98 protein-coding genes, 3 tRNA genes and 3 pseudogenes (1 of these 104 running past the window's edge) are annotated in these 115,343 nt (G+C 61.2%); 65 read left to right on the forward strand and 39 right to left on the reverse strand.

Features of this window, described 5'->3' with window-relative positions; all coding sequences use genetic code 11:
* From VHO05_RS15585 to ccoS, 9 genes and pseudogenes are all read left to right on the forward strand, one after another.
* Positions 1-134: pseudogene (locus tag VHO05_RS15585) on the forward strand (type I methionyl aminopeptidase); the annotation flags it as partial.
* A 445-nt stretch (positions 135-579) separates the two neighbouring features.
* Positions 580-2,244, forward strand: coding sequence for a cytochrome-c oxidase, cbb3-type subunit I (gene ccoN, locus VHO05_RS15590; protein WP_329647540.1), 1,665 nt, complete (start codon positions 580-582; stop codon positions 2,242-2,244).
* Positions 2,245-2,249: 5 nt separating this feature from the next.
* The gene (gene ccoO, locus VHO05_RS15595; protein ID WP_329647541.1) at positions 2,250-2,981 is read left to right on the forward strand and encodes a cytochrome-c oxidase, cbb3-type subunit II; all 732 of its coding nucleotides are present in this window, start codon (positions 2,250-2,252) and stop codon (positions 2,979-2,981) included.
* A 4-nt stretch (positions 2,982-2,985) separates the two neighbouring features.
* Positions 2,986-3,156 (forward strand): cbb3-type cytochrome c oxidase subunit 3, encoded by a 171-nt coding sequence (locus VHO05_RS15600; RefSeq protein WP_329647542.1) that lies wholly within the window; start codon positions 2,986-2,988, stop codon positions 3,154-3,156.
* 3 nt (positions 3,157-3,159) lie between these two features.
* Complete coding sequence (gene ccoP / locus VHO05_RS15605) at positions 3,160-4,041, forward strand: cytochrome-c oxidase, cbb3-type subunit III (protein WP_329647543.1); 882 nt, start codon at positions 3,160-3,162, stop codon at positions 4,039-4,041.
* Positions 4,038-4,259: a hypothetical protein gene (locus tag VHO05_RS15610; protein ID WP_329647544.1), complete on the forward strand. Its 222-nt coding sequence runs from the start codon at positions 4,038-4,040 to the stop codon at positions 4,257-4,259. Before ccoP ends, VHO05_RS15610 begins: the two co-directional genes overlap by 4 nt.
* Before the next feature lie 12 nt (positions 4,260-4,271).
* Complete coding sequence (locus VHO05_RS15615; protein ID WP_329647545.1) at positions 4,272-5,057, forward strand: DUF2189 domain-containing protein; 786 nt, start codon at positions 4,272-4,274, stop codon at positions 5,055-5,057.
* Positions 5,054-7,318, forward strand: a complete 2,265-nt coding sequence (locus tag VHO05_RS15620) for a cation-translocating P-type ATPase (RefSeq protein ID WP_329647546.1) — start codon at positions 5,054-5,056, stop codon at positions 7,316-7,318. Before VHO05_RS15615 ends, VHO05_RS15620 begins: the two co-directional genes overlap by 4 nt.
* Positions 7,315-7,461 (forward strand): annotated as a pseudogene (ccoS, locus tag VHO05_RS15625) (cbb3-type cytochrome oxidase assembly protein CcoS); the annotation flags it as partial. The gene VHO05_RS15620 and the pseudogene ccoS, both read left to right, overlap by 4 nt.
* A 423-nt stretch (positions 7,462-7,884) precedes the next feature.
* Here the strand turns inward: ccoS and VHO05_RS15630 are convergent.
* Positions 7,885-9,450, reverse strand: a complete 1,566-nt coding sequence (locus VHO05_RS15630; RefSeq protein ID WP_329647547.1) for a DUF3300 domain-containing protein — start codon at positions 9,448-9,450, stop codon at positions 7,885-7,887.
* A gap of 741 nt (positions 9,451-10,191) precedes the next feature.
* Here VHO05_RS15630 and VHO05_RS15635 point away from each other — a divergent pair.
* Complete coding sequence (locus VHO05_RS15635; RefSeq protein ID WP_329647548.1) at positions 10,192-11,016, forward strand: TorF family putative porin; 825 nt, start codon at positions 10,192-10,194, stop codon at positions 11,014-11,016.
* Positions 11,017-11,025: 9 nt separating this feature from the next.
* Here the strand turns inward: VHO05_RS15635 and VHO05_RS15640 are convergent, their stop codons facing one another.
* The 5 genes from VHO05_RS15640 to VHO05_RS15660 all read right to left on the reverse strand — a co-directional run bounded on the left by VHO05_RS15640 (position 11,026) and on the right by VHO05_RS15660 (position 19,479).
* A complete protein-coding gene (locus VHO05_RS15640; protein ID WP_329647549.1) occupies positions 11,026-11,970 on the reverse strand; it encodes an amino acid ABC transporter substrate-binding protein in 945 nt (314 codons plus the stop codon).
* A gap of 17 nt (positions 11,971-11,987) precedes the next feature.
* Positions 11,988-13,316, reverse strand: a complete 1,329-nt coding sequence (gene potE / locus VHO05_RS15645) for a putrescine-ornithine antiporter (protein ID WP_329647550.1) — start codon at positions 13,314-13,316, stop codon at positions 11,988-11,990.
* A 29-nt stretch (positions 13,317-13,345) separates the two neighbouring features.
* Positions 13,346-15,709, reverse strand: coding sequence for an ornithine decarboxylase (speC, locus tag VHO05_RS15650; protein ID WP_329647551.1), 2,364 nt, complete (start codon positions 15,707-15,709; stop codon positions 13,346-13,348).
* A 5-nt stretch (positions 15,710-15,714) separates the two neighbouring features.
* Complete coding sequence (locus tag VHO05_RS15655; protein WP_329647552.1) at positions 15,715-17,970, reverse strand: arginine/lysine/ornithine decarboxylase; 2,256 nt, start codon at positions 17,968-17,970, stop codon at positions 15,715-15,717.
* Between the two features lie 123 nt (positions 17,971-18,093).
* Positions 18,094-19,479, reverse strand: a complete 1,386-nt coding sequence (locus VHO05_RS15660; RefSeq protein WP_329647553.1) for an amino acid permease — start codon at positions 19,477-19,479, stop codon at positions 18,094-18,096.
* A gap of 205 nt (positions 19,480-19,684) precedes the next feature.
* Between VHO05_RS15660 and arcA the strand changes: the two genes are divergently transcribed.
* The 5 genes from arcA to VHO05_RS15685 all read left to right on the forward strand — a co-directional run bounded on the left by arcA (position 19,685) and on the right by VHO05_RS15685 (position 24,696).
* Positions 19,685-20,914, forward strand: a complete 1,230-nt coding sequence (gene arcA / locus VHO05_RS15665) for an arginine deiminase (protein ID WP_329647554.1) — start codon at positions 19,685-19,687, stop codon at positions 20,912-20,914.
* A 30-nt stretch (positions 20,915-20,944) separates the two neighbouring features.
* Positions 20,945-21,946, forward strand: coding sequence for an ornithine carbamoyltransferase (locus tag VHO05_RS15670; protein WP_329647555.1), 1,002 nt, complete (start codon positions 20,945-20,947; stop codon positions 21,944-21,946).
* 4 nt (positions 21,947-21,950) lie between these two features.
* A complete protein-coding gene (gene arcC, locus VHO05_RS15675) occupies positions 21,951-22,883 on the forward strand; it encodes a carbamate kinase (protein WP_329647556.1) in 933 nt (310 codons plus the stop codon).
* A gap of 113 nt (positions 22,884-22,996) precedes the next feature.
* A complete protein-coding gene (locus tag VHO05_RS15680; RefSeq protein WP_329648180.1) occupies positions 22,997-23,677 on the forward strand; it encodes a hypothetical protein in 681 nt (226 codons plus the stop codon).
* Between the two features lie 350 nt (positions 23,678-24,027).
* Positions 24,028-24,696, forward strand: a complete 669-nt coding sequence (locus VHO05_RS15685) for a potassium channel family protein (RefSeq protein ID WP_329647557.1) — start codon at positions 24,028-24,030, stop codon at positions 24,694-24,696.
* A gap of 374 nt (positions 24,697-25,070) precedes the next feature.
* Here the strand turns inward: VHO05_RS15685 and VHO05_RS15690 are convergent, their stop codons facing one another.
* From VHO05_RS15690 to VHO05_RS15705, 4 genes are all read right to left on the reverse strand, one after another.
* Positions 25,071-26,333: a GGDEF domain-containing protein gene (locus VHO05_RS15690; protein WP_329647558.1), complete on the reverse strand. Its 1,263-nt coding sequence runs from the start codon at positions 26,331-26,333 to the stop codon at positions 25,071-25,073.
* Between the two features lie 304 nt (positions 26,334-26,637).
* A complete protein-coding gene (locus tag VHO05_RS15695) occupies positions 26,638-26,895 on the reverse strand; it encodes a hypothetical protein (protein ID WP_329647559.1) in 258 nt (85 codons plus the stop codon).
* Positions 26,896-27,214: 319 nt separating this feature from the next.
* Positions 27,215-29,527, reverse strand: a complete 2,313-nt coding sequence (locus VHO05_RS15700; protein ID WP_329647560.1) for a TonB-dependent siderophore receptor — start codon at positions 29,525-29,527, stop codon at positions 27,215-27,217.
* Positions 29,528-29,662: 135 nt separating this feature from the next.
* Positions 29,663-30,652: an AraC family transcriptional regulator gene (locus tag VHO05_RS15705; protein ID WP_329647561.1), complete on the reverse strand. Its 990-nt coding sequence runs from the start codon at positions 30,650-30,652 to the stop codon at positions 29,663-29,665.
* 270 nt (positions 30,653-30,922) lie between these two features.
* Here VHO05_RS15705 and VHO05_RS15710 point away from each other — a divergent pair, with 270 nt between their 5' ends.
* Together VHO05_RS15710 and VHO05_RS15715 are read left to right on the forward strand one after the other, a co-directional pair.
* A complete protein-coding gene (locus VHO05_RS15710; protein WP_329647562.1) occupies positions 30,923-32,080 on the forward strand; it encodes a PepSY domain-containing protein in 1,158 nt (385 codons plus the stop codon).
* Positions 32,077-32,286 carry a hypothetical protein gene (locus VHO05_RS15715; protein WP_329647563.1) on the forward strand — a complete coding sequence of 70 codons (210 nt, stop codon included), beginning with the start codon at positions 32,077-32,079 and terminating at the stop codon, positions 32,284-32,286. Before VHO05_RS15710 ends, VHO05_RS15715 begins: the two co-directional genes overlap by 4 nt.
* Positions 32,287-32,450: 164 nt before the next feature.
* Here VHO05_RS15715 and VHO05_RS15720 read toward each other — a convergent pair whose 3' ends face one another.
* Positions 32,451-33,194, reverse strand: coding sequence for an SDR family oxidoreductase (locus tag VHO05_RS15720; protein ID WP_329647564.1), 744 nt, complete (start codon positions 33,192-33,194; stop codon positions 32,451-32,453).
* 96 nt (positions 33,195-33,290) lie between these two features.
* On the opposite strand from VHO05_RS15720, the gene VHO05_RS15725 reads away from it, so the two are divergent.
* Positions 33,291-34,202: an AraC family transcriptional regulator gene (locus VHO05_RS15725; RefSeq protein WP_329647565.1), complete on the forward strand. Its 912-nt coding sequence runs from the start codon at positions 33,291-33,293 to the stop codon at positions 34,200-34,202.
* Between the two features lie 44 nt (positions 34,203-34,246).
* Here VHO05_RS15725 and VHO05_RS15730 read toward each other — a convergent pair whose 3' ends face one another.
* Positions 34,247-34,657 carry a DUF2188 domain-containing protein gene (locus tag VHO05_RS15730; RefSeq protein ID WP_329647566.1) on the reverse strand — a complete coding sequence of 137 codons (411 nt, stop codon included), beginning with the start codon at positions 34,655-34,657 and terminating at the stop codon, positions 34,247-34,249.
* Positions 34,658-35,007: 350 nt separating this feature from the next.
* Here VHO05_RS15730 and kdpF point away from each other — a divergent pair, with 350 nt between their 5' ends.
* Genes kdpF through VHO05_RS15765 form a run of 7 tightly spaced genes read left to right on the forward strand, consistent with a single transcriptional unit; the run spans position 35,008 to position 43,498 of the window.
* Positions 35,008-35,097: a K(+)-transporting ATPase subunit F gene (gene kdpF / locus VHO05_RS15735; RefSeq protein ID WP_329647567.1), complete on the forward strand. Its 90-nt coding sequence runs from the start codon at positions 35,008-35,010 to the stop codon at positions 35,095-35,097.
* Positions 35,098-35,110: 13 nt separating this feature from the next.
* Positions 35,111-36,814, forward strand: coding sequence for a potassium-transporting ATPase subunit KdpA (kdpA, locus tag VHO05_RS15740; RefSeq protein WP_329647568.1), 1,704 nt, complete (start codon positions 35,111-35,113; stop codon positions 36,812-36,814).
* A gap of 24 nt (positions 36,815-36,838) precedes the next feature.
* Complete coding sequence (kdpB, locus tag VHO05_RS15745; RefSeq protein ID WP_329647569.1) at positions 36,839-38,956, forward strand: potassium-transporting ATPase subunit KdpB; 2,118 nt, start codon at positions 36,839-36,841, stop codon at positions 38,954-38,956.
* 13 nt (positions 38,957-38,969) lie between these two features.
* Positions 38,970-39,575, forward strand: coding sequence for a K(+)-transporting ATPase subunit C (locus VHO05_RS15750; protein ID WP_329647570.1), 606 nt, complete (start codon positions 38,970-38,972; stop codon positions 39,573-39,575).
* 36 nt (positions 39,576-39,611) lie between these two features.
* Complete coding sequence (locus VHO05_RS15755; protein WP_329647571.1) at positions 39,612-42,329, forward strand: sensor histidine kinase KdpD; 2,718 nt, start codon at positions 39,612-39,614, stop codon at positions 42,327-42,329.
* Complete coding sequence (locus tag VHO05_RS15760) at positions 42,329-43,018, forward strand: response regulator transcription factor (protein WP_329647572.1); 690 nt, start codon at positions 42,329-42,331, stop codon at positions 43,016-43,018. The genes VHO05_RS15755 and VHO05_RS15760 overlap by 1 nt, the downstream gene beginning before the upstream one ends.
* A gap of 36 nt (positions 43,019-43,054) precedes the next feature.
* Positions 43,055-43,498: a PTS sugar transporter subunit IIA gene (locus tag VHO05_RS15765; protein ID WP_329647573.1), complete on the forward strand. Its 444-nt coding sequence runs from the start codon at positions 43,055-43,057 to the stop codon at positions 43,496-43,498.
* Between the two features lie 444 nt (positions 43,499-43,942).
* Here VHO05_RS15765 and VHO05_RS15770 read toward each other — a convergent pair whose 3' ends face one another.
* The 4 genes from VHO05_RS15770 to VHO05_RS15785 all read right to left on the reverse strand — a co-directional run bounded on the left by VHO05_RS15770 (position 43,943) and on the right by VHO05_RS15785 (position 47,072).
* Positions 43,943-44,524 carry a DUF1236 domain-containing protein gene (locus VHO05_RS15770; protein ID WP_329647574.1) on the reverse strand — a complete coding sequence of 194 codons (582 nt, stop codon included), beginning with the start codon at positions 44,522-44,524 and terminating at the stop codon, positions 43,943-43,945.
* 331 nt (positions 44,525-44,855) lie between these two features.
* Complete coding sequence (locus VHO05_RS15775; RefSeq protein ID WP_329647575.1) at positions 44,856-44,993, reverse strand: aa3-type cytochrome c oxidase subunit IV; 138 nt, start codon at positions 44,991-44,993, stop codon at positions 44,856-44,858.
* A 235-nt stretch (positions 44,994-45,228) separates the two neighbouring features.
* Positions 45,229-46,206 (reverse strand): hypothetical protein, encoded by a 978-nt coding sequence (locus VHO05_RS15780; RefSeq protein ID WP_329647576.1) that lies wholly within the window; start codon positions 46,204-46,206, stop codon positions 45,229-45,231.
* Positions 46,203-47,072, reverse strand: a complete 870-nt coding sequence (locus tag VHO05_RS15785; RefSeq protein WP_329647577.1) for a hypothetical protein — start codon at positions 47,070-47,072, stop codon at positions 46,203-46,205. The genes VHO05_RS15780 and VHO05_RS15785 overlap by 4 nt, the downstream gene beginning before the upstream one ends.
* 324 nt (positions 47,073-47,396) lie before the next feature.
* On the opposite strand from VHO05_RS15785, the gene VHO05_RS15790 reads away from it, so the two are divergent.
* Both VHO05_RS15790 and VHO05_RS15795 read left to right on the forward strand, forming a co-directional pair.
* A complete protein-coding gene (locus VHO05_RS15790) occupies positions 47,397-47,630 on the forward strand; it encodes a hypothetical protein (RefSeq protein WP_329647578.1) in 234 nt (77 codons plus the stop codon).
* Between the two features lie 12 nt (positions 47,631-47,642).
* Positions 47,643-47,834, forward strand: coding sequence for a hypothetical protein (locus VHO05_RS15795; RefSeq protein WP_329647579.1), 192 nt, complete (start codon positions 47,643-47,645; stop codon positions 47,832-47,834).
* Between the two features lie 34 nt (positions 47,835-47,868).
* Here the strand turns inward: VHO05_RS15795 and VHO05_RS15800 are convergent, their stop codons facing one another.
* On the reverse strand, positions 47,869-48,531 hold the full coding sequence (locus VHO05_RS15800; RefSeq protein WP_329647580.1) for a hypothetical protein: 663 nt from the start codon (positions 48,529-48,531) through the stop codon (positions 47,869-47,871).
* A 356-nt stretch (positions 48,532-48,887) separates the two neighbouring features.
* On the opposite strand from VHO05_RS15800, the gene sseA reads away from it, so the two are divergent.
* Positions 48,888-49,757 carry a 3-mercaptopyruvate sulfurtransferase gene (gene sseA / locus VHO05_RS15805; protein ID WP_329647581.1) on the forward strand — a complete coding sequence of 290 codons (870 nt, stop codon included), beginning with the start codon at positions 48,888-48,890 and terminating at the stop codon, positions 49,755-49,757.
* 43 nt (positions 49,758-49,800) lie between these two features.
* Here sseA and VHO05_RS15810 read toward each other — a convergent pair whose 3' ends face one another.
* Positions 49,801-51,426, reverse strand: a complete 1,626-nt coding sequence (locus tag VHO05_RS15810) for a glucan biosynthesis protein (RefSeq protein WP_329647582.1) — start codon at positions 51,424-51,426, stop codon at positions 49,801-49,803.
* 216 nt (positions 51,427-51,642) lie between these two features.
* Here VHO05_RS15810 and VHO05_RS15815 point away from each other — a divergent pair, with 216 nt between their 5' ends.
* From VHO05_RS15815 to VHO05_RS15915, 21 genes and pseudogenes are all read left to right on the forward strand, one after another.
* Positions 51,643-52,803, forward strand: a complete 1,161-nt coding sequence (locus tag VHO05_RS15815) for an efflux RND transporter periplasmic adaptor subunit (RefSeq protein WP_329647583.1) — start codon at positions 51,643-51,645, stop codon at positions 52,801-52,803.
* A 35-nt stretch (positions 52,804-52,838) separates the two neighbouring features.
* Positions 52,839-56,021 (forward strand): multidrug efflux RND transporter permease subunit, encoded by a 3,183-nt coding sequence (locus VHO05_RS15820; protein ID WP_329647584.1) that lies wholly within the window; start codon positions 52,839-52,841, stop codon positions 56,019-56,021.
* Positions 56,022-56,254: 233 nt separating this feature from the next.
* Positions 56,255-56,339, forward strand: a tRNA-Leu gene (locus VHO05_RS15825).
* A 74-nt stretch (positions 56,340-56,413) separates the two neighbouring features.
* Positions 56,414-57,769, forward strand: coding sequence for a trigger factor (gene tig, locus VHO05_RS15830; RefSeq protein WP_329647585.1), 1,356 nt, complete (start codon positions 56,414-56,416; stop codon positions 57,767-57,769).
* Between the two features lie 260 nt (positions 57,770-58,029).
* Positions 58,030-58,677, forward strand: a complete 648-nt coding sequence (locus tag VHO05_RS15835) for an ATP-dependent Clp protease proteolytic subunit (RefSeq protein ID WP_329647586.1) — start codon at positions 58,030-58,032, stop codon at positions 58,675-58,677.
* A gap of 419 nt (positions 58,678-59,096) precedes the next feature.
* Entirely contained in the window at positions 59,097-60,350 is a 1,254-nt protein-coding gene (clpX, locus tag VHO05_RS15840) for an ATP-dependent Clp protease ATP-binding subunit ClpX (RefSeq protein ID WP_329647587.1), read from the forward strand.
* A gap of 286 nt (positions 60,351-60,636) precedes the next feature.
* Entirely contained in the window at positions 60,637-63,057 is a 2,421-nt protein-coding gene (gene lon / locus VHO05_RS15845; RefSeq protein WP_329647588.1) for an endopeptidase La, read from the forward strand.
* Between the two features lie 390 nt (positions 63,058-63,447).
* Positions 63,448-63,726 (forward strand): annotated as a pseudogene (locus tag VHO05_RS15850) (HU family DNA-binding protein); the annotation flags it as partial.
* A 117-nt stretch (positions 63,727-63,843) separates the two neighbouring features.
* A tRNA-Val gene (locus tag VHO05_RS15855) sits at positions 63,844-63,918 on the forward strand.
* A 260-nt stretch (positions 63,919-64,178) separates the two neighbouring features.
* Entirely contained in the window at positions 64,179-64,694 is a 516-nt protein-coding gene (locus VHO05_RS15860) for a DUF1993 domain-containing protein (RefSeq protein ID WP_329647589.1), read from the forward strand.
* A 39-nt stretch (positions 64,695-64,733) separates the two neighbouring features.
* Positions 64,734-65,297, forward strand: a complete 564-nt coding sequence (locus VHO05_RS15865; protein WP_329647590.1) for an AAA family ATPase — start codon at positions 64,734-64,736, stop codon at positions 65,295-65,297.
* Positions 65,298-65,421: 124 nt separating this feature from the next.
* Positions 65,422-65,498, forward strand: a tRNA-Asp gene (locus VHO05_RS15870).
* Between the two features lie 331 nt (positions 65,499-65,829).
* Positions 65,830-66,042, forward strand: a complete 213-nt coding sequence (locus VHO05_RS15875; protein ID WP_329647591.1) for a hypothetical protein — start codon at positions 65,830-65,832, stop codon at positions 66,040-66,042.
* A gap of 226 nt (positions 66,043-66,268) precedes the next feature.
* A complete protein-coding gene (locus tag VHO05_RS15880; RefSeq protein ID WP_329647592.1) occupies positions 66,269-66,634 on the forward strand; it encodes an NADH-quinone oxidoreductase subunit A in 366 nt (121 codons plus the stop codon).
* Complete coding sequence (locus tag VHO05_RS15885) at positions 66,625-67,203, forward strand: NADH-quinone oxidoreductase subunit B family protein (protein WP_329647593.1); 579 nt, start codon at positions 66,625-66,627, stop codon at positions 67,201-67,203. The genes VHO05_RS15880 and VHO05_RS15885 overlap by 10 nt, the downstream gene beginning before the upstream one ends.
* Before the next feature lie 66 nt (positions 67,204-67,269).
* Entirely contained in the window at positions 67,270-67,866 is a 597-nt protein-coding gene (locus VHO05_RS15890) for an NADH-quinone oxidoreductase subunit C (protein ID WP_329647594.1), read from the forward strand.
* Positions 67,863-68,282: a hypothetical protein gene (locus tag VHO05_RS15895; RefSeq protein WP_329647595.1), complete on the forward strand. Its 420-nt coding sequence runs from the start codon at positions 67,863-67,865 to the stop codon at positions 68,280-68,282. The genes VHO05_RS15890 and VHO05_RS15895 overlap by 4 nt, the downstream gene beginning before the upstream one ends.
* Positions 68,279-68,734, forward strand: a complete 456-nt coding sequence (locus tag VHO05_RS15900; RefSeq protein ID WP_329647596.1) for a thioesterase family protein — start codon at positions 68,279-68,281, stop codon at positions 68,732-68,734. The genes VHO05_RS15895 and VHO05_RS15900 overlap by 4 nt, the downstream gene beginning before the upstream one ends.
* A 4-nt stretch (positions 68,735-68,738) precedes the next feature.
* Positions 68,739-69,185: a GFA family protein gene (locus VHO05_RS15905; RefSeq protein ID WP_329647597.1), complete on the forward strand. Its 447-nt coding sequence runs from the start codon at positions 68,739-68,741 to the stop codon at positions 69,183-69,185.
* Entirely contained in the window at positions 69,178-69,615 is a 438-nt protein-coding gene (locus VHO05_RS15910) for a GFA family protein (protein WP_329647598.1), read from the forward strand. The genes VHO05_RS15905 and VHO05_RS15910 overlap by 8 nt, the downstream gene beginning before the upstream one ends.
* Before the next feature lie 5 nt (positions 69,616-69,620).
* Positions 69,621-70,811: an NADH-quinone oxidoreductase subunit D gene (locus VHO05_RS15915; RefSeq protein ID WP_329647599.1), complete on the forward strand. Its 1,191-nt coding sequence runs from the start codon at positions 69,621-69,623 to the stop codon at positions 70,809-70,811.
* A 128-nt stretch (positions 70,812-70,939) separates the two neighbouring features.
* On the opposite strand, the gene VHO05_RS15920 is transcribed toward VHO05_RS15915, so the two are convergent.
* Together VHO05_RS15920 and VHO05_RS15925 are read right to left on the reverse strand one after the other, a co-directional pair.
* Positions 70,940-71,701, reverse strand: coding sequence for a glycerophosphodiester phosphodiesterase family protein (locus VHO05_RS15920; RefSeq protein ID WP_329647600.1), 762 nt, complete (start codon positions 71,699-71,701; stop codon positions 70,940-70,942).
* A gap of 89 nt (positions 71,702-71,790) precedes the next feature.
* Positions 71,791-72,258, reverse strand: coding sequence for a RidA family protein (locus tag VHO05_RS15925; protein ID WP_329647601.1), 468 nt, complete (start codon positions 72,256-72,258; stop codon positions 71,791-71,793).
* A gap of 174 nt (positions 72,259-72,432) precedes the next feature.
* Here VHO05_RS15925 and VHO05_RS15930 point away from each other — a divergent pair, with 174 nt between their 5' ends.
* A complete protein-coding gene (locus tag VHO05_RS15930) occupies positions 72,433-73,347 on the forward strand; it encodes a cell envelope integrity EipB family protein (protein ID WP_329647602.1) in 915 nt (304 codons plus the stop codon).
* Positions 73,348-73,361: 14 nt separating this feature from the next.
* On the opposite strand, the gene VHO05_RS15935 is transcribed toward VHO05_RS15930, so the two are convergent.
* Positions 73,362-74,252, reverse strand: coding sequence for an ROK family protein (locus tag VHO05_RS15935; RefSeq protein WP_329647603.1), 891 nt, complete (start codon positions 74,250-74,252; stop codon positions 73,362-73,364).
* Positions 74,253-74,280: 28 nt separating this feature from the next.
* Positions 74,281-74,586, reverse strand: coding sequence for a DUF3572 domain-containing protein (locus VHO05_RS15940; protein ID WP_329647604.1), 306 nt, complete (start codon positions 74,584-74,586; stop codon positions 74,281-74,283).
* A 185-nt stretch (positions 74,587-74,771) separates the two neighbouring features.
* Here VHO05_RS15940 and VHO05_RS15945 point away from each other — a divergent pair, with 185 nt between their 5' ends.
* A complete protein-coding gene (locus VHO05_RS15945) occupies positions 74,772-75,179 on the forward strand; it encodes a response regulator (RefSeq protein WP_329647605.1) in 408 nt (135 codons plus the stop codon).
* A 51-nt stretch (positions 75,180-75,230) separates the two neighbouring features.
* Positions 75,231-76,601: a PleD family two-component system response regulator gene (locus tag VHO05_RS15950; protein WP_329647606.1), complete on the forward strand. Its 1,371-nt coding sequence runs from the start codon at positions 75,231-75,233 to the stop codon at positions 76,599-76,601.
* Between the two features lie 649 nt (positions 76,602-77,250).
* On the opposite strand, the gene rpmG is transcribed toward VHO05_RS15950, so the two are convergent.
* From rpmG to VHO05_RS15980, 6 genes are all read right to left on the reverse strand, one after another.
* The gene (gene rpmG / locus VHO05_RS15955) at positions 77,251-77,418 is read right to left on the reverse strand and encodes a 50S ribosomal protein L33 (RefSeq protein ID WP_329647607.1); all 168 of its coding nucleotides are present in this window, start codon (positions 77,416-77,418) and stop codon (positions 77,251-77,253) included.
* A gap of 81 nt (positions 77,419-77,499) precedes the next feature.
* On the reverse strand, positions 77,500-78,252 hold the full coding sequence (locus tag VHO05_RS15960) for an NUDIX hydrolase (RefSeq protein WP_329647608.1): 753 nt from the start codon (positions 78,250-78,252) through the stop codon (positions 77,500-77,502).
* A 16-nt stretch (positions 78,253-78,268) separates the two neighbouring features.
* Positions 78,269-78,703, reverse strand: a complete 435-nt coding sequence (locus tag VHO05_RS15965; RefSeq protein ID WP_329647609.1) for a DUF983 domain-containing protein — start codon at positions 78,701-78,703, stop codon at positions 78,269-78,271.
* Between the two features lie 59 nt (positions 78,704-78,762).
* Positions 78,763-81,087 carry a ribonuclease R gene (gene rnr / locus VHO05_RS15970; RefSeq protein WP_329647610.1) on the reverse strand — a complete coding sequence of 775 codons (2,325 nt, stop codon included), beginning with the start codon at positions 81,085-81,087 and terminating at the stop codon, positions 78,763-78,765.
* A gap of 5 nt (positions 81,088-81,092) precedes the next feature.
* Complete coding sequence (gene topA, locus VHO05_RS15975; protein WP_329647611.1) at positions 81,093-83,825, reverse strand: type I DNA topoisomerase; 2,733 nt, start codon at positions 83,823-83,825, stop codon at positions 81,093-81,095.
* A gap of 259 nt (positions 83,826-84,084) precedes the next feature.
* A complete protein-coding gene (locus VHO05_RS15980) occupies positions 84,085-84,348 on the reverse strand; it encodes a hypothetical protein (protein WP_329647612.1) in 264 nt (87 codons plus the stop codon).
* Between the two features lie 381 nt (positions 84,349-84,729).
* On the opposite strand from VHO05_RS15980, the gene VHO05_RS15985 reads away from it, so the two are divergent.
* Complete coding sequence (locus VHO05_RS15985) at positions 84,730-86,805, forward strand: methyl-accepting chemotaxis protein (protein WP_329648181.1); 2,076 nt, start codon at positions 84,730-84,732, stop codon at positions 86,803-86,805.
* Positions 86,806-86,881: 76 nt separating this feature from the next.
* Here VHO05_RS15985 and VHO05_RS15990 read toward each other — a convergent pair whose 3' ends face one another.
* Positions 86,882-87,574 carry an HAD family hydrolase gene (locus VHO05_RS15990; RefSeq protein ID WP_329647613.1) on the reverse strand — a complete coding sequence of 231 codons (693 nt, stop codon included), beginning with the start codon at positions 87,572-87,574 and terminating at the stop codon, positions 86,882-86,884.
* A gap of 150 nt (positions 87,575-87,724) precedes the next feature.
* Between VHO05_RS15990 and rpiA the strand changes: the two genes are divergently transcribed.
* The 3 genes from rpiA (at position 87,725) to VHO05_RS16005 (ending at position 90,735) form a co-directional block, all read left to right on the forward strand.
* The gene (gene rpiA, locus VHO05_RS15995; RefSeq protein ID WP_329647614.1) at positions 87,725-88,447 is read left to right on the forward strand and encodes a ribose-5-phosphate isomerase RpiA; all 723 of its coding nucleotides are present in this window, start codon (positions 87,725-87,727) and stop codon (positions 88,445-88,447) included.
* Between the two features lie 149 nt (positions 88,448-88,596).
* Positions 88,597-89,964, forward strand: a complete 1,368-nt coding sequence (gene gorA, locus VHO05_RS16000) for a glutathione-disulfide reductase (protein ID WP_329647615.1) — start codon at positions 88,597-88,599, stop codon at positions 89,962-89,964.
* A gap of 15 nt (positions 89,965-89,979) precedes the next feature.
* Positions 89,980-90,735 carry a glucose 1-dehydrogenase gene (locus VHO05_RS16005; protein ID WP_329647616.1) on the forward strand — a complete coding sequence of 252 codons (756 nt, stop codon included), beginning with the start codon at positions 89,980-89,982 and terminating at the stop codon, positions 90,733-90,735.
* A gap of 7 nt (positions 90,736-90,742) precedes the next feature.
* Here VHO05_RS16005 and VHO05_RS16010 read toward each other — a convergent pair whose 3' ends face one another.
* Positions 90,743-90,961, reverse strand: a complete 219-nt coding sequence (locus VHO05_RS16010) for a hypothetical protein (protein ID WP_329647617.1) — start codon at positions 90,959-90,961, stop codon at positions 90,743-90,745.
* A 335-nt stretch (positions 90,962-91,296) separates the two neighbouring features.
* Between VHO05_RS16010 and ypfJ the strand changes: the two genes are divergently transcribed.
* On the forward strand, positions 91,297-92,325 hold the full coding sequence (gene ypfJ / locus VHO05_RS16015) for a KPN_02809 family neutral zinc metallopeptidase (RefSeq protein ID WP_329647618.1): 1,029 nt from the start codon (positions 91,297-91,299) through the stop codon (positions 92,323-92,325).
* Between the two features lie 76 nt (positions 92,326-92,401).
* Here the strand turns inward: ypfJ and VHO05_RS16020 are convergent, their stop codons facing one another.
* Positions 92,402-93,295 (reverse strand): hypothetical protein, encoded by an 894-nt coding sequence (locus VHO05_RS16020; protein WP_329647619.1) that lies wholly within the window; start codon positions 93,293-93,295, stop codon positions 92,402-92,404.
* A gap of 299 nt (positions 93,296-93,594) precedes the next feature.
* On the opposite strand from VHO05_RS16020, the gene glmU reads away from it, so the two are divergent.
* The 4 genes from glmU to VHO05_RS16040 all read left to right on the forward strand — a co-directional run bounded on the left by glmU (position 93,595) and on the right by VHO05_RS16040 (position 99,439).
* Positions 93,595-94,953, forward strand: a complete 1,359-nt coding sequence (glmU, locus tag VHO05_RS16025) for a bifunctional UDP-N-acetylglucosamine diphosphorylase/glucosamine-1-phosphate N-acetyltransferase GlmU (protein ID WP_329647620.1) — start codon at positions 93,595-93,597, stop codon at positions 94,951-94,953.
* Positions 94,954-95,069: 116 nt separating this feature from the next.
* Positions 95,070-96,890, forward strand: coding sequence for a glutamine--fructose-6-phosphate transaminase (isomerizing) (gene glmS / locus VHO05_RS16030; protein ID WP_329648182.1), 1,821 nt, complete (start codon positions 95,070-95,072; stop codon positions 96,888-96,890).
* 108 nt (positions 96,891-96,998) lie between these two features.
* Entirely contained in the window at positions 96,999-98,576 is a 1,578-nt protein-coding gene (locus VHO05_RS16035; protein WP_329647621.1) for an SPOR domain-containing protein, read from the forward strand.
* Between the two features lie 56 nt (positions 98,577-98,632).
* The gene (locus VHO05_RS16040; RefSeq protein WP_329647622.1) at positions 98,633-99,439 is read left to right on the forward strand and encodes a DUF502 domain-containing protein; all 807 of its coding nucleotides are present in this window, start codon (positions 98,633-98,635) and stop codon (positions 99,437-99,439) included.
* 6 nt (positions 99,440-99,445) lie between these two features.
* Here the strand turns inward: VHO05_RS16040 and recG are convergent, their stop codons facing one another.
* Positions 99,446-101,560 carry an ATP-dependent DNA helicase RecG gene (recG, locus tag VHO05_RS16045; protein ID WP_329647623.1) on the reverse strand — a complete coding sequence of 705 codons (2,115 nt, stop codon included), beginning with the start codon at positions 101,558-101,560 and terminating at the stop codon, positions 99,446-99,448.
* A gap of 165 nt (positions 101,561-101,725) precedes the next feature.
* On the opposite strand from recG, the gene VHO05_RS16050 reads away from it, so the two are divergent.
* Both VHO05_RS16050 and mfd read left to right on the forward strand, forming a co-directional pair.
* Positions 101,726-101,992 (forward strand): succinate dehydrogenase assembly factor 2, encoded by a 267-nt coding sequence (locus VHO05_RS16050; protein WP_329647624.1) that lies wholly within the window; start codon positions 101,726-101,728, stop codon positions 101,990-101,992.
* 60 nt (positions 101,993-102,052) lie between these two features.
* Positions 102,053-105,532 carry a transcription-repair coupling factor gene (gene mfd / locus VHO05_RS16055; protein WP_329647625.1) on the forward strand — a complete coding sequence of 1,160 codons (3,480 nt, stop codon included), beginning with the start codon at positions 102,053-102,055 and terminating at the stop codon, positions 105,530-105,532.
* On the opposite strand, the gene VHO05_RS16060 is transcribed toward mfd, so the two are convergent.
* The 3 genes from VHO05_RS16060 to VHO05_RS16070 form a co-directional block, all read right to left on the reverse strand.
* On the reverse strand, positions 105,529-105,867 hold the full coding sequence (locus tag VHO05_RS16060) for a hypothetical protein (RefSeq protein WP_329647626.1): 339 nt from the start codon (positions 105,865-105,867) through the stop codon (positions 105,529-105,531). The two genes, mfd and VHO05_RS16060, sit on opposite strands and share 4 nt — an antisense overlap.
* A 163-nt stretch (positions 105,868-106,030) precedes the next feature.
* Entirely contained in the window at positions 106,031-107,590 is a 1,560-nt protein-coding gene (locus tag VHO05_RS16065) for a class I adenylate-forming enzyme family protein (protein WP_329647627.1), read from the reverse strand.
* Positions 107,591-107,614: 24 nt separating this feature from the next.
* Positions 107,615-109,318: an extracellular solute-binding protein gene (locus tag VHO05_RS16070; protein ID WP_414653812.1), complete on the reverse strand. Its 1,704-nt coding sequence runs from the start codon at positions 109,316-109,318 to the stop codon at positions 107,615-107,617.
* 516 nt (positions 109,319-109,834) lie between these two features.
* Between VHO05_RS16070 and VHO05_RS16075 the strand changes: the two genes are divergently transcribed.
* Positions 109,835-110,713, forward strand: a complete 879-nt coding sequence (locus VHO05_RS16075; RefSeq protein ID WP_329647629.1) for an invasion associated locus B family protein — start codon at positions 109,835-109,837, stop codon at positions 110,711-110,713.
* Positions 110,714-110,807: 94 nt separating this feature from the next.
* On the opposite strand, the gene hspQ is transcribed toward VHO05_RS16075, so the two are convergent.
* The 4 genes from hspQ to VHO05_RS16095 all read right to left on the reverse strand — a co-directional run bounded on the left by hspQ (position 110,808) and on the right by VHO05_RS16095 (position 114,837).
* Positions 110,808-111,194 carry a heat shock protein HspQ gene (gene hspQ, locus VHO05_RS16080; protein ID WP_329647630.1) on the reverse strand — a complete coding sequence of 129 codons (387 nt, stop codon included), beginning with the start codon at positions 111,192-111,194 and terminating at the stop codon, positions 110,808-110,810.
* Positions 111,195-111,284: 90 nt separating this feature from the next.
* Complete coding sequence (locus VHO05_RS16085; protein ID WP_329647631.1) at positions 111,285-112,340, reverse strand: CoA ester lyase; 1,056 nt, start codon at positions 112,338-112,340, stop codon at positions 111,285-111,287.
* 128 nt (positions 112,341-112,468) lie between these two features.
* Positions 112,469-113,836 (reverse strand): polyhydroxyalkanoate depolymerase, encoded by a 1,368-nt coding sequence (locus VHO05_RS16090; RefSeq protein WP_329647632.1) that lies wholly within the window; start codon positions 113,834-113,836, stop codon positions 112,469-112,471.
* A 488-nt stretch (positions 113,837-114,324) separates the two neighbouring features.
* On the reverse strand, positions 114,325-114,837 hold the full coding sequence (locus tag VHO05_RS16095; RefSeq protein WP_329647633.1) for an Lrp/AsnC family transcriptional regulator: 513 nt from the start codon (positions 114,835-114,837) through the stop codon (positions 114,325-114,327).
* A 147-nt stretch (positions 114,838-114,984) separates the two neighbouring features.
* Here VHO05_RS16095 and ald point away from each other — a divergent pair, with 147 nt between their 5' ends.
* A protein-coding gene (ald, locus tag VHO05_RS16100; RefSeq protein WP_329647634.1) for an alanine dehydrogenase crosses the window boundary here: on the forward strand, positions 114,985-115,343 show its beginning. It continues 766 nt past the right edge of the window; only the first 359 of its 1,125 coding nucleotides appear in the window; its start codon is at positions 114,985-114,987; its stop codon lies off the right edge, out of view.

The following is a 115,343-nucleotide window of genomic DNA, read 5'->3' on the forward strand; positions in this document are numbered from 1 at the left end:
AGTGGGCGGAAGATGGGGGCGAAAGTGGAGATTCGTGGACGCTCTTCAGTAGCCCCAGAGCGCCGACCGTGCAATACGAGCACACCGTCGTCGCGACGCGTAAAGGACCTCTCGTCGTGACCTTACCCGGGTAGCTCTCGCGCCACGGCTGCTTCTGGCCCGTCGCAGACTTGGCCGCCGAGGCAGGATCGTCCCACTAACGGACATGCTTGGCGGTCGTGGTTGCGTCCCGACGCAATTTGGCAAGTATGTCTGCTCAGTGCTGAAGAGCAGGCTTCCACACGCGCTCTCTGGCGGTCGTTATTGCCCCAAGGCGCGGGGGGAAAAGGCTCGCTCGCATATATCGCATTACGATATGGCGTGCACGGGGCTCTTAATGCGAGGCATGTCGGTCGCGCGCCAACTTGAAGCGGCCGAAAAACGGCGAAACCAGTTTGGCCGTTCGCAGCCGACACGCTGCGAACATGTTGCTGCTGAATCGACTAAGATGTATAAAAAATAAATGTTACAGGTTCGCATGCCGGCGTGCTTGCAGGTCCGTCGTATCCGTCTCTTGCGAAATTACGAGACATAAGCGCGATGATTGGAACACTGACCACCAACGAGCGCCGACTCGCCATGCTTGTCTCGATTCTGGTTGCAATGGCCGGCCTTGCGCTCGCCATAGCCGGCCGCAACGATCTGATCAGCGTACATGGGCTCATCATTCTTCTGTTTGGCCTCTCTTGCACTCTTGCCGTTGTGCGGGATTACAACCAACCGGCGCCGGACGACACACGCTTGTCGCACTACTATGACGAGCCAACGAAGGCCGGCATCGTTCTGTCGATCGCATGGGCGATCGTAGGCATGTTTTTCGGCGTCTGGGTAGCGGCGCTCCTCGCCTGGCCGGAGCTGACCTTCGTAGATTCCGCGTGGGCGAGCTTCGGACGCTTGCGGCCCGTTCACACATCCGGCGTTATCTTCGGCTTCGGTGGCAACGCGCTGATCGCCACCTCATTCCACGTGCTGCAACGCACATCGCGCGCACGTCTGCCGGATCAGTTCAGCCCCTGGTTCGTGCTGATCGGCTACAACCTCTTTTGCGTTCTGGCGGCCAGCGGCTACCTAATCGGCATTACCCAATCGAAGGAATACGCCGAACCGGAATGGTATGCCGACATCTGGCTTGTAATCGTGTGGGTCGTCTACTTCCTGATCTACATTCGCACGCTGCAGCGGCGGAAGGAGCCGCATATCTACGTCGCCAACTGGTATTACATGGCCTTCATCCTGGTCGTGGCGGTTCTGCATATCGTCAACAACTTAGCCGTACCGATCTCTTGGAGTGAAGCAAAGAGCTACTCGCTGTTCTCGGGCGTGCAAGATGCGATGGTGCAGTGGTGGTATGGCCATAACGCAGTCGCCTTCTTCCTGACGGCCGGCTTCCTCGGCATGATGTACTACTACCTGCCGAAGCGCGCCGACCGACCAATCTTCTCCTATCGGCTCTCGATCATAAGCTTCTGGGGGATCACCTTCATGTACATGTGGGCGGGCTCGCACCACCTGCATTACACGGCGTTGCCGCAATGGGTGCAGACGCTGGGCATGACTTTCTCGGTTGTACTGCTTGTGCCCTCCTGGGCATCCGCAGGCAATGCGCTTGCGACGCTCAACGGCGCCTGGCACAAGGTGCGCGACGACGCGACCCTGCGCTTCATGATGGTCGCTGCCGTCTTCTACGGGCTCTCGACCTTTGAGGGTTCGTTCATGGCTATCCGCACCGTCAACTCGCTCTCGCACTATACAGACTGGACCGTGGGGCACGTTCATGCTGGCGCACTGGGCTGGGTGGCGATGATCACTTTCGGCTCGCTCTATGCGCTCGTACCGTGGATGTGGAAGCAGGAGCGCATGTATTCCTCGCGGCTGGTCGAGGTGCACTTCTGGCTCGCACTCTCGGGTACCATCATCTACGTCTTCGCGATGTGGAACTCAGGCATCATCCAAGGCCTGATGTGGCGCACTTACAACGACAGCGGAACGCTCGCCTACTCCTTCATCGAAAGCATGGTGGCGATGCACCCGTACTACGTCGCCCGAACAGTCGGTGGCTTTCTCTTCCTGATCGGCGCAATCGTGGCGGCCTACAACGTAGCCATGACGATTCGCATGGCGCGCTCGCGCACCGTACAAGATGCGGCCGGAGCGGACGTTCCCGTTCGCCATTCTTCCAACACTGCCGTCCAGCCGGGAGAGTGATGGATATGGCACGATTTCATCGCAAACTGGAACGCAGCGCCATAGGTTTCGTGCTTGCCATCATCGGCGTATCGGCCATTGGCGGCTTCGTCGAAATCGCGCCGCTCTTCACCATTGACGAAACGGTGGAGAAGGCGCCTGACATGCGCCTCTACACACCTTTGGAACTTGCCGGGCGCAACATCTACACCCGCGAAGGCTGCTATGCCTGCCATTCGCAGATGATCCGCACGCTCCGCGATGAGGTGGAACGTTACGGCCCTTACTCGCTCGCTGTGGAATCCCAATACGATCACCCGATGCTGTGGGGATCGAAGCGTACCGGTCCCGATCTCGCTCGTGTCGGCGGAAAATACTCCGATGCCTGGCACGTCGCGCATCTGGTCAATCCGCGCGACGTGGTGCCGGAGTCGGTGATGCCGCGCTACGGATGGCTGCAGCGCAACACGCTCAGCACCGACGATCTCGGCCGGCATCTCGCTGCGCAACGGGCGCTCGGCGTGCCGTACACCCAGGACATGGTCACCAATGCGGCCTCCGATGCCGCCGGACAATCCAATCCCGATGGTACCGGAGCGTCTGGAGTCAAGCAGCGATACGGTGAAGCCACGAACATTCGCGCCTTTGACGGCAACCCAGACAGGCTCACAGAAATGGACGCGCTCGTGGCCTATCTTCAGATCCTGGGCAAGCTCACCGACGCCGCTCACCGGCAGACGGCTTCGTCGAAGGAATGAGGCCATGGGAATCGATCACGATAGTTTCGTCGCCTTCGCAAAGAGTTGGGGCCTTTTCTATCTGATCGCTCTTTCCGTTGTCGTGCTGATCTATGTGTTTTGGCCCTCGAACAGACAGCGCTTCGATCGCGCCAAGAAGAGCATTCTGGATAAAGACGACCGGCCGGGAGACTGAGAGATGGGAACCGAGAAGCGCGATCCCGTCACGGGCCAGATGACCACCGGCCACGAGTGGAACGGCATCGAGGAGCTTGATACCCCGATCCCGCGCGTAGTGCTGTTTTTCCTGGCGTTGGGCATCCTGTTTTCGATCGGCTATTGGCTGCTGATGCCGGCTTGGCCGCTCGGCACGACCTATACCAAGGGCCTGCTCGGAAACGATCAGCGACAGATCGTGACGAGGCAGGTTGACGATGCAGCGCAAGCGCGCGCCGTGTGGACAGAACGCATCGCCACAGCAAGCTTCGCGGAGATCGCGGCCAACGAAACGCTCATGCACCATGTTCGCGAGACTGGGCGCACCCTTTTTATCGATAATTGCGCAGTCTGCCACGGCACCAACGGAGCCGGCGGCCCGGGCTTTCCGAACCTTGCTGCCAGTGCGTGGCTTTGGGGCGGAGACCCGGAAGCCCTCGCCGAGACGATCCGCGTCGGTATCAACTCGTCGCATCCCGATACGCGTAGCTCGCAGATGATGGCGTTCGGTCAGACCGGCATGTTGGATCGGGACGCGATGCTCAGTGTCGCTGCCTACGTGCGGTCACTTTCGGGCCAGCACCTCGCGGAGGAAGACCAGCCGCGCATTGAGAAGGGCAAGGAGATTTTTGCAGCAAATTGCGTGGCATGCCACGGCCCGGACGGTAAAGGACTGCAGCAACTCGGCGCACCGAACCTGACCGACGCGCACTGGATCTACGGCGGCGATGTGCAGTCCGTATACACCTCCATCTACAATGGACGGCAAGGGCATATGCCGCACTGGGAGGGGCGCTTGTCGCCCGTCGATATCAAGCTGATCGCGCTCTACGTGAGTACGCTAGCGAAAGGAGGCGGGAAATGACCGCCCCAGTTGGTACGTCGCGCCCCAACGCGCCGCTCTCCAGGCAGCTCAATTGGCGGCTGATCTCGCTGCTGATAGCAGGCGGAGTGGTGGCGCTGCTAATCGCGGCCAACACGCATCTCGTCTATGTCGCGCTCGTATCGCAGCCGGATTGCGTGCCTCACGTGAAGTCTTCAGGAGAAGACGGCACGTTCCGCGCTGCCCGATCTGCGTGCTGAGGGAGAGGCCGAATGGGAACGCTCGAGAACACTGAAAGTGCGCCGCTTTCCCTCGCCCTGCAAAGGCGACGCAATCTCCCCATGACGGCGGCGCTCGGCTGGCTAGCCGCAGGTTGGCGCGACCTCTGGCACACGCCGCTGCCGAGCCTCGCCTACGGACTCCTGGTGCTTCTCATATCGATCGGCATCATCTGGGGGCTGTTCGCGTTGCAGCTCGACTACATCCTGTTTCCGGCGATAGCGGGGTTCCTGGTGGTCGGCCCGCTGGTAGCGATCGGTCTCTACCAGAAGAGCCGCGATATCGAGGAAGGACGTCCCGTCAGTCTTAAACGCATGATTTTCGTGCGCGCCGCATCGGGCGCACAGGTCTGGTACACTGGCGCGATCCTGTGCCTTCTCATGCTGGTCTGGATGCGCGCAGCTGTCATCATCTACGCCCTGTTCTTCGGGCTGCGGCCGTTCCCGGGCCTGGACCATATCGTCCAGATGCTCGTCAGCACACCCGAAGGCTGGGGCATGCTGCTCGTCGGCACGGCGGTCGGCGGCCTGTTCGCAGCTTTCTCATTCGCCATTAGCACCTTCGCTATCCCCATGTTGCTAGCCGAGGAGACCGACGCCTTCACCGCGATGGGAACCAGCATCTCGCTCGTCTGGAACAACCTGTCGGTAATGCTAGCTTGGGGCGCGATCGTTCTTGCGCTTTTTCTGATCTGCTTCGCCACGGCGCTGCTCGGCCTTGTCGTCATCTTTCCGCTCCTCGGGCACGCGACCTGGCACAGCTACCGGGCGATCCGATGAACGACTGCTCATCGCCTCTGGCCCCGCTCGATACGAATGCCGTGCGCTCAGGCGCTCGCGAGGAAATCCGGATCGCAAGCCGGGATCTCGGCGAGGGGCGTCATCAGACCGAGCTGTCCGTGCCGGGCGTGCATTGCGCGGGTTGCATCCGGACCGTCGAAAACGGGCTCGCGAAGCTTCCGGGCGTCGAGCATGTACGCGTCAATCTGTCGACAAAGCGCGCCAGCGTGACGTGGCGCGGGGACATTCCCCCAGACCTCCTGGCAGCCCTCCATAATCTCGGATTTCCCGGCCACCTGACTGAGCCGGACGAGAATCACAAAGATCCGGAATTCGACCGGCTTATCCGGGCGCTCGCAGTTGCTGGCTTCTCGGCCATGAACATCATGCTGCTCTCGGTCTCTGTCTGGTCGGGGGCCGATGCGGCAACGCGGCAAGCATTTCACTGGATCTCGGCGGCGCTGGCGTTGCCCTGCCTGCTCTATTCGGGGCGCATCTTCTTCGCCTCCGCTTGGTCCGCATTGCGGCGCGGGCGCACCAATATGGACGTTCCGATCTCGATCGGTGTGTGTCTGACTTTCGCCCTTAGCCTCTACGACACCATCCAGAACGGCCCGCATGCCTATTTCGACGCCGCGACCTCCCTCATCTTCTTTCTCCTGATCGGCCGCACGCTCGATCATGTCATGCGCGAGAAGGCACGCACGGCCGTGCGCGGTCTTATGCGCCTTGCGCCGCGCGGCGCAACGGTGCTTCGCGAGGACGGGAGCCGCGAGCACCTGAGGATCGCGGACATCGCGCACGGCATGCGCATCGCGCTGGCGGTGGGTGATCGCATTCCCGTCGACGGACTCGTCGCAGAGGGAATCTCGGATCTCGACTGCGCCATCGTGACAGGCGAGAGCGCGCCAAAGCGCGTTTGCCCGGGAGATGCCGTGCAGGCGGGCACGCTCAACCTGACCGGGCCGCTAACAATCACCGCCTCGGCGCGCGCCGAAGGCTCGTTCCTTGCCGAGATGGTGCGCCTGATGGAGGCGGCCGAGGCAGGACGGGCGCGCTACCGGCGGCTCGCAGACCGGGCGGCCTCGCTTTATTCGCCGGTTGTCCACGCTACGGCTTTTCTCACCATGACCGGTTGGCTGCTGGCGACGGGCGACTGGCACCTCGCCATCTCCATCGCCATCGCCGTTCTGATCATCACCTGCCCCTGCGCCCTCGGCCTCGCCGTGCCAATAGTTCAAGTGATGGCCGCGCGCCGCCTGTTCGAAAACGGTGTGATGGTCAAAGATGGCTCGGCGATCGAGCGAATGGGCGAGATCGACACAGTGGTGTTCGACAAGACCGGCACCCTCACGCTCGGACGGCCTCGTTTGGCAAACAAGGCCGCCATCCGCTCACAGGACCTCGCCATCGCCGCCCGTATCGCCCAACACTCAAGCCATCCGTTTGCGCGTGCGATCGTCGCGGAAAGAGCTGTGCAGAATGCGACCGACCCTGTCGTTTCCGATGTGGTCGAGCAACCGGGCCTCGGCATTTCTGCGAAGAGCGGCGATAGCGACTATCGGCTCGGCCGCTCTGAATGGGCACTCGATGCAGGTGCCTCAGAAGGCGGCACCGTCCTCAGCCGTGACGGCCGACTCGTTGCCCGCTTCGCATTCGAGGACGCGCTGCGCCCGGAGGCTTGCCACGCTGTCGATACGTTGCGCGCAGCCGGTTTGCGCGTTGCAATTCTATCTGGCGATGCCCCGGACGCGGTTTCCGACGTGGCGCGGACGCTCGGCATCGATAACTCTGCGGCGCGACTTCTGCCAGCGGACAAGGTTGCGCGGCTCGAGAGCATCGCAGCAGGCGGACACCAGGCGTTAATGGTAGGCGACGGCATCAACGATACGCCGGCGCTCGCCGCAGCACACGTCTCTATGGCGCCCGCCACCGCCGCCGACATCGGACGCAACACGGCGGATTTTGTTTTCTTGCGCGAGAGCCTGTATGCGGTGCCAACGACGCTCATCGTCTCGCGCAACGCGGGCCGCCTGGTGCGGCAGAATTTTGGGCTAGCAGTCGCCTATAACGCCGTTGCACTGCCCGTCGCCATCGCCGGCTACGTCACGCCGCTCATTGCGGCGCTCGCCATGTCGCTCTCTTCCCTGCTGGTCGTCGCCAATGCCTTGCGCCTCAAATCCGGACGCGCGTCCGGTCCGGCGACAGTCCCGGCGGACCGGGAAGCCGCGCGGGAGACCGTGTTGGAGCCCATCGCATGAGCAGCCTCGTCTTCCTCGTTCCCTTGGCGCTTCTTCTCGGCGGCGCAGCGCTTGCTGCCTTTCTCTGGTCCCTCAGCAGCGGGCAATACGACGATCTCGACGGCGCGGCCGAACGCATCCTTCTCGACGAGAACAGCGATCGGGCGGGCGCCCGCCCGCAGGAAGACGTGGCATCGGAAGCTGCCGGTACCTCAGACGATATCGGTGATGCCCCTTCCCGGCGCGGCCAGTACCGCCAGATTGATCCCTTCCACGCCTCTTCTGCTCTGTGACCCAACGCCGCCGTGCACGGATCGACCGCAAGGTCCCAGAAGCCGACATGGCGCCCTGGTTCACCTCCGGACCTTATCCGGCATAGCTAACGCCCGCATTTGGGCGAGTACCGGCCCTTGATGGAGGAGGGCTGAAGTCCCCTACGATCTCGGGCAGTACAGGCGAGGTAACATGATTTTCGGGCGAGCGCTCGACCGGGTTCAAGACGGAACTGGGCGGTGCTAGTGCTCTCTCTTGCAACTCGAAACTCACGACTTCTGGATCCTCACGGGATCAGCAGGCCGCCCACAACACTACTGAGGATTGAGCTTCGGTATTCGAGCGCCCAATTCGAGCCAGTGGTCATAGGTTTGGAAAGGTAAACCGATCTTCTCGTAATCAACTCTTAGGTAGCCTTCGCCATCACGTGAGACAGCTTGCGGCATGACCTTCAACGCCTCCTGGGCCATCACGCCGACGTACAGTTTATTGCTGCCATTGTAGGCGAAGCGGTAAAGACCCATTCCGTTGGACAATCGGCCGAGCAGAATGATGTCGTGCTTGGCCGCGACATCGGACCGGCGACCACCGCCCCGACCACCACCCCTGCCGCCGCCACGGAATCCACCGCCCCTTCCACCGCTGAACTGTCGACCACCTCTATTCATCGCCACGCGGCTGGAACGTCCGCGCTGAGCTGCCCGTCGCACATCGGCGCCGCGTTTCACATTAAGCGCTGCCGGAGAGGGCCGATTGGCCTTTGCCCGGCTGGCGTTGCGGGTGACCTTCTGTCCGCCGCCTTTGCGACGGTCGCCGGCTTTGTCTTTGATCTTTCCTCCGGCCTTATCCTTGATCTTTTGCCCAGCACCGCTCTCACTGAGCTTATTCTTTATCGCGTCGCGGTTCTTGTCACCGATCTTGTCCTTAATCTGAGAGTGGTCGGTATTTTTCAATCGCGCTTCGACCTTCGAACGGTCGATGTTGCCGTCGCGACCTCGGAAATCCTTGTTGCCGAGTTGGCGGTCGGCACCCTTGAACTTCTGGCGTACATCCTTGTTCTTGTACGGCACGGCGCCGCGCCGGTCAGGACGATGCTGCCAGTTCGCGTTTGAAATCCTGTTGCGGTCGCGGTCGATCTTGTTCCATTTGTCGACATCGATATTGATGTTGCGGCGGCCCCAATCGCAGTGGTTCCAGCCCCAGATGCCTGCCGCGATCGCGACACCGCGACCCCACCACCATCCGCCGACGTAGTCGGCTCCGGCGTAGTCCCAATAGTAGGGAGGGTAGTCGTCGTACCACCAATCGCCGTAGACAACGGAGGGTTGGTAGTGCGGAACGTAGACAACGTCGGACTCCGTGGGCTCAATGACGTAAACAGAGCTCCCGCCCTCGCTGCTCGGTTCCTTTTTCACCGTCTGCTGTTTGTTGCTTTTTAGATTTCCGGCCTGGTCGGCCTTTTGGCGCAGGAATTGGATCTGATCCATCACCTCGTCCTGCTGCGCGAGGAATGCGTCGCCAAGCTTTTGAGTCCAATCGAGCTTGTCGCTCATGTTTTTCAGAACACTCGGGAACTGAACCAACGCCTTGATGCTGGGATCCCATTCCTTGCTTTCAACGGCCTTCGCTAAGGCATCGCCCTTCAGCTTGGCGTTCGCCGGCTCCTTCACCCATCGCTCGGCTTGGACGATGTCGAGCGGATAGGTCGCCGCCATCAGAATGTTGGTGAGAAGGTCGTCGGGATAGAGAGCGATGGGCGCCAGGAGCTGATCCAGCTCCTTCTTGCTCAGCTTGTCGTCCTGAGCCGCTGCCGATGTCACCAGCAGGGGTGCAATCAGAAGAAGAGTGAAAGCCAGGCTTGCGATCCGACGCAATATCATGACAGGGCTCCTCGCCAGAGCGATAGTCCCCCCGTCCCCTCTGCAGTAGTCCCCGTTGTCTTGGCGAGATCCCGCATGCGCGGGCCTTCGCCACCGAGCCGTGTCAGATCATCTCCGACCGTTGAACCGCTCTACGACCAGCCCAAACACAACCAGCGCCGCCAAGCCTATCACCGTCCAAATAACGAACAAGTGCACGTTTTTGAGCCGACAGTCGGCCGGGGCTGAAACGAGCCAACACAGGCTCGATTCAACGAATAAGGTAATCCGCCCGGCGAACACTCCCCACGACACAACGAGCAACACCAGAAGCAATGCTCCGATCGCCGCTAGGACAATTGACTTGATCGACATGACAGGACCCGCTGACCAGTTCTGATCAATGTCCCATTCGGGCGGCGGCGAGTGATCTCGCTTCCGTCATTCGCGCATCCGCCGCAATCGACGGAGTGCAATTGTACGCCCGATTTCCGCGCCCACGCAAAAAAACATGCCATTCAAGCGTCGTGAAAGAGGCTTTTGCTAATGAGCGTGATTAATCCCGGAATTCGGAAGGCTCTATAAAGAAGTGTTGTCACGGATGTTTTGAGAGGGCCTGGAAGTGTCTTTTGAACATCGCGGACTTGCAAAGCGCCATTTTCGCTTGGCAAGGCTGGAACGGAAAAATCTTCAAAGTTAGTATCTCAAAAATTGGGATCGATTCGTTTTGTCGAGCGTGCGTCACGCTAATTGGGGACGCCCATGCGAAACTTTCCAAAAACATCAAAGCGTTCGACTGCGCTTTTGCGTGTGGCCATCATGGCCGTGGCTCTTAACTGGTCCGCGGGCGCAGCGGCCAAGGACGAGACGATTGAGCCCGAACCTAGACCGGCACCGTCTGCAACGCCTTCAAAGTTCAATTTCGCCTACGGTCTGTCCTTTACGACGGACTATGTATCGCGCGGCATTACCCAGACGGGAAGCGACCCCGCTGTCCAAGGATACATTGAACCGAGCTACGGCGACTTTTATGCAAACCTTTGGTCCTCTAACGTGGACTTCGGCGGCGGCTTCGACGGCGCGGAGATCGATGTTGCGGCGGGATACCGACCTGAAATTGGGAAGCTTTCGCTCAACGTCGGGTGGGTCCACTATTTTTACGCACCCAAAGACACCAGCCCGGCTTACGGAGAAATCTTCACCAAGGCGGATTACAAACTCAACGACAAGATCACACTCGCGGGCCGCATGTTCTTTGCGCCTGATTTCAGCCAGACGGGCCACACCGCGACCTTTATCGCTGGTGGCGCCAAGGTGCAGCTCGGGCATGGCTTCGCCGCCTACGGCGGCATTGGCTACCAGTTCTTTGAGGACGATGCGGCCTTTGAAGATCTCGCCTGGACAGCTGGGCTTTCCTACAATTGGAAAGTCGTGACGCTCGATGTCCGCTACTGGGAGACCGACTTGGCCGACAACGAGTGCGTCGTCCGGAGCGGGTTTGCGGATGGTTGTGACGCGCGGGTCGTTGGAACGATTTCCTTCGATCTCACGCGCGATTCACTCAGCGAGCTGTTTGGCCGGCATTAGTGCCGCGTTCTATTGCGGCAGAGCCGTTTGGTCGACGAATCTCTCGACATTGGGGGCAAAGACGCCGAACCATTTCGAGGCTAGGTCGCGGAATTCTTTCGTCGGATAGAACTCGCTGAGGGCCCGGTCGACGGTCAGCCGAAAATCTTCGTCTCCACGTTCAAGCGATAGGGCGATCGGCTCGTTCGTGAACCGGCGATCGATGACGGTCAGGCTCCCCGACGAGCTATTTTGCAGTGCGGCTGTAAGGAGGACTGGCAGATCGGCGAAGAAGACATCAGCTTTGGCGTCGAGAACGCTCTTCACACCGACCTCATGGCTGTCGACGGGAAGCACCTTCGCGGTGAGCTGGAATGTGTTGATCCGTTCCTCTAGCCATTTCTCACTTCGAGTTCCTTTGACGACCGCGAATGTCTTCTCACCCAAAACCGTCCGCGCCGGGTAGCCACGCCAGATCGGCTGAGACGGTGGCTGGCCGTAGGTCAAGATCGTTCGCAACGAGAGCGGCGCGTCGGCTCGGAGGAGGGCTCCGATCCCACTCGAGAAGATGGGGAGCGAGAAACCCACGGCTGTTCGCCTCGCCAACGTGACGCTGTCGGCTCCGCAGAGAAGATCGACCTTCTTCTCCTGCATCGTGCGGAGGCGGTCACCGAGTTCGACTGGAACCCATTCTACCACAAGATCAGCCTTTCCAAGCTCCCGCTTTACTTGCTCAACGACCCTTTCGCAGAGTGCAACGGAATAGCCCGTAGGCTTGCCGGACTCGTCCGCGAACGAGAATGGCTGGGCGTCGGTTTCATATCCGAGTGTGATCTTTCCAGCATCACGGATTCTGTCCAATGTCGCGCCGAGGGTTGCCGTCGATGCAGCCGACGAGAGGGCGCCGAAGACTGCGACGAGGGCCGCCATCCGGATAAGATACCCGCTGATCTGGGGCGCTGCTTTCTGATGCATTGTTTGTCTCCTCTCGCTCAGGCCGTAGCGAGGCGCGGGGTGCTTGAGGTGAAGCGGGGTGCTAAGAAGCCCCAGAGCACGAAGCCGATTCCAGTGGCGATCATTCCTCCGAATACCGCGTCCTTTCCGGAAGCGTAGATCGCAAACAGGCTGTACAGCATCGCGACCAGGGCTATCGCCACATTCACCCGATATTTGTTATCCGGAACGCCGGCCGACTGCATCATGACCATTAACGCCGACAAGGCGATGATGTAGGGAATGACGTTGGTCACGACCGCAAGGTTGACCAGGGCTTGGAACTGCTCGTTCAAGGTCGGCGAGATCGTAGAGAGCGCCAGCAGCGTCTGGACGAGCCCGAGAACGATCATTCCCGTAATCGGCGCGCCCATGCTGTTTACCTTCGAGAACAGTGTGGGGAACATCCGTTCATCGGCCGCTGTCTTCGCGGTTTGTGCAATCGTGAACTGCCAGCCTAGCAGAGACCCCAAGCAGGCCATGACAGCCAGCGCCATGATGATCGAGCCGGCCCACGGGCCGAACATTTGCGCATAGGCAAGGCCGAAGGGTCCAGTCGACTTGGCGAGTTCGGCATTCGGAACGATGCCTTGGATCACAGTCGTCGACAGGATGTAGATGGCAGCGGCGCCGAGCGTCCCGAACATGCAGGCAAGCGGAACGTTTCGCTTCGGATCCTCGACGGCGGACGAATTCTGTGCAGCCGATTCCATGCCTAGGAAGGCCCAGAGGGTCAGCGCGATGCTGGAACCCATGCCTTGCAGCAGGGTCATTCCATGGGGATTCCACGCTTCGGCAAACGTCTTCGGGCTGAACCAGAACCATCCGAAGATCGAAAGCAGACCGACCGGAATAATGACACCCCAGACGGTGACCGAGCCGATGCGTCCCGTGACCTCGGCTCCGCCGAAGTTGGCTGTGGTGGTGAGCCAAAGCAACGCGATCACGCCGATGCACGTCGCAATCGGCGTGGATGACACCCAAGGGATGAAGGCTGCGAGATAACCGACGGCCGAGATCGCAATCGCAACGTTGCCGATCGCGAGGGAGAGGAAGTAGAGGAAGAATACCAGGAAGTATCCGGATTTCCCGTAGGCATCCTCGGCATAGGCAGACATGCCGCCCGGTCGATCATTGAAGAGTCCGGCCTGTGCAAATCCGTAGGCGATTGCCATGGATCCGACAGCGGTCACCAACCAGGACAGCAGCGATATCGCGCCAACCTGCGCCATGTTGGCTGGCAACATGATGATTCCAGAGCCCATCATGTTCACCGCAACAATGAAGGTGAGCTGGATCAGCGTCATCTTCTTGGGCTGGGGTTCCATGGCCTTGTCCTCAAGTTGCTCGTTACTGCCTATTCGCGAACGACGTACGTGTGGAACTTGATGTGACCGTCAACGCGCTCCTGGAACACGCCCTGCACCTCGTAGTTGAAGCCGGGGAAGCGGTTGAACGACTCTTGAAACGTGAGAAAATAATCCATCATCGGCTGGGCGCGCTCGTCCCACCGCTCGCCGGGAACGACGACCCCGATACCGGGCGGATAGATGAGCGCGAGCGTTGCTGAGATGCGGTTCTTGGCCTGCTCCAGCGGCACATAATCGACCTCGTTCGCCACCAGTGCCGCGTAGGCATCCTTGGGAGACATGGCAAGCTCGGGGAAGCTTGACGCTCTGAAGCAGAGCTTCTGCAGGTTCTTGACGTTGGCCTCCCGGTAGAAGCCATGCATCTCATTGCAGATCTGCCGCAGCGTGTAGCCGGCGTAGCGCGCGCTGTTGGCCGCGTAGACCGTAGGAAGTGCCTCTGCAACGGGCGCGTCGCGATCCCAAAGGTTCTTGAACTTGACGAGCTTGGCGATGAGCGTGTTGAGCTTGCTTTCGTCCTCGGCCGGGGTGAGCAAGAAGAGGACGCTGTTTAGGTCGCACTTCTCGGGCACAACGCGTTGTTCGCGGAGGTAGTTGGCGACGACCGTCGCCGGTACGCCGAAGGGCAGGTATTCGCCGGTCTTGCGGTCGATGCCCGGCGTTAGCAGAACGAGCTTGTTGGGATCGACCATGGCATAGCCATCCGAGTATCCCGCGTATCCATGCCAGTTGCTCTTGGGATTGAAGTTCCAGCACTGCTGTTCGTACTTGATGACGTCGGTTGGGACTTTCTCCCAAGGGACGTTCTTCGCATCCTTGGTGAATTTCGAGCCGCTGATGTCCACTACGTCCGGCACGAACGGATCGAAGAACCACTGCTCTTCCGCAGTTTTGCCGGTACGCTGGTAGTAGTGGCAAAACTCGCGAAATTTCTTGCGCGCCTCGATGCCAAGTTCGATGCAGCGATCCCACAGCATCTCGCCGGCCTTCCCCTCGTGGACCTTTGCGTTGACGTCCAGCGAGGCGAAGAGGGGATAGAAGGGAGACGTGGAAGCGTTCATGAGAAACGACTCATTGAAACGCTTGTGCTCGACGTAGCGCTTCTGTCCTCGAATATGCTCGTCGCGCTTGTGGATTTGTGACGCTTGCGAGAAGCCGGCGCCCTGCTTGTGAACGGATTGCGTGGAGAACAGGCCCGGCGCGTCAGGTTTCAAAGATGTCAGCCGCATCGGGCTGTGCCCCTCGAAGAGAGGGTGAAACGCGTTGTAACCAATCCACGCCTCGTCCCAGAGGACATAGTCACAAAGCTTGCCGATCTTCTCGAGAACCTTGCCGACGTTGTAGATTGTGCCATCGTAGGTGGCGAGCTGGATGCACGCCAACCGGAACGGCCGTTCCGCCTTGTGCCGATCTTTGTCCTTCACGAGGGGATTGGTGCGGATGCGCTCTCTCAGATAGGCTTCGTCCCACGCATCCCAGTCGACTGCGCCGATCATACCAAACGGATTGCGCGCTGTAGGGAGGAAGATCGGAATTGCGCCGGCCTGAACGAGCGCGCCCTGATGCAGCGACTTGTGATTATTCCGGTCAAAAAGCACGAGATCGCCCGCACGTAGTACGGCGTTCGTTACGATCTTGTTGGAGCTACTCGTGCCGTTCAGCACGAAATAGGTGCGATCGGCACCGAACACCTGCGCCGCGTACCGTTGCGCGTCGACTGCGGGACCCTCATGAATCAAGAGGTCGCCCAGGTCGACGTCGGCATTGCAGAGGTCGTTGCGGAAAATGTTCTCGCCGAAGTGCTTGAAGAAGAGCTGGCCGGCTGGAGACTTTCGGTAGAACTGGCCACCCTGGTGGCCGGGACAGGCGAAGTCGATGTTGGCCTCACCATCGTACGCCATGAGCCCCCCGAAGAACGGGGGGAGCAACGTCTTCCCGTATTTGACGAGGCTTGCGATCACCTGCTTGGCGTAAAAGGCCGGTGTCTGCTGGCCCAGATAGATGTAGCCATCGACCTCGCCGGTGAGATCGAGCACGGCCATGTCCGAGATGCGATGAGAATCCGCCAAGCCCCAAAGCGGGGTACGAAAGCCGATGGAGCGGACCGAACGGCCGAGGTTGCGGGCGGAATTCAGACGCTCGCCGTCGACTAACGCAATGTAGGCGCCAACCTCGGCATCCTCCGACACGTCCCGGTCGTAGTCGTTCGAGGTTTCGACCTCGAAGCCTTCCTCCGTGATGTGGGCGATGAGCTGCCTGATCTGCGGATCATCATGGTCAACGATCGCGACGACCTTTAGGAGCTTGTGGAATGGGATGGCGATCGTAGGAGATTTGACATCGCGCGGGATCATGGCGTTCACCCGTCAGTAATGCAGTCGACCAGATAGCGCTTTGTCTCCCCTTCAATCTGGAAGCGAAGCCCGTGAATATCTGTCTCGAAGCCGGGGAACCTACGATCGAACTCGCGGGCATAGAGCAGGTAGTCCTGGATGGACTTGGTCGCTTGCGTTATGCGCTCGCCCGGCATGATAAGGGGAATTCCGGGCGGGTACGGTACAAGCATCACCGCCAGCGTGCGGCCCATGAGATTGTCGATCTCGACGGTCTCGACCTGCCCATGAACCAGCCTGTCGTACGCATCGGCTGGCCGCAGGGCCATCTCGGGAAGCGTCGTGTACATCTCCCGCTGGGCTCTCGGCACGTTGTCTTGACGGTAAACTTGATGAATCTGCTCGCAGAGCTCCCTGAGACCTATCTGGCCGTAGACTTCCGGATGCGCGGCTGCCAGTGCCGGCAGCGCTCGATTGAGCGGCGCGTTGGAATCGTAAAGGTCTTTGAAATTGATGAGCTCTGTAACGAGCGTGCTCCATTTTCCCTTCGTGATGCCCAGCGAGAACAGGACGAGGATCGAGTAGAGACCCGTCTTCTCGATCTCGATGCGCCTGGACGATAGGAACTTGGTGAGCACGGCAGCAGGAATGCCAAACTCCTGCATGCTGCCGGTCGGGGAGAGGCCGGGCGTCAGGATAGTGACTTTGATCGGGTCGACCAGGACGTGGTTCTCGGCAAGGTTCTCAAATCCATGCCAGCTGTCGCCCGGGCGCAGTACCCATTTCGACCGATCCTGGGACGGCGCACTGGCCATCGACTCCGGCTGCCAGACGTCGAACCACCAAGTACCCTTATCCAGCTGCTGCTTTACGGCCGTCATAGCGCGGCGGAAGCCGATCGCCTCGTCCAGCGTTTCCTGCACCAGCGCTCTGCCGGCCGGCTGCTCCATCATCGCAGCCGCGACGTCGCAAGAGGCAATGATGCCGTACTGAGGTGACGTCGAGGTGTGCATCATGAAAGCGTCGTTGAAGCGCGTCATGTCCATGCGCTTCTCTTCGCTATTCTGGATGTGAATCATCGACGCCTGCGAAAGGGCGGCGAGAAGCTTGTGGGTCGATTGTGTGGCGAACGTTATCGAGTGTTGCGACCTCGACTGATATCTGGACGAGATTCCGTGATAGCCGTCGTAGAACTCGTGGAAGTTCGCATAGGCGTACCAGGCTTCGTCAAAATGCAGGACATCCACTGCGTCCCCAAGCTGGGCCTTGATCGCGTCGATGTTGTAGCAAAGGCCGTCATAGGTCGAATTCGTCAACACCATCAGACGGACATGACCGTCTGTCTTCTGGGCATACGGGCTGTCGGCGATCTTCCGCTTGATCGATTCCGCTGTGAACTGGTCCTTAGAAATCGGACCGATAATGCCGAGACCATTGCGTGATGGAACGAGGTAAATCGGCGTAGCGCCGGTCATGATCAGGGCGTGAAGGATCGACTTGTGACAATTGCGGTCGCACAGCACCAAGTCGCCTTTCCCGACCATGCCGTGCCAGACGATCTTGTTGGCCGTCGATGTGCCGCCGACCACGAACAGCGTCTCGTCGGCCCCGAAGATGCGGGCGGCGTTTCGCTCGCCTTCGGCGATGGGACCGGTGTGGTCCAGCAGAGAGCCGAGCTTTCCAACCGACACTGAGATGTCCGACCGCAACGTGTTCTCGCCGAAGAACTCGTAGAACATCTGCCCGACCGGGCTCTTGCGAAACGCCACGCCACCACCATGTCCAGGCGTGTGCCAGGAATAGCTGGCCTGCAGCGTGTACTCCATGAGCGACTTGAACATCGGCGGTGGAAGCCGATCGAGGTAAAGCTGTGCGGATCGTGCAATTACCCGTGCGAGAAACTCGGGAGAGTCTTCGTAGAGACGCATGAAAGCGTTTGCGTGCTTGAGCACATTCGCCGGCACCATCTCAGCGGTGCTCTTATTTCCGAACAGGAAAATAGGCAGTCGATCGTTCCGCTCTCGCTTCGCGGAAAGAATTGCCTCCAGTAGTTTCCAGCGTTCGGGATTGTCTCCGGCGCCGTCCACACTGACAATCCAGCAGGATTCGCTATTAAAAACGTTTACCAGTTGGCGTGCGTCGTCATAGCTGACGCCGCCAACTACTCGAAAACCTTCCTTTTCGATTGCGTCCGCCAATTGGTGCATACCAATGCCGGCGGCATTTTGCGACCCGAAAACGTCGTCGATAATCGCAACTGGGAAAGCTTTTGCAAAGAGCATGGGACGAACTCCCAAACAATGCAGTGGGATTGTCGCCTGCCAGTACAATCGCGCCGAATAGCTATCGCATCAAGCGTCAATCGCTACACGGACGATAAAAAAATCGAAAATGTTCCATCGTGTTTAATTCAGAACGCTTTTGTTGCTGGCTCGCGACGGTGAGATGGGGTGGACGCCTTCCGCGAGGTCAGACGTTTGAGCGAGCGATTGCTGGCGTCGCTGCCATACAAAAACGGGGATGCCAAGCACGAGGAGTACCACGCCATAAAGCACTGGTTCCGCGCCGCAGCCGTAGAGCGTGAAAAGCGCGAAGACAAAGGCGACAAGTTCCACAAGGGTCAGCCTGGGGATCGCACGAGTGCCAGTCGTCCGAGCCGCAACAAGGCCTGGTGCGAGCGAGCAGAAGGCATAAGGAACGACGGCGGCCATAGTGCTAAGGCCGACTACGAGATTGTAGAAGGATGAAAAGCCAGGCGATCCCGCAGCTTGTAGGAGGACCAGCAGTGTCGCGAGCACCGCTGATAGGATGATGCCGGTTGCTGGCACTCCTTGCTGTGAAAGCCGACTGAAGACCGGCGGAAAGAGACCGTCGCGCGACGCCGCCATAGGTACCTGTCCCATAAGCAGCGTCCAACCGTTGAGGGCGCCAATTGACGATAGGATAACTGCTATTGAAACGCCGACGGCGGCCCAGGGTCCCCACATTATCAATGCCGCATCGGAGAATGGCGCAACGGATTTTACCAGCTGGTCTCTGGGGATAACCCCCATCACAACCACTGTGCCAAGTACGTACAATATTGCTGCGATCGAGATGCCAAGGATGGTTGATAGCGGGATCACGTGCTTTGCGTTCTCAACGTCGTCTGCAGGTACCGTGGCGGACTCCAACCCTAGGAATGCGAACATCGTTAGGGGCGCGAGAGCCGCGCTGGCCGCAATTAGTGATTGGCCGCTGGGATTAAACTCGGTGAAGTGCGCAGGGTTGACGTACAGGAGGCCGACGAGCGCTATGGCAGCGAAGGGAACGAGCTTGGAATAGGTCGTAATCTCAGCAAAGAGGCCAGCACTTTTCACGCCTCGAAGATTGATAAGAACGACCGCCCATATGGCGCCTAACGTCAGAACGACTGCCATCGTTCGGTTCTGAAGGGCCGGGAGAAGCTCCATGACGGCGCCTGCAAAGGCGATCGCAATGACCGGCAGCGATGCCCAAATGGAGATCCAATAACCCCACGCGATCAGGAACCCCGTGAAATCACCGTAGGCAGTTCGAGTGTAAGCATATGGTCCGCCCGCTGCAGGGGCCAAGCGGGCAAGCTTTGCGAATGTGAGGCCAAGGCAAATCGCTCCCGCACCCATGACAATCCAGGCGAGGACTGCAAGATTGCCGTACGGCGCTACGGCAGCTGGTGAGAGATAGAAGCCGGATCCCACCATGTTGCCCACGACGATCGCGGTACACGCGGCAACTCCGAGGCTTTTTCCTTTGCCGGGACCGGTACTCATGGGGCGCATCCTTGACGCCCATTAGGGCTATCAATGTAATTTCTTGCGCAATGACGTGCTTTAACACATATCATGACATTACATTTTTGCCGCCAAAGTAATTCGCGAAACACTGTAAATTGCGCTGCACCGCGGCAGGTATTTGGACTCTTTATTGAAAGTCCGCCCAACGCGTGCCCAGGGCAGCCTGAACGGCGCGAAACACATGAAAAAGAATTTCGGTGTTCACTCTGAGGTGGGCAAGCTGAAGACCGTCATGGTCTGCAGGCCAGGACTAGCGCATCAAAGGCTCACGCCGGGCAATTGCCACGATCTGCTCTTCGACGACGTGCTTTGGGTCGACCAAGCCCAAAAGGACCACGCAGACTTTGTGCAGAATATGCGAGCCCGCGGCGTGGAGGTTCTCGAGCTGCACGAGATGTTGGCCGAGACGATGAGCATTCCAGAGGCACGAGCGTGGGTGCTTGATCGGCGCATCACCCCCAACGGCGTGGGCGAGGTTCTTTCCCGCGTAATCCGCCCTTGGCTGGACGAACTACCGCCCACAAATCTGGCCGACCATCTGGTTGGTGGCATTGCGATGGAAGATCTGCCCAAAAGCGAGAGTTCAGCATTGTTGCTCGAAGTTCTTGGCGGCACCTCATTCCTGATCCCCCCGCTCCCCAACACTCTTTTCCAGCGCGATCCCTCCTGCTGGATCTATGACGCGGTAACCTGCAATCCGATGTATTGGCCGGCGAGGGAGCCGGAGACCCTGCTGCAACGGGCGATCTACAAGTTCCACCCGCGCTTCAAGGGCGCAGGCTTCAACATCGTTTACGGAGACTCGGACGAAGATACCGCCAGCGCGAGCCTCGAAGGCGGCGACGTGATGCCCGTAGGCAAGGGCAACGTCTTTGTAGGCATGGGCGAGCGGACGACGCATCAAGCGGTCGGCCAGCTGGCGCAGGCGCTGTTCGACCACGGCCTGGCAACGCGCATCGTTGCATGCGTGATGCCTAAGAGCCGGGCCGCGATGCATCTCGACACTGTGTTCACGTTCTGTGACCGTGATATTTGCACTGTCTTCCGTGAGGTCATCGACCAAGTCCAGTGCTACAGCATTTACCCCAACGGTAAGGGTGGCTTCGAAGTTCGCCCTGATCGCAAGCCGCTTCTCGACATCGTGAAGGAGGTACTTGGCCTCAAAACGCTTCACGCTATTGAAACCGGTGGCAACGCCTGGCAGGCGGAACGCGAGCAATGGGATGACGGAAATAACGTCGTCGCGCTCGAGCCCGGGGTCGTCGTGGCATACGACCGCAACGTCTATACTAACGGACTGTTCAAAAACGCTGGCATTGAGGTGGTCACCGTGCGCGGCTCGGAGCTTGGCCGAGGTCGGGGCGGCGGCCATTGCATGACCTGTCCGATCTGGCGCGAACCCGCTTACTGAGCCTCGCTGAGTGTTTGGGAGAGTAGACCGATGGCCTTCAACCTGCGCAACCGTTCCCTATTGACCGTTCAGGATTTTACGCAACGGGAGTTCATCTACCTCCTGGATCTCGCGCGCGATCTGAAACGCGCGAAGTACGCTCGGACAGAACAGCAGCACATGAAGGGCAAGCAGATTGTCCTCATCTTCGAGAAGACTTCGACACGCACGCGATGCGCATTCGAGGTGGCGTGTCATGACCAAGGCGCCCACGTGACTTATCTCGATCCGTCCGGATCGCAGATTGGTCACAAGGAATCTGTGAAGGATACCGCCAGGGTCCTCGGTCGCATGTACGATGCAATCGAGTTTCGCGGCTACTCGCAGGATGCTGTCGAGGACTTGGCCAAATTCGCAGGCGTGCCCGTGTTCAACGGTCTGACGGACGAGTATCACCCTACGCAAATGGTCGCCGACGTCCTTACCATGCGGGAGTACACTGACAAGCCGCTACATGAGATCAGGTACGCGTTCGTTGGTGACACACGCTCGAACATGGGTCACTCGCTAATGATCGTCGGATGCCTTGTCGGCATGGACGTCCGCATTTGCGGTCCAAAATCGCTGTGGCCGACGCAGGAGTTCATCGACATTGCGCGCAGTCTCGAAGAAAAGTCCGGCGCCAAACTCACCATCACCGATGACCCCAAAAAAGCTGTCGCGGGAGTGGACTTTGTTCACACGGATGTCTGGGTATCCATGGGTGAACCTAAGGAGGTATGGGCGGAGCGGATCAAGCTGCTGGAGCCTTATCAAGTGAACGTGGACTTGATGAAGCAGACAGGGAACCCACGCGCAAAGTTCATGCATTGCCTCCCCGCGTTCCACGATCTGGAAACGAAAGTCGGCAGGGACATTCATGAGAAGTTTGGATTGAGCTCGATGGAAGTGACGGAGGAGGTCTTCGGCTCCGAACTCAACATTGCGTTCGAGCAGGCCGAAAACCGTATGCACACCATCAAGGCTATCTTGGTCGCGACGCTCGGAGATTAGCATCATGCGCATCGTGGTGGCCCTGGGCGGGAATGCCTTGTTGCGTCGAGGCGAGCCAATGACTGCCGACGCTCAGCGCGCGAACGTCGTGGTAGCCGCAAAAGCTCTCGCCGCCATACACCCGGGCAACGAACTGGTTGTCACGCACGGCAATGGTCCGCAGGTCGGGCTCTTGGCATTGCAGGGTGCAGCCTACAAGGCCGACGAAGTCTATCCGCTCGACGTCCTCGGGGCTGAGACGGAAGGTATGATCGGATACATGATCGAGCAGGAACTGGGCAATCTGCTGCCGTTTGAGGTTCCGTTTGCAACCTTGCTGACCATGGTCGAAGTCGATCCCGATGATCCGGGATTCAAAAACCCGACGAAGTTCATCGGGCCGGTGTACAGCGAGAAGGACGCACAACGGCTCAAGGCAGACAAGGGTTGGACCATGAAAAAAGACGGCGACAAGTGGCGTCGCGTTGTCGCCTCGCCTCAGCCAAAGCGCATTTTCGAAGTCCGCCCCATGCGCTGGCTGCTTGAGCGCGGAACCGTCGTGATCGCTGCGGGCGGCGGGGGCATTCCTACTGTCTACGAGCCCGGCCGCAAACTTCGTGGTATCGAGGCCGTGATCGACAAGGATTTCTGCTCGGAGCTGCTCGCGCGAGAGCTCGATGCCGACTTCTTCATCATGGCGACAGACGCGGATGCGGTTTTTCTTGACTGGGGGAAGCCCTCCGCAAAGGCGATCCGGCGCGCAGATCCCGCTGCAATGCGCTCATACGAATTTCCCGCGGGGTCCATGGGCCCAAAAGTCGAGGCGGCGTGCCGCTTCGCAGATAGCACGGGAAAGCAAGCTGCCATCGGCGCTCTAAAAGATCTCCCATTGATCTTGAAGGGTCAGGCTGGGACCACGATTACCACCACGGCGCATGGCGCCGAATACGCACCCTAATCCCAGCGGATCCCTCCGACTGAGGGTCGTTGGCCCCGTAGAACGATGATCTTGGGAAATGGTAGTTCTTGCTCGTGAGCACGCGTGAAAGACCACAGTGAGAGCGTCACGTGATGAGAGACGCGGCGAGCGAACAGAAAGTCGTCACCAGTGTCGGCCTAAGAACGCCTAAGGCCGGAGCCGTTGCCGGAATTGTGTTCTCTATTCTTCTCGTCATTATCCTCTGGCTATTGCGGAATGCTATCCCGCCGGCCCCGCTGGAATCAGCGGCATGGGTGGACGCAAAGTCCGGAGCACTCACCCTTGCGCTGAACCTAGTGCCGTTCGCAGGTATCGCGTTCTTATGGTTCCTCGGCGCGCTGCGCGACCGGCTGGGCGATTTGGAGGATAAGTTTTTTGCCACCGTCTTCTTGGGAAGCGGGCTCTTGTTTCTGGCAATGCTGTTCGCCGCAGCGGCAATATTGGGTGCGCTCATTCTTACCCTTGCCTTATACCCCGGGGAGGCAAACAGCGCGACGACATCCCATTTTGCCCGTGCCGTTGCGTATATCATCATGAATGTGTACGCGATCAAAATGGCTGCAGTGTTCATGATCTCAACATCAACTGTCGTCATCTACACTGCGATTGCGCCCCGCTGGATCGCGATGATCGGATTCCTGCTTGCGATTTTCCTTCTGTTCGGCAGCCACTTCACAAAGTGGAGCTTTATGATGTTGCCTCTCTGGGTTTGCCTGATCAGCCTCTACATTTTGCTTCACAAATTTCATCGACTGCCTCATGCCAATCCGTAGGCTTGGCCTCAGCGGCGGGAGTGGGTTGTCTCTATCGATTGGCCGCGCAGGGTCGGGATCGTTGAGAGACCCAGGTCGTGTGTTCGACACATCTACGACTAACCGCTCCAAAAATGCCGGATTCTAGCGCACCTCTGGATCTTGGCGCAGTAGGTTCGTCCAACCGAGCAGTTTGTGAGCCCGCGGGACAGTGCTACAAGGACGTTTCGACAATGACTTGTCGGTTCCAACGACAGATGTCGGCCATTTGCCAACGAAACCGCACCCTCCTACAGTCTGGCAATTGGCATTCTGAAATTCGCAACTGCAGGCGCGTCGCGGCCAAGCGCCAGTCAATCTGGATGCTGACGATGATCACGCGCCTTGTCGCTTTCCCTGTCAAACATCCATCCGCCGCGCTTCTGTTTGTCCAGATCTTGGGCATCCTAGTTTATGCGCTGATGGAAGACACGTCGACGGGGCGGGCGTTGTTTGGCGTTGTCGGCCTGTTCGTGCTCGGTGCGGCGCTCTATGTCGTGAAGCGCGGTCCTTGGCTGACGGGCTTCGCTATTGCGCTCGCCCTACCCGTTGTTGTCCTTTCCGTCTGGCAGATATTCGACCCCGATCCCCGTAGAATGGTCGTCATGGCCGCCCTCGAGGCCGTGTTCTACTTTTACGCCGCGGGCAGCTTGATTGCCTACATGCTCGAGGACGAATTCGCCTCCGTTGACGAGCTGTTCGCCGCCGGGGCGACGTTTACGCTGCTGGCGTGGGCATTCGCCTATGTTTACGTGGTGTGTCAGGCCTTGCTGCCTGGGAGTTTTGGCGCCTATGAGGGCCTAGGCAATCCGCGAACGTGGATGGAACTTCTCTTCCTGAGTTTCACGACACTGTCTGGTGTCGGGCTTGGCGACATCGTACCTGTCCAGCCGATGGCCCGTGCCCTTGTCATGATCGAGGAATTTACCGGTGTGATGTACCTCGCCTTGGTCGTGTCGCGGTTGATTGCGATGTCTGCAACGAAACGAACGAAACGGTGAGCCCGTGCCGGGGACCCGCGGGGGCGACTCGGTCCCAATAACAGACGTCACGCACTCGGACGTTAGGCCATTCCCCGTCGACGCAATTCTGGTCCGCTACTGGAGGTGCAGTCGACGTTCTGTGCGGGCTTTCGCCAATCAAATCGCGCACAGTTCCGCAAGTAGGTGGCGCTTGGTGGCTTCAAGCTTGTGGTTTCGCAGGACGCTGATGTCGTTGGCGGCGCGCGGCTCCTGGGCTGGACATTTCGTTGTGATGGACCGGTGCAGGCTGGAGAGCCGTTCTCACCAGGACACCTTCCGTTTCAGGTCAACCCTTCCTTCGGGTGAACGAAGGTTCCAAGCTCACGCGCAGGACGGTGAAGCTCTAGCACACTTTATCGAGGCAACGCGCTGAGTTCCGAAGCATCGCAGACTCTGTTCCTGCCGAGTGCCTTGGCCCGATAGAGCGCTTGATCCGCCCGTTTTAGCAACACTGCAAATTCACGCGCATCGATGGGAAAGCTCGCAATTCCGACACTGACGGTCACCGATTGTTCAAGCTCGGGGTGGGGACTGCGTTCCACGGCTGCACGCACGCGCTCCGCCAGTGTTTGCGCGTCCAGGGGGGATTCAGGACAGAGCAGCACGAACTCCTCGCCGCCAAAACGGAACAGTTCATCGTCATCCCGCTTCACCGCGGCAATCGTCTCGGCGACGCTACGCAGCACACGGTCACCAACAAGGTGACCAAAGTTGTCATTGATGCTCTTGAAATGATCGACATCGATCATCATCAGGCTCACCGCCAATCCCGAACGTGATGCAACCCGGAGCATCGCGGGTCCTTTGGCGTCAAGTTGTCCGCGATTCTGCAACCCCGTCAGAGGGTCCTTACCCACGCGCGCTACCAACTTCTCGTAGTGGTGCCGATAGGTCAGCCGGTCGAAAATATCCCCCGTTGTGTGCGTCTCACTGCGGAGTTCGCCGCGCTCAACAAACGTTAAATAGGCCGATACCATGAGGGTGAAGAAGACCGCAGCGCCAATCTTTGCAATCCACCCGCCGTAGAACGCCGAAATCGGCACGCCCGTCACGTACTGCAGGCCAGCATAGAAAAAAAACTGGTCGAAGCTCAAAACAATGGCCAAGCTTATAAACATACGACCTGGAACGGTGTTCGTCACAACCGCGCCCAAACGCTCGTAGATCAGCACCAAGGCTATGAGGTCGATGAAGAGCAGGCCCGTGCCCCAAATCATGAGCAGGCCGATTTGGTCAATGAACTGGAGGTCTGAATTATAGCCGGGCAGCCCCGCCGGGTCGCCGTGAAGGCGTAGGATCAACGCCAACACCACCATAAGGAGGTTGCCAACCAAAAGCCCGTACACGGGCTGGCGCATGCTCTCCGCGTCTTCCTTGATGTAAAGAAGCAGAAAAAAAGCGAGCTTGCCCGTGAACATCACGGTTGAGCCGGGCGAAATCAGGCCGAACGGAAGCTCTATGAAATAGACGGCAGCAAGATAAGTCTCGAGAAAATGTATAGCGCCGATGACGCAGAAGAAGACGCCAATGCCGATAGTCTTCCTCTTGTAGAAGATGTAGGCCAAGCCGACGAAGTAGACGATGGCCTGCCCAAGCAGCAGCAAAAACCCAGACATGTCGTCGCCCCCCTAGATGGCCAACCACCCTAGCCTCACGCGGTCGCCACTTCTCATAAACTCTCAAGAGAATCAACGCCGGGATAACACCTCCCTCCGTCGTCTTCAAAGCCGGCGTGGGGCACGATGCTCCTAGCCAAGATATTTCCTAAACAGCGATGAGGCCGTGCCAATGGGGCTTCCTGCAGCCGTTCCCGAAGGATTAATGGATTCGGATATCTGGTGCGTGGGTGCCCGCGGAGCTCCAGCATCTGGAAAAGCGGAGCAAGGTCACGATCTCGACCAATACGCTTGTCTCAGCAGCTCAATGCAGAGTGGGGCCCGGTATCGTGGTCAGCGACACGTCGGCGTAGGTTTCATGCATGAAGTGCATGAAGGAATCCGCGGTGGGTGAGGGGTGCTTTGCGGAGAATGCGATGTAGTGCCCCTCAAGCCAAGATTCGTAAGGCAATCCGAGATCGAGCGTGAGCAGGGAATAGGCAAAGTATCGTCTGAGGGTGGCGATGTGGTCAGGGGCGAGTGTGCCGATGTCGGCGAGGGATGGCAGTTTCGTGCTCTTCATTGCAACCATTCTGGATCAATACGCATATCCTGCAAACAATACGGTAATAGTATACAAAGCGGAAGGTGCTGATTTGACGCGCGCACTCTTCGACGGGGCGCTCGAGCTAGGTGTCTGCTTTGCGCTGGGTATGCTTGGGCCGAACGCGTCGAAGATGGCGTGCGCTGCTTGCGTTGGATCGCGCGAAAGTCAGAGGCCGGAAGGGAACAGTGCCGCTTTCCGCCTTCAGCCCCATTGCCTGAGAGCGGTTGGGGCGGTCATGCCGCCCCAACCGGAACGCCGAGATCCAAAGCCGGCATCGGAACAGTGCAGGCTGCTCCTACTTCCACGAATATTTGAGCGTGCCCAAGACTGTGCGACCGGCGCCGAGACCGCAGTACGCCAATCCCGACTGACAGGACGCCACATAGTATTCGTCTTCGAGATTGGTCGCGTTGATCTGCGCATGCCATCCGTCGAGCTTCGGATCGAGGTAAGCGAAGTCGTAGCTCGCGGTTGCATCGAGCACCGTGTAGGACGGAATATAGATGTTGTTGGCCTGGTCGCCGTAGTTTTCGCCGACGTAGCGCACGCCACCGCCGATGCCGAAACCGGCGAGCGGCCCGTCGAACCACGTGTACTTCGCCCACAAGGACGCCTGATCGAGGTTCACGTTTGGCACATAGTTGCCAGTGAAGCCGGCGCTGCTCTTGGTGATCTCGGGATCGAGCTTGCTGTAGCCGCCGACGATCTCCAGCTCGCGGGTGACGTTGCCGCGCACCTCGAACTCGAAACCGCGGACACGCGCTTCATCGGTCTGAACATAGTAAAGGCCAACAGGGGTCAGAATGTCCTGCTGAAGGATGTCGAACAATGCAGCCGTGAACATCAGGTTCGTGCCGTTCGGCATGAACTTGAGGCCGACCTCCTTGCCCTCGCCCGTCGTGGGCTCGAACGTGTTTTTGCTACTGTCGGCGCCGGAATTTGGCACAAACGACGTCGAATAGCTGATGTAGGGCGCAAGACCGAAGTCGAACAGATAGCTCAGCCCGACGCGGCCGGTTTGGGCGGAATCTTTCCGCTCATAGTCACCCTTCGGCGGAAAGAGACCGCTGCTCGTCGTCTCCACAGTCGTCCAGTCCTGACGTCCCGACAGTGACAGCGTCCAGCGATCGAGCTTGATCTGATCCTGGAGATAGAGGCCCGTCTGCTCGAGGTCGCTTTCGACGTCCAGGAAGGCTGCGAGATCGCCGCGTGATGGGATCGGCAATGCACCGTATACGGGATTGAACACGTCGATCGGCCGATAGTCTCCCATGTCGTTTGCGAGCAGGCTCGTGTTGGAACTCCGCGTCCGCTGATAGTCGAGACCGGCCAGCAGCGTGTGCTTCAGAGGGCCGGTCGTGAAATCGGCCTGCAGCTGGTTGTCGACGGCGAAGTTGCTCGCATCCGCATCGACGTAGATCGGCGTACGATAAAACAGGGTTCCTACAAGAAAATCACCGCGCATCGACTGCATGTCCTGCGTGATGTCGAAGTATCGCAGGTTTTGCCGGAACTCGAGGCCGGGCTGAAAGCGATGCTCGAACTCGTAGCCGATCGACCATTGCTCGAGGTCGTACTTGTCGAAACCGGGCTCGCCGAGGTAACGGCTTCGAGGGATGCGACCGTACGGGCTCGATAACAGCGTCACCTGCCCGGGGACGTACTGCTGATAGCCGGCGTTGTCGATCTTCTGGTACTGCGAAAGGACGGTGAGGCTGGTGGCGGTGTCCATGCGCCACGTCACACTCGGGGCGATGAACAGCTTGTTGTTCTCCTGGTAGTCGACCTCGGTGTCACTCTCGCGCGCGAGACCGACCACGCGATAAAGCAGGTTCGGATTGGTCGAGACCGGACCGCCCACGTCGAACGCGCCCTCCAGCCGATCGAACGAGCCGGTTGTGCCCACGACCTCGAAATGCGGCGTATCGAGCGGACGCTTGCTGACCATATTGATCAGGCCGCCCGGATCGGACTGGCCGTAGAGGCCGGATGAAGGCCCTTTCAGCACTTCAAGACGTTCGAGGCCGTAGGTCTCGATGCGTGGGACGGCGAAGGCGGCTGAATCGGTCGGGAGACGGAGGCCGTCGAGGTATTGCGGCGCCGTGAAGCCGCGGATCTTTATGGAGTCGAAGAACACGTTCGACCCGAAACCGTCGAGGGAGACGCCCGGTGTGTAGCGGAGCGCCTCGTTGACGGTCCTTGCCTGCTGGTCGCTGATCTGATCCTGAGTGATGACTGAGATCGACTGCGGTATTTCGAGAAGAGGTGTGTCGGTCTTAGTTCCCGTAGCGCTGACTTTCGCTGAGTAACCGTTGACGGGACCTTTGCCAGTCTCGGCCGATGCGCCGTTTGCGTCGGGAGCCGTCTCGCCGACGACGGGGGCCGCGGACGCGGCGGGCTGGACAGTGGGTGTCTTCTTTTTCGCGGCGGCTTTCTTGGGCTTCGCGGCGCTGCTCTCGACCACGACGGGAGGCAACGGCACGGCTTCGCTTCCTTCTTGCGCGGCGGATTGGGCGAGGACCGGTGAAGGGCTCACGAGCGAAGATGTTATTGCCATAAGCGCAATGGCGAGTGTCGACGCGCGCGCACGCGAAGTCCCGGACGACATGTAGTTCCCCCAGATTCTTTCAAAACTCTATCAACATTTCTCACATGGTGGATCGGGAGGGCGCCATGACTTCCGCTATTGCGAAAATCGAAAAGACTATCGCGATAAGAAATTTAGAGCGGCTCAAAACATGAGCTACGTTCCATTGCGTGGGATGTCGTGCCCCGGGGTATGGCCGAAATGCCGGCGATAAGCGGCCGTGAAGGCCGAGGGGCTGACGAAGCCGACGCGATAGCCGGCCTCGGCGACGGTGAGGTGATGTTCACGCAATAGCACGCGAGCCATCTCAAGCCGCTGCATGCGCACGTATCCGAAGATCGTGGTGCCGAAGACGATCTTGAAGTTGGCTTGCAGGGTCGTCAGATTGACGCCCACCAGCTTCGTCAGGTCGAGGATTTTCGGGGGCGCGACCAGATTGGCATCGAGAATGTCGCGCGCCTCCATGACGCGATGATAGTGCCGCTTGCCGATGGCGGTGACCATCCTGCGTTCATGTGCGAGAAGCTCGGCGATCTCGATCACAAACGACAGCGTGTTGCTCTCGAGAAAGAGTTCCCCGAGTTGATCGCCGTAAGGGTGCTCGAGGTTGCGGCGTGCGATGTCGACCACCTTGGGCGAGCGGGGCAGCGACTCGAAGCGAAAGTCCCCGTGTGCGAAATCCCGCAGGGCGGCGAGGCCGTCGGACCGGATGTTCTCGCCGAACCGCTCGAAGAACACCGGCTTGATCACGAAGCCTGACGCACGACTGCGGTGGGACATCATGCCCGTGAGTTGAAAGCGGGTCCGCTCGCGAAAGCCGAAAAGCGCGGGGCGCTCCGCGTGCCGCGTGATAGGCCCGTATCCGAAGACATCCATCGTCTCCGGGCCGCCCTCCAGCAGAACCCCGCACATGACCGCCGGCTCTGCCTCGCTTTGAATGCTTTCGCTCGTCAGGTACGTGATGTCGTCGGCGGCCGCCCGCAGTCCCGGCTGCACCTCCTGGCTCACCAACCGGCCCGAAAATAGCGGCGTCTCCACGAGACCCGACGGCGGCGTCACAAGCGTGACGCCGAGCGCCTGATCCGTCGCGATGCGGATCAGTTCGGATGGCGTGAATCCCTCCTGCGAATGAATGCGGCGCAGCATCCCCATATCCAGGCTCCCTGCCGGTCAAGAAGACACCATCTCCGAAGCTTGTCTCCGATTAGTATACTGTAATAGTAATGTATTCAACCCCGTCGTGGGGTGCCGTGGCTGGGGGGCTGCAGGGGCCACAGCCACGCCGGGATTTTCTTTCGCAACAGCAAAGTTTGATCGGGCGATAGCCCCAAGATTTGCAGCGCCGCCCCGGGTGTGGGATTTCCGGACCGGTCCGGCGTTCATGGTCGGCAAGGGGTGACGAGAGGGAGATTGCCATTGACCGCCCGCGCCGTGCGCATCTGGTACAAGGTGCATCGCTGGACGAGCATCGTATCGACCGGATTTCTTCTGATGCTGTGCATCACCGGCCTGCCGCTCGTATTCTATCACGACATCCTGCATTGGCAGCACGCCGACCTCGAACCGCCCGCCATGGCTGCAGGCACGCCTGCAGCGCCGCTGACGGCCGTGGAGGCGGCCGCGCGCACCCGGCATCCGAGCCTGGTGATCCCCTTCATATCCTGGGATGAGGACGACCCGAACCTGCTGTTCGTGGGGATGGCGGAGGCCTACGACTCGCCACCGGAAACGTTCAAGCTGCTGGCTGTCGATGCGCGGACTGCCAAAATTCTCGGCGAGCCGAACTTGACCGAAGGCGTCATGTACATTCTGCGCACGCTGCACGTCGATATGTTCGCGGGAATACCGGGAAAATTGTTTCTTGGCGTAATGGGCCTTCTCCTGATCGTCGCCATCGTGTCAGGCGTCGTTCTGTATGCCCCCTTCATGCGCCGCCTCGACTTCGGCACGGTCCGTCAAAATCGCGGCCGGCGCATCAAATGGCTCGACCTGCACAATCTGTTGGGCATCGTGACGCTTGCCTGGCTCACTGTCGTCGGCGCAACCGGCGTCATCAACACCTGGGCGGACTCGATCTTCAAGATCTGGCAGTTCGGACAGCTCGCCGACATGATCGCGCCCTACAAGGATTTGCCGGCGCCGCAAAAGCCGGTCAGCGTCGACGTAGCCTATCAAGCCGCGATGAAGGCCGCGCCTGAGGGCCGGGTTCCGTCGTTCATGACCTATCCCGGCACCCTATTTTCGGGCAGGCACCACTACGGCATCTTTCTTCGCGGAGAAGAGCACGTCACGGCCAAGCTGCTGACGCCCGTGCTGATCGACGCTCAGTCCGGCCAGCTTACCGACATGCGCCGCATGCCCTGGTACGTGGACGCGCTGTTTGTTTCGCAGCCGCTCCACTTCGGAGACTACGGCGGCTTGCCGATGAAGATCCTGTGGGTGATCCTCGATCTCATCTCGATCGCCGTGCTCGTCACGGGGCTCTATCTGTTCTTTACCCGCCGCAGGACAGCCGAAGAGCAGCTGGGTCTTGCGGTCAATGACAGAAAACTGGAGCCCGCGCCGGCCTCATGACAACCTCTCCGCCTCCTCGCGCCAGGGCCGCCGAACGCTCGCTCTGGCGCATTTTTGCCGCGCCTATCCTGATTGCGCTAGTGAGTCTGGTTGGACTGATCTCCGCCCTCGTCGCAGATGGACCGATGGATGTTCTCGCCTGGGTTGGGCTGGGTGTGCCTGTGGCGGTATGCGCGTGGTTCGTCATGTTTGGAAAAGTGACCTGACCGCTTGGCTCTCCCGGCTATAGCCCGTCCATTGTGCAGTGGCCTTCGGCCGCAAGAACCCAGTAGCGGGGTCGCGTCGCTCCAGGTCCTCGGCGCGGACGGCCATGTGGCACGTCCGCGGCCGAGATCGAGGCTGAATTGAAATCACTGACCAATCGCGCGGATTAGCTCGCTTGCGCCAGTGCCACAGGATCGGGGCCTGCAGGATACCTCAGCCGTACGGACGTATCGTGGGCGGCGAACCAGACGACCTCCGCCACATCGCGCTCCGTGGTGACTGCGGCGGGCTGGCCGAAAGCGGCGAGGATCGACTGGGCGTACGGCGCATAGGTTTCAGGGATCGTTTCCTGGATTGGTGTTTGCACGTTCTGCGTGAAACGTGTCGACGGTCCATAGCCGGGCTCGACCAGCTTGACGCGAATACCGAAGCCGGCGAGCTCATGCGCGAGCGATCCGGTAAAGCCTTCGATGGCGGTCTTGCTGGCCGTATACGCCGCGACAAGCGGCATCGGGGCCAGCGTGGCGCTCGACGTCACGTTGACGATGACGCCGGACCGGCGTGCGCGGAATTGCGGAAGCACCGCTTGCGTCATCGCCATCGCGCCGAAGGTGTTGGTCTCGAACAGATTGCGGACGACCGACATGGGTGTCGCCTCGAAGGCTCCAAACATGCCGATGCCGGCGTTGTTGACGAGCACGTCGATCGGACCGCTGGCTTCGAGAGCTGCAGCAACGCTCTGGGGTTTCGTGACGTCGAGCGCCAGGACGCGCAGGCGGTCGGCAGCCGGCAGGATGCCTGCGCGCGGCGTGCGCATCGTCGCGATCACGTTCCAGCCTTGAGCGTGGAAATGGCGCGCGGTTTCCAGGCCATATCCCGAAGAGCATCCGGTGATCAGTACGGTCTTCATCGTCGTTCCTCCTTGTTTGAACGACGCGGACGATAGACGGTGACTTCCGGACGATCTGCAATTGATGGTCCGGATTTCGTTTGCTAGCGTCCGGAAATGGTTGATCCCCTCTCGGAAGTCATCGCGCTGCTGCGGCCGCGCACCGTCTTCTCCAAAATCATCAGCGGAGCCGGCCGCTGGGCCGTGCGCTATTCCGACTTTGGCCAACCAAGCTTTTGCACGGTGCTGGACGGGAGTTGCCGTCTGACCGTCGATGGACAGGAGCCTCTGACGCTCGAAGCGGGAGATTTCTTGCTCCTACCAAGGACGCCCGGCTTTGTCCTATCGGGCTTTGAGCTGGCGCGGGCGAAGCTGATCGATCCCAAGGTGTCGCCAGCGCCTGCGCACGAAGTCCGCCATGGCACACCCGACGGCGATCCTGACGTCCGGTTGCTCGGAGGATCCTTCATCTTCGACAAGAGTGACACCGATCTCCTGGTCTCGCTGCTGCCGGAGGTGGTCCACGTACGCGGCGTGGACAGGCTCTCCACGCTCGTGCGTCTCGTTCGCGAAGAAGCAATCGCTGAGCGACCCGGTCGCGATCTGGTCCTGGGTCGTCTCGTTGAAGTGATGATGATCGAGGCGCTGCGCACGATCCGGGGTGAGACGGCACCCGTCGGGCTCTTGCGCGGTCTCGCCGACACACGCCTTGCGATCGCTATACGGGAGATGCATGCCGATCCCGCACGCGCCTGGACGGTCGAGGAGCTTGCCAAGAAGGCCGCGTTCTCGCGATCGGCCTTCTTCGATCGCTTTTCGGGTGCTGTCGGCGTTCCACCGATGGAGTATCTCCTCGGTTGGCGCATGACGCTCGCCAAGGATCTCTTGCGCCAACAAGAGATCAGCCTCGCTGAGGTTGCGGAACGGGTTGGCTATAGCTCGGCGAGCACCTTCAGCACCGCATTCAGCCGATTTGTCGGGGAACCTCCGAGCCGCTTTGCCCGCGCGGGTCTCGCAAACGGTTTATAGGGCGCGTTCCCGATGACCATATCCGGCGTCGCTGCATGCTCGCGCTAAGCCGCTCGCCTGGGTTCAGGGCCGCCCAATTCAAGACCATCCGGTTCGTGGATGATCGTGAAGTTTCCGTCCGGACTTTCATCGCGAGCGTATTTGATTGCGGCCTGCCGCGTACGAAACAATCCCGCTTTGCGCCCCGCGCTCTCGCGAATGACCCACCAGCCGGCTGCATTCAGACCGAGGCGAAAGCAGTCCGCAACGTTTCCGCGGCCCTCATTTTTGGTTGATGCACGATCCGTCAGATACGGAGACATGGCACGGCGTCCTTTCGAGACGTTTCCACGTCGCCAAGCATGGGCGTTCTGGTCATTTGGGTTCCAGAGCAGCGGAAGGGCGATTGCATATAGAGCGCATAAGCGGTGAGCGATTCTTGCGTGTCTTCGATTTGTCTGGCGCTCATGATCCATCGTCTTGTTCGATCACGATGCAGCGGCCTTCGCCGTTGCACGAACGATCGCTCCCGATAGGGCCGAATCTCGAACCGGCTGTGCGCGGGATCGCGAGCGGGCCGCGCTGGGTCCCGCCGATCTTTATGGAATTCCTATAAGGACGCCGCCGCCCGGGTCTCGATTTTATATGCGCTTCAACCCTAGTTGAGCGCATCGAGGTTTCGCCGCGTCACTCCAAGGTGATGCGCGTTTCCTCCGACTAAGGAGCATTCCATGTTGGACATCATTCTGATCGCGGCGGCCCTCGGCTTCTTTGGTGTCTCCGTCGCCTACGCCTTCGGGTGCGATCGGCTTTAAGGAGCATCCCAATGTTTGTTGACTATCTGCTTGGGGGCGCCGTTACGGCGTTTCTCCTTGCCTATCTCGTCTACGCCCTGTTGCGGCCCGAGCGGTTCTGAGAGGCCTCATCCCATGACACTCAATGGTTGGTTACAAATCGCACTGTTCTGCGCCGCCGTGCTCGTACTCGTGAAGCCGCTGGGCTGGTACATGACACGCGTGTTTGGTGGCGAACGTACATTTCTTTCGCCAGTGCTGAGGCCCGTCGAAGTTGGCCTCTATCGCGTCGGTGGTGTTGACGAAAAGCGGGAGCAGCACTGGCTGACCTACACAGTTTCCATGCTGCTGTTTCAGGTCGGCGGCTTTCTTATTCTTTACTCGCTGCTCAGGCTTCAGGGCGGGCTACCGCTAAATCCCGCCGGCATGTCAGCCGTAGCGCCTGATCTTTCGTTCAACACCGCCGTCAGCTTCCTGACCAACACCAACTGGCAGAACTACGGCGGAGAAAGCACGCTGTCCTACCTCGCCCAGATGCTGGGCCTGACGCACCAGAACTTCCTTTCCGCTGCAACCGGCATCGTGTTGGCAATGGCGTTGATCCGCGGCTTTTCGCGCGCGTCAGCCAAAACCGTCGGCAACTTCTGGGTCGATATCACGCGCGCCACGCTTTACGTCCTGCTGCCGATCTCGATCGTCTGTGCCTTGTTCTTCGTCTGGCAGGGCATCCCGCAGACTCTTGGGCCCTATGTCGAGGCGACGACGCTCGAGGGGGCCAAGCAGACCATCGCGGTCGGCCCGGTTGCGTCGCAGATCGCCATCAAGATGCTTGGCACCAACGGTGGCGGCTTCTTCAACGCCAACGCCGCGCATCCCTTTGAGAACCCGACTGCGCTCTCCAACTTCGTGCAGATGCTCTCCATCTTCGCCATCGGTGCCGCCTTGACCAACGTCTTCGGCCGCATGGTCGGCGATCAGCGTCAGGGTTGGGCCATCCTCGGCGTCATGGGCGTGCTGTTCGTCGCTGGCGTGACGGCCGCCTATTGGGCGGAAGCGCACGGCAATGACGCTTTCACGGCGCTCGGCCTCACGGGTGGCAACATGGAAGGCAAGGAGGTTCGCTTCGGCATCGTCGCTTCGGCGCTGTTCGCCGTCGTCACGACCGCGGCCTCGTGCGGTGCCGTCAATGCCATGCATGACAGCTTCACAGCGCTGGGTGGCATGATTCCGCTCATCAACATGCAGCTCGGCGAAGTCATCATCGGCGGTGTCGGCGCTGGTCTCTACGGCATGCTGCTCTTCGTCATCCTGTCGGTGTTCGTCGCTGGATTAATGGTGGGCCGCACGCCCGAGTATGTCGGCAAGAAGATTGAGGCGAAGGAGGTCAAGATGGCCATGCTCGCCATTCTTGTTCTGCCGCTGATGTATCTCGGCTGGACCGCGGTTGCGACCGTGCTCCCGACGGCGGTGGCTTCCATTGCCAACCCCGGTCCGCACGGCTTCTCCGAGATCCTCTACGCCTTCACCTCGGCGACGGCCAACAACGGCTCGGCCTTCGGCGGCCTCACGGGCAATACGTTCTTCTACAACCTTACGCTCGCGATTTCGATGCTGGTCGGACGGTTCTGGATGATCATCCCGGCCATGGCCATCGCCGGTTCGTTGGCGGCCAAGAAGACGCATCCCGCTTCCGCCGGCACGTTCCCGACGCACGGCGGGCTCTTCGTCGGCCTCGTCGTCGGCGTGATCCTGATCGTTGGCGGCCTCACGTTCTTTCCTGCTCTCGCGCTCGGACCCATCGTCGAGCACATCGCGATGACGCAGGGCACACTCTTTTAATCGGACCTCTCCGGAGCTACGGAAATGGATACCTCTACACTCAGCACGCGGCGCAATGCTTCGACGCTGATCGATCCCAAGATCCTTGTTCCCGCGATCGGATCGTCGTTCGCCAAGCTCGATCCGCGCGTGATGGTGAAGAACCCCGTCATGTTCGTGGTCGAGGTGGTGGCGGCGCTGACAACGGTGCTGTTCATCCGCGACCTGGCGACAGGCGGCGAGAACCTTGCCTTCACGTTCCAGATCATTCTGTGGCTGTGGTTTACGGTGCTGTTTGCCAACTTCGCCGAAGCTGTCGCCGAAGGACGCGGCAAGGCGCAGGCAGATTCGCTCCGCCGCTCGCGTACGGAGACGCAGGCAAAACTGCTCGCAGACCCCGATGGCAAGACCTACGAAACTGTGCCGGGTACTACCCTCAAGGTCGGTGACGTGGTGCTGGTCGAAGCCGGTGACACCATCCCATCCGACGGCGAGGTGATCGAAGGTATCGCCTCGGTCAACGAGGCGGCGATCACGGGCGAATCCGCGCCTGTGATCCGTGAATCCGGTGGCGATCGCTCGGCCGTCACGGGTGGCACTCAGGTGCTCTCGGACTGGATCCGGGTGCGTATCACGGCGGCCCCCGGTTCGACGTTCCTCGACCGAATGATCAAGCTGGTCGAAGGCGCGGAACGGCAGAAGACCCCGAACGAGATTGCGCTCAACATCCTGCTCGCGGGCATGACCATTATCTTCGTGTTTGCGACGGCGACGATCCCGAGCTTCGTCACGTATGCTGGCGGCGCCGTTTCCGTCGTCGCGCTCGTGGCTCTGTTCGTCACGCTCATCCCGACGACGATCGGTGCGCTGCTCTCCGCCATCGGCATTGCCGGCATGGACAGGCTCGTGCGCTTCAACGTGCTTGCCATGTCGGGTCGCGCCGTCGAGGCTTCGGGTGACGTCGACACGCTGCTTCTCGACAAAACCGGCACCATCACGCTTGGCAACCGCCAGGCCACCGAGTTCCGGCCTCTACGCGGCGTGTCTGAGCAAGACCTCGCCGATGCGGCTCAGCTCGCCTCGCTCGCGGACGAGACGCCGGAAGGCCGGTCGATCGTGGTGCTGGCGAAAGACAAGTACGGTATCCGCGGCCGCGATCTCGCCGAGCTCAACGCCAACTTTATTCCCTTTACCGCGCAGAGCCGCATGAGCGGCGTTGAGGTGGCCGGGTCGTGGGTGCGCAAAGGCGCGGTCGACTCGATCCTGAAGTTCTTGAACGGTCCCGTGAGCTACGGTTCGACGGCCTCGTCGGCGGCGACCGTTCTTCAAGCGGCGGTCAGCCCTGACACCGTGCGCGAGATCAACGCCATTGCCGACGACATTTCGCGCTCCGGAGGCACGCCTCTGGCCGTTGCAAAAGACGGCCGCCTGCTTGGCGTCATTTATCTCAAGGACATCGTCAAAGGCGGCATCCGGGAGCGCTTCGCGGAACTGCGCCGCATGGGCATCCGCACGGTGATGATCACGGGCGACAATCCGATGACGGCCGCTGCTATTGCCGCAGAGGCTGGCGTGGATGATTTCCTGGCCCAGGCCACGCCCGAGAACAAGCTGTCGCTCATCCGCCAGGAGCAGGCGAAAGGCAAGCTTGTGGCCATGTGCGGCGACGGCACCAACGACGCGCCGGCGCTGGCTCAGGCCGACGTGGGCGTCGCAATGAACACCGGCACGCAAGCGGCGCGCGAAGCCGGCAACATGGTCGATCTCGATTCGAACCCAACCAAACTCATCGAAATTGTGGCCATCGGCAAACAGCTCCTGATGACGCGCGGCGCGTTGACGACGTTCTCCATCGCCAACGACGTTGCCAAGTACTTCGCCATCATCCCGGCGATGTTCCTGGCCTTCTACCCGCAACTTCAGGTGCTGAACATCATGGGCCTGTCGACGCCTCAGAGCGCGATTCTGTCGGCAATCATCTTCAATGCGCTGATCATTGTCGCCTTGATCCCGCTCGCGCTGAAAGGCGTCGCCTACCGGCCCATCGGCGCCGCTGCGTTGCTGCGCCGAAACCTGCTCATCTACGGTCTCGGTGGCGTCATTGTGCCGTTTATCGGCATCAAGGCCATCGACCTCGTCGTTACCGCTTTGCACCTCGCATAAGGAGAGAGGTCCCATGTTGAAAGAACTTCGTCCCGCCATTGTGTTCGTCGTCGGCTTGGCAGCGATCACGGGCCTTGCCTATCCGTTGGCCATCACGGGCATCGCCCAAGCGGTGTTTCCGTACCAGGCGAATGGCAGCTTGATCGAGAAGAACGGCAAAGTGACAGGTTCGGTGCTGATCGGACAGCAGTTCTCCAGCGAGCGCTACTTCCACGGCCGCCCGTCGGCAACGACAGGGCCCGACCCGGCAGATCCCTCCAAATCGATCAGCGCGCCCTACAATGCCGCGAACTCGATGGGCTCGAATCTAGGCCCGACCAACAAGAACCTGATTGAACGCGTCAAGGGCGATGTCGAGAAACTCAAGCAGGAGAACCCGTCGCAGCCGGTGCCTGTCGACCTCGTGACCACGACGGGCAGCGGCCTCGACCCGGACATCTCGCCGGAAGCTGCCTTTTTCCAGGTTCCACGGGTGGCGAAAGCCCGCGAAATTTCTGAGCAGCAGGTCCGCCAGCTCGTTGAGGCAAACGTGGAAGGGCGCGTCCTTGGTCTGCTCGGAGAACCACGCGTTAACGTTCTGAGGCTGAACCTTGATCTGGACGAGCTTCAGGCGCGATGATAGGCGAAACGCTTTGTCTAGACCCGATTGACACTCATGCCGGACCAGAAAACCGCGCTTGATGTGCGTCCTTCGCCGGAGGCCTTGCTCGAGGCCGCCCGGCGAGAGGATAAGCGCGTCGGCAAGCTCAGGATCTTTGTCGGCGCCGCTCCCGGCGTCGGCAAGACTTATGAGATGTTGCAAACGGCGAGGGCGCGGCGCCGCGACGGGTACGACGTCGTGGTGGGGGTCGTCGAAACGCATGGCCGCAGGGAGACCAAGGCGCTCTTGAGGGGACTGGAAGTCACTCCCCGCCGCTCCACCGAGTACAAAGGTCGCGTGCTCGAGGAGATGGACCTAGACGCCATCCTCACGCGCAGACCGCAGATCGTCCTCGTCGATGAGTTGGCGCATTCCAATGCCCATGGCAGCCGCCATCCCAAACGCTATCTCGACGTCGAGGAAATTCTGAACAATGGCATCGACGTCTACACGACCGTCAACATTCAGCATATCGAGAGTCTGAACGACGTCGTGGCGCAGATCACGCGGGTCCGCGTGCGAGAGACTGTGCCCGATTTCGTGTTCGACCGGGCGGATGCGGTCGAACTCGTCGATCTCACACCTGACGACCTCATCCAGCGGCTCAAGGACGGAAAGGTTTACATCCCTGAGCAGGCGGAGCGGGCGCTCGAGCATTTCTTCTCGCCCGCCAATCTCACAGCCCTGCGTGAACTTGCGCTTCGCCGTACCGCAGAACGTGTCGACGACCAGTTATTGACCGAGATGCGGGCGCGCGCGATTCCTGGGCCGTGGGCGGCGGGTGAGCGCATTCTCGTGTGCGTCAGCGAGGATCCACGCTCTGCGGGGCTCGTGCGATACAGCAAACGCGTGGCCGATCGCCTCCGGGCGCAATGGACGGCGTTGTCGATCGAGACACGGCGCACGCATCGCCTGAGCGAGGAGGAACGGGACCGCATCGCCGATACGCTGCGGCTGGCCGAACACCTCGGCGGTGAGGCCATCACCGTGCCCGGCAGCGCGTGGCATGTGGCCGATGATATCGTCGCTTATGCCCAGGCTAACAACGTCACCCAAATCGTTATTGGCAAATCCGAGCGGCCGCGCTGGTTCGAAATCATCAATGGGTCGGTCGTCCACGATCTTCTGCGCCGCTCCGGCAACATCCGCGTGCAGGTGATTTGCGGCGAAGACATTCCTGGCGATCCGATTCCGAAAAAGACCGTGCGCGCCGCCGAGGCGCAGCGCTCCATCAATCCCGCCCCCTACGGCCTTGCGCTCGGTGGAGTGGCCGTGGCGCTTGGCGTGGCCTGGTTGCTCCGGCCCTGGCTCGGTGTCGAAAGCGTCGACCTCATATTCCTCGTGCCCATCATCGCCACCGCCGTCGGATACGGACTTGGACCTTCGCTCGCAGCCAGCGCCGCGGCGTCTCTCTGCTACAATTTCTTCTTCCTACCGCCGATTTTCACGTTCACGATCTCGGACGGCCCGAACGTGGTTGCTTTCCTTTCCTTTGCGATCGTGTCGTTGATCGTCTCGAATGTTGCGGGACGCATGCGGGGCCAAGCTCTTATCGCCGTCAACCGTGCCAGCACGACCGAAGCGCTCTATGCATTCACCCGGAAGCTCACGGGGACAGGCAACCTGGACGACGTGTTATGGGCCACGGCCTATCAAATCGCGTCCATGCTGAAGGTGCGGGTCGTTCTGCTTCTTCCGGCTGGCGATGCGATTGCCGTGCGGGCGGGCTATCCACCTGAAGACACCCTCGGCGCCTCGGATGTCGCGGCGGCAACCTGGACATGGAAGAACGATCGCGCGGCGGGACGTGGCGCGGATACGCTACCTGGTGCCCAACGGTTGTTCTTGCCCATGAGGACGGGACGCGGTGCGGTCGGCGTTGTGGGTATCGACAATGACAAGCCCGGCCCCTTGCTCACTCCAGATCAGCGCCGACTCTTCGATGCCTTGATCGATCAAGCTGCACTCGCGATCGAGCGGGTCCATCTCGTCGAGGATGTCGATCGTGCGGCACGCAGTATGGAGGCCGACCGGCTCCGGTCTGCGCTCCTGACGTCGATTTCTCACGACCTAAAGACACCGCTCGCTGCCGTATTGGGCGCCGCTAGCGCGCTGCGAGATCTTTCGGCTGGCCTCAACGAAGCGCAGAAGGCGGATCTACTTGCAACAGCCATCGAAGAAGCCGAACGCCTCAACCGCTTCATCGCCAACCTATTGGACATGACGAAACTCGAGTCGGGCGCGATTGTGCCGAATACCTCGCTGCACGACCTGAGCGAGATCGTTGGCAGCACGTTGCGCCGGGCTTCGCGCATTTTGATCCGGCACGAAATTCGCGTCGATTTAGCACCCGATCTCCCAATGATCCGTGTCGACGGGGTTCTGTTCGAGCAAGTTCTCTTTAACCTGCTCGACAATGCCGCCAAGTATGCCCCGGAGGGGTCCACTATTTCTCTGAGGGGCCGGTTGGACGGTGATAGTATCCGGCTTGAAGTTCTCGACGAAGGCGAGGGCATTCCCGCTACGGATCTCGAGCTGATCTTCGACAAATTCTATCGGGTCCAGAAGGGTGATCGCGTCCGTGCGGGCACCGGACTCGGACTCGCCATTTCGCGCGGATTTGTCGAGGCCATGGATGGAACGATTGTCGCTGCGAACCGCAACGACAGGAAGGGAGCCGTGTTCACAATCAGAATTCCGGTTTCGCATGGCGATCAGATGGACATAGCCTGATGACTGCCGTGGCGCTCAAGGTTCTCGTCATTGATGATGATCCGCCCATCCGCAAGCTCTTGCGGATGGGCCTCACAACGCAGGGCTACGACATCCTCGATGCCACCAACGGCAAGATGGGCCTCGAGCTGCTCGGGCAGGATCCCGATGTCATTATTCTCGATCTTGGATTGCCGGATGTGAATGGCCTGGACCTGCTATCGCAGATAAGGGAGCGCAATGATCGTGTCCCTATCGTCGTTCTTTCGAGCCGAGACGACGAGACTGCGAAGGTGCGTGCCCTCGATCACGGCGCGGATGACTATGTGACCAAGCCGTTTGGAATGGAGGAACTGTTGGCGCGCTTGCGCGCTGCTGTGCGTCATCAGCTTCAGGTCCAGGGAGAGCGACCGGTGTTCCGCGCCGGAGACCTCTCGGTCGATCTTGTTAGGCGGATCGTGAAAGTCGGCGAGAAGGAAGTAAAACTCTCTCCGAAAGAGTACGATTTGTTGCGCCTTCTCGTGCAGCACGCCGGTAAGGTGCTGACGCACAAATACCTACTGGACGCGCTTTGGGACGAGACGACAGATACGCAGTACTTGCGAGTCTATATGCGTCAGTTGAGGCGCAAGATTGAATCGGATCCCGAACGCCCCAAGTACCTTCTTACAGAAACGGGCGTCGGCTACCGGTTGCAGGCAGCTGAGTAGGTCCATGCTACCGGTTTCCCCCGACCAGGAGTAACGATGGAAGTCCGAGATTTCCTCAAAGAGGCAGATACGGAAATTGATCTTCGTGCTGCGGACAAGAGTTCGCTCATCAAAGCACTTGCCGTCAAAGCGGCTTCAGCGGTGAAATTGCCTGCCGATACGATCTTCAATGCCTTGCAGCAGCGTGATGAACTCGGGTCCACGGGTATCGGCAGCGGGGTCTGTATTCCACATGCGAGGTTTCGCGAGATTCAGAGGCCATTTGGAATTTTTGCTCGGCTGAGGCATCCAATCGACTTTGATGCGATAGATGGCGAGCCGGTCGATCTCGCCTTTCTCTTGCTGCTCCCGGCGGCTTCACAGCTCGATCAGCTCAACGCCCTGGCGGCGGTCGCGCGCAAGCTCCGCGATCCTGAAATGCTCCGGCGCCTACGAAAGGCCGATGGCGAAGCCGCGTTTTATGAAGCAATTGCCAAGTGAAGTGTTGGGTAATCTCTATATAATAGCGCTGCATTCCCCCTCGAATCTTTATGGCACGCGACCTAACTTTGCAGTGAAGAGGTCTGCTAGCCATGAGTGGTTCGATGGACGATGCCCACATGCACAGGATCTCGACAATTGACAGCTACGACGACGCGATCGCGACGTCTCGCACGTCCAGCCGTGTGGCCCTGATAACGGGGTTAGTGTTGGTGATCCTGGCGTGCGCGGCGGCTCTGCTTATTGAGGCTCCATCGTTCAGCACTGCTCCAGACTGCTCCACGATCGACAACGCCGCCCTTCGGCTCAGGTGCTACGACGACATTGCGCACCAGTCTGCTGCCTCTCCGCCAGCGCGAGGAGCCCTAGCTCCGAAAATCGACTGAAGCGCAAACCTTTTGGCCTAGAAAAGAGGCCGGCGAGTTGGATCGCCGGCCTCACCGTTTAAGCCAAAATCAGAACGTCGATGATGGCGTAGGTCACCGGATCTACGACTACAACCTTGTCCTCGTAGATGAAGTATTTGTAGCGCCGATATGCCGGCACGATGACTACTACGTCCTCGGGTACCGCATATAGCGTGACACTGCGCGGTACATTCACGCCGACATTGATGCTGATGCCGATGTCTTTCACGACCGCCTCAGACTTGTGCGACCGGAAGGCGGATTGAACCTGAGTGCGCTTTTCACCGGAAAGCTGCGTCACACTACCGGACGGCTCGCTGCCTTTGCCCTCTGTGCCCTCAGAGCGTCCTTGTGCGGCGGAGTTTTCACCACGGCTCTTACCCGCGGACTCCTTGCGGTCTTTGCCGCTGGACTCGGTTTTGGCTGTGTCGCTCGATTTCTTGGCGTTGCCAGATTGCTCACCTTTCTCAGATTTTGCGGCATCCTTCATCGGCTTCTCGGATGAAGCGCCCTTTTCGGTGCGATGTGACGGTGTTTCCATTTTTTGGCTGGGTGCATGTTCCATGCGTCCAGCGTTGCCCGTTGGCCCCGACGATTCAGGTGAGCCGTCGCGTTCCATTGCTGGACCGCCGCCTCCGCCGCCCGGGGACATGCGTTCGTTTTGGGCAAGTGCGCCGCCTGCAGCAAGAGCGAGCGCTGCGAAGCTGGTGCAAAGCAAGATCGGTCGTGTTCTCATCTTTTTCTTCTCCTTTTCACACCGACCCGTGTGATCAACACGATTTGACGGACGCGCGTTCCCTCGCCGCATGATTTCCTTTCAGCTCGGTATGATTGGTCGCGGTGAGTTCGGATGCCGCATACCGTCCAATCATCGGTAGGGACGGCACCGGCATACGCCATCGTCAGCGCTCATTTGCGCTGTGCTCGAAATCCGCTCTGGCACGGTGTGGCTACAGCAGGAAGTAGGCCATCAAGATCAGTATGACAGCAGCAAGCGCGATGAAGCTGGCCGCACCACGGAGGAAGCTATGGTATGTTTGAACGTGGCTTTCAAAATCAGGATCAGCGGACAAGTTTTGCGTAGCCATCTCGATGTTCCCCATTCAAATGGGTTCAGAGAGGAGTGAGTGCTCAATCTTTGCATAGCAACGATGGGCACCGACGAGGGGAGACAAGCCTGCTCGCCCCACGCACTTGAAGCGCATTCTACAGTGCCATCGCCTCCAACTTCAACTTCGAGCCAAGCCAGGCGGTTCCGGAGCGTCTCGGTGGCATCAATTTTCGGAGGGCATCGGCAAGCTTGTGCCGTGAGGCCATCGTAGCCTAGGGCTTGGCAGCGAGTTCGAACTCTGCGAGGGGTCGGAGGTTCTGTCTGCGGGCGTACCACAACGCAATGCTTGTGTATGGAAGCAGCAGAAGGTCCACGCACATGTTCGACCAATACCCGTAGCCGTGTGACAGGTAGATGCTGAAATGCATACTCGCAAAATACAGCACAAAGAGCGGAATGAGCCGCGGGACGAACAAGGCGAGGGGGGCCATCAACTCGATGACGAGCACCAGGAAGGCGGAGACAGTTGCGAGTTCGTAGTTTGATAGGATGCTGCTGAACCACATCGAAGTCGATATCGTCGACACGAAAAGCGATCGTTCGATCGCATGGACCGAGAAAAGGTCAAGTCGCGCTTGAAGAAACCAATCCGGCCCGATGTCCACGATTTTGTTTATGGCGGAGAGGCAATAGTACATCATCATGAAGAAGAGGATCAGAAAATACGGGCCGTGATACTTGTCGTTCAACTCGAGCGGGCGGAAGCGTCGAATGGTGTAGTACGCGTCTCTTGGAAAGATCGCGACGACCAGCAGGAGAAACTGAATTACGGTGGTTGATGCGTCGATCGTATCGCTGGCTTGGAGGAAGCCACCGATCAAATGAGCGCCTAGGATGAAGGCCACCCACGCCATGATGCGAGGGAAGATGCCGAGTAGTCCGAAAAATGCGGATCCAATAATTACAAACTGGAGATTTCTAATGGTCGTCGCGCTTGGGCGCGGGACGAAGTCATAGATGAATTGAAAGGTCGTATAGTGGAACCAGGGCGTCTTCCAATATGAGTGCAGCTTGGCTCTGCTGAGCCGGGAAAAAGCTTCATCGGGAATAAAGGCGATGCTGGAAAGGTTCCAGGAGCTGAACAGATAGATGGCGAGACCAAACGCGACGGCCTGGATAAGATAGCAATGAAGGGCGGCGGTCGGGCGAGGACGCCCCTGGAAGTCGATAAATCCGCTAAGCGCGTTCATTGGTTCACCTGTGACAAAAGTTTGGCTCCGACGACATCGACCTTGTCGGTATCGACTTTGGCGACGACCTCCCAGAGTGAGATGCCGGAAAGCGTGTCCTCAGAGGGGTAGCCGCTGTAGTCTATGCGCTGGTAGCTGAGGTGGCTCGGATAGCTGATGCTCTCCGGCAGAAGAAATTTTCGGCCTTCCCGTCGCGCAGCAAGGTTGTGTCGTACGAGTTGGATGAGCTTGTCGCCGTGACGCACATTGTCCTTTGCCAAGCCGAACGTCGATCGCGGCCAGCTGACCATTGCCAATTCGAAGTTCGCTGGGCGCATGGTGCCGTCGGAAAAATGGAGAAACATCACTTCAGCGGAGGCGTATCCGGTGCGCTTGACGTAAGGGAACGCTTCCGGTCTCAGTGCCGCGGCAAAGGCTCCGCGCTCCATGTTCTTGGGAAAATTGACATCAGCCGGGGCTTCCGCTCGGACGAAATCTTTGATGTTGGCGTAAGTCCAGCCGGGTGCGCCTCGGTGAGCAAACCCGATGTGTAACTGCCATGCGTAGCTCGTGATGATGATCAATGGGAGGATCACGAGCACCCATCTATTCCTGTCGGATGCTGGTTCTAACAGCCAGTCGCTCAGCCGCTCACACTGTTTATAGATCGCCTTGGAGCAGACGAGGAACGCAGTGGCGAGAATTCCGGCCGCAATGAGATGATGCCCGAGCGGCGAATACATCCATGAAATGCGGATGAGCTTCAGAGCCTGGAGTGTTCCAAGCGCCGGAAGCGCAACGGCGACAAAGACGACGAACGACAACCAGCCAAAAAGAAGTCGAGCCAGCCACGCTTGGCGCGTCGGTCGTTGCGTTGCATTCGACATAGCTTGGCCCCCCCCGCCTAACTTGACGTTGTCTGATTGAACTCCAAGGTGTCAATCTGCGGTGGGGCGCAGCAACGGCGCCGAACGCTGCGCGCGGAGCAATTTCATCGAAGATGCAGCCGCTTATTCGTGTGCGCATCTTCAGTGGAAAAACTGGATAAGTACGACTGTGCCGAAGTTCTGCAGGCACATAGGCGGCCGCGCGCGGAGATTTCGTGCATCGCACAAAAAGCAGAATGCGCTTCCGGACGGGCGCTCGACGGCTGCCAAGTGCGAAAGCGTCTGCTATACTTGCTGCCAAACCAAAATGGAGGCGTGTGGGCCATGAATTTCACGCTTCAACGCGGGAAGCGCTACAAGACCACCATCACTCTCGGTTTCGTTGAGCGTCTGGCGAGCAACGATGCGATCGCCGACAAATTCCGAACAGCCGGTTTCACCGATGTAAAGGTGACAGGCGAGGGCGGGAGACGCTACGCCGAGGGCATCTGGAACGCCGACGACATGAGGGCGAACTATCCGCCTCAAATCAGCGACGTTTCAGAAGTCGTGGCGTGAGAGGTCGCGATAATGAACGGACATGTGCAGTTTGCTGTCGGGCTGAAGCTGAACGGCAGGCCCCTGCATCAAATCGTGGACGCGGAGGACGCGCTCATCGCTGCTTTGCGGGTGAAGGCCGAGCATCCTGATGCGTCGATTACCTATGTCCGGCGCGCCAACCGGCGCGGGGATGCACGGCATCCACCGATGGCCGCCGGTTAGCGGTCTCAGGATGTGATGGCTTCAGGAGGCGCTGTCAGCCGCCCGCCTTCGAAGATCCTATCTTTCCGAGACCAAGGCCGTCGTCCGGCATGTCGATGCCGTTCATGGTTCGAATGCACGTCGATTTCCAAAGCGCTTTCGTCATGTGGACGGAGGGCTCCCAGAGCGACATGCAATCGGCGAGGGTGGGGCCACCCCCTTGTGTGAGCGGGGGACTGCTGCCGCCACTTTGCTCCACGATGGGACCGGTTTGCACAAGCGGTTCGGTGATCGCGGGCGCAGCCGGAGTGGGCGGGACAATCGTTGGGATTGGCGTCTGCCAGATCGGGTTGGGGTCGCCGTCACTGGCATCCAAGCGCGACTGCAGGGTGGCTTCGCAATTGGCGCTTGTTTCGCCTTGGCAAACCGCACCAAAGGACGGATTGGGAGGTGGCAGGATCGTGGATTCTGCGGCAGCCGCGTTGTCGCTTAGGGCGCCTTGCTTTTTCGCTGATGGTGTCATCGTCATCGGGTTGGCACGGGTGGCGTTGTGTCCGGCCATATGCGCCGGTGAGAAGTGCACGCCCGGGGAAGTGCCGTGGGAGGTGCTTCCGCCGCTGCTTCCGCCACTGTGAGCCCAGGCTGGCCCTGTCGCGGCGGCCATAAAAAGGCAGGCGGTTAGCGTTGCTGCATTGAGCGATCGATCGAAGACTGACATGGGACTACCTCACTATCTTGCGATGCGGGTACCCTGCATGTGGACGCGGCTGGGAGGCCGACCAATGGGAGTCGAGGGGAAAAGGTGCCCTAGGGCCAATACAATTGTGTAAGCTTACGTTGGTCAAAATATTGGTCCGGCACGAGCTTTTCGTGTTGGAGCCCCGCAGCCTGCCGCCCCTTGCGGCTGCGGCACCGCGCCATTAGGGTACGCGCCAACATGCAGCCCGCCGCCTGGACGAGCGGGCCGATTTGCGAGCTGTAACATCCCGTTATTCGGGCTCATCGCCACGGCCAAGGTTTCGCGGCTGAGCGTGATCCTGCGAGTGGGGTCGAAGGGATTTCAAGGAGGGTTTCGTGCCGAAGAGTGCCAAGAACTGGATCGTCGAGACGGAGTGGCTCGCAGAACACCTCGATGCGCCCGACTTGATCGTGTTCGACGGCTCCTGGCACCTGCCGAATTCCGGTCGCGACGCAAAGGCCGAGTACATGGCCGAGCATATTCCGGGCGCGCTCTTCTTCGATATCGAGGACCTCGTCGACGAGAAGTCGCTGCTGCCGCACATGCTTCCTCCGACGCCGAAGTTCGCTTCGCGCATGAAGAAGATGGGCGTGGGCGACGGCATGCGGATTGTCGTCTATGACACCTATGGCCTGTTCTCGGCTGCGCGCGTGTGGTGGACGTTCCGCGCGATGGGACATCAGGATGTCGCGGTGCTGAACGGCGGCCTCAAGAAGTGGAAGGCCGAGGGCCGTCCGCTCGAGGACATGCCGCCCATCCCGCGTACGGCGCGCCATTTCACACCGTTGCTCAACAACTCTCTCGTTCGCGATCTCGACGACATGAAGAGCTATGTCGCGAACGGATCCATGCAGATCGTCGATGCGCGTCCGAAGGGGCGTTTCGAAGGTACTGAGCCGGAGCCGCGGGCGGGTCTGCGCGGCGGGCATATTCCCGGTTCCAAGAACGTGCCGTCGGCCACGATCCTCAACGCGGATGGAACGCTCAAATCGCAGGCTGAGCTCGAGAAGATCTTCCGGGACGTAGGGATCGATCCACTGAAGCCGGTCGTCACGACGTGCGGCTCGGGCGTCACGGCTTCGATGCTGTCGTTGGCGCTCAGCGTCCTCGGACAGACCAGCGCGGCCGTCTACGACGGCTCGTGGGCCGAGTGGGGGCAGGAGAAGCTGGATACGCCGGTCGAGACCGGTCCGGCCAAGAGCTGAGCAGGTTTCGCGTTCCTCTGCCCGGTCCGGTGTCCAGTCTAGCTCACGGCTCAGGGAAGTACTGGAAGACCCAGGTCTCGGTGAGCGCGCGGTCGTCCTTGTGCAGGTAGGCGCGGATGTCGACGGGGTCCGGGCCGGTTGCCTCCAGGTCGAACAGGGCGCGCCAACGCTCCTTTTGATCCACGACGGGATGGGAGTAGGCATTGCTCAACACGCCGCGTGACGGCGTGACGACGAGTTCTACACCATCCTCACGTCCGAGGCCCTTGAACGCTGCCCCCTGGAAATCGATGACGAATTTCCGGACGCCTTCGGGCCGCTTGTGCCCAGGGCGTCCGCCGACGCCGGTCCAGGTCGCAGTGGCCCTGGCCAGGTTGTTCGGAAACGGGATGTCGTCGAGCCAGCGCAGCCGATAGTGATAACGCCGGTTTGCGCCTGCCTTGAACGGTTCCTTCGGACACCAGTAGGCGGCGATGTTGTCGTGGATCTCGTCGTCGGTCGGGATCTCGAGCAGATGCACCTCGCCCTCGCCGAACGGATCGAGCGGCTCGACCCAAACGGACGCGCGGCGTTCGTAGAACACGCTGTCATCCAGGTAGTGCACGAAATCTCGGTCACGCTGAAGCAGGCCGAAGCCGCGGATATTGTTGTCGACGAACGCATTGCTCATGACGCGCGGCGGGTTGTTGAGCGGGCGCCAGATGCGCTCGCCGGACCCCGTCCACATGGCGAGTCCGTCGGAGTCGTGAATCTCCGGTCGCCAATCGACGACCTGGCGCCTGCTGGTTTCTCCGTACCAGTACATGCTGGAGAAGGGCGCCACACCAAGGCGCGTGATGTCTTTGCGCGCGAAGAGGCGCGTTTCGATCTCCATGTCGATGCGCGCGATGTTGTTCTTGTCGACGGAGCGCTGGGACGTGAAGCGATATGCGCCGGTGACGCTCGGGCTATCCAACAGAGCGTAGAGGACGAGCACGTTCCCTTTGCTTGCGGTGGTATCGAGCCAGAACTCGGTGAAGCGGGGGAATTCCTCCGGTTCGGTTGCTGAACCGGTGTTGATGGCCAGACCGCGCGCGGAGAGACCATACTGGTTGAACGGCCCGGATGTCCGGAAGTAGGACGCGCCGAGGAATGCCAGCCAATCGGTCTTTAGATCCGGCGCCATGATGCGGAAACCGGCAAAGCCAACCCCTGGGGCGAGGTTGCGGGCCGGGTGTCCGGCCGGTGTGTCGAAGAGGTTTGCGTTATAGAGGACCTCGCGAGACTCCTCGTTGCGGACGAGGTGGATGTGAACCGGCTCACGCGAGAACTTGCCGAGATGGAAGAGCTGGACAGGGAACGCGCGTTTCGCGTCGACCATGATGCTCATTTCGGGGCGGAAGCGAATGGCCTGGTAGGCGTCGTAATCAATCTGGTCGAGGATGTCGGGCGAGATGACGGGCGTGGCTTCCCAAGGACTTTGGGCGTTCTTCGCGGCGCGTTCGGCGAGGATGTCGAACGAAAAAGCTTGGGCTGGTCCGAGGTCGACGCCGGGCGGGACACTCAGGCCTTCCATTCCGGTCGCGGACGTTCCGGCCTGGACCGATCCGATCCCATTCAGCGTATTCGCCAATCCGACTGCTGCAGCTCCGGCGATGATCTGCCGGCGATCAAATTTCGAGCCCGTCACGTTCGTACTTTCTTTTTTACGTCTCTGTGGTGCATTTCCCTCTTGTCCCCTAGCGCAGAACTCCCGATCTGGCCAGCACCGCTCCTGCCACGGAGCGTTTCGGTGCGGAAGCGGGGGCTTGGCCGAGACATCCATGCGCCGTGCATCGTGCGACTGAACTGTTTATAGATTAAGGCCGTAAGGGATACGGCAAGGCAGCCGGCGAAGAGGGGATTCATGAGTCGCTACATACACGTGCTTGGAGCGCTCCTGGCGCTGACAGCGGCCAATGTCATTTGTGTGTCCAAGCTCCAAGCACAAGGTCCCCCGACGCCGTCGGTCTCCGTGGCTCAGCCGATCGCCAAGCGGATCACGATTTGGGACGAATACTCGGGCCGTTTCGAGGCGGTTCAGACCGTAGAAGTGCGGCCGCGAGTCTCGGGCTTCGTCGACAAGATCCACTTCAGGGACGGCCAGATCGTAAATGTCGGCGATCCGCTCTTCACGATCGATCCCCGTCCGTTCGAAATTGCGGCGGAAAGTGCTCGGGCAGAGATTGCGCGCGCCAGAGCTCAGGTGGCGCTCGCGATGAGCGAAGTCGAGCGCGCGGCACCACTCGTTAAATCGGGTGCGGTCACGGAACGCGACTTCACGCAGAGAAGTGCAAATCTCAGCGTCACGGAAGCCCAGCTTCAGGTCACGGAAGCGAACCTCAAGAACGCCGAGCTCAATCTCGAGTGGACGGTGGTCAAGGCGCCGATCTCGGGGCGTATTTCGGACCGAAAAGTCGACATCGGCAACCTTGTGATTGGCGGAGCGCAGGGCACGACCCTGCTGACGACCATCGTTTCGCTCGATCCCATCCATTTCCTCTTCGATACGTCGGAATCCGACTACTTGCGATACATGCGTCAAGGCCTGACCGGGGAGAGGAAAGCCCGCGACGAGCCGAATCCGGTGCTCATCCGGCTCGCGGATGAAACGGACTGGACGCACAAGGGCACGATGGACTTCCTCGACAACCAGTTCAATCCACGCTCGGGCACGATGCGCGGGCGCGCCATCCTGGAAAACAAGGATCAGATTTTTGCGCCGGGCGTCTTTGCGCGCTTGAGATTGTTCGGCGGCGAAGCGGACGCGCTTCTCGTGCCCGATAGCGCGGTCGTTTCGGACCAGATGAGCAAGATCGTGTTCGTGGTCGGCGACGACGGCGTGGTCAAGGCAGCGCCGGTGAAGCTCGGACCGATTGTGGAAGGACTGCGGGTCGTGACGGGCGGGCTCAATCCCTCGGACAAGGTCGTTCTCGACGGCCTCGCCAATCCGATGGTGCGTCCAGGCGCGAAGGTCGCAACACAGCCGGGTGAGATCAAAACGGCGGCAGCCAACGCGGGCAAGTAAGCAGCTCAAACGGGCCGACGCCCCGGAAGTGACCGATGCGCTTTTCTCATTTCTTTATCGATCGTCCGATCTTTGCGACCGTCCTCTCGGTCATTCTGACCATTGTCGGCGTCATTGCGGGTGCGGCGCTTCCTATTGCCGAATACCCGGATATCGCGCCGCCGACGGTGAACATTTCCGCCACCTACCCGGGTGCGTCCGCCTCGGTTATCGCCGAGACGGTCGCGGCGCCGATCGAGCAGGAGGTGAACGGCGTCGATAACATGCTGTACATCACGTCGCAGTCGACGGGTGACGGCCGCCTGTCGATCAGCGTGGTGTTCAAGCCGGGGACGGACATCGATCAGGCCCAGGTTCTGGTGCAGAACCGTGTGTCCATCGCCGAGCCTCGCCTGCCGGAAGACGTGCGCCGGCTTGGTCTTACTGTGCTCAAGGCGTCGCCCGACCTGATGATGGTCGTGCACATGATTTCGCCGGACGGCTCGCGCGACCAGCAGTACATTTCGAACTACGCGACGCTCTACGTGCGTGACCGGCTGGCGCGCATCGACGGCATCGGCGACTCGCGCGTGTTCGGTGCGCGTGATTATTCGATGCGCATCTGGCTCGACCCGGCGAAGATTGCGTCGCGCGACATGACGGCAAGCGAGGTCGTGGCCGCGCTGCGCGGGGCGAACCTGCAGGTGGCTGCCGGCTCGATCAATCAGCCGCCCGCGTCCTCGCCCGGCGCGTTCACGCTCTCCGTTCATACGCTCGGCCGGCTTTCGACTGTCGAGGAGTTCGAGAACATCGTCGTCAAAGCGGGCGAGCACGGCGACATCGTGCGCGTCAAGGACGTCGCGCGCGTCGAGCTCGGCTCGCAGGATTACACGGTCAACGCGTATCTCTCGAACAAGGTGGCTACGGCCGTCGTGCTGTTCCAGCGCCCGGGGTCCAACGCGCTGGCGACGGCTGCTGCAGTCAAAGCCGAGATGGAGACACTGGCCAAAGACTTCCCGTCCGGCCTTGCTTACACCATCGTCTACAACCCGACGGACTTCATCCGCTACTCCATCGACGCGGTGATCGACACCTTCATCGAAGCGCTCATTCTGGTGGTGCTGGTCGTCATCCTCTTCCTGCAAACCTGGCGCGCGGCCGTCATTCCGATCATCGCCATTCCGGTGTCGCTCGTCGGCGCGTTCATCGTCATGGCTGCGCTCGGCGTCTCGTTCAATACGCTGTCGCTGTTCGGACTGGTGCTCGCGATTGGTATCGTCGTCGACGACGCGATCGTCGTGGTCGAGAACGTCGAACGGAAACTGTCCGAGGGCCTGTCGCCCAAGGAAGCGGCCCACCAAACCATGGATGAGGTGGGCGGGGCGCTCATCGCCATTACGGCGACGTTGATCGCGGTGTTCGTTCCGACGGCCTTTATCTCCGGCCTTCAAGGTACGTTCTACAAGCAGTTTGCGATCACGATTGCGGCGTCGACCGCCATCTCGTGCTTCGTGTCGCTGACGTTGTCCCCTGCGCTTGCCGCGCTGCTCTTGAAGCCGCATGTGCATCATGAGAAGCAAGGATGGGCAGGGCGGATCCTCGGTGCGCCGATCCGGGTGTTTTTCAGGGGCTTCAACGCACTGTTCGACGGCCTGTCGCACGGCTATGCGTGGCTCACGGGCCGGCTGATCCGGCTACCTTTGATCCTGCTCATCCTCTATGGCGGCTTGCTGTTCCTCACCGGCGACCGGTTGCTGCGGACGCCGACAGGCCTGATCCCTCAGCTTGATCGCACCTACTTCATCACGGCGTTCCAGCTCCCGCCGGGATCGACGCTCGATCGCACCGACGCGGTCGTACGCAAGGCCTCCGAACTCATGCTGCAGCGGACGGGCGTGTCGGATGCTGTGGCGTTCGCCGGCTTCGACGGCGCGACCTTCACCAACGCACCGAACACGGCGGTTATCTTCGTGCGTCTCGACAGCTTCGAGGATCGCATCAAGGCCGGGATTACGAAGGATCAGATCCTGGCCGATCTTCGCCAGCAGATGGCGACCCTCAAGGAGGCGTTCGCGTTCGTGATCGAACCGCCATCCGTTCCGGGCATCGGGACCGGCGGCGGTCTCAAGGGCTATGTCCAGGACCGCGGCGGGCGCGGCTATCCGGCGCTCGAGGGGGCGGCCTGGGCCGTTGCGGGGGGCGCGGGGCACGTTCCGGGCATCGTGCAGCCCTTCACGCTCTTCAACACGCGCACGCCCCAGATCTGGGCTGAAATCGACCGCACGAAGGCCGAGCAGCTCGGCGTGCCGATCGGCCGAGTGTTCGAAGCGCTGTCGATTTATATGGGCTCTGCGTTCGTCAATGACTTCAACATTCTGGGGCGCACGTACCGCGTGACGGCGCAGGCGGACAACCCGTTCCGCGAGACGTTACGCGACGTTGCGAACCTCAAGACGCGAAGTGTTTCCGGAGATATGGTACCGTTGGGCTCCGTCGCGACATTCTCCGACACCACGGGTCCGTATCGCGTTCCGCGCTACAACTTGTTCCCGGCTGCGGAAGTGCAGGTGGGGCTCGCGCGCGGCTTCTCGTCCGGGCAGGGCATCGCGTCGATCGAGCACATCGTCGAGACGGGGCTGCCCGCGGGCTTCGGCTTCGAATGGACGGAAATAGCGCTGCAGGAGAAGCTTGCGGGCAATACCGCGATCGTGGCCTTCGGCCTTGCGGTCGTGTTCGTGTTCCTGGTGCTGGCGGCGCTCTACGAAAGCTGGTTGTTGCCGCTCGCGGTCATCCTCATCGTGCCCATGTGTATCCTGGCGGCGATGATCGGCGTGAACATCATGGGCCTCGATCGCAACATCCTTGTCGAGATCGGCCTCGTTGTGCTTGTGGGTCTAGCGGCCAAGAATGCGATCCTCATCGTCGAGTTCGCGAAGCAGGCGGAAGAGTCCGGCATGACACGCTATGAAGCGGCGGTCACCGCTGCGCGGACGCGGCTCCGGCCGATCCTCATGACGTCGCTGGCGTTCATCCTGGGCGTGGTGCCGCTCGTTCTAGCGACGGGGGCGGGTGCCGAGATGCGCCAGTCGCTCGGGACGGCGGTGTTCTCGGGCATGCTTGGCGTGACGCTCTTTGGCCTGATCTTCACGCCGGTGTTCTACGTGATCACGAGTGCCCTTGCGGGACGCCGCCGCCCGGGGGCGGCCCCCGAGGGCTCGCATCCGGCTCCGGGCGAATAGGCGGCCCGGCACGGCCCGGAAACATTGTCGATTGATCTTAGGGTGGGCCCGCTTGTATATGTGCCCATCCTGGCGCGGCCTTTTGGTCCCGAACCGGGCCGGCATCCCTGTTTACGCTGGTCCATCTGGGCCGGGCCGCAAGGTTCCCGGCGCTCGGTTAACGTGGTCTACGCAATTGATCTAGCGCATGATTCACGTTCGAGGTCATACGATCTCAGGCGATCTAGCTCTAAGCGGGCGTGGCGGAATTGGTAGACGCGCTGGATTTAGGTTCCAGTGGCGAAAGTCGTGGGGGTTCGAGTCCCTCCGTCCGCACCAGGGCTACTGAGGGAAGGGACACCGCCGCTGAGGCGGCGAAGAGTTGAACGAGCGAGCGAAGGCAGCAAGACGTCATGCAGGTTACGGAAACGAGTTCGGAAGGCCTCAAGCGCAAGCTCAAGGTCGTGGTCGGAGCAGATGAGCTCGGCGAGCGCTTTTCGGCGCATCTCGACCGGATCAAGGATCAGGTGCAGCTCAAGGGCTTCCGCAAGGGTAAGGTTCCGCTTGCGCACATCAAGAAAGTTTATGGCCGCTCGGTCATGAACGATGTGCTGCAGGAGACGATCCGCGAGACGTCGAACAAGGCGATCGTCGACCGCAAAGAGCGTCCGGCCATGATGCCGGACATCTCGCTTGCCGAGAATGCAGCCGAGATCGAAAGCGTCGTCGATGGCAAGGCCGATCTCGCCTACGAGATGAGCTTCGAGGTGTTGCCGGAAGTCGCGCTGACAGATTTCAAGTCGCTCAAGCTCGAGCGGCTGGTGGTCGAAGTGGATGACGAGCAGCTCAACAAGGCTCTCTCCGATCTCGCAGAACGCAATCAGTCCTTTGCTGCCGAGGAAGGTCGCGAAGCAGGCGAAGGCGACCGTGTCACCATCGACTTCAAGGGCACCGTCGATGGCGTCGCCTTCGATCGTGGATCGGGCGAGAACCTGCAGCTCGTGATCGGCAACGCCAACTTCATTCCGGGCTTCGAAGAAGGCATCAAGGGTGCCAAGAAGGGCGACAGCCGCGACGTCAAGGCGACGTTCCCTGCCGAGTACCCGGTGGCGGAGCTGGCCGGCAAGGACGCAGTCTTCGCAATCACCGTCAAAGAAGTCGAAAAGCCCGCGAAGGCCGAGCTCAACGACGACTTCGCGAAGGGGCTGGGCACCGAAGGCCTCGACAACCTGAAGGATATCGTTTCGGCCCAGATCAAGATCGAGCTGGACCAGGCGTCGCGCATGAAGCTCAAGCGTGAGCTTCTCGATGCGCTCGAAGCCGCACACAAGTTCGAGCTGCCGCCGACGCTGGTCGAGCGCGAGTTCGAGGGCATCTGGAGGCAGGTGACCGAAGGCCTTCAGCGCGAAGGCAAGACCTTTGCCGACGAGGGCAAGACCGAAGAGGAAGCCAAGGCCGAGTATCGCGCTATCGCGGAGCGGCGGGTGCGCCTTGGCCTCGTGGTCGGCGAGATCGGCGACAAGAACAAGATCGAGGTAACGCAGGATGAGATGCGCCGCGCCCTCATCGAACATGCGCGCCGTTTCCCGGGCCAGGAGAAGATGGTCTACGAGTACTTCGAGAAGACGCCGGGTGCGCTGCAGGAGCTGCGCGCGCCGATCTTCGAGGACAAGGTGATCGACTTCGTGATCGAGCTGGCCAAGCCGACGGAGAAGAAGGTTTCGCGGCAGGAGCTGATGGACAGCCTGGAGAAGGCTACGCAGGCCTAGCTCTCCTTTGCGGCGGCGAAAAATCGCATCGCTTCGGGCGGAGAAATTCTCCGCCCGCGCGGGGCGCCGAGATGGGGGGACTTGAAGTGACGCACCGGTATGCTGATCTGATGTCTCGACTGGCAGTCGATTCGGCTGTCCGTATCTCCAGGCTCGTTGCCACGACCCCGTGTTCTTGTGAGCCAATCTTCAACAGTCCGTGCTGCTTGTCGGAAAGCGGGTTCCAGTTTTCCGAAAGCACTCTCAGGAGCTAAGACCCTATGCGCGATCCCGTCGCCACCATCACCGGTTCCTTCTGGCCCATGGTCGTCGAGCAGACGGCCCGCGGCGAGCGCGGCTACGATCTGCCGTCACGCCTTCTGAAGGAACGCATCATCTTCGTGACGGGGCCGGTCGAGGATCAGATGGCTGCGTCGATCTGCATGCAGCTTCTCTTCCTCGAGGCCGAAAACCCGAAGAAAGAGATCTCCATGTACATCAATTCGCCGGGCGGCGTTGTTACGGCCGGCATGGCGATCTATGACACCATGCAGTTCGTGAAGCCGCCTATTGCCACGCTTTGCATCGGCCAGGCTGCATCTATGGGCTCGCTGCTGCTCTGCGCCGGCCACAAGGACATGCGCTATGCGCTGCCGAATGCCCGCATCATGGTTCACCAGCCGTCGGGCGGCTTCTCTGGCCAAGCCTCGGATATCGAGCGTCACGCCGAAGATATCATCAAGATGAAGCGGCGCCTGAACGAAGTCTACGTCAAGCATACCGGTCAGCCCTACGAGACCATCGAGAAGACGTTGGATCGCGATTACTTCATGACTGCCGATCAGGCGCGGGATTTCGGCCTCATCGACCGCGTTCTGAACCAGCGCGAAGATGTCGAAGCCAAGGCTAGCGAAAGCAAGCCGGCCTAACCCCTTGCTGCGCCCGGGAATTTGAGCGGCGGTGTGCCCCACCGTCGCACGGGCCCCTGTTTCGGCCCCCTTTGCCCCATCCTTGCTATGTTGGATGGGCAACGACCTATGCGGTTTGGGAATATGAGCCTGGCCGCATTGGGGCCACGTAAGGTTGGCAGGCTAGAATTGCCCCCTTTACGGCTTAACTAGTGTCTCTGGCCCTTGCGCACCCGGCGTCAACGTTGTGGTAATCAGGCCGAACGGTTGGGTGTGGAGGCGGGAGAGACGTTAATCGAATCTTGATCTCAGGAACGCTAGCGTGCTGAGATCGGGTGAAACGGTTTTGTACCTCGCGGCGGGTTTGCCGTTGCGGAGGCCTTCGGGCCTCCAAAATCCGGGTTTTCCGGGCGCGTCCCGACTGCGGGTGAGAGAACAGAATGGCTCAGGAAAAGAACACCCTATACTGCTCTTTCTGCGGAAAAAGTCAGCATGAGGTCAGGAAACTGATCGCAGGCCCGACAGTGTTCATCTGCGATGAATGCGTCGAGCTGTGTATGGACATCATCCGGGAAGAGAACAAGAACACGCTCGTCAAGTCGCGCGACGGCGTGCCGACCCCGCAGGAAATCTGCTCGGTGCTCGATTCCTATGTGATCGGCCAGTTCCACGCCAAGCGCGTGCTCTCGGTCGCGGTCCATAATCACTACAAGCGCCTCAACCACGCTGCGAAGAACAACGACGTCGAACTCGCGAAGTCGAACATTCTGCTCGTTGGTCCGACGGGTTGCGGTAAGACGCTGCTCGCGCAGACGCTCGCGCGCATCCTCGACGTGCCGTTCACGATGGCGGATGCGACGACGCTCACCGAGGCGGGCTATGTCGGCGAGGATGTCGAGAACATCATTCTGAAGCTGCTGCAGAACGCAGACTACAACGTCGAGCGGGCGCAGCGCGGCATCGTTTATATCGACGAAATCGACAAGATCTCGCGCAAGTCCGACAATCCGTCGATTACGCGCGATGTATCGGGCGAAGGCGTTCAGCAGGCGTTGCTCAAGATCATGGAAGGCACGGTTGCGAGCGTGCCCCCGCAGGGCGGCCGCAAGCATCCGCAGCAGGAGTTCCTGCAAGTCGACACATCGAACATCCTTTTCATCTGCGGCGGCGCGTTCGCTGGTCTCGAGAAGATCATCGCGCGGCGCGGCAAGGGGACATCGATCGGCTTCGGCGCCCGCGTGATGGGGCCGGACGAGCGCCGCACCGGTGAGGTGCTTCGCGAGGTCGAGCCCGAGGATCTGTTGAAGTTCGGTCTCATCCCCGAGTTCATCGGCCGTTTGCCTGTGATCGCGACACTCGAAGACCTCGACGAGGCGGCTCTGGTGCAAATCCTGAGCGAGCCCAAGAACGCACTGGTCAAGCAGTACCAGCGGCTGTTCGAGATGGAGGACGTGAAGCTCACGCTTACGCAGGATGCGCTGCGCGCCATCTCGCGCAAGGCGATCGAGCGCAAGACGGGTGCACGCGGTCTCCGCTCGATCATGGAAGGCATCCTGCTCGACACGATGTTCGACCTGCCGGCCCTCAAGGGCGTCGAGGAAGTCGTGATTGGGCCGGAAGTTGTCGAGGGTGGCGCGCGACCGCTCCGGATCTACTCCGATCGGGCCGAGGAAAAGGGCTCGACGGCCTCCTAAAGTCTAAGTCAACGGTTGCGGGCCGCGTGCTGCCCGCAACCAAATCCGCAGCAATGTCGCGGTGGCCGGGGAAGCGCGGGCACGTTATTGATTAGGCCAAATGCCATCCCCATCTTTCTTCATCTTGGCGTCTCATCGGCCATTCGTGGCCACAGGGCTTCCCCATAGAAAAGATGCGGCGCGGGATTCGTTAGTTTCGGCCATAATGGGGGCCGGTCTAATGAATTAGTCTTAAGCACCGTGCGTTCAGTCAGGCGTGCGGCGCAACCTCCAACGGGTGACGATCATGAGCGAAGAGAAGCAGACCAAAGACAAGACGGCCGCACGGGATCATTATCCAGTCCTTCCACTGCGTGACATCGTCGTCTTCCCCTACATGATCGTGCCGCTCTTCGTGGGGCGCGAGAAATCGATCAATGCGCTGGAAGAGGTCATGCGCGCGGACAAGCACATTCTGCTTGCCGCTCAGAAGAACGCGGGTGACGATGATCCTGCGACGGATGCCATCTATCAGGTGGGCACACTGGCGTCCGTGCTGCAGCTCCTCAAGCTGCCGGATGGAACGGTGAAGGTGCTCGTCGAGGGCACCGCGCGCGCGAAGGTGCTGCGCTATACCGACAACGCCAACTACTTCGAAGCCGAGGTCGAGCGGATCTCGGAGACCATCGGCACGAAGGCCGAAATCGAAGCGCTTGCGCGCTCGGCGGTCTCGCAGTTCGAGAACTACGTCAAGCTCAACAAGAAGATCTCGCCGGAGGTGCTCGGCACCGTCGCGCAGATCGAGGACTACTCGAAGCTCGCCGATACCGTCGCGTCGCATCTCGCGGTCAAGATCGCCGACAAGCAAGATGTGCTTGAGACGACGGTCGTGTCGGATCGCCTCGAGAAGGTCTACACGCTCATGGAGAGCGAGATCTCGGTGCTGCAGGTGGAGCGGAAGATCCGTTCGCGCGTGAAGCGGCAGATGGAGAAGACGCAGCGCGAGTACTATCTGAATGAGCAGATGAAGGCCATTCAGAAGGAGCTCGGCGACACCGAAGAGCGCGATGACATCGCTGAGTTCGAGGAGAAGATCGACAACACCAAGCTGTCGAAGGAGGCCAAGGACAAGGCAACTGCGGAGCTCAAGAAGCTCAAGCAGATGAGCCCGATGTCGGCCGAAGCGACAGTGGTGCGCAACTATCTCGACTGGCTGCTTTCGATCCCGTGGGGGATCAAGGGCAAGGTCAAGAAGGATCTCGAAGAGGCGCAGCAGGTGCTCGACGCCGAGCACTATGGTCTTGAGAAGGTCAAGGAGCGCATCCTCGAGTATCTCGCGGTGCAGGCGCGTACCAACAAGCTCAAGGGTCCGATTCTGTGCCTCGTCGGTCCGCCCGGCGTCGGCAAAACTTCGCTCGGCAAGTCGATCGCGAATGCGACCGGACGTGAGTTCGTGCGCATGAGCCTCGGCGGTGTGCGTGACGAAGCGGAGATCCGTGGTCACCGACGCACCTACATCGGCTCGATGCCCGGCAAGGTGATTCAGTCGATGAAGAAGGCGAAGCGGACCAACCCGCTGTTCCTTCTCGACGAGATCGACAAGATGGGTCAGGACTTCCGCGGCGATCCGGCGGCGGCTCTGCTCGAGGTCTTGGATCCCGAGCAGAACGCGACGTTCAACGATCACTATCTTGAGGTTGACTACGATCTCTCGAACGTGATGTTCGTCACCACGGCGAACACGTTGAACATCCCGCCGGCCCTCATGGACCGCATGGAGATCATCCGTCTTGCGGGCTACACCGAGGACGAGAAGGTCGAGATCGCCAAACGCCATCTCCTCACCGAGCAGCGCCAGGCGCATGGCCTGGAAGACGGCGAGTGGGTGGTCGAGGACGGCGCGTTGCTCGAGCTGATCCGCCGCTACACGCGGGAAGCCGGCGTGCGCTCGCTCGAGCGTGAAGTTGCCAAGCTCGCGCGCAAGGCGGTGAAGGAGATCCTGACGTCCGACAAGAAGACGGTCGCGGTGACGGCTGAGAACGTTCACGAGTACCTCGGCGTGCCGAAGTACCGGTACGGCGAAGCCGAGCTCGAGGACCAGGTCGGCATCGTTACGGGACTTGCTTGGACGGAAGTCGGCGGCGAGTTGCTTACGATTGAAGGCGTCATGATGCCCGGCAAGGGCAAGATGACAGTCACGGGCAACCTGCGCGATGTGATGAAGGAGTCGATCCAGGCCGCGAATGCCTATGTGCGCTCGCGTTCGGTCGAGTTCGGCATCCATCCGAGCCTGTTCGAGAAGAAAGACATTCACGTGCACGTGCCGGAAGGCGCGACACCGAAAGATGGCCCCTCGGCTGGCGTTGCGATGGCGACGGCGATCATCTCGGTCTTGACCGGCATTCCCGTTCGCAAGGACGTGGCGATGACGGGAGAGATCACGCTGCGCGGCCGCGTGCTGCCGATCGGTGGCCTCAAGGAGAAGCTCCTGGCGGCACTGCGCGGCGGTATCAAGACCGTGCTGATCCCGGAGGACAACGTGAAGGATCTCGCCGAGATCCCGGACGAAGTGAAAGCGAAGCTGGATCTCGTTCCGGTCGCGCGCATGGAGGACGTCGTGAAGACGGCGCTCGTGCGTGTGCCGGAGGCGATTCAGTGGGATGAGCAGGAGACACAGGCTGTCCCAGGCGACGGCGCCGAGGGTGGCTCGCGCGTCACTGCGCACTGATCGCACCGCGGTCTCAGCGGAGTTATCCGAATACGGATGCTCTCGTTGAGGATAATGAAGTGTTGCTATTCGCATCGTCACGGTGCGACTGAAGTAGAGATCCGGGCGGCAATCGACGTGGCAACACGCGATTGCCGCCCGCATTTTTGTCATCAAAAGCTGATTGGCGTTTCTGTTCGCGCGGCGAGCGGCTTGGGGCTCGGAATGCCCGATTTTTAAGGCTTAAAGGGACGTTTTGCCCCTTGACGTGTCCTATCTTTAGGGGCTTTTTGTGCGCCACTATCTCCGATGCAAACGGTCTGTCGCTATGCGGACCGTGATTGATCGGGCGGCGCCAGTGGCGCGGTCTCCAGCCACTCTGGTCAGCCATTTTTTTCCAGTCACGAGGACGGACAGATGAGCAAGAAAGATTTGATCGACGCCGTTGCCAAGGAATGCGATCTCACGAAGGAGAAGGCAGGGACGGCTGTCGATGCGGTGCTCGCGCATATTCGCAGTGCGATGAAGAACGACGAGGAAGTTCGTATTCCCGACTTCGGCACCTTCAAGGTCGCAAAGCGCAAGGCGCGTGAAGGCCGCAACCCTGCGACTGGTGCGACGATCAAGATTCCGGCTTCGCGCGTGCCGAAGTTCAGCCCGTCCAAGGGTCTCAAGGACGCGCTCAACTAAGGACTTGCTCAATTCTCTATAGGCGCGCTGCGGACTCCTGCAGCGCGCCTTTGTTTCGGCAAGGCATCCAAATGCCGATTGCCGATTGTCACCGGGATCGCTATGGATCTCGTGATCGGGCGGTTAGCTCAGTGGTAGAGCGCTTCGTTTACACCGAAGATGTCGGGAGTTCGACCCTCTCACCGCCCACCATTTTTCTAGCGACACAAGCTGGGACAAGCTTCGTTCAATCTGTGTTGTGCTCTGTGGATGGACGGCGCAGTCCATATGGAGCGTGGCTTCGTCAGGACGCTCCCTGGCCCTTCGGGCCGACGGAAATCTGCTACATAAGCTGAACCACACTTCACGCATTCAACGTATTGCACTGTTGATGGCTGCGGCCCTCCAGGCGAGCATGGCGGTTGCCATGGCCTGCGGAGCGCGTTCAAGCCAACGAACGGTTGGGAGGAAACATGTCGATCACGATGTACGAGATTGCGGTGCCGAGCTTCACGAAGCACCTGGAGGCGCTCGACGCCATCCTCGATAAGGCCCAGGCCTACACCGAAGCGAAGAAAATCGATCCCGATGCGTTGCTGATGGCGCGGCTTTATCCCGACATGTACACGTTCAAGAAACAGGTACAGTCGGCTTGTGATTTCGCGAAGCTCTCGGTTGGCCGCCTCGCTGGCCTTACGCCGCCTGTGCACGATGACAGCGAGAAGACGTTCGCCGATCTCAAGAAGCGTATTGCCGAGACGCTCGCGGTTCTGGCATCCGCCAAGGCGGAGCCGATGGAAGCCGCTGCGGATCGCGAGGTGAAGATCAAAGCCGGTCCGCGCGAGCTGACCTTCACCGGCCGCGAATACCTGCTGCACTTTGCGCTGCCCAACTTCTACTTCCACTGTGCGACGGCTTACGGAATTCTCCGGCACAACGGGTTGGAGATCGGGAAGCGTGACTTTATGCGCCGCATGCCTCCGGCATGACATGCGTCGCATACCTCCGGCTTGAGCTTTGATGAAGGCGTGAAAGCCGCCGATCGTTTCATCGTCATTACGGGCGGTCCGGGCTCCGGCAAGAGCACTCTCATTGACGCATTGCGCGCTGAGGGGTTCACGGCGATGCCTGAAGGTGGGCGCGTGATCATTCAGCAACAGGTTGTTATCGGCGGCACGGCGCTCCCGTGGGCGGATCGCCGTGCCTTTGCCGATCTGATGCTGAGCTGGGACCTGCGCTCGTATCAGGAGGCCGAAGCCGGGACCGGGTTGGCGTTGTTCGATCGCGGGGTTCCGGATGTCGTGGGGTATCTCGACTTGTGCGGCTTGCCGGTCCCGCCGCATGTGTTGCGAGCTGCGGAGCACTATCGATACCGCTCCCCGGTTTTCATTGCGCCGCCGTGGCCGGAAATCTTCACCCGCGATACGGAGCGGAAGCAGTCGCCCGCAGAGGCTGAAGCAACCTATCGCGCCATGGTGGGGACCTATTCAAGGCTCGGATACGAGCTTCTGGAGCTTCCCCGGGCACCGGTCACGGAACGGGTGGCGTTTGTTAAGGCTCACTTGCCCCGAGATCACGAGGGGCCGGAATAGGGGCTGGCGGCTGCGTCGAAAACGGCGCTAAAATGAGTTTCGGCATCGCTTGACTTAGTCGCCGCGAACACGTATCTCGTCGCTTCGCTTTTGCGTCGGTCCGATTTCGGCTCCGATGCGGATTGCGGGAGTAGCTCAGTTGGTTAGAGCGCCGCCCTGTCACGGCGGAGGCCGCGGGTTCAAGTCCCGTCTCTCGCGCCACTTTTTCCCAAATTCTTTTGGTTAGAAGGTGTCGCGCGGATAGCGCATCGGTGTATGCCGCTGCCGTATGAGGGTGATGTATGCCCTCTCTAGTGCTATCGAGCCCCCCAAAAAACCAATGGGGCACCGGCCGATGCAGCAGCCGATGCCCCTAACGGTTAGCGCCGCTTTCGCGACGCGCCAGTCCAACAACGCTGGCCGACACATTCTGTTCCACAGTCCCCAAACTTTTCTCCGTTGTGCCGCTTTTTGCCGGTTGGCGGCGCGGGAACGCGCTGACCGCTAGCGCGTTCGATGGAAAGAACACTATCCCATCGGAGACGTGGCGGTCATGGCAGTCAGACATTCAGATCCTCACAGCCTAAGGCGGCGCATCGAAGCCGCTGTGATCGGCGGCGGGCTTCAAGGGCCTCTTTCGGATGCTCCGGCGTCGATGCGACTGGCGTGCCGGCTCAGGCGGGAGCTGCAGGTGCAGAAGCGGCTGCCGTCCGTTATTCACGCGCAGCTCGTGCACCTCGAACAGGCGGAAGTGCGGTCGATCTAGGCCCCGTTCAAGCCTGAGGCGTCCGCTCGACATTGCATTTTGTGTTTCCGCAAACCGCCGGTCGCTAAAGGGCTGTATTTGCGCTCTCAGGCTGTTGCATGGCTGCGGTCGGATGGGTTAACACCACGGAAGCGATTTTGCGTCGCGGTAGGCCGCTACCGACGGCGATGTCACGGCGAGGCTTCCTCGTCGGCCGTGAGTGCGGGCTCCGGAAGGACAGGACTGCATGACCGATCTGCTGACCGACTATCTGCCGCTGGCCGTGTTCATCGGCGTTGCCCTTTTCATCGGTGTGGCGTTGATGGTCGCTCCGTTCCTGGTCGCGTACCGCAATCCCGATCCGGAGAAGGTTTCAGCCTACGAATGCGGGTTCAACGCGTTCGACGATGCGCGCATGAAGTTCGATGTGCGCTTCTACCTCGTGTCCATCCTCTTCATCATTTTCGACCTCGAGATCGCATTCCTCTTTCCCTGGGCCGTTGCGTTCGGTGACGTTGGCATTGTCGGCTTCTGGTCGATGATGATCTTCCTGGGCGTGCTCACGGTGGGATTCATCTATGAGTGGAAGATGGGAGCCCTCGAATGGGATTGATCGTTCCGCCCGAGTTCAGCTTCGACAAAGCCAAGGAAGGCGCCGGTGGCTCGTCGGGCACGCTGGTGAAGCCGGGCGATCCGTTCTTCACCGACTTGTCGAACGAGCTCGGTGACAAGGGCTTCCTGGTTACGTCGACCGACGAGCTCATCAACTGGGCGCGCACCGGGTCGCTCATGTGGATGACGTTCGGGCTCGCGTGTTGTGCAGTCGAGATGATGCAGGCGTCGATGCCGCGTTACGATCTCGAGCGCTTCGGCTTTGCGCCGCGCGCTTCGCCGCGTCAGTCGGACGTCATGATCGTCGCCGGAACGCTGACCAACAAGATGGCACCCGCGCTGCGCAAGGTCTACGACCAGATGCCGGAGCCGCGCTACGTCATCTCCATGGGAAGCTGTGCCAACGGCGGTGGCTACTATCACTACTCCTATGCGGTGGTGCGCGGCTGCGATCGCATCGTGCCCGTCGATGTTTACGTGCCCGGCTGCCCGCCGACGGCGGAAGCGCTGGTCTACGGCGTGCTGCTGCTGCAGCGGAAGATCCGGCGCACGGGAACAATTGAGAGATAGGCCGTCAGAGGGTGGGCAGCGGGCTGCTGCCCTATTGCCTTACTGTCTAGCGCCCCGGGGACTGACATGCTGACCGACCTTGAAGCCCACATCACCTCGAAGCTCGGCGCGGCGGTCTTCGACCGCAAGATCGCGCACGGCGAACTGACTCTCACGACCGATGTGGCGAGCATCGTCGAGGTGCTCAAGTTCCTGCGCGACGACAAGGGCTGCCAGTTTGAGGTTCTGCTGGATATTTGCGGGGTCGACTGGCCCGCGCGCGTGGCGCGCTTCGATGTCGTCTATCACCTGCTCTCCCCGCGTCTCAACCAGCGGGTGCGCGTGAAGCTGCACACCGATGAGGAAACGCCGGTGCCGAGCGTTATCAGCGTCTTTCCGGCGGCCGACTGGTATGAGCGGGAGGCCTACGACATGTTCGGCATCCTGTTCTCCGGTCATCCGGATCTCAGGCGCCTGCTGACGGACTACGGCTTCCAGGGCTATCCGCTCCGCAAGGACTTCCCACTCACGGGGTACGTCGAGGTGCGGTACGACGATCAGGCGAAGCGCGTCGTTTATGAGCCGGTGAAGCTCGTGCAGGAGTTCCGGTCGTTCGATTTCGAGAGCCCCTGGGAAGGCCCGAACTACGTTCTTCCCGGCGACGAGAAGGCCAGCCGGTCATGACGCCGCTGGACAACGAGCGCCTCGAAAAAATCCGTGCCAATGCGGCGTTTGCGATCGAGGAATTCCGCGAGGCGGCGGAGAAGCAGATCGGGTATGACGCCGACTCTGTTGCCTGGGTCGAGGGCTTCGTTGAGCGCGCGCGCGAACGCTATGCGGAGAGCGGTGTGCCGAGCGGCCTCGTCTCCGTGATCGGCAGCTACCTGGGTGAAGCGATCATCGCCGAGACCGGCGGACAATGGACGCAGGACGACGAGGGCCGTCTCGCGATTCAATTCCCCAATCAGGACGCGGTCTATCCCTTTGCGAAGGTCGAGAAGCAGTTCGATCAGGGCGTCGCGGGCGGAGAGTCGATCCTTAGCTTCTATACGGTGAGCCTCAGCTACATCGCGATCGGTGCGCTCCGGGAGACGACATGAGGGAGAGCCTAAAGGCCGGAGATCGCGCGCGTCTCGAATTCAAGGTGCCGGCAACCAAGACGGTGCCGCATCTGTATCCCGAGTCGTCCGACTTCCAGGTCATGCCCGACGTGTTTGCGACGGGGTTCATGGTGGGCCTGATGGAGTGGTGCTGCCTCGAAGCGCTCAAGCCGCATTTGGATCCGGGGGAGGGTTCGCTCGGCATCCACATCAACGTGTCCCACAGCGCGGCGACTGTGCCGGGTCAAGTGGTGACGGTGGACGCGGAGTGCACGAGTGTGAACGGCCGGCGCGTCATGTTCAAGGTCACGGCGCACGACGGCGTCGAGGTAATCGGCGCGGGAACGCATGAGCGCATGATCGTGCCGTGGCAGCGGTTCATTGGCCGCGTGAACGAAAAGGCCAAGCGCGCCGGGGCGGAGCCGATCAAGAGTTGCGGAGCAGAGGCGTAGAGCGATGGGCGCGGCGGGCAACACAGTCACCGGCAAATGTCTCTGTGGCGCGGTTACGTTCGCCGCTGATGTCAGCACACGCGACGTCGATGCTTGTCATTGCTCCATGTGCCGCCGTTGGTCTGCCGGACCCTACATTGGGCTGTCTCACAATGGGCCCGTGACCTTCACCGGAGCCGAGAACATCGGTGCCTACAAGTCATCCGAATGGGCGGAGCGCGGTTTCTGCAAAGTCTGCGGAAGCTCGCTCTTCTATCACTTGCTCGGAACGGAGCACTATTCTTTCTCCGCCAATGCGCTCGACGACCAGAGCGGCTTTTCGCTCACGTCGCAGATCTTCATCGACGAGAAGCCGGCCTACTACGACTTCGCCAACGACACGCCGAAGCTGACGGGCGCGGAGGTGTTCGCGGCTTTCGCCAAGGCTGGAGAGGCTGAGCAGAATGGCTGAGCCTTTCAACGTCTCCGGACAGTGCCTTTGCGGTGCCGTCACCTACAAGGCGACGGCGACATCGCACGATGTCAACGCTTGCCACTGCGGCATGTGCCGCCGCTGGACCGGAGGCCCGCTTCTCTACATCCACGTGGATGACAACCCGGTGTTCACGGGCGCCGATGCGATCGGCGTGTTCCGTTCCTCCGAGTGGGGAGAACGCGGGTTCTGCACGAAGTGCGGCTCGATCCTGTTCTGGAAGACGGCCGGAAAAGATCGCTACACCTTCACGGCGGGATCGCTCGACGATCAAGCGGGGCTGACGTTCACCCGCGAAATATTCATCGACGACAAGCCGCCGTACTATGATTTCGCCAACGAGACCGAAAGGCTTACGGGAGCGGAATCGACTGCGACGTATTTGGACAGCTCCGACAAGACCGAGTGAGCGCTATGGCTGAAACCGAGATCCGCCCCTTCAACATCAACTTCGGCCCGCAGCATCCTGCGGCGCACGGCGTGCTCCGGCTCGTGCTGGAACTCGACGGCGAGGTTGTGGAACGCGTCGACCCGCACGTTGGCCTTTTGCATCGGGGAACCGAAAAGCTGATCGAGGCCAAGACGTATCTGCAGGCCATCGGCTATTTCGACCGGCTCGATTACGTGGCGCCGATGAACCAGGAGCACGCATTCTGCCTTGCGGCGGAGCGGCTGCTCGGCATCACGGTGCCTCGGCGCGCGCAGCTCATTCGCGTTCTTTATTCGGAGATCGGGCGGCACCTGTCGCATCTCCTCAACGTCACGACGCAGGCCATGGACGTCGGCGCGCTGACGCCGCCGTTGTGGGGCTTCGATGAGCGCGAGAAGCTCATGGTGTTCTACGAGCGCGCTTCGGGCTCGCGCATGCACGCCAAGTATTTCCGCATCGGCGGCGTGCATCAGGACCTACCGCCGGAGCTGATCGACGACATCCAGGCGTGGTGCGAGACGTTCCCCAAGGTGCTCGACGACATCGAAGCCCTTTTGACGGAGAACCGCATCTTCAAGCAGCGCAACGTCGACATTGGCGTTGTCAGCCTGGAAGACGCCTTCGCGTGGGGCTTTTCGGGCGTGATGGTGCGCGGCTCCGGCGCGGCGTGGGACCTGCGCAAATCGCAGCCTTATGAATGCTACTCGGAGATGGATTTCGACATTCCGATCGGCAAGAACGGCGACTGCTACGATCGCTATCTGATCCGCATGCTCGAGATGCGCGAATCCGTGAAGATCATGAAACAGTGCTGCGAGAAGCTTAAGAGCGCAGACGGTGGCGGACCGGTGACGGCTGCGAACCCGCGCGTGGTGCCGCCGCGGCGCGGCGAGATGAAGCGCTCGATGGAAGCGCTGATCAATCACTTCAAGCTCTACACCGAAGGCTTCCATGTTCCGGCCGGCGAGGTCTACGCGGCGGTGGAAGCGCCGAAGGGTGAGTTCGGCGTGTACCTCGTGGCCGACGGCTCGAACAAACCGTACCGCTGCAAGATCCGCGCGCCGGGCTTCCCGCATCTCGCCGCCATGGACTTCCTCAATCGCGGTCACATGCTGGCAGACGTGTCGGCGATCCTCGGCTCGCTCGACATCGTATTTGGCGAGATCGATCGGTAGTTCGCTCACGGGCTTGTTCGGCCGTCGCGCTGCGCCGGCCTGGCCCTCCGCGGGGGCGGCGCTCGCGCCGGGCCGCCTTGCGGCCCTAGCCCTTCGGGCTGTCTCGCGATCGTAGAGAACCTGCGTGCCTAAGCCTCATATCCCTCGAATATCTGAGCGTCGGCGTGGAGGCGGGCGGTTTCGCGCTGGGCTTCGGTGCGGACGGTCCAGGTGAAGAGCGGAAGCCGTAAGTCGTCGCGGATGCGTTGTGCGACGGGCGAGGGCAGGGCGCGGACGTCGTACGCATAGAAATACGGGTCGGCTGGGCCGCTCTCTTTGAGATTGGCCAGTGCGTCGCGGCGCGCGTCCGAGAGTTGGTCCGGATACCATGGCGTGCCGTCCGGATAGCGATAGGAACCGGTGACGATGCCGCGCGGAACGCCGGGCGCGAGACGGCGGATCGTTGCCATCACGGCAGGATCGAAAGACATCAATGCGAGCGGGCCGGCGTAGGCAGTCGCGAGGTTGGAGATCTTGACCATGAAGGCCGGGTTGGGTTCGTTCCACTCGCTCTTGATCTCGGCGAGCAGTGGGACACGTCCGCCGATCAGCGCGAGCAGGTCCGCAAAGGAGAGGATGCCGGTGAGGTCCGTGCCTCTGAACGGCAGCTTCGCCGCACAGCCCGGCTGAAGCCCGGTGATCAATCCGCTGCCAGTCGTCAGGCGTCCGAGTTCGAGATCATGGAAAACGAGCGGGGTGCCGTCAGCGGCCGGCTGCAGGTCGCATTCGATGCCGTAGCCTTTGGCAATGGCGGCTTCGAACGCGGGAGCCGTGTTCTCGATAATGCCCCTGGCCGCGTCGTGCAGGCCGCGGTGCGCGATGGGGCGCAGGAAGGTCGTTCGGTCGAGCATGCGCTGAGGTGTCCCGAGCGTTCTTGAATCGCTCAAGACACCTTAGCGCCATTTGGTGCCGGGCGCTTGCTGCAACGCTCGATCTTGCGTTATCCCGCGATCGCGATGATGGCGTCGACTTCGACGGCGGAGTTCATCGGCAAACTCGAAACGCCGACGGCGGCGCGCGTATGGCGTCCCTTGTCGCCGAGCACCTCGACCATCAGATCGGACGCGCCGTTGACGACCTTGGGGTGATCGCCGAACTCGGGCGTAGCACTGACGAAGCCGGTGAGACGCAAGACCTGCCCGACGCGGTCGAGGCTGCCGAGCGCGGCCTTGGCCTGGGCGAGGATATTCAGTGCACAGAGGCGGGCCGCGGCCTGTCCGGCTTCGACGGTGACATCACGGCCGAGCGTGCCGGTTACAATCGATCCATCCGCTGCTTTGGAGATCTGGCCGGAAATGAACAGTTGGTTGCCATGGATTGCGTAAGGAACGTAATTGGCGACCGGGTTCGGGGCTGAGGGAAGCGTGATGCCAAGCTCGGTCAAACGGGCTTCGATGGTGCCGCTCATGGTTTAACTCTCCGGTCGGTTGTTGTGCAGCCGCTTTTCCTTATGGGCTGGTAGCCGCAGAATGGACAGGGTTCCTTGTTAACGGCTCGATCGGACTTTGCAATGGGCCGGCAGTACCCTAGATTCCAGGTTCGCTATCGTGACCCGTGCGGCGATGGAAGCAGGATGAGCAGAATGCGTGATTGGACCCAACTCCGGATCGGCAACTTCAAGGCGATGGCATTCGCTCTTGGAGCTTTGGCTATCGGCGCCGCATCCTTGGCCGCGGGCGTCCGGCTGGTCCCATCCGTGCAGGCTGCACCGGCTCTCAAGGAGGTCGTGTTCGCCCCGCATCGGGCCATTTACGATCTCTCGCTCGAAAGCGCTAAATCGGGCTCGGGCGTTGCCGGAGTGAATGGGCGCATCGTGTACGAGCTCAGCGGCAATGCTTGCGAAGGGTATGCGCAGAGCATGCGGTTCGTGACGCAGACCCTCAATCAGGAAGGCGAGATCCAGACCACCGATCTCAGGACCTCGAGCTGGGAGGAAGTGCCGGCACTGCGGCTGCGTTTCAGCACGAGTACCTATCAGAACGATATCGCCGCCGATCAAACGCAAGGCGTCGCCAAGCGGACGCAGCCGAACGGAGCTGTCTCGGTCGACTTGGGGAAGCCGACAAGGCGGCAGGTGCCCCTTTCGGGTGACATCTATTTCCCGATCCAGCATTCGATGGCGATCATCCAGGCTGCTCGCGCTGGGCGCACGATCTTCGCCGCGGATCTGTTCGACGGCTCTGAGAGCGGCGACAAAGTCTATTCGACGTCGACGGCCATCGGGCGCCAGACCAAGCCGGGCGGCGGCGCCGTGATTTCACTGGCGAAAGGCAGCGCCGATCTTGATCGCGTGCCGTCGTGGCCGGTGTCGGTCAGCTATTTCCCGGCCGCACAGGCTCAAGGCGATACCATTCCGCTCTATGAGATGTCGTACCGCTTCCACGAGAACGGCGTCACCAGCAGCCTCACGATCAACCATGGCGACTTCTCGATCAAAGGTGAGCTCAAGGAGCTGACGTACTTCGAAGCCTCGCCTTGCAAGGTTCCTTCGCCCTAGGCCCTTCTCCGTCGTCAATCGTTCCAGAGCCAAGCGGCGCCGCGTACGCCGCTTGCGTCGCCCCATTTGGGCGGCCTGATGGTCAGTTCCACGACATCTGAAAAGACGTAGGGTGCCGCGAGCTTCGGGAGGACCTCGTAGAGGTGCGGAAGCTTCGAGAGCCCCCCACCGAGCACGATGACTTCCGGATCGATGATGTTGACCACGTGCGCGAGGCCGCGCGCGAGGCGGGAGGCGTGGCGGTCGAGGCTCAGCTGGGCGGTCGGATCGCCCAATTGGGCGCGGGAGACGATCTCGTGGCCGGATACGAGGTCTCCGGTTCTCCGCTTGTAGTCGGCGGAGAGGCCGGTTCCTGACGCCCACATCTCCATGCAGCCTGCCCGGCCGCACCAACAGATGGGTCCCGGATGCTCCTCGGCATCCGACCAAGGCAGAGGGTTGTGGCCCCATTCGCCTCCGATGCCGCGGGCACCCTCGAGGACATGGCCATCTATGACGATGCCGCCGCCGCATCCCGTCCCGATGATGATACCGAAAACCGAGCGGGCACCGGCCGCAGCGCCGTCGACGGCTTCCGAAAGTGCAAAGCAGTTCGCATCGTTCGCCATGCGCACTTGGCGCTTGAGGGCGCGTTCAAGATCCTCGCGGAGGGGCTGGCCATTGAGCCAGGTCGAATTTGCGTTGCGAACAAGGCCGGTCGTGGGGGAGAGCGAGCCCGGCATGCCAATGCCGACGGTGGCATCGCCTCCGACTTCTTTCTCGAGGGCTTGGATGATGTCGGTCAGCGCGGCCAAGGTGTCGCCGTAGTGTCCTTGGGGCGCGAGAATGCGCATGCGGGCGATTTCGTCGCCGTTGTGGTCGAGGACGCGGCCTTCGATTTTTGTGCCGCCCAGGTCGATGCCCATTCGGAGGCGGCGCTCGGTTGCGACAAGCCTAGTCAAAGGCGGCCTCTGCGCCGAGTTGGCGGGCCAGGATCTCGCGCGCGGGAACGACGGTTTCCGGTGCTATGCCGTTAGATGCTGTAAATACAAGGAGCAGGGATTCGTCTCCGAGCAGATGATCGAGGACAGCGAGGAGGGTTTCTGGCGCGTCGGCAGCCGCGCGCAACTCGTCGGGTCCAATGCCGGTCAGGGCGAGGAAGCGGCCTAGCCGGGGGCCGTCCTCAGCCAGGAATGCGAGGCCCGCAAGGGCCAGGGTCGCTGCGCTTTCGGCAGTCGGTTTCGTGGCTTTTTTCGCCATCCCGTTTCATTCCCTTTTCCCTGGCGCATCCGGCATTTGGGCCACGTTGGGCCGTGAATGCGCACGTTTCAACAGTTGCTTAAGCTAAGCGGTGCACACTGCCCTCTATATGGCCCGCAGAATCGGTGCAGGTAAGGGCGGAACAATGTGAAGACCCTTCGACGATGACCTATCAGGAGACGAGAATGGCCGTCGAGGGCCAACCGAAGGGCACCGCCCGCGCGGCGAAAACCGTGCTGATCGTGGAAGACAACGAGCTCAATATGAAGCTCTTCCATGATCTCTTGGATGCCTACGGATACCTCACAGTGCAGACGCGCAATGGGCTCGATGCCTTGACGCTTGCGCGCGTGCACCGGCCGGATCTCATCCTGATGGACATTCAGCTTCCGGAGGTTTCCGGGCTCGAGGTGACCAAGTGGCTCAAGGAAGATGAGGAACTGCGCGACATTCCCGTCGTTGCGGTGACCGCTTTCGCCATGAAGGGGGACGAAGAGCGCATCCGGTCGGGAGGATGTGAGGCTTATGTTTCCAAGCCTATTTCTGTTGCGGTGTTTCTCGACACCGTGCGGCGCTTTGCGGGGGATGCCTGAACCACGCGCGCGCGGCGAGTTGTGAGTTCGGTGTTGTGTGAGTTTTTTATCATGACTGCTCGAGTTCTTGTTGTCGACGACATACTGGCCAACATCAAGCTTCTGCAGGCGCGCCTCGAAGCTGAGTATTTCGAGGTCCTCACGGCTTCGAATGGAATGGCGGCGCTTGAGATCTGCCAGCGCGAACGTGTCGATGTCGTCCTTCTCGATGTCATGATGCCGGGCATCGATGGCTTCGAAGTTTGCCGGCGCCTCAAAGCCTCCGCGCAGACGCTGCACATTCCGGTCGTCATGGTGACGGCGCTTGATCAGGTTTCCGACAAGATTCAGGGCCTCGATTGCGGGGCCGACGATTTTCTCACCAAGCCTGTCGACGACATCGCGCTCGTGACGCGCGTCAAAAGTCTTGCGCGTCTGAAGATGCTCAATGACGAAATGCTGATGCGTGTCACGACGAGCCGGCAGATGGGCCTTGCCGACGAAGATTCGCTCGCGCGCATTCTGGCGGACCGGCCAGGGCGCGTACTGGTCGTTGACGACCATCCGCGATCTTCGTCGCGCGTGATGTCGGCGCTCATGAAAGAGCACGAGGCCTACATCGAATCCGATCCGCAGCTGGCGCTGCAGCACCTTGCGGCGCAGCCGTTCGATCTCGTCGTTGTTGCGCTCAATCTGCAGCATTCCGACGGCCTCAGGCTTTGCTCGCAGGTTCGTTCTCTTGATCGTTCGCGTCACATTCCCATCCTGATCATGGTCGATCCGGGCGACGAGGCACGCCTCTTGCGCGGGCTCGACATGGGTGTGAACGACTATCTGATGCGTCCGGTCGATCGCCATGAACTGCTCGCGCGGGTGAAAACGCAGATCAAGCGCAAGCGGTTCTCCGATTATCTCCGGAACCAGATCCGCGAGAGCGTCGAGATGTCGATCACGGATCCGCTGACGGGGCTGCACAACAGGCGCTATATGGAGCGGCATTTGAAGACGCTCATCGCGGATGCGTTGCGGAGCGGGCGTTCGCTTTCGGTGCTGATTGCCGATATCGACCATTTCAAGCTGGTCAACGATACTTACGGGCACGACGCCGGAGATCTTGTGCTCAAGGAGTTCTCCGATCGCTTCCGCCGCTATACGCGTGGCGTGGATCTCGCCTGCCGTCTTGGCGGGGAAGAATTCCTGATCATCATGCCGGATACGGACAAGCCCTTAGCCCGGCAGGTCGGCGAACGGGTGCGTGAGTGTGTCGCATCTCAGCCCTTCAAGATCGCTTCTGACAAAGAAATCTGGGTTACAGCGAGCGTTGGTCTTGCAACCTGGGAGGGTGAAGGCGATACCTCCGAGGCTCTTTTCAAGCGCGCCGACAATGCGCTTTATGCTGCAAAACGGCAGGGCCGGAACCAAGTCGTGGCCGATGCGGCCTAGGAGCGGCGAGGCGAAGCCGTTCCGCTAACATCATAAAAAACACACGATCTGTCGGCGGATTATCGGATCGCGGTTTGGGCGATGCGCCGTTGTGCGCTTGCACATTAAGTTGTGTGGCGGTGCGGCGTTCTGCCGTTAACTTCGAATCGAATGCCTGCGTGTTCGCCACGCAATGGTCAAGCTCTAAACTTGCAATCGCCGAGGTGTTCTGTCAGTCTCATCGTCAGTGGAGGGGAAGTTCACAAAAATTATTCTGTCCGGAAATCGTTCGGCTGCCCGGCGCTTCCTCGCCGACGTGTTTTGGGTCAGTTCGGTTCCCGCACCCCGTTGGGTCCGCCGCATCTCCTGACGGGAGCGGGGAATCGTAGTGGGGTCTGCGACGGTTGGAGTTACCTCCTAGAATTTACCGTTCCTGATCCGCTACGACACCAGGTGGAACGTCAACGCCCTCTTTGACCCCATCTGGTTACTAGGCCAGGGTCCGTGACTAACTCGGAATGCTTACCCCGCTGCCGAGCCGGTTACGGACCCTGGTTGAGGGCTCTTCATTCAGAGCTGTCGCGATTGGTTTGCTTCCACGCGCATAATCTGGAAGCGGGCCACGATCTCCGTGGCTTATTTGGGCCGCCGCATAAGGGCGGCCGCGCGCCTACTTGATCTTGGTCTCTTTGAACTCGACGTGCTTACGCACGACCGGGTCATAGCGCTTGAAAACGAGCTTCTCGGTCGACGTGCGCGGGTTCTTCTTGGTGACATAGAAGAAGCCGGTGCCCGCGGTCGAGAGCAGCTTGATCTTCTGGACGATTTGCTTGGCCATTGGTCTTCGGACCTCGAAGTGGAATAATTCTCGAATTCGGATTGGGCAACATACTGAGCGCGCCTCAGCTGTCAAGCCGGACTAACGGCGCAGTACTGCGCGCTCCTGCCTCCCGTGGCGATGATAGTAAAAAGGCACATCGCACGGACCTTCGTTATCTCCCTGGCGATCAATGAATTGCGCCACGTCCTCGATGACGAGCCTCGTGATTGACGGAAGCTTAAGTGCGCGCGCGCGGTCCAGCGGGTACCAGTCGATATCGAGCAGTTCTCCATCTGTGCGCTCGACGCGGTGGCAGACCTCGTCTGCGTCGACGATGAAGAAGCGGGTGTCATAACGGCGCGGCCGGCCGGGCGGGGTGATCGCGCGTGCAAAGAAGGTGAGCTTGTCGAGACACGGCTGGTAGCCTTCGGCATGAAACGCGTCCCAGGCGGATGCGAGCGGAGGCGGCGCGGTTGCGTGCGCGGCTCCGACGATGATGCCCGTTTCCTCGTACGTCTCCCGCACGGCAGCCAGGGCCAACGCCGCGGCGCGTGTGTCGGAACGGCGTCCGCGCATTTCGACCTTGAGCGCTTCGAGATCAGCCGCGGAAAGCGCGTGGCGGCGCGCTGCGGCGCGATCGGCCGGTTCGACACGGCCGCCGGGAAAGACAAACGTGTTGGGGAGAAAGACTTGCTCGGGGCGGCGCCGCCCCATGAGAACGCGCGGCGTGGGGGACGTGCGATCGACGATGACGAGTGTGGCTGCGTCGCGCGGCCGGCGGAGCGTGGGCGCAGCTTTCGCCCGTCCCGCAAGCGCGGCGGCATCGGGACTCGATGTCGGCTTGTTCGTCACGCGCTGTCTCGCAACATCAGTGGGGGTGGGGAGGAGCGGTTGGATCGAAGTCGTCAGTCTTGCCGCCGAAGCCGTGCATGCGCAGAGCCCACTGCAGGCCGACGAGCGAGCCTTTCACGCGCGGCAGAAGCCAAAGAGACATGAGGACGGTCAACGGGAGCCAAAGGACAAGGTGCACCCAGGTCGGTGGGGCGAATGTCTTCTCGAGCAGCAGCACACCGGCGATGATGACGTGACAGACGATGACCATCGTGAAGTAGGGCGGGGCGTCGTCGGCGCGTTGGTGATGCAGTTCCTCGCCGCACGACGGGCAGGTGTCGGAGACCTTGAGGTACTTCCAATAGAGCGGACCTTCGCCGCATGCCGGGCACTTCTGGCGCCAGCCTCGGAACATGGCGGCCTTGATGTCGCGTTTGGGCAGCGCTTCAACTGGGGCGTCGAATTCAATCATGGGAACCTTCCTGTGACGCCCGCTAAAATAGGGGGCATCCGGGTGCTCTCAACGCGGCATTATCTCCGCCTGCCGCGGCCGGGACGGTTGCGGAAGCGGCGTGCCCCTTTGAGATGGCTCATCGTCCCCTTTTTACCAGAGGTCAGGACCTCGAAGCGAATGGCGCCGGCGCTCGGGATGACTTCGACCAGCCGCACGGTGACAGGATCGCCGAGCTGGAATGTTTCGCCCGAGCGATTGCCGACGAGGGCGTGCGCCTCCTCGACGTGCGTGAAGAAATCCTGGCCCAGAGTCGAAACCGGCACGAAGCCGTCTGCTCCGGTCTCCTTGAGTTTCACGAACAGTCCCGAACGCGTGACGCCGGCGATGCGGCCGTCGAAGGTTGCGTCGATGCGGTCCGCGAGGTGCGCCGCGATGAGGCGGTCGATGGTTTCGCGCTCGGCGGCCATCGCGCGGCGCTCGGCATCAGAGATCTCCTTCGCGGTGTCGGCGAGGCGAGGGATCTCGTTGTCGCCCAGGCCATCCGATCCGAGGCGCAAGGCGCGGATAAGGGCGCGATGCACGAGCAAGTCCGCGTAGCGGCGGATGGGCGACGTGAAGTGCGCATACTTTGCGAGGTTCAATCCGAAATGACCGATGTTGCTCGGATTGTATTCGGCCTGGGCTTGCGAGCGGAGGATCACCTCGTTCACGAGCTCGGGGACGGGAAGAGACTTGGCCCGCTCCAGAATGCGATTGAACGCTTCGGGCTTGAGAGCTGTGCTCGCCGGCAGTTTGAAGTCGAGCGTTTCGAGAAAATCGCGCAGCGCCTTCAGCTTCTCTTTCGAGGGCTCGTCGTGGATGCGATAGACGAGGGGAGTCTTTGCATGCTCCAACGTTTCCGCCGCTGCGACGTTGGCCTGGATCATCATCTCTTCGATCAGGCGGTGCGCATCGAGGCGTTCGGGAATGACGACGCGGGAGACGCGGCCTTCCGCATCAAGCAGGATCTTGCGCTCGGGCAGGTCGAGATCGAGCGGGCCGCGCTCGTCACGTGCGCGCGAAAGTGCTGCGTAGGCCTGCCAGAGGGGCCGTAGAGCGCGTTCCATGAGCGGCGCACACTTGGCGCTGACATTTCCATCGATCGCTGCCTGCGCTTCCTGGTAGCTGAGCTTGGCGGCGCTCTTCATCACGGCGCGCAGAAATTCATGCCGGCGCTTCTTGCCGTGCGCATCGAAGATCATGCGGACGGCAAGGCAAGGACGGTCTTCCAGCTCGCGCAGGGAGCAGAGATCGTTCGAGATACGCTCGGGCAGCATAGGCACGACACGATCCGGGAAATAGACCGAGTTGCCGCGCAGTTGCGCTTCCTTGTCGAGGCGCGTACCGGAGCGAACGTAATGCGCGACGTCGGCGATGGCGACGATGACGACATAGCCTCCGCGGTTCTTCGGGTCCGTGTCGGGCTCGGCGTAGACGGCGTCGTCGTGGTCTCGTGCGTCGACCGGATCGATGGTGAGGAGCGGCGTCCCGCGAAGATCCACGCGATCATCGGGAGAAAAGGGCTTCAGCGCTTCGCTCTCGGCAATGACCGAGGCGGGGAAGTCATCCGGGATGCCGTGCGCGTGGACGGCAATGAGGCTGATCTTGCGCTGATCGTCGGGATTGCCGAGCGTTTCGAGGACGCGCGCTTCGGACATCGACTGACGGTTCTTGGCGGACAGGTCGAAACGGACAAGGTCGCCGTCTTTCGCGTTGCCCGTATTACCTTGGCGGACTTGCCAAGCGCGCAGCTCGCGGCGGTCTATGGGTTCGATGCTGCCGCCGCCTGCCGCACGCGCGCGGTAAATGCCGAGCAGACGGCGCTTGTCGCGCGGCAGGATCTTGATGGGCTCCGCCTCGTAGCGAAGCCCTTCGACGTCCGCTTCTTCAAGCTCGTTGATGCGAGCAAGGATACGGTCCCCAACGCCAATGGCGGCGCCTTCACGTTCCTCGGCGCGGGCACGGTGGGTGAGGACGAGGATGGCCGGTGGCTCGCCGTCCTCGTATTTCCAGACCGCGGGCCGTGCGATCAAATCTCCGTCGCTGTCACGGCCGGTGACTTCGAGAACCGTGACCGGCGGCAACTTGCCGACCTCGCGCAAGTCCTTTTTCGAGCCAGCGAGCGAGCCTTCGTCCGCCATCTCGTTCAGGAGACGCTTCAGTTCGACGCGCGCCTCGCCTTTTACGTTGAACGCGCGCGCGATCTCACGCTTGCCGGCCTTGCCTTCGCTTTCGCGCAGAAAGTTCAGGATGTCCTCGCGCGAGGGAAGCGCATCCTCGCGCTGCCGCCGCTTCATCGGCGCGGTGCGGAAACCCTTGGTTCCTTTCGTCGCCGATCGTCGCGGAGGCGGCTTCCTGGCCATTCAGATCAGCTTTCGGCGTCGGCTTTGGCCGCGCTCTTCTTGCCCTTGGTGGCCTTTGGCTTAGCCTTTGCCTTTGTGGACGCCTTCGCCTTGGCGGGCTTGGCGTCGCCGTCGTCGGTGGCCGTCTTCGCAGACTTCGCCGCCTTGGCGGGGGCCTTCCTTCCGGCTTTCTTGCCGCCGCCCTTGGCGACGCGCTCTTGAAGCAAGCGGATGGCGTCGTCGACCGTCAGCGTCTCGGGGTTCGTGCCCTTCGGGACCGTGGCGTTGACCTTGTTGTGGCTGACGTAGGGTCCGTACTTGCCATCGAGCACCTGGATCTTGCCGCCGCCGCCGGGATGTTCGCCGAGATCCTTCAAGACGGTTTTGACGGCCGCGCGGCCAAAGCGTCCAGCCTTGCCAGCGCGCTTTTCAGCGAGAAGTGTCACGGCGCGGTTCACGCCGATGGTGAAGACGTCCTCGATGCTCTCCACGTTGGCATAGGTGCCGTCGTGCTGGATGAAGGGGCCATAGCGGCCGAGGCCCGCCATGATCGGCGTGCCCGTCTCAGGGTGAATGCCGACCTCGCGCGGCAGCGAAAGGAGCTGCATCGCCTTTTCGAAGTCGATGGTGGCGGCGTCGATGCCCTTGGGGATCGAGGAGCGCTTGGGCTTCTCGTCGCCCTCAGCTTCGCCGAGCTGCAGGTAGGGGCCGAAGCGGCCAGACTTCACGAGCACGGGCAGGCCGCTCTCGGGATCGAAGCCAAGTTCGCGGTCGCCGCCCGTTGCCGAGGCATCGCCCGTGAGCTGGCGCGTGTACTTGCAGTCCGGGTAGTTGCCGCAGCCGATGAAGGCGCCGTTCTTGCCCGAGATCTTGAGCGAGAGGCGTCCCGTGCCGCACTTGGGGCACAAGCGCGGATCCGATCCATCTTCTTTCGACGGGAAGATGTGCGGGCCCAGCATCTCGTTCAAGGCTTCGAGCACGTCGCCAACGCGCAGATCCTTGATGCCGTCGATGGCGGCGGTGAAGTCGCGCCAGAAGTCGCGCAGCACTTCCTTGTACTCCATCTCGCCGGACGAAATGAGGTCGAGCTTCTCCTCGAGCGCAGCCGTGAAATCGAACTCGACATACTTGCCGAAGAAGCTCTCGAGGAAGGCGATGACGAGCCGGCCCTTGTCCTCGGGGATCAAGCGCTTCTTGTCGATACGGACGTAATCGCGCTCCTGCAGCACGGCGAGTGTCGAGGCGTAGGTCGATGGGCGGCCGATGCCGAGCTCTTCCATCTTCTTGACGAGCGTGGCCTCGGAGTAGCGCGGCGGTGGCTGCGTGAAGTGCTGTTCAGCCTCCATGGTGCGGTCGGTCACCTGATCGCCCTCATTGAGTGCGGGCAGGCGGCGTGCTGCATCGTCTTCGTCGGAGGTGTCGTCTTTGCCTTTTTCGATCGTGCGTACGCGGTCGTCGCGGCCTTCGTCGTAAACTTTGAGGAAGCCGTCGAAAGTTACGACGGAACCGGTGGCGCGCATCGTGTAGACCTTGCCGTCGCGGCCCTTGACCTCGATGTCGGCGGTCGTTTGCTTCATCTCGGCAGAGGCCATCTGGCTCGCGACCGCACGTTTCCAGATCAGGTCGTAGAGGCGGGCCTGGTCCTTGTCGAGGTAGCGGGCGACGGACTGCGGGGTACGAGCGACGTCGGTTGGGCGGATTGCTTCGTGCGCTTCCTGTGCGTTCTTGGCTTTCGTTTTGTACTCGCGGACGAAGGGCGCGACGTAGCGCTGGGAATACTCGCGCGCGATGAGCCCGCGAATGGCATTGATGCCTTCGGGGACGATCGTGACGCCGTCCGTTCGCATGTAGGTGATGAGGCCGACGGTCTCTCCGCCGACATCCACGCCCTCGTAGAGGCGCTGGGCAACCTGCATGGTCTGCTTGGCGGAGAAGCCGAGCTTACGCGACGCGTCCATCTGGAGGGTCGAGGTCGCGAACGGCGCATAGGGATTGCGCTTCACGTCCTTGCTCTCGACGGAGACGACACGGAAGTCGCCCTTCTCGATGGCGCGTTTGATGGCGAAGGCAGATGCCTCGTCCTTGATGTCGAGCTTCTTCAGCGTCGTGCGGTCGATGGCATTGAGGCGGGCGGGGAATTCCTCGCCGGCCTTGGTGGCCATCGTGGCTTCAATGGTCCAGTACTCGTCGGTCTTGAAGGCTTCGATCTCGGCCTCGCGGTCGCAGACGAGGCGGAGTGCGACGGACTGCACACGGCCGGCCGAGCGGGCGCCGGGGAGTTTCCGCCAGAGGACGGGAGAGAGGGTGAAGCCGACGAGGTAATCGAGGGCGCGGCGCGCCAAGTAGGCGTCGACCAGCGGCTCGTCGATCTGGCGGGGAGCGGCGATGGCCGCCATGATCGCCTGTTTGGTGACCGCGTTGAAAGCCACGCGTTCGATCTCGAGGCCCTTTTTAAGGGCCTTCTTCTGGTCGAGGATCTCGAGCAGGTGCCAGGAGATCGCCTCGCCTTCGCGATCAGGGTCGGTCGCCAGAATCAGCTTGTCAGCCTTCTTCACGGCCTCGGCGATTTCGCGAATAATCTTCTGGGAGCCGCTATCAATCTCCCAGGTCATCTCGAAGTCTTTGTCCGGGAGGACGGAACCGTCTTTGGACGGCAGGTCCCGCACGTGCCCGAAGGACGCGAGGACTTTATAGTTGGCACCCAAGTACTTATTGATCGTCTTTGCCTTGGCGGCCGATTCAACGATAACGACGTTCATTTTGCGCTTTCTGCCTTGAACGGTCTGCGCCCGGGCAGGTTCCGCCGCCGCGCTCTATCTGGGGTTGTCCAGCGCGATGCGCTGCGCGGGACGGTTCAATGCCAGGAAACTCGGGGCGGGAACATGGGGAAGGATCGGCCTCCTGTCAAACCGGCTACCGTTAAGGATGACCCGGACCCCCGCAAGCAAGCCAATATATAGAGTGAGCCGGCACAGCCTTACGACGGGCAAGTCTTTGAGAAAATAGGCCTCGCTGGCCTCAGGGGCGTTCAATCGCCGCTTCGATGTCACCGGAGATCGTTTTGGCCTGGGTGAAGTCGCTCACCTCACAGTAGCCCTCCATTGTGCTCAGAAGGTCGTCAACCTTCGATCGTGCCGGATCGGCGAGCTGTCTCTCATCGGCAGCGTCAGCAAGGTCGAGCGCGACTTTGAAGCACTCGTCGACACTTGGCGGCACCTCGGCGGCTAGTGAGGGCCGAGCGCATGCGATTGCCAGCGCGGCGGCTGCGAGGTGTTTCAGCATTTGCAGTCCTTTGTGACGTTGGGCCCGATAGGCGCGCCGTGGCCCATAACGGACCTTAGTCCGTGTTAGGTGAGTCTTCGGGGTAAATTTGTGGCGCGACCGTTCCTAAATCCGTTTCTCCATGAAACGGTCGATTGTTCGCGGTCTGATTTTGCAGGCGCCCGCGATTGCGTTTTTGACGACGAAAGTTTCGCGTCATTTATTTTTGCTGCTGCAACAGCTACTGAATGAAACTCCTGTTTCATACGATGTATGGAGAACAGATTATTTAATTGGCTCGTTTTGTCTCTATTGGGTATTTTTTAATCGCTGTCCCTTTTTACTAGCGGTGAGAATTTTTGTTTCCCATCGGCATAGTTTCAAGGATGTGCGGCCGTGCATATGCATTCTCTTCCAATCAAAATATCTCTCGTCGCGGGTGCGGCGATTGCAGCAGTTTTTGGTGTAGGTACTTATTTCCTCGCCCAAAACGCCGGCGATGTGATCAATCGGCAAAACGATGAGATCCAAAACAACGTCGCCTACAACCAGGCACTGGATGCCAGCAAAAAACTCGATACGGCTGCTAAAGTCGCGGAAAACGTTTCGACCATCAGCGCAGCTCTCAAGGCAAAAGGGGTTGTCGACCGCGGAACGTTCGACGAGCTTCTAAAGAGCCTGCTCGTGAAAAACACCGATCTTCTCGGTGTCTGGACCGGTTGGGAGCCGAATGCGCTCGACGGGAAGGATAGCGAGTTCGCGAATGCGCAAGGACATGACGCCTCAGGCCGTTTCTTGCCGTATTGGAATCGCCCTACCGATAAGTTGGTTCGCGAAGTCCTGGTCGATTACGACAAGGAGGGTGCCGGGAACTACTACCTTGTGCCCATGAAGGAAAACCGCTCCGTTGCCATAGAACCTTATCTCTATCCAATCGCCGGTAAGGACGTTTTGATTTCTTCCTTCAGCGTTCCCATCGTGCTCGATGGCAAAACGATTGGCGTGGGTGGCGTCGATATCAATCTCGAAAGCCTCAACGTCACCATGCAGAAGATCAAGCCGTTCGAGACCGGCTTCGTGTCCATGGTGTCGGCGTCGGGCGTTGCGATTACGCACCCTGACAGCAAAGCGATCGGCAAGCCGATGGCCGCTTCGGACGCTGCCACGGCGGCAGTGGCCAAGCAGGCGATGGAGACGAAGAAGGTCGTTTCGACCGAAGCTATCGGCACGGATGGCCAAGCTTGGCACTATCTCGCCACGCCTATCGCCGCAGGCCATACCAATGACTACTGGGCGGTCGTGGTGGGCGTTCCGGTCGCCACGCTGCAGGCAACGGTTTCGAGCACGCGTGCAAGCATGTATGCGCTGTCTGCATTTTGCATCCTGATCGTTTCCGGGTTGCTTTTTGTTGCGCTCAAGATGCTCGTTGGAAACCCGCTTGTCGCGCTGTCCACATCGTTCGATCGCATGGCTTCGGGTGATCTCCAGACGAACGTGCCGGGCGCTGATCGCTCGGATGAGGTTGGCGACATCGGCAAAGCGGTTCTGCGCCTGCGTGACAGCCTTCAGGAGAAGGCCCGCGTGGAAGCTGAGGAGAAGGCTCAGCGTGAGCATATCGCAGCTGCTGAGCGCAAGTCCGAGATGCGCCGTCTTGCCGACGCGTTCCAGCAGGCCGTGGGCGGGATCGTCGGAAGCGTTTCGTCGGCTGCAGGTCAGCTCGAGAGCGCGGCCTCCACTCTGACGCAGACCGCAGAGACGACGCAGCAGCTTTCGAACGGAGCTGCCGCTGCTTCCGAACAGACTTCTGCCAACGTCGAAGGCGTGGCGGCGGCCTCAGAGCAGCTGGCGACCACCGTCACTGAGATCAGCCGTCAGGTCCAGGAAAGCAGCACGATCGCAAACCGCGCCGTGACGCAGGCCGCTCGTACGAACGACCACGTGAACGCCCTGTCGCAGTCGGCCGATCGTATTGGTGATGTGATCAATCTGATCAGCACGATTGCTGGCCAGACCAATCTTCTCGCGTTGAACGCCACGATCGAAGCCGCACGCGCCGGCGATGCCGGCAAGGGCTTCGCGGTGGTTGCGCAGGAGGTCAAGGCGCTGGCCTCTCAGACCGCCAAGGCTACGCACGAAATCTCGGCTCAAATCGCCGGGATGCAATCGGCGACGAACGAAGCGGTCGAGGCCATCCGCGAGATAACCGAAACCATCAATAAGGTGTCCGAGATTTCGGGCGCGATCGCAGCGGCCGTCGAAGAGCAAGACGCGACGACCAAAGAGATCAGCCGCAACGTCACGGAAGCCGCGAGGGGCACATCGGAGGTCGCAAGCAGCATCACGGACGTCAGCAAGGGCGCTTCGCATACGGGTGCGGCTTCGTCCCAGGTGCTTTCTTCTGCGCGCCAGCTCGCGGGGGAGAGCCAGAATCTCAGCGTCGAGGTCGAGCGTTTCCTGGCCAACGTGCGCGCCGCGTAACGGGAACGCGCCGTCCATTTGCACAAAAAAATACCCCGGCGGGTTCTCTCCTGCCGGGGTTTTTCTTTGAGGGGTTTCAGTCCGTCGGGGCGGAAGCCGCTTTGGTCAGCAAGGTTCTTACGGCAGTCTCCAACTCGGAATAGTGAGAAATGACGGCATCCGGCGCGAGGACGTCCATGGGCTCTTCTGCATAGCCGAACGTGCACCCGATCACGGGAATGCCGGCGGCGCGCGCGGCAGCAATGTCGATCCCGGTATCGCCAATCATGATGGCGCTCTTGATGTCACCCTTGGCCATTGCGACGGCGCCCCTCACATGATCGGGGTGCGGCTTGTAGACGGGAAAGCTGTCGCGGCCAGCAATGGCAGCGAAGAGGCCGTCGATACCGAGCTCGCCGAGAAGGCGTTCGGCCAGGGCCAGGCGCTTGTTCGTACAAACGGCCAGGCGGGCTCCCTCAGCGCGAAAACGTTCGAGAGCTGTGACGGCGCCGTCGAATGGGCGGCTTTCGCGGGCGATGTTGGGCTCGTAGTAGGCGAGAAACAGTGACAGCAGGCGGTCGATTTCGGGTTCGGGAAGGGTGCGGCCGGTTTGGTTAAGGCCCTCAACGATCATGCGGCGTGCGCCGAACCCAATGGTATGCCGCAGTGTTTCAGCTGGGATCGGAGGCAGGCCCAGATCGGCCAGAGCGTGATTGGTGGCCGCGACCAGGTCTGGAGCGGTGTCGACAAGCGTGCCGTCGAGATCGAAAACAAGAGTCGCGTTCTGCATGGGGCTCCGTGTAGGCGCATCTCGTGAGGGCTGCAAGACGGTGCAGTGGCGCATTGGTCCGCTTACCTCTGCAATCGATGCGCCGTCTGCTCTTGAAGCTTGCTCTTAGGGTCAACCACTGGCAGACAAAGGGAAATAGAAGGACACGGGATGTCGGTTGATAGCTACAAGCTTGCCGCGGCGCGGCACGCCCTGAAGTTTGTCGAGCCCAAGATGCGGCTGGGCCTCGGCACGGGGTCAACGGCGTCGCTGTTCGTGGAGCTGTTGGGGGAAGAGGTGCGCGGAGGGCTGCAAGTCCTTTGTGTTCCGACCTCTGAAGCGACACGCGCGCTTGCGGCGCGCTTGGGAATTCCACTGACGACATTGGATGAGACACCGCTGCTCGATCTTACGATCGACGGTGCCGATGAACTCGACAATGAGCTGCGCCTCATCAAGGGCGGTGGCGGGGCATTGCTGCGCGAGAAGATCGTGGCGACAGCATCGGACCGCATGATCGTCATTGCGGATGCTTCGAAGCGTGTCGAGAAACTTGGCGCGTTTCCTTTGCCGGTCGAGGTTGCGCGGTTCGGAGTGACAGCCACCCGCAACATGATCGAGATGTTGGCCGCTGATTCCGGTTGCCAGGGAGAGATCAAACTCAGGATCGGGAGCGACGGTAATCCGTTTATTACCGACGGGGGGAACTACATCTTCGACTGCGCATTCGGTGCGATCGACGATCCGGAATCCCTCGACGAAGCCCTGAAGTTCATCCCGGGTGTCGTCGAGAATGGCTTGTTTCTCGGTATCGCGGACATTGCCGTCATCGGCGGTCCGGACGGCTTGGCGGTCATCGAGGCCAGCTACGGGGAAAGCCAAGAGGCCGTTTAGCCTAATTTTGGTTATCGTGCTTCTTATCGGAAAACCGGTTTCCACTTTTCCGGAAGCACTTTACGCCTGAGACCCCATGGCGGTTGCGCGGTGGGCGGACTTCGGTCAGGTTGGCCGCTATCCCTCTTCTTCCCGGACCTTTGCACGTCATGGCAGCGACGGATTTCGATCTCTTCGTCATCGGCGGCGGCTCTGGCGGTGTGCGCGCTGCGCGCATCGCGGCGGGCCATGGAGCCCGTGTCGCGATCGCGGAATGCGACAGGTTCGGCGGCACCTGTGTGATCCGCGGCTGCGTGCCCAAGAAGCTGCTCGTTTATGCGTCGCGCTTTGGCGACGAATTCGAGGATGCCGCCGGTTTCGGCTGGACGCTCGGCAGTACGCCAACCTTCGACTGGGCGACACTGATCGCGAACAAGGATCGCGAGATCAAGCGGCTCGAGCAGATCTACGAGGGAAATCTCAAAGCGAAGGGCGTAACGACGCTCGCGACGCGCGCGGCGCTCGATGGGCCGGGCCGCGTAAAGCTTGCCGACGGCTCGCACGTCACGGCGCGGACGATCCTGATCGCGACCGGCGGACATCCGACCCGGTATGGTGACATTCCGGGTGCGGGGCATATCGTTACCTCGAATGAGATCTTCGAGCTGAAGGCGCTGCCCAAGAGGATCGTCGTTTGCGGCGGCGGATACATTGCCGTGGAGTTTGCTTCGATCTTCGCCGGGCTTGGCGTCGAGACGACGCTGATCCATCGCCGTGAAAAGGTGCTGCGGGGTTTTGACGAGGACCTGCGCGATGCATTGATGGAGGCGCTTGCCGCGCGCGGCATCCGGCTGATGATGAGCGAGGCGATCACGGGGATTGCGCAGGATGGTGTGTGCTTCAACGTGGCGCTACGCAGCGGCGGTACGGTCAAAACGGATCTTGTTCTCAGCGCGATCGGACGCGCGCCGTCGACCGGCAACCTCGGGCTCGAGACCGTTGGGATCAAGACAGGTCCGCGCGGTGAGATTCTCGTCGACAGTTTTTCTCAGTCGACGGTTTCCGGGATCTATGCGGTCGGCGATGTGACGGATCGGGTCAACCTGACGCCCATCGCCATTCGCGAGGGGCACGCCTTCGCCGACACCGTATTCGGCAACAAGCCGACGCAAGTCGATCACACGCTGGTGCCGACCGGTGTCTTCACGACGCCGGAACTCGCGACAGTCGGTCTCTCCGAGCAAGCTGCGCGCGAGTTTGGCCACGAGCTCGATCTCTACAAGGCGCGTTTTCGTCCCATGCGGAACACGGTATCGGGCCGGAACGAGCGTACGCTCATGAAGCTTGTCGTCGATCGCGGGACGCAGCGTGTTCTCGGCTGCCATGTGCTCGGCCCAGATGCGGCCGAAATCGTGCAAATGGCAGCGATTGCGCTTCAGCTCCGTGCGACGAAAGCGGATTTCGACGCAACCGTCGCCTTGCACCCATCGGCGGCGGAAGAACTGATGACGCTGCGCGAAAAATGGATTCCCACTTAAAGACAGAGAGTACGCATGACCCGATTGAAAGACAAAGTTGCCGTTGTGACCGGTTCGGGTGCCGGTATCGGGCGTGCGATTGCCGGCTTGTTCGCGGCAGAAGGCGCGCATGTGTTCGTCACGGACATCAACGGCGAAAGTGCAAATGAGACCGCGGAGGCCTTGCGCGGAAAAGGTCTCAACGCGACGGCGATGACGGTCGACGTGTCGCGCGGTCAGGACGTGTCCGCGCTCTTTCGCGAGGTCGAGCGCGTTTTCGGGCGGGCGGACGTCGTCGTCAACAATGCGGGCCTCAACGTCCGTAGCGATTTCCGCCATCTGTCCGATGCGGACTGGGTGAAGATCCGCGAAGTGAACCTCGACGGTGTGGTGCGCATTGCGCGCGACGCATTCGGATTGCTGAAGGCGTCGGGACAAGGCTCGCTGATCAACGTGTCGTCGATCATGGGGCAGCGCGGCTTGCGGCAGCTCGCCGGGTATTCGGCGACGAAAGGGGCCGTCACGGCCCTCACCAAGGCGCTGGCCGTCGAATATGCGCCTTACAACATCCGAGTGAATTCCCTGGCGCCGGGCTACATCGACACGGCTTTGACCGAGCGTTTTCTCAAGAATCCGCTCGTTGCCAAGGCGCTTCTGGACAAGACCCCCATGCGCCGCTTCGGCACGTCCGAGGAGATCGCACGCGCGGCGCTGTTCTTCGCCAGCGACGATTCTGCCTACGTAACGGGAGCCGAACTGGCCGTCGACGGCGGAATGACTGCGGGGCTTTAGCCGACGCTCAGGCGCGGGCTTCCGATGTGCGGGTCAGCACCTTGAGCGCTGGTGCTGCCTGCAGACGTGCCAGCTTCACCGGGTGGCGACGCGCCTTCACCGAAACCTCGGCGGCGTCTTTTCGTTCTGCAGACGAGGTTTTGGGTGGAAGGGGCTTTCTCGAGGGCTTGGCGCGGAAGGGCGGAAGTGGACGCAGCAAAATCGCCTCCATCAGGCTGAGTTTCATCTTGCGGTTCGGCACCGCCAAGCGATAGCGGCTTTAACACTTGAGCTTCCTGCGCTGCAATCGCGCGACGCGCCTCGCCCACAGGTCCAGACCGGCACGACCCCTTGAGCAATCGACATGCCAATGGGCAGAGAGACGAAAAAAGCGTTTCATCTCAGTTTTTTGCGTGCTCATCCTCTGTATGCGTTGCCGGATGAGCACGGAAGTCCGACTAAAGTTTTTGCGTGACGTGCTCGTCGCGTTGGCATCCGTAAGACAAACACATGGCAAACGTCTGGCTCTTCGCCCGGCTCTAGCGTTATCTTCAGGGTCGACAACGGCAAACAGGGTGCCTCATGCGCTACGAAGATGATGACCGCCAAAGCAACAACGTCGACGACCGGCGCGGCCAGGGTGGTGGTCCTTTCCGGTTTCCCGGCAGCGGTGGCGGCGGGCGCGGCATCCAGATCCCGATCGGCGGCCGTGGCGGCATGAGCCTGACGTCGCTGCTCATCCTGGGCGCCATCATGCTGTTCTTCGGGATCAATCCCCTGGAGATCCTGTTCGGCGGCGGAGGTGGCCTCCCTGACATCGCACGCCCGCCGGAGCAGCAGCAGGCGGAGCCTCCGGGGCGGCAGGCAGGGCGCAATCCGTTCGACATTCCCGGCATGCCTGGCGAAGACACAACGGCACCCTCCGGACCTTCAGGGCAGGCGACGAAGCCGGTTCCCAAGTCCAATGACGAAATGAAGGTGTTTATCTCTCGGGTGCTTGCGGACACCGAGGACGTCTGGAGCCAAATCTTCGCGAGCTTCGGCCGCAAGTACAATGAGCCGAAGCTCGTCCTGTTCAGCGGCGGCACCCAAACGGCATGCGGAACGGGCGTTTCGGCCATGGGCCCGTTTTATTGTCCGCTGGATCAGAAGGTTTACGTGGACCTCTCGTTCTATGACGAACTTAAGCGCCGGTTTAACGCGCCGGGCGACTTCGCTCAGGCCTACGTGATTGCGCATGAAGTCGGCCACCACGTGCAGACGCTGCTCGGCATCTCGGAGCAAGTGCAGCGTGCCAAGTCGCAAGTCAGCGAGCGGGAAGGCAACCGCATCCAGGTGATGATGGAGCTGCAGGCGGACTGCCTGGCGGGCGTTTGGGCGAACCACCTCAATACGCAAGCGAAGAGCCGGCTGGAAAGTGGCGACATTCAAGAGGGACTGAACGCGGCAAGCCAGATCGGCGACGACATGATTCAGAAGAAGACCCAGGGACGCATCGTACCGGATGCCTTCACGCACGGGACGTCCGAACAGCGCGTGCGGTGGTTCACCCAAGGGTTCGAGTCTGGTCAGATGAAGGCTTGCGATACCTTCCGGGCGGATGACCTATAGGGAAGTCGCCAGACACAGAAAAAATCTCCCCGCCGAGGCGGGGAGATTGAGGTGGTTGGATCGATTTACGCCGCCCTTAGAGCGCATCGCCCGTGAAGCGGCTGACCTGGCAGGGTGTGGCTTTCATCGCCAGCTCTTGGCAGAGGCGCCGGGCTTCGTCGACTGAGGCAACCGGACCTACAACAAGGTCGTAGGTTTGTTCGGGACCTGACGTGTCGGTCACGTAGCGCGGTTGTAGCGAGCGGAAGTTTTCGCCGTGGCGCTCGTTGAGGAGCGTCCAGCTTAAGCGAAGACTATCGACAGACGGACCGGTCGCGATCTGGACACCGACGAGATTGGTGGCCGGCGGGGCGACGGGAGCCGGATTGTTCGACGGCGGGACTGCGATTGTCGTCGTCACAGTCGGCGGGCCGAACGAGATGGCGCCTGCGGCAGGTTGCGCGACGCTGCCTGTCTCAAGCGCAGCTTCCGGAGCTTTCTTGGCCGTAGGCGTTGCGGTCTTGGCCGCTGTCTTTGCGGCCTCAGCTGCTGCTACCTTTTCCTCGGCCTTAGCTTTCGCCTTGGCGAGTTTGTCCTGGGCGGCCTTCGCGGCTGCGTCCTTGGCGGCCTGCTTGGGATCCACCGGCGGCGTTTCGAGAGACGCGATGCGGCTCTCGACGTTGCGTGCGATTTCGGTCTGGTTCGTGACCTGAGCGCGGATCTCGATCAGTTCATTGCGGAACAGATCGATGGTGTTGCGGAGCGTCTGGACCTCGGCGACGGTCTCAGTAATCGCCTTCTGGTTGGCGTCCGCTTCGGCGGAATTCCCTCCTGCGCCCAAATAGTGGGCGACCGTGGAGGGCTGAGTTGCCAACAGTACGAGGTACAGGACCGATGCCGTCGCACCCGCAGCCCAAATCAGGGCGTAAGGGGAGAACATGCGGCCCTTCGGCTGTGGCGAACTCGGCTGCGGGAGGCTCTTTTCCGTCATGATTTGCTTTCCGGACCTACTGATGTGGAGGCAATTTCACCGCGTCGCGGCCGGACTTGCGGACCTGCCAAATCAACTCCGGGCGACGCGACCTCAACCCGTAGACGGTGGTGCTCTGAGTCCGCCGGGAGGGTCAACGTAACGAGCCGATGCAACTGTGGACGAGTTGGGGAAATCGGTGGGTGCAGTGATGATTCTGCTCGTTGAGTATCTGCAACGCGTTCATTTGCGAATGACGATCGGGGGAGATAGCGTGCAGCCGATTCTAGTGTCCCGCTTATCCGATCCAGGGTTTTGTCATGAGCCGATCGCTGCTGACTGTCATTCTTGCCGCCGGCAAGGGAACGCGTATGCGCTCAAACCTGCCCAAGGTGCTGCACCGTATCGCCGGGCGCTCGATGCTGGGGCATCTTCTGGCGCTTGCCAAAAGCGTCCGTGGCGAGAAGCTTGCCGTCGTCGTGGGGCCGGACATGGAGATTGTCCGGAAGGAAACGCTCTCTGCGGCGCCGAGCGCAGATGTCTACGTTCAGACACAGCAGCTCGGTACGGCAGACGCCGTTCTCGCGGCGCGCGAGGCCATCCAGGGGCACTCCGGCGATCTTCTGGTGTTGTTCGCCGACACGCCGCTTCTGACGCAAGATACGATCACGGCGTTGCTCGGTGAGTTGGAACGCGGCGCGCAGGTCGCTGTGCTCGGCTTCGGAGCGCGAGAGCCGGGCAGCTACGGCCGTCTGATTACGGCGCCAGACGGCTCGTTGAGCGCCATTCGAGAAGCAAAGGACGCGAGCGAGGCGGAACTCAAGATCCGGCTCTGCAATTCAGGCGTCATGGCGTTCCGGCTCGATGCGCCGCTCGATGTCCTCGGTCAAATCGGCAATGCCAACGCCAAGGGCGAATTCTATCTGACCGACGCGATCGAGATCATCCGGTCCAGGGGGGGACGGGCCGCCGTTGTCGTCTGCGACGAGGACGAGGTGCTGGGGGTCAACTCCCGGCGTGAGTTGGCGGGTGCGGAGGCCATCTGGCAGCGTCGGGCTCGCGACAAGGCCATGGCGGATGGTGCGACGCTTATTGCGCCGGAGACCGTGTGGCTTTCCTTCGACACGGTGCTCGGGCGCGATGTGGTGATTGAACCGAACGTATTTTTCGGCCCCGGCGTAACAGTCGAAGACGGTGCGGAAATCAAGGCCAACTCCCATCTGGAAGGTGCCCGTGTTGGCGCTGGGGCCAGAATTGGTCCATTTGCCCGGTTGCGGCCCGGTGCGGTGCTCGGCCGCGACGTCCACATCGGTAATTTCGTCGAGGTCAAGAACGTCTCGCTCGGCGACGGCGCCAAGGCCAACCATCTGTCCTATCTCGGCGACGGGTCCGTGGGCGCGAAGGCCAACATCGGGGCCGGCACTATCTTCTGCAACTACGACGGCTTTTTCAAACATAAGACGGAGATCGGCGAGGGCGCGTTTGTCGGATCGAACTCGGCCCTTGTCGCACCGGTCAAAATCGGTGCAGGGGCGTATATCGGCTCAGGCAGCGTCATCACGAAGGATGTTCCGGCCGACGCGCTCGCGCTCGAACGCAGCGGCCAGGAGGAGCGGGCCGGGTGGGCGCAAAAATTCCGAACCATGATGGCGCGGCGTAAGGCCAGCGCGGCGAAATGAGGCGCCGTTAACAATAGACATATTGTTTGATTTGAATGGGCGCAGAACGTTTCGTACGCCTCTTCGAGAGTAGTCTCGCGTTCGCAATCCCGATACAGCAGCGAAAGGCTTACCCCATGTGCGGCATCGTCGGCATTCTCGGCAGCAAGCCCGTGGCGACGGATCTCGTCGACGCTCTGCGGCGGCTCGAGTATCGCGGCTACGATAGTGCGGGGATCGCGACCGTCGAGAACGGTCATCTTGAGCGCCGGCGCGCGGAAGGTAAGTTGCGCAATCTCGAGACGCGGCTGATCTCCGAACCGCTGTCGGGCCATACGGGTATCGGACACACGCGCTGGGCGACGCATGGACGTCCGACCGAGCGCAATGCGCACCCGCATATGACCGCGAAGGTCTCGGTCGTGCACAACGGCATCATCGAAAATTTCCGTGAGCTTCGCGCCGAGCTTTCCGCGAAGGGCCATTCGTTCGAAACGGATACCGACACGGAAGCCGTCGTGCATCTTGTCACCCACGAGCTGCAGCAAGGCCTCGGGCCGATCGAGGCGGTGAAGTCGGCGCTCGATAAACTCAAGGGCGCCTTTGCGCTCGGGATTATTTTTGCCGGCGAAGACGATCTCATGATCGCCGCGCGGCAAGGCAGCCCGCTCGCCATCGGTCATGGACGCGGTGAAATGTATCTCGGGAGCGATGCCATTGCGCTCGCGCCGTTCACCGACGCCATCACGTACCTCGATGAGGGCGATTGGGCCGTGATGCGACGCTCGGGCGTCGAGATCTTCGATCGCGCTGGGCAAGCGGTTACGCGGCCGCTGATCAAGTCGGTCGCCAGCTCTCTGCTCGTCGACAAGGGCAACCATCGCCACTTCATGGCGAAGGAAATTCACGAGCAGCCCGACGTCATCAGCCATACGCTGTCGAACTATCTCGATATGGCGAAGGGGCGGGTGAATTTTCCGGATCTCGGCGTGGACCTCGCCAAGATTTCGCGTGTCACGATCTCGGCGTGCGGTACTGCCTATTACGCGGGCCTCGTGGCCAAGTACTGGATCGAGCGGTACGCGCGCGTTCCCGTCGAGATCGACGTGGCTTCGGAGGCTCGCTATCGCGAGGCGCCGCTGCCGGAAGGTGGTCTGGCCGTGTTCGTTTCCCAGTCGGGTGAAACGGCGGACACTCTGGCGACGCTGCGGTACTGCAAGGCGAATGGTCAGCGCATCGCATCCGTCGTCAACGTGCGGACGTCGACGATTGCGCGGGAATCGGACGCCGTGCTGCCGACGCTTGCGGGTCCCGAGATCGGCGTCGCATCAACGAAGGCGTTTACCTGCCAGCTTGCCGCGCTGGCCTGCCTCGCCATCGCGCTCGGGAAGGCACGCGGATCGATTTCGGACGACCTCGAGCAGGAACTCGTCGGTGCGCTGATCGAGGTGCCGCGACTCATTTCGACAATGCTGCGCAACGAGGAGCAGTTCATCGAGCTCGCGCAGACGCTGTCGAAGGCCCGGGACGTCCTCTATCTCGGCCGCGGGTCGAACTACCCGCTGGCGCTCGAGGGCGCGCTGAAACTAAAGGAGATTTCGTACATTCACGCCGAGGGCTATGCGGCCGGCGAGTTGAAACACGGGCCGATCGCACTGATTGACGAGAGCGTGCCCGTGATCGTGGTCGCTCCTGCCGACGACCTCCTGGAGAAAACCGTCTCGAACGTGCAGGAAGTTGCCGCGCGGGGCGGCCAGATCATATTGATCTCTAACGCAAATTCTGAAGCCATTGGGTGCCAGCTCGCGGCTCACATTACGACGCCTACGGCTCATCCGTTGACCAATCCTCTCATCTATGCCGTTCCGGTCCAGCTTCTCGCCTATCATACGGCCGTGTTTATGGGGACGGACGTCGACCAGCCGCGCAATCTCGCCAAATCGGTGACCGTGGAATGAGGGGATAAGGTTTTTGCGGGATTGCCCCGGAATTGCCCTTTCCGTCTGGTTGACATAAACGTTTTTCGAGGGGTGCTGCGTCTGTTTATGGGGCAGGGATAAGAGCGCATGGTCAATGCGACGCGTCGATGGACGAGGGGGGAACGTTCGGGCCAGGCATGGTCCGGCGTGCCGCGGCTGGGAGCTGCGGTTCTCGCTCTGAGCCTCGCCGGTCTTCCGCTCGCCGCGGACGCGGTGGGACAGCAGGCCAAGAAGGCCAAGGCCTCCAAAGAGAATTCCGAGCCAGCGCAGAAGGACACCGCTGGCGTGCAGCGCGCCTATGCGGCAGGAACCAGGGCATTTCAGAGCGGCGATCTTGCGACGGCGGAGCGCGAGCTTTCCGTCGCGCTGGCGGGCGGTGGTCTGCCCAATCCGCAAATGGCGCGCGCGCTTTACATGCGCGGTTCCGCTTATCGCCAACTCGGACGGCCGGCACAGGCCATTTCGGATCTGACAACCGCAATCTGGCTCAAGAACGGATTGACGGGTGAGGACAAGACCAAGGCCACGGAAGCGCGTCAGCTTGCCTATCGCGAAGCTGGTCTCGGGGATACGCCACCGCCGATTGGTGCCGCTCCGCTCGATCAGGGGGGGGCAGCGACGGCGTCTTCCGCACCGGCGCCTGCGCCAGGGGCACAGGTCGTCGAAGTGACGCCGCAAGGGTTCTGGAGCGGCTTTTCGATGCCGTCCCTGACTGGCGGCTCATCGAAACCGGCTCAGACTGCCTCCGGTACCGCCCCCGCACCGGCCCAGGAGTCGTCATTCTGGAGCTTCATCCCCGGCATGTCGGGATCCTCGTCGTCGGCGCCGCAGCCTGCTCAGACCGCCACTCTGACTGCTACGCAGGGTGATACCGGTTTCGGGGCGGTCGTGACCCCAGCCGAGGCTTCTCCGGCTCTCGCCGCCGCGTCTGCGCCCACCGCGATCGGGCAGACGTCGTCGTGGGATACGCAGACGGCTGCAACCCAAGAACCCCCCGCCGCACAGCCGATTTCGACTGGCTACGCACCGGCGCCCGAATCGTCGGGCCTGAATACGATGCCGGGTGCCTCGCCCGCTGCGCCGTCGCAGGGGACATCGTGGAACCCGCTCGCTGGAACTGGCACCGCGGTCGGCAATTTCTTCGGCAACGTTTTCGGATCGGGATCGCAGCAGGCGGCGGCCGAGCCGTCTCCGGTCACGACCGGCTCTACGGCTCATAATTCAAACTGGGGTGCCGATACCGTCGTTACCGCGCAAACATCGTCGATGGTCCAGCGCGGGCCGGATGCTCCACCCTCTACTCCGCCAACCGCGAGCGGGGAGGGGCATCTGCCCTGGACCGCGGCAGCTTCTCCGGAAGCGCCTCAGGTTCGCACAAAGGTGGCCGCTGCGGCTCCGCCGCCGGCTGCGGGCGGTGGCAAATACAAGCTGCAGGTGGCCGCGGTGCGCTCTCGTGAGGAAGCGGAGAAGCTCGCGCAGACGCTGCGCAGTTATCAGTCCGTCCAGAATGGCACCGTGTCGCCCGAGATCGACGAAGCGGTAATCGGCAGCATGGGCACGTTCTACCGTGTGCGGCTGGGGCCGTATGCGGATGCCACCGAGCCCGGGCAACTCTGCAAGACCCTTAAGCCCCAGGGTTTCGACTGCCTTGTGGTGACCCAGTAGGTGAGCCATAGCGCGGGTGTTGACGAGGGGAACCCTAGACCTCACCATAGCGCGCGATGACGGACAAACCTTCCGGCAAGACCAACAGCGGTAACGACGGAAGCCTTTCCGCCGGCCTTCAGCGTTTGACGCATGATGACGGCACGCCGCTTCGGATCGGCGCGCGGCTCCGGAACTATTTTCTCACGGGTCTGATCATCGTCGGCCCGGTTACGCTGACCATCTACATCATTTGGTGGGTCATCAACGTTACGGATGCGTGGCTCAAGCCATTCGTCCCGACGGCCTATCTGCCCGATACGTATTTGCCGTTTGCGGTGCCGGGCATCGGGCTTTTGTTCGGCATTGTTTTTCTGACGATTACGGGTGCGCTGGCCGCGAATCTGTTGGGGCGCTCGCTGATCTCGTTCGGCGAGATGGCGCTCGACCGCATGCCCATCGTGCGTAACGTGTACCGGGCGCTGAAGCAGTTCTTCGAGTCCCTTGTCACGGCGACGGCGAGCGGGACGCAGGCCGGCTTCGAGAAAGTCGGGCTGATCGAATTCCCATCGAAGGGGCTATGGTCGATCGTGTTCGTGACGGGCGAGACGAAGGGCGAAATCAACCTCACGCAACCCGGCGGGGAGGAGGATCTTGTCACGGTCTTCATGCCGACCGGTATCGTGCCGCCGACAGGCTTCATCTGTTTCGTGCCACGTAGGGACGTGACGTTCCTCAAGATGTCGGTCGAAGACGCGGCGAAGATCGTGATCTCGGCCGGCATGGTGGTGCCGGACTACGAGGCGCGGCTCAAGCAACTCGCCGAGCGCGTCAAGACCGAGACCAAGCGGCCGCCGCCACCGGCAGCGACGTCTTCGACCTGAGCGTATTCACGCCGCGCGGAAGAGGCGGATCGCCTCGTCGCATTCGAAGAGATAGAGCAGTCGCCGCAGGGCTTCGCCGCGCTCGGTCTTGAGATCGGGATCGGACGCGAGGATCATGCGCGCATCATCGTGGGCGGCGGACAGCATATCGGAAAAGTTGGCGCCGCCCGCGACGCGGAATTCCGCTTCGCCGCTCTGCCGTGCGCCCAGTACCTCGCCGCCCCCGCGCAGCTCGAGATCCTTCTCGGCGATGATGAAGCCATCGTCCTCGCTTACCATCGTTTCGAGCCGGTCGCGGGCCGTTTTCGTAAGCGGATCTTGGTACAACAACGTGCAGAAGCTCTCACGACTGCCGCGACCGACGCGACCCCTCAACTGGTGAAGCTGGGCCAGGCCGAAGCGCTCGGCGTGCTCGATGACCATGATGCTGGCATTGGGCACGTTGACGCCGACCTCGATCACGGTCGTCGCGACGAGTATTTTCAGGTTGCCGTCCGCAAACGCGGCCATCGTCGCATCCTTCGCGGTGGCATTCATGCTGCCGTGCAGCAGGCCGACGCCTTCGCCGATCACTTGCGTCAGATGGGCGTGGCGTTCCTCGGCAGCAGCGAGATCGGAGACGTCGGAACTCTCGATGAGCGGGCAGACCCAGTAGACTTGAGCGCCCTCGGCAACGTTCGCTTTGATCCGGGCGATAAGTTTTTCAAGCCGGTCGGTGGACAGCATTAGTGTCTTGATCGGCTTGCGGCCCGCGGGTTTCTCGGTGAGCTTCGAGACTTCCAAATCGCCGTAATGCGTCATCAGCAGCGTGCGCGGGATCGGGGTTGCGGTCATCACGAGCATGTTGGCGCCGCCTCCGCCCCCCTTCGTCTGCAGGGCGAGCCGCTGGTGCACGCCAAAGCGATGCTGCTCGTCGATGACGGCAAAGGCGAGATCGTGGAACACGACGTCGTCCTGGAACAGGGCATGCGTGCCGATCAGGATGTCAATCTCACCGGATGCCAGGCGCGAAAGGAGCTCGTCGCGGTTGCGGCCCTTCTCGCGGCCTGTCAGGAGGCCGATGCGCAAACCGGCTGCGTCGGCTAGGGGCGCGATGGTTTCGGCGTGTTGACGCGCAAGGACTTCGGTTGGCGCCATGAGGGCGGCTTGCGCACCCGCTTCCACAGCCGTCGTCATGGCCATTAGGGCGACAACCGTCTTGCCCGAACCCACATCGCCCTGAAGCAGGCGAAGCATACGGCGCGGGGCGCCCATATCCGCTTCGATCTCGGCGAGCGCGGCGCGCTGGGAGTTCGTGAGCTTGAAAGGCAGCGCCGCCGCGATGCGCTCGCGCAGGCGTCCATCACCTTTGACGGGGCGCCCGCGCTGGGCCTTGAAACTTTCGCGGACGATGGCGAGGGCAAGCTGGTTGGCGAGCAGTTCGTCGTAGGCCAGGCGCTGGAGCGGCGTGCTGCCTGCGGAGACGTCGCCTGCATCCTCCGGGTGATGAATGCGGCGCAGAGCTTCCTGGAAGGAGGGCCAACCCTGCTGTTTCAGCCAAGCAGGCTCCTGCCATTCCGGGAGGGGCGGGGCGCGGTGGAGCGCTTGGCGTTCAGCCTTGAGCAGAATCTTGCCGGAGAGCCCGCCCGTGAGGGGGTAGACGGGCTCGAGCAATGGCAGGTCGGCGCGGTGATCTGGCGAGACGATGTAGTCGGGGTGTGCCATTTGCAATGTCTCGCCGTAACGCTCGACACGGCCTGAGACGTACCGCTCCTCGCCAACGGGAAGCTGCCGCTCGACGAAGGAGCGTTCGGCGCGGAAGAACACAAGGTCCAGGCGTCCGGTTTCGTCTTCGGTCGAGACCTTGTAGGGGGCCTTGGTGTTGCCGCGCGGCGGGGCCTTGTGCTTCAGGACGCGCACCTTGAGCGTCGCGATGGTGCCCGGGATGGCCGCGGCGACGGTCGGCTCGGCGCGCCGGTCGATGACGCCGGTCGGCAGGTGCCACAGGAGGTCGATAACGCGGGGCTGGGTGACCCCAGGCGGCAGCTTCAGCGCCTTCTTGAGCAAGGTCACGACGTGCGGACCGACGCCCTTCAGGACGTCCGCAAGCGCAAACAGGGGGGAAAGCTCGTTGGGCCGCATAGTGTCCGGCGGGACCGCTGTTTCTCTTCAAAGTTGCCCGAAGGCTGGCCTGCGGCGTCGCGGGCCGGAGAATGCTGTCTCCATGGGCTGACAGGCCCGGGAGAGGGCGTTATATGACACTTCAGGACGGGCGAAGCAAAGCCACTCCGAGCTGGTTTTCATATCATGAGCGACGACATCGAGGTTCGGCGCCGGCGCGCAGCCTGGCGCGCGGGGCACCGAGGGACCAAGGAACTCGACCTTCTTGTCGGGCGCTTCGCCGAGGAGCGTTTGCCGTCCATGACGGGTTTGGAGCTTGAGCGTTTCGAGCGCTTCCTGGCCGTGACCGAGCCCGAGCTGCAGACTTGGCTTCTAGGACCTTCCGACGGGGCGGGGAGCTTCGAGTTCGCCGATGTCGTGGCGGATATCCGAAAATTTCACGGGCTCGGCTGACAGGAACCCAAGGCGGCCGGGGCCGGCAGCCTATGAGCAATACGGGGACGATACACTTCCATGAGCGAGCGGGCCGATCTGATCTTCACGGGTGTGCCGGAAGGGCTGGACGCCCTCGTGCTTGCGCGCCTCGTGGAAGAGGCGGCCGACGGCGCACGGTCGGGGATTCTGGTACACGTCACGCGGGACGATCGGCGGCTCGAGGCTCTGGAAGGGCAGCTCAAGTTTTTCGCACCGAAGGTGCGCGTGGTGCCATTCCCGGCCTGGGATACGGTTCCCTACGATCGCGTGGGCCCCAATGCGGAGATCGTTGCCAAGCGCATCACGGCGCTGTCGCGTCTCTCGCTCGGCAACCGCAGTGAACCGCTGATCATTCTGACGACCGTCAATGCGATCCTGCAGCGCGTGCCGCCTCGCGCCTTCATCCGCAATGCGATGAAGAGCATCGCGCCGGGACAGCGGGTCGACCTCAACCGGCTCGTTGCCCGGCTTGCACTCGCGGGCTACACGCGCACGGGGACGGTGATGGAGCCCGGCGAGTTCGCGGTACGCGGCGGCATCGTCGACCTCTTTCCGCCGGGGCGGCAAAATCCTGTTCGTCTCGATTTCTTCGGCGACACGCTGGAAAGCATCAAGGCCTTTGACGCCGAGACACAGCGCACGGCAAAGGTGCTTCGTAAGCTGATCGTAATGCCGGTTTCGGAAGTGGCGTTCGGCGAAGCTGCAACGGCGCTCTTCCGCTCGCGTTACGTCGAGCTGTTTGGCGGCGCGACCGGCGACGATCCGCTGTACGAAGCCGTCAGCGCCGGGAGCCGCTATGCGGGCCAGGAGCATTGGCTGCCGTTCTTCCATGAGACGCTCGAAACGCTGCTCGATTACGTCGGCGACGCAGCCGTCAGCTTCGATCATCTCGTCGACGAAGCCGTGAAGAGCCGCTTCGAACAGGTGTCGGAACATTACCTCGCCCGCACGGAAGGGCTCGAAGCCCAGCGGTTCGGCGCGCCGCCGTACAAGCCGGTGCCGCCCGATCAAATGTTCGTCGATGCCAAGTCGTGGCCGAAGGTACTCCAGCCGCACAAGGTGGTACGGCTGACGCCGTTCGAGATCGCCGAAGGACCTGGCGTGCGTCCGTGGCGCGGCCGCGCCGGACGCTCCTTTGCACCGGAGCGGCAAAATCCGGATGCGAACGTTTTCGATTCCGTGACGGCGCATGTGAAACGTGTACAGGCGGAACACCGGCGCGTGCTCATCGCGGCGTGGACGCCCGGCGCGCGGGAGCGGCTAGGCTCCCTCCTGTCGGACCACGGCCTCAAGGCGCAAACGAAGGTCGAGGGCTATGCCGATGCGCTGGCGCTCGATCCGAACGTGACGGGTCTTGCGGTGCTCGGGCTCGAGCAAGGCTTCGAGACGCCGGAGCTGGTTGTCATTGCCGAGCAGGACATTCTCGGCGACCGGCTGGTCCGTCCGCGCCGCAAGGCCAAGCGTGCGGCGGATGTACTGACGGAGGCGACGAGCCTTTCGGTCGGCGATCTTGTCGTACACGCGGATCACGGCATTGGCCGGTTCCATGGTCTCAAGACGATTACGGCGCTCGGTGCGCCGCACGACTGCCTCGAGCTCAAATATGCGGGCGGGGACACGCTCTATCTACCGGTCGAAAATATCGAGCTTCTGTCGCGGTACGGGTCGGACGACGGCACGGGGCAGCTCGATAAACTCGGCGGCGTGGCGTGGCAGTCGCGCAAGGCGCGGCTCAAGAAGCGGCTGCGCGAGATGGCGGCCGAGCTCATCAAGATCGCCGCGCTGCGGCAGTTGCGGGAAGCGCCCGTGCTTGCGCCGCCGTCGGGCGCGTATGACGAGTTCGTCGCGCGGTTTCCCTATGAAGAGACGGAGGATCAGGCGGCGAGCATCGAAGCGGTGCTGGGTGATCTTCAGTCAGGGCGTCCGATGGATCGTCTCGTCTGCGGCGACGTCGGATTCGGCAAGACGGAGGTCGCACTGCGGGCTGCGTTCGTCGCAGCGATGAACGGGTTGCAGGTTGCAATCGTCGTGCCGACGACGCTGCTCGCGCGTCAGCATTCGCGCACGGTGAACGAGCGCTTCAAGAATTTACCGCTCAAGACGGCACAGGCCTCGCGGCTGGTTGCGTCGAAGGATCTGACGGAGGTCAAAGATGGTCTCAAGAAGGGGACCGTCGATATCGTCGTCGGGACGCACGCGCTGCTCGGCAAGCAGATCGAATTCCAGCGGCTGGGTCTGCTCGTTATCGACGAGGAGCAGCATTTCGGCGTGACACACAAGGAGCGGCTGAAGCAGCTCCGCGAGGACGTGCACGTGCTCACTCTGTCGGCGACGCCCATTCCGCGCACGCTGCAGCTTGCATTGACCGGCGTGCGCGAGCTTTCGTTGATCACGACACCGCCCGTGGATCGCCTTGCTGTGCGGACGTACATCTCGCAGTTCGACCCCGTCATCCTGATCGACGCGCTGAAACGCGAACGCGATCGCGGCGGACAGACGTACTACGTGGCGCCGCGCATCTCCGATCTCGACGACGTGGCCGAGTTCCTGAAGGAGGCCGTGCCGCATCTCAAGGTGGCGCGCGCGCATGGCCAGCTTCCGCCGAGCGAGCTTGAAGACATCATGACGGCCTTCTACGAGGGCCAGTACGACGTGCTGCTGTCGACGGCAATCGTCGAAAGCGGGCTCGACGTGCCGAACGCGAACACGCTCATCGTGCATCGTGCCGATATGTTCGGCCTGGCAGCGCTCTATCAGCTACGCGGCCGCGTGGGCCGTTCGAAACGGCGCGCGTATGCCTACTTCACGACCCCCCCGGGGCAGGTGTTGACCGAAGGCGCGGAAAAGCGGCTCAAGGTTTTGCAGTCGCTCGATACGCTCGGTGCGGGCTTCTCGCTTGCCTCGCACGATCTCGACATTCGCGGCGCGGGCAACCTGCTCGGCGAGGAGCAGTCCGGTCATATCCGCGAGGTGGGCTTCGAACTCTATCAGTCGATGCTGGAAGAGGCGGTCGCGGCCATGAAGGGCGGCGATCTCGCGGAGGCCGACGACCAATGGAGTCCGGAAATCTCCATCGGCCTGTCGGTGCTCATTCCGGAGACGTACGTCGCCGATCTGCAACTCCGGCTCGGGCTTTATCGGCGGTTGTCGGCGCTCGAGACGCGTGCGGAGATCGATGCATTCGCGGCGGAGCTAGTGGATCGGTTTGGCGAGCTTCCGGCGGAAGTCGATCACCTGCTCGACGTCATGGAGATCAAGGGACTGTGCCGCGCGGCCAGCATCGCGAAGGTGGACGCGGGGCCGAAGGGCGCCGTCGTTACGTTCCATCGCAATCAGTTTCCCAATGCGCAGGGACTTGCACAGTTCCTGCAGGCGTCGCGCAGCCTCGCCAAGCTGCAGCCGGATCACAAGCTCATCTACAAGGGCGACTGGGATCAGTCGGACGTGCGCTTCAAGGGCGTTCGCAAGCTCGTGTCGTCGCTGGCTGAGATTGCCGCGAAGGGTGCCAAGGCGGCTTAGGCCCCGGCGCGGCGGGCGTGGCCTTTGGCCGTGGCGGAGGGCGCGCCGCCGAAGGCGATCTTCGCCAGGTGGATGGCCTGGTGATAGACGAGCGGGAAGATCACGATGAGGAATGCGCCGATGATCTGAAGATCCTTCAGGTCGTTTTCGAAGCCGCGATAGAGCACCAAGATGCCGGATACGAAGCCCGCGGCGCAGAGCAGCGTGACCAGCACGGCATGCAGATGGTGCGAGACGACATACCAGCCGCCGATCAGGGCCAGGACGCTGAAGATGCCAAGCGAGGTCAGGATGATCGGATGGTCGATGAGATACTGCGTCAGCTCCTGAATCATCTCGCTACCCCCTTCGCCAGAACGCCCCTAGGCCCCAAGGCGTATCAATGCTCAGCCCCCGGCCGTTGCCTTCCTAGCGTGTCTCCCGCCGCCCCGCCAGACGGTGTCCTCAACTCGATGGGGATGCGCGGCTTCGCGGCCACGTGGGCTTTCCGACATAAGGTCACGAAATCTGGGCGGTCTCCACGAGTTGCGCGAGGGCCGAGCGTTTGACCTTGCCGTTGGCGGTGCGCGGCAGGCTTTCGAGGAAGCGGACTTCACGCGGGCACTTATAGGCGGCGAGGCGTTCTGCGGCGTAGGAGAGAATTCCTGCGCTGTCGGGCGGCGTATCGCCTTTCAGCACGACAAACGCGCCGACGATATGCACATCCGGGCGGACGGCGACCTCGGCGCAGGCGACTTCGGCGATGTCGGGATGCTCAGCCAGGACGGTTTCGACTTCGATGGGCGAGACGCGATAGCCGAGCGCCTTGATGATCTCGTTGTTGCGGCCGGTGTGGGCGATGTAGCCCTCGGCATTCATGCGCCCGAGATCGCCGCCCGCAAACCATTCGCCGCGTGTGACCTCCGCCTGCTCGGCCGCACGGTTCCAGTAGCCGAGCATGAGACCGGGGTCCGACCGATGCACGGCGATCAAGCCCTCAGTATCGGGCGGCAGCGGCTCGTCGGGGCCGTCCACCGGCAGTATAGCGACGCGACGACCCGCCTGGGCCTTGCCGACGTAACCGGGCTTACGCGGCACGGATGGGGCGGTTGAAATGTAGGTCGAGATCTCGCTCATGCCCAACGCTTCGTAGAGGCCTTTGCCTGTGCGTTGCGTCCACTCGTCGAAGAGATCCGGCGGCGGTGTTTCGCCTGCCATCAGGGCGTGGCGCAGTGTTGGGATCGTCGCCGGGGAGATGTCGGCGTATTTCAGGATCTGACGGAAGAGGCCGGGTACGCCTGCAAAGAGTGTCGTGCCGGTGAGGTTGATCAGACGGGGCCAATAGGCGGGATCTTTTTCGCCCGTGTAGACGAGGGCGGTGGCGCCGTTGGCCCATGGATCGGTGAGGCCTACGCCGAGCGTGAACGTCCAGTTGAAGGCGCCAGCATGGAGCACGCGGTCTCCCGTGCGGATGCCGTACCAGCCTTGGTACATGGGGCGGCGGCCGAGCGCGGCGCGCTGGGCGTGCAGCACGCCCTTGGGATTTGCCGTCGTGCCGGACGTGTAGATCAGAAACGCGGGCGTTTCGGCGAGCGTCGGCGCGTAGTCGATGCGCGGGCCCTCGTGCATCATGCGCGCGATGTCCGCGGGTGTGAGGATGAGGGGCGCTTTCGAGAGCGCGCTGGTGTCGAGCGCGGTCGCGCAAGCGATGGCGGCAGCGCCGCTGTCCTCGGCGAGGAATAATGCTTCGCGATCCGTGAGCTGGCTCGAGGCGGGAAGGGCGACGAGACCGGCTGCGATCGCTGCGAAGAACAGGATCGCGTAGGCGCTCGTATTGTCGAGGCGGATCATGACGCGATCGCCGTCCCGCAGGCCGGCTTGGCGCAGGGCTCCGGCGGTTCGCAGCACGGCCTCTTCGAGGTCTGCGTAGGTCCAGATTTCGGTTGGACGCGCGCTTTCCGCTTCGCCGATGACGATCAGGGCGGGTTTGGTCGGGGTCGCTGCTGCGCCACCTCGGATGCAGTAGCGCGACATGTTGAACGGCGGGTTTTCGGCGGGCGTGAAGAGCGGCGTGTACATTGTTTTTGTTCTGATTGTCAGTCGTTAGTTCTGTGGCCGGACCCACCAGGTATCAAGGTTGAAGCCGGAGATCGGCGTCTGCCCGGGATGGGTGAGGCGCTTCCAGGAGGCGATCCATTGGGCCGGGGGATAGAAGAGCGGAATGACATAATGGCCTGAGAGCAGCACGCGGTCGAGTGCGCGGACGGCCGAGACGAAATCTTCGTTGGATTCCGCAGCCAGCATGGCGGCGATCATGGCGTCGGCGGCCGGGTTCTTGACGCCCGCGTAGTTGTACGATCCGGGATCGTCGGCGACGCGCGCGGACCAGCGGAAGAGCTGCTCGTTGCCCGGTGACAGCGACGACGGCCAGGTGAACTGGATCATATCGAAGTCGTAGTCCTTGAGGCGCGCCTGGTATTGGGCGCTGTCGACGACGCGGATGCGCGTCGTGATGCCGAGTTTCGAGAGGTCAGACGCGAAAGAGCCGAGCAGGCGCTCCTGGCTCGTCGTGGCGGCGAGGATTTCGAAGGTGAGCGGCTTGCCGGTCTTGTCGACCAGGCGGCCCGATTGGAGGCTGTAGCCCGCCGCTTCCAGCATCTCGTAGGCGGCGCGGGCATTGGTGCGGTTGTGGGGTGTGCCGTCGCTCTCGGGCAGCCGATAGGTGCCGTTCATGATGTCCGGCAGCACGGCGTTGGCAAAAGGCGCGAGGAGCGTGCGCTCGCGCTCGTCGGCGGGACGGCCGGCGGATGAAAGAACCGAACGCTCGAAGTAGCTCTGCGTGCGCTTGTAGAGGCCGTTGAAAAAGCTTTTGTTGACCCACTCGAAATTGAAAAGGTGGATCAGGGCTTGGCGCACGCGCTCGTCGGCGAACACCGGGCGGCGCGTGTTGAACACGAGGCCCGTCATGCCGGCTGGCAATCCGATCGGGATTTCTTCCCGGACGATGCGGCCGTCGCGAACGGCGGGGAAGTCATAACCCTTGGCCCACAACGCAGGGTCATCCTCGTTGCGCAGATCAATGCTGCCGGTCTTGAAGGCCTCGAACAGCGTCGAGCCCTCGCGATAGTAGTCGAAGCGGATTTCATCGAAGTTGAAGCGGCCGCGATTGACCGGCAGATCGCGACCCCAGTAGTTAGGATCGCGCTTGTAGGTGATGGAACGGCCGGGATCGACGGAGGCAATGCGATAGGGCCCGGAGCCGATCAACGGCGTGAGCGTCGTTTCCTCGAACTTCTCCGCGTTCATCGCGTGCTTGGGCAGGATTGGCATGAGGCCAAGGATCAGCGGCAACTCGCGATCTTCGCCATCGGCGAAAACGAACCGAACTTCATGGTCCGAAAGGGCCTCGGCCTTGGCGACCTTCTTGTAGTAGGTGCGATAGTTGGGGCGCCCCTTGTCGCGCAGGACCTCGAACGAGAACAGGACGTCTGCCGCCGTGAGCGGCGTTCCGTCGGAGAACTTGGCGCGCGGGTCGAGGTGGAAGGTCACCTGCGTGCGGTCCTCGGGAACGTCGATCGTTTGTGCGATGAGCCCGTAGAGCGTGAACGGTTCGTCCTGGCTGCGTGCCATCAGGCTTTCGATGACGAACTCGCGGATGCCTTGCACCGGCTCGCCGCGGACGATCATCGGGTTGAGGTTGTCGAACGAGCCCGAGGAGCCGAGCGTCACACGGCCGCCCTTGGGCGCATCGGGAAACACGTATGGGAAATTGGCGAAGTCCTTTGGTAGCGCCGCGTCCCCGTGCATGGCGATGGCGTGAGACGGTTCGGCGCGTGCGTCCCGGGCGGCGACCGCCAAGGCGCTGACCTGGGTCAAGGCGATCAAGATCGCGACTATCAGTCTTCGCACGAATGTCTCCTCGAGAGTTTCAGGGTTCTACCGAGTTGTTTTGACCGGTTCCAACTCCCGGAAACTCCGACTGAGCTGCCATAGCCGAATATACGCGAGCAACGCATTGGATTTGTTAGGTTGACGAGGTTCACGTAGCACACCTTCCCGACTTGCCAATGGCCGAGGCACGCGGCATTTGCGTGGCGGGTTTGCAACGGAGTGTCGCTTAGACCTGTGAATGATGCCGGGCCGGTTTGTCCGGCCACGGGATTGCCGCAATCCGGGCTTTACTGCCGGGCCGGATGACGCGGATGGCGTCAGGGCGTGCGCCATGGATTGGTCTTTGTGCGCAGCGAATTTGGGGTTGAGCTGCTGGCCGGGGACAGTCAGGTGGCTTTTGAACTGACTCATATACGAAAGGTCGATTTTCCTATGTCGCACAGAGATGGCATCGCAACGAGCCTGGGGCGTGGCGTGTTGGCGGGCGGCGCTGCACTGGCTTTGATCATCGCCGCGTACAGCGGAGTGGCTCAGGCTCAGGACGCTGCGCCGGCTGCTAAGGATGCCGCTCCGGCTGCCAAGGACAGCAAGGCTGCACCGGCCGCCAAGGACGCTAAGGGCGGAGCCGCACCTGCTAAGCAGAGCGCTTGGGTGAAGCTCTGCGAGAAGTCGCCGCTGGTCCACAAGGACAAGGACGGCAAGGAAGTCAAGGACGAGAAGAACATCTGCCTCACGCACCATGAGCGTCTGGATGGCAACTCGGGCATGGTGCTCGTTTCGGCTGCCATTCGGCAGGTCGAGGGTAACGAGCACGATCATCTGATGATCATGGTTCCGCTCGGCATGGCGATCCCGCCCGGCATCAAGGCTGCCGTCTACAGCAAGGAGCAGTGGGAAAAGGCTTCCAAGAACGAGAAGGTCGACGATAAGGATCTGAAGCCGGTCGATCTCAAGTTCTCGCTCTGCCACCCCTCGGGCTGCACGGCCGAGATCGAGGCTACCAAGGAGATCGTCGAGCAGATGAAGGCCGGCGGCGGCATCATGGTGCTTGCGATGAACGCGCAGGCTCAGCCGATCGGCTTCCCGGTTCCGCTTGACGGCTTTGCTGACGCCTTCGCCGGCAAGCCCATCGACAACGCCGAGTACAAGAAGGCCCGCGGTCAGCTGATGGCTCAGATCCGCCAGCGCCAGCAGGAAGCCTACGAGAAGTTCAAGGCCGAGAAAATGAAGGAGCTGCCGCCGCAGCCGGGCGCTGCGGATGCCGCAGCGGCAGCCGCGAAGAAGGATGCTGCTCCGGCCGCGAAGAAGTAAGGCTGGCAGGGCTCATGCAACAGAAAAGGCCGTCCAATTTGGACGGCCTTTTTTATTTGGTCGGCGGGTGGCGATCGAGGTGACCCGTGCGTGTTCAGTGCGGCTGCATGAAGACGGCCTTATAGCTTCCGTCCTCGTCCTCGACGAAGTAGTCGGAGATCTGCGGGTGACGCAGCGGTTCGCCGCTTTCATCCGGAAGAAGGTTCTGCTCCGAGACGTAAGCGATGTATTCGGTCTCCGAGTTCTCGGCGAGCAGATGGTAGTACGGCTGATCCTTGACGGGGCGAATCTCCGCCGGAATGGCGAGCCACCAGTCCTCGGTGTTGTTGAAGACCGGATCGATATCGAACACGACGCCGCGAAAAGCGTACACCCGGTGCCGTACAACCTGGCCGAGTGCGTACTTCGCTTTCCGCACCGAAGATGCGGGTGTTGATGGCTTGCGACGCTTCGGCGTCGCCTTTGCTGGTTTGCGCGGCATAGTCCTATCCCCGAGACCCATTCGACGGGAGGGTCCAGCCGATGTCAACCGAACTGTGAAACATAGTTGATGGCGGGCAGTTTCCCAACCCTAGAAGCCGTACGCTGCGGCCCGCTCGGGATCCTTCTTGGCGACGAGGCGCGCAAGATCGACGATCACTTTGGCCTGCTTCCAGGTGGCGTCGTCCTGCATCTTGCCGTCGATCATCACGGCACCGGTGCCGTCCGGCATGGCTTCGAGGATGCGCTTGGCGAAGGCGACTTCCTTCACGTCGGGAGAGAAAACCCGCTTTGCGATGTCGATCTGCGACGGATGCAGCGACCATGCACCGAGGCAGCCCTGGATGAATGCATTGCGGAACTGCGCTTCACAGGCGGCGCCGTCGGAGAAATCGCCGAACGGACCGTAGAAGGGCTTGAGCCCGTAGGACAAGCACGCGTCGACCATCTTGCCGACCGTGTAATGCCAAAGATCCTGCTGGTAGCGGGCACGAGCGGCTGACGCGTCCGGGCCCGCATCTTCGAGAACGAAATAATCCGGATGACCTCCGCCGACGCGAGTCGTTTTCATGCCGCGCGAAGCTGCAAGGTCCGCAGGGCCGAGGCTCATGCCGTGCATGCGCGGGGAGGCTGCTGCGATGGCTTCGACGTTCTTCACGCCCTCTGCGGTTTCGAGAATGGCGTGAATCATAATCGGACGCGTGACGCCGTGCTTGGCCTCGAGTTGTGCCAGAAGCTGGTCGAGATAGTGGATGTCCCACGGGCCCTCGACCTTGGGCAGCATGATGACATCAACCTTGTTGCCGGCTTCACGCACGATTTCCGTGACGTCGTCGAGCATCCAAGGCGAGTTGAGGCAGTTGATGCGGGTCCAGAGGCCGGTGTCGCCGAAATCGTTTTCGCGCGCCATCTGAATGAAGCCTTTGCGCGCCGCCTCTTTGTCGCCGACCGGAATCGCGTCCTCGAGGTTGCCGAGGACGACGTCGACCTGGGCCGCGATATCCTTAATTTTCGAGCGGATCTTCTCGTTGTGCGGCGGCACGAAGTGGATCATGCGCTCGATGCGGACCGGCGGCGTGCGATAGGGCTCGGGTGCGCCAATGGCGAGAGGCGCAAAGTGTTTCGCAGGCGTACGGACGGCGCTCATCGGGAGGACCTCGGTCGAGACATGGATGGATAGGGGATCTTGCGCGGCACTCTAGTTGCCGGGCGGCAAGAGTCAACGCGGCTGGACGCTCGCGCGGGGGCGCGTTGTCGCGGAGACCCTCGGGTAGGTTAGCGCCCGGAGCCCTCGGAGGCGACGCCGTTTACCGCGCCGTTGGGTGCGCGCCAGTCGACAATGTTCTCGCGCGTCTGCTGCAGCGGGCGAGAGGGCTGCGGAGTCTTCGTGGTTTCGCTTTTGGTACGGCGCTTGAAGTGGATCGTGCGGATCATTTCGCGGATGCGCGGCTGGATCTCGGTGCTCCAGCGCCGGCCCGAGAACACGCCGTAATGGCCGACGCCCTGCTGGACGTAATAGAAGTGCTCGTCGGGGGGCACGTTCGAACAGAGATCGTGCGCGGCTTCGGTCTGACCTAGACCGCAGATGTCGTCGCGTTCGCCTTCGACCGTCATGATCGCGGTCTTGCGGATTGCCGAGCACTCGACGCGTTGGCCGCGATGCATCATCTCGCCTTTCGGCAAAGCGTGATCCTGGAAGACGGTCTTGACGGTCTGGAGATAGAATTCGGCGGGGAGGTCCATCACCGCAAGGTATTCTTCGTAAAATGCCTTGTGCTGGTTGACGCTGTCGCAATCGCCTTTGACGAGGTTCTCGAACAGCTTCATGTGCGCTTCCGTATGGCGCTCGAGGTTCATCGTCATGAAGCCGGTGAGCTGGATGAAGCCTGGATAGACCTTGCGCCCGTAGCCGGCGTTCGGAAACGGCACGTAGTGGATGACGTTGTTCTTGAACCAGGAGAGCGCCTTCTCCTCGGCAAGTTTGTTGACCTGGGTCGGATTGCGTCGCGTGTCGATCGGGCCGCCCATCATCGTCAGCGAGGCCGGCTGGCACGGGTCGTCGTTGGCGGCCATCACTGCAGTTGCGGCAAGCGCGGGCACGGCTGGCTGGCAAACTGCGATCACATGCGTATTGGGGCCGAGGAACTGGATGAATTCGATGATATAGTCGATGAAGTCGTCGAGATCGAACGAGCCTTCATAGAGCGGGACGTCGCGCGCGTCCGCCCAGTCGGTGATGTAGAGATCGTGTTCCTTGATCATCGCCTCGGCCGTGCCACGGAGAAGCGTGGCGTAGTGGCCGGACATCGGCGCGATGAGGAGAACCTTGGGATCGGAACGCTCGCCGAGGGCCGTCTTGTCGCGATCGAAATGCAAGAGGTTACAGAATGGCTTCCTGAGAACGATCTCCTCGCGCACAGGTACGCCGACCCCTTGGACTTTCGCCTCCTTGATGCCGAACTCCGGCTTGCCATAGCGGCGCGTCATGCCCTCGAACACTTCGCATGCCGCAGCCATGTTCTTGGCAAGGTCGGTGGTGGCGAAGGGGTTAATGGGAGTTTCGAGCTGCGCTTTGAAGGTGCGCGTCATGAGCCGGATCGGATGCAGCAGAGCATGTGCCAGCTCATACGTGTAATAGTGCATTCGTTGCGCTCTCCCCGAGCTTGCGCGATAGCTGCAGTGCAGCAGGGCTATCCCGCGTCGTCAAGCTCTCTGTCTTAAATACGTCTCAATTGCTGACGCTTCGAGCAAATATGTGACTGGCATTTGCGCCAAATGCCCGCAGAAGCGGTCTTGGCTTCCACTCGCTCGACGATACCGCATCGCAGCAAGCACGATACCGGCACTCGGTTCGTTTTTTACTGTCGCGACAGAGCCTTCGCCTAGCAGACAGCGATCGGATGAGTGTGATCGTTACGGTAAATCGTCTCCCATTTCAGTTACATCGGAGACACGCTTTATGGGGTCCGCGCGGAATTGGTTCGCGCTCTACGTGTTTCCGGAAAAAATGACTGGGGATTCCGTCGTTTTGGACTTTGGTCGAATGGTCATGATTAACCCTTCGATTTTTTTGTCAAAGGGTCGGCCGAAAATCTGCCTTTTGCGTGCACAACGCCGAGCGGGCCCCGCAATTATGTAATTGAATTACTTTTTTTGGATGCCTGCCTACCGATGCCGAGAGCTGAAACCGGCATTGGCTGCGATTTCACATCGCGCAGCACGAAACTCGATCGGAGCCGGGTTACGCCCGGAAGTCGCGACAGCTCTTCCTTGTGGATGCGTTCATAGTCGGCCAAATCACGCGCGAGTACGGTTAGAAGATAGTCGTCTTCGCCGGACATGAGCTCGCAGCCGATCACGGATGGCGATGCTGCGACCGCTGCTTCGAAGGCCTCGAGGCGCTGTTCGCTCTGATTTTGCAGGCTAATGAAAATGTGGACTGTCATTTCCAGGCCCATGGCTTTCCGGTCGAGCCGTGCCTGATAGCCCTTGATGATCCCGCCCTCTTCGAGCGCCCGGATACGCCGGGCGATGGCCGTGGGTGAGAGGGGAATGCGTTCTGCAAGCTGCACCTGGCTCAGGCGGCCATCTTCGAGTAGGGCGGCCAAAATGGCGCGATCGAGCGCATCGAGCTTCATGGACATGGATAATCTGCGTTCATTGCTTCGTTTTCGCAGAATATCTGCGTTTTCATCGTTCAGCTCAAGGAAATTTGCGGGGTTTCCGGCCTCAAGCGTTGATATGGTTCATGTGGAGATCTGGAACCAGCGTCCTGGCAGGGAGAAGACCAAATGCGCATCGGTGTTCCGACGGAGATCAAGAGCAACGAGTACCGTGTCGGGCTTGTGCCCGGTTCCGTGCGAGAACTGACCTCGCGCGGACATGAAGTCCTCGTACAGTCCGGTGCAGGTGCCGGAATTTTCGCAGACGACGCCACCTATCAGAAAGCCGGCGCGAAGATCGCGCCCACCGCCGAAGCGGTGTTCGATGCGGCTGAGATGATCGTCAAGGTCAAGGAACCGCAGGCCGTCGAATACGCGCGGCTCAAGCCGCATCAAATCCTTTTCACCTATTTGCATCTCGCTCCCGATCCGGACCAGGCCCGCGGATTGCTTGCCTCAGGCGCGGCTGCCATCGCCTACGAAACCGT

The sequence above is a fragment of the Hyphomicrobium sp. genome, assembly GCF_036262015.1.
Lineage (GTDB): Bacteria > Pseudomonadota > Alphaproteobacteria > Rhizobiales > Hyphomicrobiaceae > Hyphomicrobium_C.

Bases quoted from the DNA above. Each gene is read 5' to 3' on its own strand.
- mfd (WP_329647625.1), top strand. From the start codon at position 102,053: ATGAGCGAGCGGGCCGATCTGATCTTCACGGGTGTGCCGGAAGGGCTG.
- VHO05_RS15640 (WP_329647549.1), bottom strand. From the start codon at position 11,970: ATGCATCAGAAAGCAGCGCCCCAGATCAGCGGGTATCTTATCCGGATG.
- VHO05_RS15770 (WP_329647574.1), bottom strand. From the start codon at position 44,524: ATGGAACGCGACGGCTCACCTGAATCGTCGGGGCCAACGGGCAACGCT.
- VHO05_RS15775 (WP_329647575.1), bottom strand. From the start codon at position 44,993: ATGGCTACGCAAAACTTGTCCGCTGATCCTGATTTTGAAAGCCACGTT.
- VHO05_RS15730 (WP_329647566.1), bottom strand. From the start codon at position 34,657: ATGGATCATGAGCGCCAGACAAATCGAAGACACGCAAGAATCGCTCAC.
- VHO05_RS15755 (WP_329647571.1), top strand. From the start codon at position 39,612: ATGCCGGACCAGAAAACCGCGCTTGATGTGCGTCCTTCGCCGGAGGCC.
- VHO05_RS15875 (WP_329647591.1), top strand. From the start codon at position 65,830: ATGGCAGTCAGACATTCAGATCCTCACAGCCTAAGGCGGCGCATCGAA.
- glmS (WP_329648182.1), top strand. From the start codon at position 95,070: ATGTGCGGCATCGTCGGCATTCTCGGCAGCAAGCCCGTGGCGACGGAT.
- VHO05_RS15890 (WP_329647594.1), top strand. From the start codon at position 67,270: ATGCTGACCGACCTTGAAGCCCACATCACCTCGAAGCTCGGCGCGGCG.
- VHO05_RS15990 (WP_329647613.1), bottom strand. From the start codon at position 87,574: ATGCAGAACGCGACTCTTGTTTTCGATCTCGACGGCACGCTTGTCGAC.
- gorA (WP_329647615.1), top strand. From the start codon at position 88,597: ATGGCAGCGACGGATTTCGATCTCTTCGTCATCGGCGGCGGCTCTGGC.
- VHO05_RS15630 (WP_329647547.1), bottom strand. From the start codon at position 9,450: ATGATATTGCGTCGGATCGCAAGCCTGGCTTTCACTCTTCTTCTGATT.
- VHO05_RS15720 (WP_329647564.1), bottom strand. From the start codon at position 33,194: ATGAAGACCGTACTGATCACCGGATGCTCTTCGGGATATGGCCTGGAA.
- VHO05_RS15765 (WP_329647573.1), top strand. From the start codon at position 43,055: ATGGAAGTCCGAGATTTCCTCAAAGAGGCAGATACGGAAATTGATCTT.
- VHO05_RS15935 (WP_329647603.1), bottom strand. From the start codon at position 74,252: ATGGGCATCGACCTGGGCGGCACAAAAATCGAAGGCCGCGTCCTCGAC.
- VHO05_RS15785 (WP_329647577.1), bottom strand. From the start codon at position 47,072: ATGTCGAATGCAACGCAACGACCGACGCGCCAAGCGTGGCTGGCTCGA.
- recG (WP_329647623.1), bottom strand. From the start codon at position 101,560: ATGCGGCCCAACGAGCTTTCCCCCCTGTTTGCGCTTGCGGACGTCCTG.
- VHO05_RS15905 (WP_329647597.1), top strand. From the start codon at position 68,739: ATGGGCGCGGCGGGCAACACAGTCACCGGCAAATGTCTCTGTGGCGCG.
- VHO05_RS15695 (WP_329647559.1), bottom strand. From the start codon at position 26,895: ATGAAGAGCACGAAACTGCCATCCCTCGCCGACATCGGCACACTCGCC.
- VHO05_RS15725 (WP_329647565.1), top strand. From the start codon at position 33,291: ATGGTTGATCCCCTCTCGGAAGTCATCGCGCTGCTGCGGCCGCGCACC.
- VHO05_RS15700 (WP_329647560.1), bottom strand. From the start codon at position 29,527: ATGTCGTCCGGGACTTCGCGTGCGCGCGCGTCGACACTCGCCATTGCG.
- VHO05_RS15750 (WP_329647570.1), top strand. From the start codon at position 38,970: ATGTTGAAAGAACTTCGTCCCGCCATTGTGTTCGTCGTCGGCTTGGCA.
- VHO05_RS16035 (WP_329647621.1), top strand. From the start codon at position 96,999: ATGGTCAATGCGACGCGTCGATGGACGAGGGGGGAACGTTCGGGCCAG.
- VHO05_RS15670 (WP_329647555.1), top strand. From the start codon at position 20,945: ATGGCCTTCAACCTGCGCAACCGTTCCCTATTGACCGTTCAGGATTTT.
- VHO05_RS15940 (WP_329647604.1), bottom strand. From the start codon at position 74,586: ATGGCGAAAAAAGCCACGAAACCGACTGCCGAAAGCGCAGCGACCCTG.
- VHO05_RS15910 (WP_329647598.1), top strand. From the start codon at position 69,178: ATGGCTGAGCCTTTCAACGTCTCCGGACAGTGCCTTTGCGGTGCCGTC.
- VHO05_RS15760 (WP_329647572.1), top strand. From the start codon at position 42,329: ATGACTGCCGTGGCGCTCAAGGTTCTCGTCATTGATGATGATCCGCCC.
- speC (WP_329647551.1), bottom strand. From the start codon at position 15,709: ATGATCCCGCGCGATGTCAAATCTCCTACGATCGCCATCCCATTCCAC.
- VHO05_RS15885 (WP_329647593.1), top strand. From the start codon at position 66,625: ATGGGATTGATCGTTCCGCCCGAGTTCAGCTTCGACAAAGCCAAGGAA.
- ccoP (WP_329647543.1), top strand. From the start codon at position 3,160: ATGGGAACCGAGAAGCGCGATCCCGTCACGGGCCAGATGACCACCGGC.
- VHO05_RS15635 (WP_329647548.1), top strand. From the start codon at position 10,192: ATGCGAAACTTTCCAAAAACATCAAAGCGTTCGACTGCGCTTTTGCGT.
- VHO05_RS15600 (WP_329647542.1), top strand. From the start codon at position 2,986: ATGGGAATCGATCACGATAGTTTCGTCGCCTTCGCAAAGAGTTGGGGC.
- VHO05_RS15915 (WP_329647599.1), top strand. From the start codon at position 69,621: ATGGCTGAAACCGAGATCCGCCCCTTCAACATCAACTTCGGCCCGCAG.
- VHO05_RS15660 (WP_329647553.1), bottom strand. From the start codon at position 19,479: ATGAGTACCGGTCCCGGCAAAGGAAAAAGCCTCGGAGTTGCCGCGTGT.
- VHO05_RS16090 (WP_329647632.1), bottom strand. From the start codon at position 113,836: ATGCACTATTACACGTATGAGCTGGCACATGCTCTGCTGCATCCGATC.
- tig (WP_329647585.1), top strand. From the start codon at position 56,414: ATGCAGGTTACGGAAACGAGTTCGGAAGGCCTCAAGCGCAAGCTCAAG.
- VHO05_RS15900 (WP_329647596.1), top strand. From the start codon at position 68,279: ATGAGGGAGAGCCTAAAGGCCGGAGATCGCGCGCGTCTCGAATTCAAG.
- VHO05_RS15985 (WP_329648181.1), top strand. From the start codon at position 84,730: ATGCATTCTCTTCCAATCAAAATATCTCTCGTCGCGGGTGCGGCGATT.
- VHO05_RS16060 (WP_329647626.1), bottom strand. From the start codon at position 105,867: ATGATTCAGGAGCTGACGCAGTATCTCATCGACCATCCGATCATCCTG.
- glmU (WP_329647620.1), top strand. From the start codon at position 93,595: ATGAGCCGATCGCTGCTGACTGTCATTCTTGCCGCCGGCAAGGGAACG.
- VHO05_RS15860 (WP_329647589.1), top strand. From the start codon at position 64,179: ATGTCGATCACGATGTACGAGATTGCGGTGCCGAGCTTCACGAAGCAC.
- VHO05_RS15655 (WP_329647552.1), bottom strand. From the start codon at position 17,970: ATGCTCTTTGCAAAAGCTTTCCCAGTTGCGATTATCGACGACGTTTTC.
- hspQ (WP_329647630.1), bottom strand. From the start codon at position 111,194: ATGCCGCGCAAACCAGCAAAGGCGACGCCGAAGCGTCGCAAGCCATCA.
- VHO05_RS15950 (WP_329647606.1), top strand. From the start codon at position 75,231: ATGACTGCTCGAGTTCTTGTTGTCGACGACATACTGGCCAACATCAAG.
- VHO05_RS15945 (WP_329647605.1), top strand. From the start codon at position 74,772: ATGGCCGTCGAGGGCCAACCGAAGGGCACCGCCCGCGCGGCGAAAACC.
- VHO05_RS16095 (WP_329647633.1), bottom strand. From the start codon at position 114,837: ATGTCCATGAAGCTCGATGCGCTCGATCGCGCCATTTTGGCCGCCCTA.
- VHO05_RS15795 (WP_329647579.1), top strand. From the start codon at position 47,643: ATGAACGGACATGTGCAGTTTGCTGTCGGGCTGAAGCTGAACGGCAGG.
- VHO05_RS15615 (WP_329647545.1), top strand. From the start codon at position 4,272: ATGGGAACGCTCGAGAACACTGAAAGTGCGCCGCTTTCCCTCGCCCTG.
- arcA (WP_329647554.1), top strand. From the start codon at position 19,685: ATGAAAAAGAATTTCGGTGTTCACTCTGAGGTGGGCAAGCTGAAGACC.
- VHO05_RS15715 (WP_329647563.1), top strand. From the start codon at position 32,077: ATGACAACCTCTCCGCCTCCTCGCGCCAGGGCCGCCGAACGCTCGCTC.
- VHO05_RS15980 (WP_329647612.1), bottom strand. From the start codon at position 84,348: ATGCTGAAACACCTCGCAGCCGCCGCGCTGGCAATCGCATGCGCTCGG.
- kdpA (WP_329647568.1), top strand. From the start codon at position 35,111: ATGACACTCAATGGTTGGTTACAAATCGCACTGTTCTGCGCCGCCGTG.
- VHO05_RS16075 (WP_329647629.1), top strand. From the start codon at position 109,835: ATGTCGCACAGAGATGGCATCGCAACGAGCCTGGGGCGTGGCGTGTTG.
- VHO05_RS15835 (WP_329647586.1), top strand. From the start codon at position 58,030: ATGCGCGATCCCGTCGCCACCATCACCGGTTCCTTCTGGCCCATGGTC.
- VHO05_RS15895 (WP_329647595.1), top strand. From the start codon at position 67,863: ATGACGCCGCTGGACAACGAGCGCCTCGAAAAAATCCGTGCCAATGCG.
- VHO05_RS16065 (WP_329647627.1), bottom strand. From the start codon at position 107,590: ATGTACACGCCGCTCTTCACGCCCGCCGAAAACCCGCCGTTCAACATG.
- clpX (WP_329647587.1), top strand. From the start codon at position 59,097: ATGGCTCAGGAAAAGAACACCCTATACTGCTCTTTCTGCGGAAAAAGT.
- ccoN (WP_329647540.1), top strand. From the start codon at position 580: ATGATTGGAACACTGACCACCAACGAGCGCCGACTCGCCATGCTTGTC.
- kdpF (WP_329647567.1), top strand. From the start codon at position 35,008: ATGTTTGTTGACTATCTGCTTGGGGGCGCCGTTACGGCGTTTCTCCTT.
- VHO05_RS16085 (WP_329647631.1), bottom strand. From the start codon at position 112,340: ATGAGCGCCGTCCGTACGCCTGCGAAACACTTTGCGCCTCTCGCCATT.
- arcC (WP_329647556.1), top strand. From the start codon at position 21,951: ATGCGCATCGTGGTGGCCCTGGGCGGGAATGCCTTGTTGCGTCGAGGC.
- VHO05_RS15920 (WP_329647600.1), bottom strand. From the start codon at position 71,701: ATGCTCGACCGAACGACCTTCCTGCGCCCCATCGCGCACCGCGGCCTG.
- VHO05_RS16040 (WP_329647622.1), top strand. From the start codon at position 98,633: ATGACGGACAAACCTTCCGGCAAGACCAACAGCGGTAACGACGGAAGC.
- VHO05_RS15680 (WP_329648180.1), top strand. From the start codon at position 22,997: ATGAGAGACGCGGCGAGCGAACAGAAAGTCGTCACCAGTGTCGGCCTA.
- VHO05_RS15965 (WP_329647609.1), bottom strand. From the start codon at position 78,703: ATGATTGAATTCGACGCCCCAGTTGAAGCGCTGCCCAAACGCGACATC.
- VHO05_RS16010 (WP_329647617.1), bottom strand. From the start codon at position 90,961: ATGAAACTCAGCCTGATGGAGGCGATTTTGCTGCGTCCACTTCCGCCC.
- VHO05_RS15780 (WP_329647576.1), bottom strand. From the start codon at position 46,206: ATGAACGCGCTTAGCGGATTTATCGACTTCCAGGGGCGTCCTCGCCCG.
- rpmG (WP_329647607.1), bottom strand. From the start codon at position 77,418: ATGGCCAAGCAAATCGTCCAGAAGATCAAGCTGCTCTCGACCGCGGGC.
- VHO05_RS15610 (WP_329647544.1), top strand. From the start codon at position 4,038: ATGACCGCCCCAGTTGGTACGTCGCGCCCCAACGCGCCGCTCTCCAGG.
- VHO05_RS15690 (WP_329647558.1), bottom strand. From the start codon at position 26,333: ATGTCTGGGTTTTTGCTGCTGCTTGGGCAGGCCATCGTCTACTTCGTC.
- VHO05_RS15800 (WP_329647580.1), bottom strand. From the start codon at position 48,531: ATGTCAGTCTTCGATCGATCGCTCAATGCAGCAACGCTAACCGCCTGC.
- VHO05_RS15685 (WP_329647557.1), top strand. From the start codon at position 24,028: ATGATCACGCGCCTTGTCGCTTTCCCTGTCAAACATCCATCCGCCGCG.
- VHO05_RS16020 (WP_329647619.1), bottom strand. From the start codon at position 93,295: ATGACGGAAAAGAGCCTCCCGCAGCCGAGTTCGCCACAGCCGAAGGGC.
- potE (WP_329647550.1), bottom strand. From the start codon at position 13,316: ATGGAACCCCAGCCCAAGAAGATGACGCTGATCCAGCTCACCTTCATT.
- topA (WP_329647611.1), bottom strand. From the start codon at position 83,825: ATGAACGTCGTTATCGTTGAATCGGCCGCCAAGGCAAAGACGATCAAT.
- VHO05_RS15925 (WP_329647601.1), bottom strand. From the start codon at position 72,258: ATGAGCGGCACCATCGAAGCCCGTTTGACCGAGCTTGGCATCACGCTT.
- VHO05_RS16005 (WP_329647616.1), top strand. From the start codon at position 89,980: ATGACCCGATTGAAAGACAAAGTTGCCGTTGTGACCGGTTCGGGTGCC.
- VHO05_RS15815 (WP_329647583.1), top strand. From the start codon at position 51,643: ATGAGTCGCTACATACACGTGCTTGGAGCGCTCCTGGCGCTGACAGCG.
- VHO05_RS15705 (WP_329647561.1), bottom strand. From the start codon at position 30,652: ATGCTGCGCCGCATTCATTCGCAGGAGGGATTCACGCCATCCGAACTG.
- VHO05_RS15790 (WP_329647578.1), top strand. From the start codon at position 47,397: ATGAATTTCACGCTTCAACGCGGGAAGCGCTACAAGACCACCATCACT.
- rnr (WP_329647610.1), bottom strand. From the start codon at position 81,087: ATGGCCAGGAAGCCGCCTCCGCGACGATCGGCGACGAAAGGAACCAAG.
- ypfJ (WP_329647618.1), top strand. From the start codon at position 91,297: ATGCGCTACGAAGATGATGACCGCCAAAGCAACAACGTCGACGACCGG.
- kdpB (WP_329647569.1), top strand. From the start codon at position 36,839: ATGGATACCTCTACACTCAGCACGCGGCGCAATGCTTCGACGCTGATC.
- VHO05_RS15620 (WP_329647546.1), top strand. From the start codon at position 5,054: ATGAACGACTGCTCATCGCCTCTGGCCCCGCTCGATACGAATGCCGTG.
- VHO05_RS16070 (WP_414653812.1), bottom strand. From the start codon at position 109,318: ATGCACGGGGACGCGGCGCTACCAAAGGACTTCGCCAATTTCCCATAC.
- VHO05_RS16050 (WP_329647624.1), top strand. From the start codon at position 101,726: ATGAGCGACGACATCGAGGTTCGGCGCCGGCGCGCAGCCTGGCGCGCG.
- VHO05_RS15820 (WP_329647584.1), top strand. From the start codon at position 52,839: ATGCGCTTTTCTCATTTCTTTATCGATCGTCCGATCTTTGCGACCGTC.
- lon (WP_329647588.1), top strand. From the start codon at position 60,637: ATGAGCGAAGAGAAGCAGACCAAAGACAAGACGGCCGCACGGGATCAT.
- VHO05_RS15880 (WP_329647592.1), top strand. From the start codon at position 66,269: ATGACCGATCTGCTGACCGACTATCTGCCGCTGGCCGTGTTCATCGGC.
- VHO05_RS15930 (WP_329647602.1), top strand. From the start codon at position 72,433: ATGCGTGATTGGACCCAACTCCGGATCGGCAACTTCAAGGCGATGGCA.
- ccoO (WP_329647541.1), top strand. From the start codon at position 2,250: ATGGCACGATTTCATCGCAAACTGGAACGCAGCGCCATAGGTTTCGTG.
- rpiA (WP_329647614.1), top strand. From the start codon at position 87,725: ATGTCGGTTGATAGCTACAAGCTTGCCGCGGCGCGGCACGCCCTGAAG.